This window comes from Aromatoleum toluclasticum ATCC 700605 (genome assembly GCF_000378245.1).
In the GTDB taxonomy this organism is placed as follows: Bacteria; Pseudomonadota; Gammaproteobacteria; order Burkholderiales; family Rhodocyclaceae; genus Aromatoleum; species Aromatoleum toluclasticum.
In genome coordinates this window covers 230,687-316,296 of the sequence record NZ_KB899497.1, presented here as the reverse complement: position 1 = coordinate 316,296, position 85,610 = coordinate 230,687, and the positions used below count along the sequence as shown (strand labels likewise).

Here is an 85,610-nt window from a genome sequence, read left to right as displayed (position 1 = left end):
CCAGTAGGGTCCGTCGAAGATGGTGTCGGAGCCGCCGCCCGCGGCGAGCACGTAGGTGTCGGAGCCGGCACCGCCTTCCAGTTTGTCGTTGCCGGCGCCGCCGTCGAGCACGTCGTCGCCGCCGTTGCCCATCAACTGGTCGTCGCCCGCGCCGCCGAGCAGCACGTCCTGCCCTTCCGTGCCCCACAGCCAGTCGTTGCCGGCGCTGCCCTGCTGCAGCTGCGTCTGCCACACCGCCTGATCGATGGCGAACTGATCCCACACCGTGCCGTCACCGAACTGGATCTCCTGGATCGTGCCCGGATTGAAGCGCAACTCTTCGTCGATACCCAGCAGTCGCGCGACGTACTGACCGGACGCAGGGTCACGGTACAGCACCAACTGCTTCGGACCAATCGACGGCGCCGTGACGATCTGGGAGCTGGTGCTGTCGATGTAGATCAGGCTATCAAGCATCTTGAATACTCGGTAATGGGTGAATGATCAGTTCCCAATCGGGACGAGAACGCAACGAACTAGCCGCCGTCAGCCCAAAAACCCGGCATGTCACGGCGCAAAAATAACTTCGGCATAATAAATTATGCCAACGACGCTACAAATGTTTTTCTCCGGGAAAAACGGCATTCCCGATACGGGATGGTCGCCGCGCCGCGAAGCGGGCAGACTCTGCCGATCGGTCTTCAGCCGCGGGCAGAGGCACGCGTGGATCGCCGCGATCCACGCGCCCCGCCGACGGCCATCGTCGGGCGCCCGGCCGGAGATTCGATGCCCGCAGCGGATTGCCGTTTGTCCGTGGCCCGCGGTGCAGATTATTCAGGGATTCACCGGCCCCCGGATTGGTCCGCATCGCTCCCTGCATCAGCCACCGTCGCCTTGCGCGACATCAGGTTCGCAACATTGACCGGGCGCCAGTAGCTTCCCCCAGCCGAGACGCAGGTCCAAGCCCACCGTACCCATCCGGTCAGCGAAATGGCAAGCCACAGCGCCCAGCCCAGCATCATCAGGCGATAGGCGAACACCGGGATACTGAAGAACTCCACGCTCGGCGTCGTGCCGTCCAGGCGGTCGAGATACCACCTCAGGCTGAACGCGTTCGAGTCGTTGCCGGTCACGAGCATTTCGGGATAGCCGAGCAGACCCTGGCGCAGCGCCGACAGCAACGCGCTGGCGGCCAGCAGCGTGACCAGCAGCAGCAGCATCTGGAACAGGTTGAAGCGCAACGGCGACGAGGCGGCGTAGTTACGCCGGATTGCCAGCAACACGAACCAGCAGACGACGAAGAACACCGAGGCCACCGACGACTGCACCAGCCCGACGCCGAGGAGGATCCACGTCACCAGCCCGAGCGGCCCCGGCACCACGCGCGACAGGACGGCTGCGATCGCGGCGACGACGATCAACACGCCCCACAACAGCACCGCCGGCCCGACCAGCGGCCCCTTGGTGAACAGCACCACGCGATCCTCCGGCACGGCCAGCGTCATCGTCGCGTTGACCGCCTGCGCGCCGAGGTCGAGCTGCGGGGAGCGATAGTGGTTCGACACCGCGGAAACGTCGCGCCAGTCGAGCTGCACCGCATGCGCCCCGGGCGTGATCGGCAGCGCCAGCTTGTTCTTCTCGCCGCGCAGGGGCTGCACCTGGCCGTCGATTCGCACCGACAGCAGTTCCGCGCCTTCGGGCAGTCCGATCACGTGATTGCCGCCGGCGCTGCTGCGCAGCCGCAAGTTCGCCGACGCGTCGGACGAACGCTGTCCGACGGTGGTGTGGATCCGGACCTCGTCAAAGGTGAGCGTCGCGCCTTCGATGCCTGCGGGGCGCGACAGGGACAGGTCCACCGCCTCGCCCGGCCACAGGAGCCAGCGCGGCCGCCATGTGCCGCCATCGGTCCAAGAGGCCGGCGCGAGGCCGGCCGATTCGACGTGCCACGACGGCGTTGCCGACACGGTCCAGCGCTCGATCTGGCCCGGGTGAGTCGAGGTCAGCAGCCGAAGCGTGTCCGCAGGTTCGAGTACGCTGTCGAAACTGCGCGATGCGCCCGCCGCGAGGTCGACCACCGCTTCGCCGTCCTCGACCTTGATGCCCGGATCGGTGACGGCCTCCCCTGCCAACAGCGGGATGCGCACGCTCGTCTGCAAGGCGCTCGGCCCCTGCCGCCGCACGACCGTGCGCACCGTCCAGGTCTGGTCGAAACTCACGTGTCGTTCGACTTCGGCAAACGGCGGCAGATCGGCACCGCCCGAGAACTCCTTGTCCGCCTTCGACTGCACCTCGCGCAATCGCGAGAGCGTCAGGGTTTCGGTGGCCAAACCCCGCGCATCGATACCGGACAGGCTCCAGCGCGCGAGCTGCGTGCTCACCCGTCGCGGCGTCAGCGGCAGATGCACGGGCACGTCGTCCTGATGGGCGGGGATGACGATTTCGATGGAGGTGATACCGGGCCGAACGCTTGCCCAGATGATCCCCTTTTCGTCGCGCAGCAGGGCCGGCGGCTGCCCGCCCGCCAGCACCGACGAGGGCCGGATGTTCGCCCCGGGGCTCGGCAGCGGGACGGCCGTGCGTGCCTGCGCATGGACTTCGAGCTTCATCGTAATCGTGTTGCCGGCGGCTTCGATACGCAGGTCGGCGAGGTCCGCACACACCGGCGCGCACGCCGGCGCGGGTTCGGGAGCGAGGAGCCGCGCGCGCAGTTCCCCGAGCAGCGCTTCCGACGGGAACGTGGATTGCGCACGGGCGTCCGTCGTCGTGGATCCCAACCCGACGGCCGCGACGACACCCAACACCGCCGCGGAACTCAGCGCGCCACGCAGCTTGCGCAGCATGGCCGCGCGATCGAACTCCCAGCAACGCCACAGCGCGAGCCCGAGCAACAGCACCGAGAGCACCGACCACAACGCGGAGCCGGTGGGGGGCAGCAAGGTGAGCGACAGCGTCTGTCCGCTCACGATCGGCCCCTGCGACGCGAGCTGGATCACCGTCCAGCGCCAGCTCGGAATTCCGGGGCCGGTCTGCACCTTCAGGTTCGGGTCGGGCCTGGCTGCCACGGGTCGTGTTGCAGCTTGCCGCTCGAGCGGAGCGACCACCGAAGCGGCTTCATCGCGCAACTTCTGCTCCGCGTAGCTATCCAGCTCCCGGGCGACGGGCGGCGCCGCCGGTGCCGGGGGCCGCGCCGAAGCGGGCGCGCCCGCCGACCGAGCCATGCCGGCGGTGGCCTGCGAATAAGTCATCCCGAGGGCCGGATACATGGCCTGGCGGATCTGATCGACCGCGAAGGGCACGAGCATGAGGGCGATCAATACCCCGCTGAATAGCGCGCCGCGCGCCGCCCAGCCGCGCAGCTTCGCATTAGCGGGAACCGCCGCCGCGATCGCGCGGAAGAGGACCAGCGCCAGCCACATGAATTTCGGCGCCCCCCACGTGTGCCAGGTCAGCACGAGGCCCGCGAGCAGGATCAGGGCCGGCAGCGGGCCGACGACGCGGAAGGTCACCGCCGCGATCAGCAGCACGCCGAAGATGTCCCACAGCGTCCACGACATCAGCCACTCGCCCTGCACCGAATCCGCGCCCGAGGCGTGAATCAGGCGCCACCCCGGCGGCAGGTTGAGTTCGGCCGCCCAGCCGCTCAAGGGCACCGTCCAGCCGCTTGCGGGAATCTCGCGCGCCGACGAGTCGATGCGGCTGTCCGCTTCGAGCGCGATCGCCGCCTCGCGCAGTTCCACGCCGCGACCGGCCGCGCTGCGGGTCACCGGCAGGTCGACGCCATTGACCGCCACCCGCCCCAGCGCGAACTGCTCGGGCAGGTCGAGCCGCCAGCTGCGGCCGATCGCCCCGTCTATCCGGTCCTGCACCGAGAATCCGCCGCCGTCGAAGTCGAGCCACAGCGTGCGGCGGATCTGCAGCCGATCCGCCGCCCCGCCCGCGTCCCCGCGCTGCACCTCGGCGATCCGCAGGGCTGCTCCCGGCTGGAGCACGAAGCTCGGCAGGCCGGCCCATTCCGCCGGCACCCCCACGGACTTCGGATCGACCGCCGGCGGCCCTTCCAGATTCACGACGCGCACCTCGTTGCGTGGCGCGAAGGACCACACCTCCTGCTCGCCCGCTCCCTCTGGCAACTTGAGCTCGGTGGCGGCACTCATCCTGCGCGACGTCACGTTCAGCACCCATGACCCTGCGCGCGCCTGCACCTTCAGGCTGCCATCGGCGTCGATGCGCGCCGGCAGGCCGCCCTCAACCGCCAGCGGCACGAAACCCTCCAGCACTGCATGCGGAACGCGCACTTCCCGCTGCCGGCCCGAGATCGAGAATTCGTAGCGCACCGTCGACACCATCGGCACGTCGTCGGCGAACTGCCGGAATACGCGCGTGGACAGGGCATCCACCGTGCCCTCCTTGTCCGGCGAGGCGCGCAGCCACAACTGGCCGGACGCATCCGGCTGACCGGCGAACCGTTCGCCGTCGATCGTGACCGAAACCTTCGCGACCTGCCGCGGCAACTGCAGGTTCAGCGGCAGTTGTTGCCAGTCGAAGCTCCCGGCGACCACGTGATGCCCCGGCCCCACGCGCAGCGACGGCCGTCCGTTCGCCGGCACGACCGCCGTCGGCTCGCCGTCGAGGCGCACGTCGCGCGGCCAGGCCTCGACATCGCCGGGCAATTCCACCGTGCCGTCGGCGAAGGCGTCGACGGTCAGCGTGAAGGCGCCCTGCCGGCCGGAGAGCTGCATCTCGATGCCCGCCGGCCAGATGCATTGCGCGGACGCCGGTTCGGCTCCCGTGCGCGGACATTCCGGCGCGGGCGGACTATGACGGGCCCAATCGACCCAGGGGCGGAGCGGCGCGGGCACCTCCTCCGCGCTCATCCTGCCGGTCCCTGCATGGGCGAGGGAAGCGCAGGCGAGCAGGCCTGCGACCAGGACAACGATTCCTTGGGGTTTCATCGCTCGGGGCTCCGCCGATCCTGCCCGGAGCAAGCCCGTGTGGCGGCTTGCCCGGACCAGGTTCATATGACAACGAAGACCCAATGATGCCCGATAAATCATTCCGGGCACGAACTTCTGCGCGAGTATCGAGGCGCGATACCTCGGGTGCGCCTACGCAACGACAGCCGCTACTGGCGGTCCGTCACCCGGCACATCAGGGGGCCGGATAACGAGTCAGAATGCCTGCTGCCTGCTGCGCAAAGATGCCGTGCACGGCCTTGGTCGGATGGATACCATCCCAAAAGAAGTAGCTGTCCGGCTGCAGGCACGTATAAGGCGGCACGTTCGGCGTGACGCAGGGGTCCGTCACGTTTGTCAGCGCGAAGCTGCTCGGCGCCGTCACGATGGTCGTCATCTGTGTAGCGATGTCCATGCGTGCGATCTGAATGTCCGGCAGGCCGGCAAGCGGGTCCAGCACGTTCTGCGACAGGGCCTGGTTGAAGGCTTGCGTCAGACTGAAGGCCAAGGTGGCGGTGCCGGGAACGAACTGCTCCACGAACCTGACGGCCGGCACCAGATCCAGGCGCGGCGCATTCACGACGAGGAACTTCCTCGCACCGACGAAGTACAAGGTTTGCATGTGGGAGGCTATGCTGTTCAGAGCATTCGAGATGACCGCCTGCGCTGCCTCCGTCGCTTGAGCGAGGTCGTGGGTATCCTGAAGCGTGCTGGCGAACGCGACCAGGGCATCGCGCACGTCATTGCTGCCAATTTCAACAGCATACAGGGCGTCTGCCGGGGCATTGTTCCCGACGTCCTGGAGGAATACCTGCACCTGATCCGGCAGGTTTACCCGGCCCGGAAAATCCACCGCACGGGCGCCGGCGACCGCATAGTTCGAGGCTTTGCCTCTGTCCTGAAACGCCGGGCCGACATCGCGGGCAAACCCATGCCCGACGGCGTACTGTTCGATCCATGTGGGGCCGTTGCTGAGATGATGCCCCCCCTTGGCATAGGGCGCACTGGGCACGAGCGTTTCGTCCAGGCCCTCGTAATGCGGTGGCGTGGTCTGAGGAACCGTACTATCCAGATTCAGGCCTTCTACCGGATGTGTCAGCAACGCAAACCCGTTGCCGGGATCAGAGATGCTCGTGCCGAAGACCACGACATTGCTGAACTCCAGTTGCGCACTGGCGAATCCCGGCAGCGCCAGGACCAGTGCAGCAGACAGGAGACGCGTCCAAGTACCCAATTTGTTTTTCATTCTTTCACCTATGGCCAGCCAGTAGTCTTACGCATTGATTCGTCCTTTGAGCCGGGAGGCGTCCTTACGACTTCGGCGATCAGACGGGGGACACAACCGGAATATGCAGAAGCAGATCGGTTGCAAATCGATCCTTTCAGCATAGCGACAGGCCAACAACTATCAAGGAAAATGGAGCCGCCAAGGACGCATCCCCGCCGACCACGACCGCACCCTCTCGCAGTCCGCCCTACCTCAGCAACCGATCCAGTCGATTCGCGAACGCCTGCCGGTCGCCGGCGCTGAACGCCGGCGGACCGCCGGTCTCCACGCCGGTGCTGCGCAAGGTGTCCATAAAGTTGCGCATGTCGAGCAGTTCGCGGATGTTTTCCTTGCCGTAGAGTTCGCCGCGCGGCGACAGGGCGTGGGCGTCCTTTTCGACGATTGCGGCGGCGAGCGGGATGTCGGCGGTAATGACGAGGTCCCCGGCCTGCACGTGCGCGGCGATGTATTTGTCGGCCTCGTCGAAGCCGCCCGGAACCTGGATCATGCGGATCAGCGGGGAGGCGGGAGTGCGCAGGGTCTGGTTGGCGACCAGCGTGAGCGGGCGTTTGGTGCGCTCGGCGGCGCGGAACAGGATTTCCTTGATGACGCCGGGGCAGGCGTCGGCATCGACCCAGATGTGCATGGAAGGTGTCTCGTCGCTCAGTGCCGGATGCAGATCTTGCCGAAATGGCGGCCGCTGGCCAGATATTGCATGGCCTCGCGCAGTTCCTCGAACGGGAAGCTGCGGTCGACGACGGGCCGCATGCCGTTGTGCGCAACTGCGCGCGACATCGCGAGGAAGTCCTCGCGGTTGCCGACGGTGATGCCCTGCAGACGGACGTGGCGCGTGACGACGAGGCCGAGCGGGGCGTCCATGGCGCCGCCGCCGAGCACGCCGATCAGGCTGAGCGTGCCGCCAGGCCGCACTGCGCGCAGCGATTGCGCGAGCGTGCCCTGCCCGCCGACTTCGATGATGTGGTCGACCCCGCCGTTGCCCGCGGCATCACGCGCGACGCGGCCCCATTCGGGCGTGGAACGGTAGTTGATGGTGACGTCGGCCCCGAGCTCGCGGACGCGTTCGAGTTTCTCGTCGCTGGACGAGGTGCAGATGACCCTCGCGCCGAGCATCCTGGCGAACTGCAGGGCGAACAGCGAGACGCCGCCGGTGCCCTGGACGAGGACGGTGTCGCCGGCCTTGACCCGTCCTTCGGTAACGAGCGCGCGCCACGCGGTAACCGCGGCGGTGGGCAGGGTGGCGGCCTCGGCGTCGTCGAGGTGGGCAGGAACGGGTGCGACCGTCGCGGCCGGGACGACCATGTATTCCGCCATGGTGCCGTCGCTTTCGCAGCCGAGGCTGCGACCGAGGTGCTCGGCGCTAGGCTCGCCGCCGGGCCAGGTCGAGAAGAACAGCGGACAGACGCGATCGCCGATGCGGTAAGCGTCCACGCCGCTACCGACCTGGTCGATGCGCCCGACGCCATCGCTGAGCATGATCAGCGGCAGCGCCTGCATGCGCGAACCGTAGCCGCGCCGCGGCACCAGCAGATCGCGATAGTTGAGCGCGGAGGCGAGCATCTTCAGCCTGACTTCGCCCGGGCCGGCGGTCGGTTCCGGGCGTTCGCCGATGCGCAGGTTGTCGTCTGTCCACTCCGTCTCGACCTGAAACACTCTCATCGGGATCCCCTCGCAGCATGCTGTTGGCAGTCGGGCAATAGTAATTGATCGAGATGCCGCCGGCAGAGCGGACGGGCAGCGGAAGCGGGGGAGATGCAAGCGACCGCTCTACGCGTTTACCCCGTTTTTATCTCCGCCCCGTCAGAATTACCGCAACGACGAACTCCGGCCCACTGCCACTGCACCAGACGTCCTGTGCCGCGGGCGAGGATTGACGAGCCGAACATGCGAAACGACACGAGCGGGCATCCGCCCCCGATTTCCAGCCATGCGATCGCACTGGTCGCCTGCGGCCTCGCGGTGGCGGTCTGTCTGCCGCTGCGCGATGTGCTGGACCTCACCAACATCGCGATGCTCCTGCTGCTCACGGTGGTCTTCATCGCCGCACGGCTCGGGCGATCCGAAGCGGTCCTGGCCAGCTTCGTCAGCGTCGCGCTGTTCGACTTCTTCTTCGTACCGCCGCATCTTTCCTTCCTGGTCAGCGACGTACAGTACCTCGTGACCTTTGCGGTGATGCTAGCCGTGTCGCTGTTCATCAGCCATCTGACGACCAGCCTGCAGGCCAGCGCACGCGAGGCGAGCGCGCGCGAGGCCCACTCGCTGGCGCTTTACGCCCTTGCGCGAAATCTGGCCGGCGCGATATCGCCCGAACAGGCGGTGCAGCGCGTGACGACATTCGTTCGCGAGCAGGCTGATGGAGAACCCGCCTTCTTCCTGCCCGATGCCGACGGGCAGTTGCACGAGTTCCCCGCCGGCACGGCCACGCTCGGGCTGGACGAATCGCTGGTGCTCGATGCCGTGTATCGGAGTCAGGCGAGCGACCCGTCCTGCAGTACCAGCGGCCCGAGCGGTCTGACGCTGCTCTTTCCGCTGGACGGCGCGACCCGCCGCCACGGTGTGCTGCTGGTACGGGACTGCAGTCGCGACGGGCTCGACCCGTTGCGACCGATGTTCGAAGCCGTGGCCTCCGTGACGGCGATCGCCCTCGAACGGCTGCGCCTCGTGGAGCAGGCGCAGGCAAGCCGCATGGAAACTGAGGCCGAACGGCTGCGCAGTTCGATCCTTTCGTCGATCTCGCACGACATCCGCACACCCTTGACGGTGCTCTTCGGCCTGGCCGATACGCTGGCGCTGGCCGACGCCCGCCTGAGCGGCGAACAGCGCGACACCGCGCGCGCGATCCGGGATCAGGCCGGAAGGCTGCATGAGATGGTCGAGAAGCTGCTCGACATGGCCCGCCTGCAAGCGGGGCAGGTGCGCCTGCGCAAGGAATGGCAGGCGATCGACGAAGTGATCGGCGCCAGCATCCAGTTGCTGGGCGAGGCCTTGCGCGAGCACCCGGTCAAGGTGTCGCTGCAGCCGGACCTGCCCCTCATCGCGATGGACGCAGTGCTGATGGAGCGCGTGTTCTGCAACCTGCTGGAGAATGCCGCGAAGTATTCGCCGGCCGGCTCACCCGTGACGATCGACGTGAAGACGGATGATGAGGGGGGCTTCGCGATCGAGGTGTGCGACCGGGGCGAAGGGTTTGCGGCGGGTAGCCTGGCGCGGATCTTCGAGTTGTTCGAACGTGGTGCGCCTCAGTTGCCGAGCCCCGGCGTCGGTTTGGGGCTGGCGATCTGCCGGGCCGTCATCGATGCCCATGGGGGGCAGATCAACGCGTCGAACCGTGCCGACGGAGGTGCCTGCGTCCGCATCGCGCTGCCCTGCGGCGGCGAGCCGCCGGGGATCGACCCCGAACCTGCGGACCCGACGGAAGGCGGATCATGAACGCACACCCGGTCCGCATCCTCGTGGTCGAGGACGAACTGCAGATCCGCCACTTCATTCGCCAGACGCTTGAACGCGCGGAATACCAGGTGATCGAGGCGGCGACCGTGCAACAGGCGCTGGACGATGCGGTATCGGGGAAGCCCGATCTCGTCATCCTCGACCTGGGGCTGCCCGACGGCGACGGCGTGGACTTCGTGCGTGCGGTGCGCGACTGGTCGCGCATGCCGGTGCTAATCCTTTCGGCGCGCTCCGATGAGAATGAAAAGGTCAATGCGCTCGATGCGGGCGCGGACGACTACCTCACGAAACCCTTCTCGGTGGGCGAGCTGCTCGCGCGCGTCCGCGCCCTGCTGCGCCGCGCCGAGGGCGGCGATGCGGGTGCGGCGGTGGTGCGCTTCGGTGACGTGGAGGTCGATCTCGCGCGTCGCACGGTATTGCGCGCGGGGGCGCCGGTGCATCTGACGGCACGGGAATATCGCCTGCTTGTGGTGCTGCTCGGAAACGCCGGCAAGGTCATGACGCATCGCCAGCTGCTGCGCGAGGTGTGGGGGCCGGCCTACGTGGATAGCACCCATTACCTGCGCATTTATGTCGGCCACCTGCGCCAGAAGCTGGAGGCGGACCCCACCCAGCCAATGCATCTGCGCACCGAAATCGGTGTCGGTTACCGCTTCCAGGCCTGACCCGGCCTTCCCTTCGCCTTTCACGGGAAATCATCATGTCCGCAAACCAGGATCATTCGCGCAGCAGCCTGGGGGTTCTCGCCCTGGCCGCGCTGGGCATCGTGTACGGCGATATCGGTACGAGCCCGCTGTACGCGTTCAAGGAAGCGTTTCACGGTTCGCATGCGCTGCCGGTGAATGAGGCAACCGTCCTCGCGACGCTATCGGCTTTCTTCTGGGCGATGATGCTGATCATCTCGGTCAAGTACGTGTGGATCGTGCTGAGCCATGACAACGACGGCGAAGGCGGCGTGCTGGCGCTGACCGCCCTCGCCCATCGGCGTGCGGCCGGCGCACCGCGGCTCGCGGCGCTGGTCATCGGCGCCGGGATTTTCGCGGCGGCGCTCTTTTACGGCGATGCGATCATCACGCCGGCGATCTCCGTCCTGTCGGCCGTGGAAGGCCTCTCGGTAGCGGCACCGGACTTCGAGCGGCTGGTCGTGCCGATCACGATCGGCATCCTGGTCAGCCTGTTCCTGATCCAGAAGCACGGCACGAGTCGCGTCGGCACCCTGTTCGGCCCCGTGACCCTGGTCTGGTTCGCGACGCTCGCGGTGCTGGGCCTGCACTCGATCGTCCAGACGCCGCAGGTGCTCGCGGCGATCAACCCGGCACACGCCATCCGCTTCGCGCTGGAACATCCGCACGCGGCCTTCCTGCTGCTGTCGGCGGTCTTCCTCGCGCTGACCGGCGGCGAGGCCCTGTACGCCGACATGGGCCACTTCGGCGCGAAGGCGGTCCGCATCGCCTGGTACGGCCTGGTGTGCCCCGCCCTGCTGATCAACTATTTCGGCCAGGGCGCGCTGGTCCTGCGCGACGCGACGGCGGTAGAGAATCCGTTCTACCTGCTGGCACCGGACTGGTTCGTGTTTCCGCTCGTCGGCCTTGCGACGGCGGCAACGGTGATCGCCTCGCAGGCGACGATCTCGGGCGCGTACTCGATGACGCTGCAGGCCTCGCGGCTGGGTTACCTGCCGCGGGTGCGCATCCTGCACACCTCGGACAGCGAGCGCGGCCAGATCTACATTCCGAGCGTGAATTGGCTCATGCTGGTGGCCGTCGTGCTGCTGGTGCTGGAGTTCCGCTCGTCGAACGCGCTCGCCGCGGCATACGGGATCGCGGTGTCGGGCACGATGATCATCACCACGGTGCTCACGATCTTCGTCACGATTGCCGTCCCGAGCCGCTTCCGGCTGCCGGTCATTGCGGGACTGGGACTCTTCGCCTTGCTGGAGTGCGCCTTCCTCGGCTCGAACCTGACGAAGATTGCAGCCGGAGGGTGGTTCCCGATGGTGCTCGGCGCGCTCATCTTCATCGCCCTCACAAGCTGGAAGGATGGCAGTGCGCTGGTCGCCGACCAACGGCGGAAGATCGACGTACCCATGGACGGCTTCGTGCGCGGTCCTCATCCGGACGTGCCCAAGGTCGCCGGCACCGCCGTCTACCTCACCTCGGACACCAGCGTGGTCCCGAGCGCGCTGTTCCACAACCTGAAGCATTACAAGGTGATGCACGAACAGACCTTGTTCCTGCATGTCATCAGCGAGGAAGTGCCCTACGTTCCGGAAGCCGAACGCCTGCGGTTGCAACCGCTCGGCCCCAACATCTACCAGGTCGACGTCCATTTCGGGTTCCGCGAGGAGCCTGACTTGCCCAAAGCGCTCCGGGGAGCGGACCGGCTGGGCCTGAACCTCGAGCCGATGCTGACGACCTATTTCGTCGCGCGCTCCGTGATCGTCGACGGCCCCGGCGGGCTACCGCGCTGGCGCTGCGCCCTGTTTTCGTGGATGACCCGGCAGGCCGAAGGGGCTGCGACCTATTTCCGCCTGCCGCCGAACCAGGTCGTCGAACTGGGAACGCAGGTGCTGTTGTAAGCACCCGGAAACGTAGGGAGGAAAAGCCGAAGAGCCTTCCTCCCTACGTTCGTGAACTCGCCGACGCCTCGCGCGGCGCGGATAAAAAAAGTCCGGGCACCATGACCCGGACCTGCAAATCCCCTCTGGAGAGGGAGGGGGAGAACGCCTTGTGCCGGTCGCCTACTGCAGCTCGACCAGCAGATCCTTCGCCGCGACCTTGTCGCCGGGCTTGACGAACACCGCCTTGACGACCGCGTCACGGTCGGCGGTGAGCGCGGTTTCCATCTTCATCGCTTCGATCGACACCAGCGGCGTGCCCTTGGCGATCTTCTGCCCGGCGTGCACGGCGACCGTCACCACCGCCCCCGGCATCGGCGCGCCGATGTGGTTGGGGTTGGCATCGTCGATCTTCGGGTGGCGGCGCCCGGTGGGGGCTGCGCCGGCCTTGGGGATGCGCTGCAGGCGGGGCTGGCCGTTGAGTTCGAAGAAGACCTTGACCCTGCCCTCCTCGTCCGGCGTGTCGCTGCTGCCGGTCTGGCGCACGATCAGGCTCTTGCCCTTCTCGATGTCGACGCTGATCTCCTCGCGGTCCTTCATGCCGTAGAAGAACACCGGCGTGGGCAGCAACGAGACGTCGCCGAAGCGGGCGTGGTGGGCGGCGTAGTCCTTGAAGACCTTGGGGTACATCAGCCACGAGGCGAGATCGGTGTCCGAGACCTGGCCGCCGGTTGCGGTAGCCGCTTCGGCGCGCGCGGCGTCGAGGTCGACGGCGGGCAGGAAGTCACCCGCGCGGCCGGCGAGCGGCGCGGCGCCCTTGAGCACCTTGCGTTCGAGATCCTTCGGAAAGCCGTCCGGCGGGAAGCCCAGTTCGCCCTTGAAGAGCGAGATCACCGATTCGGGGAAGGCGATCTCCTTGGCCGGGTCGAGCACTTCGGCCGGCGTGAGATCGTTAGCGACCATGAAGAGCGCCATGTCGCCGACGACTTTCGAGGTCGGGGTGACCTTGACGATGTCGCCGAAGAGCTGGTTCACGTCGGCGTAAGCCTGCGAGACTTCCGGCCAGCGGTGCTCGAGGCCCATCGCGCGGGCCTGCTCGCGCAGGTTGGTGTATTGACCGCCGGGCATCTCGTGCTTGTACACGTCGGAGGTGCCGCTGCGTATCTCGGCCTCGAAGGGCGTGTAGGCGCGGCGCACGCCTTCCCAGTAGTGCGACAGCGACTGCATGGCGTCGAGGTCGATCCCGGTGTCGCGATCCGAGCCGGCCAGGGCCGCGGCGATGGAGCCGAGGTTGGGCTGCGAGGTGAGGCCGCTCATCGCGTCCATCGCGCCGTCGACGGCATCGACGCCCGCTTCGATCGCGGCGAGTACGCTCGCGGCGGCGATGCCCGAGGTGTCGTGGGTGTGGAAGTGGATCGGCAGACCGACTTCTTCCTTGAGCGCCTTGACGAGGGCTCCGGCCGCGCGCGGCTTGCACACGCCGGCCATGTCCTTGATACCGAGGATGTGGGCGCCGGCCTTCTCCAACTGCTTGGCGAGGTCCACGTAGTACTTGAGGTTGTACTTGGGGCGGCTCGCGTCGAAGAGATCCCCCGTGTAGCAGATCGTGCCTTCGCACAGCGCGCCGGCTTCATTCACGGCGTCCATCGCGACGCGCATGTTGTCGACCCAGTTGAGGGAATCGAACACGCGGAAGACGTCGATGCCTTCCTTCGCCGCCTGGTGCACAAAGTAGCGCACGACGTTGTCGGAGTAGTTGGTGTAACCCACCGCGTTCGAGGCGCGCAGCAGCATCTGGAAGAGCACGTTGGGCACGGCCTGGCGCAGGCGCGCGAGGCGCTCCCACGGGTCTTCCTTGAGGAAGCGCAGCGCGACGTCGAAGGTCGCGCCACCCCAGCATTCGAGCGAGAAGAGCTGCGGCACGAGGCGCGCGTAGTGCGGTGCGATCTCGAGCATGTCGCGCGTGCGCATGCGGGTGGCGAAGAGCGACTGATGGGCGTCGCGCATCGTGGTGTCGGTGAGCAGCACGCGCTGCTCGGCCTTCATCCATTCGGCGAAGCGCTGCGGGCCGAGCTCCTTCAGGAGGTCGCGCGTGCCCGCGGGCGGCGGCGCGGCGAGGTCGACGAGCGGCTTGATGGGTTTGCCGAGCGGGCCCTTGGGCGCCTGGCGGCCGGCCATCTCGGGGTTGCCGTTGACGCTGACTTCGCCGAGGAATTTCAGGAGTTTCGTCGCGCGGTCCTGGCGCTTCTGGAAGCGGAAGAGCTCGGGCGTGGTGTCGATGAAGCGCGTCGTGCATTCGCCGGACTTGAACAGCGGATGCGCAATGACGTTCTCGAGGAATTGCAGGTTCGACGACACGCCGCGGATGCGGAATTCGCGCAGGCCCCGGTCCATCCGCGCGATCGCTTCGTCCGGGCTGTGGCCCCAGGCGGTGACCTTCACGAGCAGGGAATCGTAGAACGGCGTGATCACCGCGCCGGTGTAGGCCGTGCCGCCATCGAGGCGCAGGCCGAAGCCGGCGGCGCTGCGGTAGGCGGTGATGCGGCCGTAGTCGGGAGTGAAGCTGTTCTCGGGGTCTTCGGTGGTGACGCGGCACTGCAGCGCGTGGCCGTTCAGGCGGATGCTGGCTTGCGCGGGCAGGTGGGCGTCTTCGCCGCCGATGCGGCCCCCTTCGGTGACGCGGATCTGCGCCTTGACGATGTCCACACCGGTGACCTGTTCGGTGACGGTGTGCTCGACCTGAATCCGGGGGTTCACTTCGATGAAGTAGAAGGCGCCGGTGTCGGCGTCCATGAGGAATTCGACGGTGCCGGCATGCGTATAGTGCGCGGCGCGGCACAGCTTCAGCGCGGCGTCGCACAGTTCGGTGCGGCGGCTGTCCTCGAGGTAGGGCGCGGGGGCGCGTTCGACGACTTTCTGGTTGCGCCTTTGCACGGAGCAATCGCGCTCGAAAAGATGCACGAGGTTGCCGTGCGTGTCGCCCAGGATCTGTACTTCGACGTGGCGCGCGCGGCGCACCAGTTTTTCCAGATAAACCTCGTCGTTGCCGAAGGCGGCGAGCGCTTCGCGGCGGGCGACGTCGAGCAGGCCCGGCAGCTCTTCCTCGTTCTCGATCGCGCGCATGCCGCGGCCACCGCCCCCCCAGCTCGCCTTGAGCATCAGGGGGTAGCCGACTTCGCGCGCGAGGCGCTTGATCTCGTCGAGGTCGTTCGGCAGCGCGCCGGTCGCGGGCACGACGGGGACGCCGGCGGCGATGGCGAGGTTGCGCGCCGCGACCTTGTTGCCGAGGTCACGCATCACCTGCGGCTGCGGGCCGATGAAGGCGATGCCGGCGGCGGCGCAGGCTTCGGCGAACTCGGGGTTCTCGGACAGGAAGCCGTAGCCCGGATGGATCGCATCGACCTCGGCGTCCTTGGCGACGCGGATGATGTCGGCGATGTCGAGGTAGGCGGCGATCGGCTTCTGGCCGTTACCGACGAGGTAGGATTCGTCGGACTTGAAGCGGTGCAGTGCGAAGCGGTCCTCGTTGGCGTAGATCGCCACCGTGCGAATGCCCATCTCGCTCGCCGCGCGGAAGACGCGGATCGCGATTTCACCACGGTTGGCGACGAGGATGCTCTTGATCGGTTTCATGTCCCTGCCCTGCCTTTCTGGCATGTCTAACTGATTGTAGTGACTGGCGAGTAAGTCGGATGCCAAACACGGCCATCGTCCGGGCCGCTGCCTTTCGGGACTTTACGGCTGTCCGCGTGTACTGCGATGTTCGGTAAGCGACATGTATTTGCAGTATTCAGCCTGAGGTCGAACAAACACCGTTCCCACCGGACCTGACCCAACCCGCTCACGCGGCACAGCGCAGGATGCGGGCCTTGGCGCGCATCTCCTCGTATTCATCGTGTGCGACGGAGTCGGCCGTGATGCCGCCGCCCACGCCGTATTCGGCCCGACCGGTGAGGCCGTCCAGCGCCAGCGTGCGGATCGCAACGTTGAAGATCGCGTCGCCGCCCGGTTTCAGCAGCCCGATGGCGCCGCAGTAGATGCCGCGCGGTTCGGTTTCGAGGCCGGCGATGATCTCCATCGCCTTGATCTTCGGCGCGCCGGTGATCGAGCCGCAGGGGAAGAGCGCAGTGAAGATGTCCGCCAGATCCGCGTCCGGGCGCAGCTCGGCCGCCACCGTCGAGGTCATCTGGAACACGGTCGGATAGGTCTCGACGGAGAAGAGATGCGGCACGCGCACGCTGTGCGGGCGCGCGACCCGCGACATGTCGTTGCGGATGAGATCCACGATCATCAGGTTCTCGGCGCGGTTCTTCTCGGAAGCGGCCAGCACTTCGGCGTGCTGCGCATCCTGCTCCGCGCTGCTGCCGCGCGCGAGCGTGCCCTTCATCGGCTTCGAGATCAGGCGGTCGCCATCGCGGCGGAAGAAGAGTTCGGGCGACAGCGACAGGATGCGGTGGCGCCTCAGGTCGAGCAGCGCGCAGTAGCCGGTCGGCTGGCCGGTGCGCAGGTGCTCGTAGAGCGCGCGATGGTCGCCGTCGAAGCGGCCGTGCAGGCGGATCGTGTGGTTGATCTGGTACACGTCGCCGGCATGGATGTGGTCGAGGATGCGGCCGATGTCCGCGTCGTAGCGGTCGCGCTCGACGCCCGGCTGCCAGTCGTCGCAGCGCACGGCGGCGCGCGGGAGCTCGTCCGCGGCCTCGGGCTGGTCGAACACGCCGAACCACGCCAGCGGCAGCGCCGGGCGCTGGCGAAAGCGGAAGGCCGGATCGAAGGCCGCGCCCGCCTCGTAGCAGACGAGGCCGGCCACCCACGCCCCGGCGCGTGCCAGCGCGTCGGCACGGGCCAGCACCGCACGCACGTCCTGCGGCTCGCGCGCGACGAGTTGCTCGCGCGGGGCAGTGAAGTGCAGCGGCGTGGCGCCGGTGGCATCCGCCGGGAAGTCGAAGCGCAGCCTCGTCATGACGTTCAGAGCGCCCCGCTCGCCGCGGCGAGCGCCGCCGGCCGCTTGCCCCGCCGCAGCTCCATCGCCCGCTGATGCTCGCCGCGATTCGTCGTACGCTCGATGCCGACCGCGGTGGCATAGCGGCTCACCCGCTGCTTGTACAGACCGACGGACACTTCATGCACGCGCGGGTCGAGCCCGAACGCGAAGTCGAAGACCTCGTTGACGCGCGTTTCGAGCAGCGGCGTGTGGGCCGACTGCGGCCATTCGGTCGCGAGCCAGCGGCACAGCGGCTCGTAGTCGAGGCAGTCGCCAAGCCCGCCCGGCACCGCCGGGGCGAGGCCGGTCAGGGTCACCGACACCCACACCGGCTGCGCCTCGCGCTCGTCCTCGTAGATGCCGACGGCGAGCCGGGTCTCGAGCCGTTCGATCTTCACGCTCCAGATCGCATTCATCGCGCTCAGCCTCCGATGACGCCGCGCGCCTGCAGGTCGGCGTGGTAGGACGAGCGCACCATCGGGCCGGAGGCCACGTGGCGGAAGCCCATCTTCTCGCCGACGACGCGCAGCTCGTCGAATTCGGCCGGCGTCACGTAGCGGCGCACCGGCAGGTGGTGCAGGCTGGGCTGCAGGTATTGCCCGATCGTGACCATGTCCACGTTGTGCGCGCGCAGGTCGGCGAGCGTCGCTTCGATCTCCTCGCGCGTCTCGCCCACGCCCAGCATCAGGCCGGACTTGGTCGCGACGTCCGGGTGGCGCGCCTTGAAGGCCGCGAGCAGGTCGAGCGAATGTTCGTAATCGGCGCCGGGGCGCACCTCACGATAGAGGCGCGGCACGGTCTCGATGTTGTGATTGAAGACGTCGGGCGGCACGGTGGTCAGCACGTCGAGCGCGAGGTCCACACGGCCGCGGAAGTCCGGCGTCAGCACTTCGACGGTGATGCCGGGGTTGGCTGCACGCGTCTCGCGGATGCAGTCGGCAAAGTGCTGGGCGCCGCCGTCGCGCAGGTCATCGCGGTCGACGGAGGTGATCACGACGTATTTCAGGCGCATCCCGCTGACGGTCTGCGCAAGGTTCTTCGGTTCATCCGGGTCCAGCGGCAGCGGGCGGCCGTGGCCCACGTCGCAGAACGGGCAGCGCCGCGTGCAGATCGCCCCCATGATCATGAAGGTCGCCGTGCCGTGGTTGAAGCATTCGCCCAGGTTCGGGCAGTTGGCTTCCTCACACACGGTGTGCAGGCGGTTCTCACGCAGCGTGCCGGTGAGCTGGCGCACGCTCTTCGTGCCGCGGAAGGCCGCGCGGATCCATTCGGGCTTGCGCAGCTGCTCGGCCGGCGTGATCGGGACGATCTTGACCGGGATGCGCGCGGTCTTCTCGGCGCCGCGCAGCTTGATTCCGGTCTGTGGGGTGGGGGTGCTTGCGTTCTGCATGGGGGACTCCGGCGGGCGGTCCGGCGAGTGCCGGGCCGCCCGGTGGTGCATCAGCCGCGGTAGTAGCGCTGCGGCACGAAGGGGGTACTGGCGACTTCGACCGGAACCGGCTTGCCGCGGACGATCGCGGAGAGCTGGGTGCCGATCTTGGCCAGCGCAGTTTCGACGTAGCCCATCGCGACCGGCGCTTCCAGCGTCGGGCCGAAGCCGCCGCTGGTGACGATGCCGACCTTGCGGCCGCTGGCGTCGACGATCTCCGCGCCTTCACGCACCGGCACGCGGGCGTTCGGACGCAGGCCGACGCGCTTGCGCGACACGCCGTTGGCGATGTGGCCGAGGACCATGTCGGCGCCGGGATAGCCGCCCGCGCGCGCGCCGTCGGCGCGGCGGGGCTTGGACAGCGCCCACAGCAGGCTGCTTTCGACCGGCGAGGTGTTCACGTCGAGGTCGTGGCCGTACAGGCACAGGCCGGCCTCCAGGCGCAGCGAGTCGCGCGCGCCCAAGCCGATCGGGGCCACTTCGGGGTGGCTCAGCAGCTCACGCGCCAGGGCTTCGGCCTTGTCCGCGGGCACCGAGATCTCGTAACCATCTTCGCCGGTGTAGCCCGAACGGCTCACGTAGCACGGCACGCCGAGGAGGTTCACGGTGATGCTGTTCATGAAGACCATCTTGCCGACTTCGGGCGCGAGGCGGGCCAGCACGGTCGCGGCGGCCGGGCCTTGCAGCGCCAGCAGCGCGCGGTCTTCGAGCACCTCGACCTTGCAGCGGCCGGACAGGTGCTTCTGCATGTGCGCGATGTCCTGCGCCTTGCACGCGGCGTTCACGACCACGAACAGGCGGTCGCCGAAGTTCGCGACCATCAGGTCGTCCATCACGCCACCGGTTTCATTGGTGAACAGCGCGTAACGCTGCATGCCCTGCGGCAGGTCGATGATGTCGACCGGCACCAGGGTTTCCAGCGCCGCGGCGGCCTCCGGGCCGACGAGGAAGACCTGGCCCATGTGCGACACGTCGAACAGCCCGGCCTGGGTGCGGGTGTGGGTGTGCTCCTTGATGATGCCGGCAGGGTACTGCACCGGCATCTCGTAGCCCGCGAACGGCACCATCTTGGCGCCGAGGGAAACGTGCAGGTCGTACAGCGGGGTGCGCAGCAGCGGTGCGTCGGAGTGGGTATCGCTCATCATGATTCCTTGTGTCTGAGTGTCGGGGGTCATCAACATTCGATGACGTTCACGGCGAGGCCGCCGCGGGCAGTTTCCTTGTACTTCAATTTCATGTCGGCGCCCGTTTCGCGCATGGTCTTGATGACCTTGTCGAGCGAGACGAAATGCTTGCCGTCGCCACGCAGCGCCATGCGTGCGGCGTTGATCGCCTTGATCGAGCCCATCGCGTTGCGCTCGATGCAAGGCACCTGGACCAGGCCGCCGACGGGGTCGCAGGTCAGGCCCAGGTTGTGCTCCATTCCGATCTCGGCGGCATTCTCCACCTGCTCGGGCGTTCCGCCCAGCACTTCGGCGAGTCCGCCGGCCGCCATTGAGCACGCGACGCCGACCTCGCCCTGGCAGCCGACTTCGGCGCCGGAGATCGACGCGTTTTCTTTATAGAGGATGCCGATCGCCGCGGCGGTGAGCAGGAAGCGGATGACGCCCTCCTCGCTCGCGCCGGGAATGAAGCGGCTGTAGTAGTGCATCACCGCGGGCACGATGCCGGCGGCGCCGTTGGTAGGGGCCGTGACCACGCGCCCGCCGGTGGCGTTTTCCTCATTGACGGCGAGCGCATAGAGATTCACCCAGTCCATCGTCGTCAGCGGGTCGCGGATGCTCGCCTCGGGCGCGCTGGAGAGCTTGCGGAACATTTCCGCCGCGCGGCGCCTGACCTGCAGGCCGCCGGGCATGATGCCTTCCTTCTCGCAGCCACGGCGCACACACAGCTGCATCACGTCCCAGATACGCAGCAGGCCGGCGCGCGTCTCCGCGTCCGTGCGCCATGCGCGCTCGTTCTCCAGCATCAGCTGGCTGATCGAAAGCTTCTTGTCGCGGCACTGCGCAAGCAGTTCGTCGCCGCTGCGGAACGGATGCGTGAGCGGCGTCGAATCCGCGACGATACGGTCGGCGCCGGCAGCGCTCTCATCGACGACGAAACCGCCGCCGACCGAGTAATACACCTTGCTGCAGAGGGTTTCGCCCGCCGCGTCGAAGGCGGCGATGCGCATGCCATTAGGATGGTAGGGCAGCGACTGGCGCCGGTGCATCACGAGATGCTCGCGTTCGATGAACGGGATCGGATGCTCGCCGGCGAGCATCAGGCGCTGCTCGCTGCGGATGCGGGCGAGCTTGCCGTCGACCTGCTCCGTATCGACGAGATCCGGCGCTTCCCCCTCGAGACCGAGGAGCACGGCCTTGTCGCTGCCATGCCCCTTGCCGGTCGCACCGAGGGAACCGAACAGTTCGGCCTTCACGCCTCCGACCCGTGCGAGCAGGCCGGACTCCTTCAGGCCGTTCGCAAAGACCAGCGCCGCGCGCATCGGCCCCACAGTGTGGGACGACGACGGCCCGATGCCGATCTTGAATAGGTCGAAAACGCTGATGGCCACGATTGCGTTCCCCCGATCAGCGCCCGTAAACCGGGAAGCGGGCGCACAGCGCGGACACCTTCGCGCGCACGGCCTCGATCACTGCGGGGTTCTCGATGTCGTCGAGGATGTCGCAGATCCAGCCGGCGAGCTCCGTGACCTCGGCGATGCCGAAGCCGCGAGTGGTCGCCGCCGGCGTGCCGATGCGGATGCCGCTGGTCACGAAGGGCGACTGCGGATCGTTGGGCACGGTGTTCTTGTTGACGGTGATGTGGGCCGCGCCGAGCGCCGCATCGGCGGCCTTGCCGGTGATGCCCTTGGCGATCAGGTCGACCAGGAACAGGTGGTCGTCGGTGCCGCCGGACACGATCTTGTAGCCGCGCTCGACGAACACGCCGGCCATCGCCCGGGCGTTGGCCATCACCTGCTTCTGGTAGTCCTTGAAGGACGGATCCAGGGCTTCCTTGAAGGCCACCGCCTTGGCGGCGATGACGTGCATCAGCGGGCCGCCCTGGGTGCCGGGGAAGACCATCGAGGCGATCTTCTTCTCGATGTCCGCATTGGCGCGGCCAAGGATGATGCCGCCGCGCGGGCCGCGCAGCGTCTTGTGCGTGGTGCTGGTGACGATGTCGGCAAACGGCACCGGGCTGGGGTACAGGCCGGCGGCGACGAGGCCGGCGACGTGCGCCATGTCGACGAACAGCAGCGCACCGACCTTGTCCGCGATCGCACGGAAGCGCGGGAAGTCGAGGTGACGGGCGTAGGCCGAGAAGCCGGCGACGATCATCTTCGGCTTGCACTCGACGGCCAGCGCCTCGAGCGCGTCGTAGTCGATCACGCCGTCGTCGGTCACGCCGTACTGCACGGCGTTGAAGATCTTGCCGGAGAAGTTCACCTTGGCGCCGTGCGTCAGGTGGCCACCGTGCGCAAGGCTCATGCCGAGGATGGTGTCACCCGGCTGCAGCAACGCGAAATACACCGCAGCGTTGGCCTGCGAGCCGGAGTGCGGTTGCACGTTCACCCAATCCGCGCCGAACAACTGCTTCGCGCGGTCGATGGCGAGCTGTTCGACGACGTCCACATGCTCGCAGCCGCCGTAGTAGCGCTTGCCCGGATAGCCTTCCGCGTACTTGTTGGTGAGCACCGTGCCTTGGGCCTGCATCACGCGCGGGCTGGCATAGTTCTCGGACGCGATCAGCTCGATGTGGTCTTCCTGGCGGTTGCGCTCGGATTCGATCGCACCCCACAGGTCAGGGTCGAAGCCGGCGATCTGCATTTGCTTGTCGAACATCTATGTACTCCGGATTGGGTTGTCGGAACGGGACGTCAGTGCGTCGCGCGCGCGGCGGACACCGACGGGTTATCGGTTGCCTGCCCCGCTTCGCCGTTCTGTTCGGCGAAGTACTCGCGCGTCAGCTTGACGATCACCGGCGAGAGCAGCAGCAGGGAAATCAGGTTGGGAATCGCCATCAGCGCGTTGAGCGTGTCGGCCACCAGCCACGCGAAGTCGAGGCTCAGCACCGCGCCGAAATACACCGCGACGGTCCACAGGATGCGGAAGGGCTTCTCGCAGATCGTGCCGACGAGGTACTCCCAGCACTTCTCGCTGTAGTAGCCCCAACCGAGGATGGTGGTGAAGGCAAACAGTGCGAGCGAGATGGCAAGCAGGTACTTGCCGACGCCGGGCATCGCCGCCTCGAAGGCCTGCGAGCTCAGCACCGCGCCGGTGGCACCGGAGTCCCACACGCCGCTGACCATGATCGCGAGACCGGTCATCGTGCACACGATGATGGTGTCGATGAAGGTGCCCATCATGCCGATCAGGCCCGAGAACACCGGGTTGCTGGTGGCGCCGGCGGCCTGCGCGATGCCGGCGGTGCCGAGGCCCGCCTCGTTCGAGAAGATGCCGCGCGCGACACCCTTCTGGATCGCCAGCATCACGGTCGAGCCGACGAAGCCGCCGGTGGCCGCGGTGGGGCTGAAGGCCTGCGTGAAGATCGTCACGAGCGCGTCGGGGATGCGGTCCGCGAACACGAACAGCACTACTGCCACGCACACGATGTAGGCGATGCACATGAAGGGCACGAGCCACTCGGCGACCGCACCGATGCGCTTGATGCCGCCGATCACGACCGCACCGGTGAGCACCGTCAGCACGATACCGGTGATCCAGGTCTCGACACCGAAGGCGTTATGCACGGCGCTGGCGATGCCGTTGGCCTGAACCATGTTGCCGATGCCGAAGCCCGCCAGACCGCCGAAGATCGCGAACGCGGTGCCCAGCCAGTGCCAGTTCTTCGACAGTCCGTTCTTGATCGCGAACATCGGGCCGCCCGCGTGCTCGCCCTTGTCGTCGACCTCGCGATATTTCACCGCGAGCACGACTTCGCCGTACTTGGTGGCCATGCCGACGAGCGCGGTCATCCACATCCAGAACAGCGCGCCGGGGCCGCCGACCGCGATCGCGGAGGCGACGCCGGCGATGTTGCCGGTGCCGACGGTGGCGGACAGTGCCGTCATCAGCGCAGCAAAGGGAGAGATCTCGCCTTCGGCCTTGGCACCGGGGGTACGGCTCTTCCAGATCATGCGAAGGCCGTGAGGAATCTTGAAGATCGGCATGAAGCCGAGGCGCAGCTGAAGATACAGACCGGTTCCCAGGATCAGGACGATCATGGGAATGCCCCAGACGAGGTCGTTCAGGGTCGTGAACAGCTGGTTCAGATACTGCATGGGCGCGTCTCCGTCCTATTTCTCGTTTTTGCGCGGGCCGGAAGCGGAGCTTCTGTGCTCCTTGTATGAGTCCGGCCCGCGGAATTGGCCCGCCCGGATGGGCGGTGCCGGATCAGTTGCTGGTCTCATCCTCCAGGTTGAGATCCACCATCAGTTCATTCGCCAGCGTTTCCAGCTCCGCCTTGAGGCTGGCAGGCTGGACGGACGCGGGCACCTGCACTTCGATGCTGGCGCGGAACAGCGGCTCGCCGCTGAACGAGGCGTTCTCGCACGCGGTTTCGAGCTTGCTGATGCTCGCGCCGTGGCGCGCCAGCGCGGCCGAGATCTCGCGCACGATGCCGGGGCGGTCGTGGCCGACCACCGCGAACTTCGTCGTGCGCGGCGTACCTGCGGCCGACGCGGCAGCACCGCGCTCGATCGTCAGGCGCAAGCCCTCGGATTCGAGCTCGCGCAGTGCTGCCTCGAGCTTGCCGGCCTCCGCCTCGGCGATTTCCAGCCGCACGATGCCCGCGAACTTTCCGGCGAGCTGCGCCATGCTGCTCTCCAGCCAGTTCGCACCGGCCGCCGCGGCACGGGCCGCCAGCGCATTCACGAGGCCCGGACGATCGTTACCGATCAGGGTGATGACGAGAGATGCGTTCATGTCCTCGACTCCTTTATGTGGCTTATTCGTAGTCCGACATCGGCGGGCAGGCGCACACGAGGTTGCGGTCGCCATACACGTTGTCCACCCGGCCCACCGGCGACCAGTACTTGTTCGCGCGCAGGCTGGCGAGCGGATACACGGCCTGTTCGCGGCTGTACGGGTGCGTCCATTCCCCGGCGATCGCTTCCGCGGTGTGCGGGGCGTTGACCAGCGGGTTGTCCTTGGCGTCGAATTCGCCGCTGCCGACCTTGGCGATCTCCTCCCGGATCGCGATCATCGCGTCGCAGAAGCGGTCGAGCTCTTCCTTCGACTCGCTCTCGGTCGGTTCGATCATCAGCGTGCCGGGCACCGGGAAGGACATCGTCGGCGCGTGGAAGCCGAAGTCGATCAGGCGCTTGGCGACGTCATCGACGCTGATGCCGGTGGCGTCCTTCAACGGGCGCAGGTCGAGGATGCACTCGTGCGCGACCATGCCGTTCTCGCCGCGGTACAGCACCGGGTAGTGCGCGTCGAGGCGCCTGGCGATGTAGTTGGCGTTGAGGATCGCCATCACCGTCGCGTGGCGCAGGCCGTCGCGGCCCATCAACGTGATGTAGGTCCAGGTGATCGGCAGGATGCTGGCGCTGCCGTACGGGGCCGCCGCAACCGCGCCGATGCCCTTGAGGCCGCCCGTGGTGTTGCCCGGCAGGAAGGGCGCGAGGTGCGACTTCACGCCGATCGGGCCGACGCCCGGTCCGCCGCCGCCGTGCGGGATGCAGAAGGTCTTGTGCAGGTTCAGGTGCGACACGTCGCCGCCGAACTTACCGGGGCCGCACAGGCCGACCATTGCGTTCATGTTGGCGCCGTCGATGTACACCTGGCCGCCGTTGGCATGCACGATCTCGGTGATCTCGCGGATCGCCGTCTCGAACACGCCGTGCGTCGAGGGGTAGGTGATCATGAGCGCGGCGAGCTTGTCGCTGTGCTGCTCGGCCTTCGCCTTCAGGTCGGCGACATCGACGTTGCCCTTGTCGTCGCAGGCGACGACAACCACGCGCATGCCGGCCATGTTGGCGGTAGCGGGGTTGGTGCCGTGCGCGGAGCTCGGGATCAGGCACACGTCGCGGTGCGCCTCATTGCGGCTCGCGTGGTAGGCGCGGATCGCCAGCAGGCCGGCGTATTCGCCCTGCGAGCCGGCGTTCGGCTGCAGCGACACGGCGTCGTAACCGGTGCAGGCGCACAGCATCTGCTCCAGCTCGGCGGTGAGCTGGGCGTAGCCCTGCGACTGGTCGGCCGGGGCGAAGGGATGCACGCCGCCGAACTCGCGCCAGGTGATGGGGATCATCTCGGTGGTGGCGTTCAGCTTCATCGTGCACGAGCCCAGCGGGATCATCGTGCGGTCGAGCGCCAGGTCCTTGTCCGCCAGCGCGCGCAGGTAGCGCAGCATCTTGGTCTCGGACTGGTACATGCTGAACACCGGGTGCGTCAGGAAGGCCGAGGTGCGCAGCTGGCCGGCCGGCAGGGCTTCCGGCGCGAGGTTCTCGACGTCCGCAAACGCGGGGAGTGCAGCGCCCTTGGCGAACACCGCCCACAGCGCCTCGACGTCGGCGCGGCTGGTGGTCTCGTCGAGCGAGATGCCGACGGTCGTGGCGTCGATCGCGCGCAGGTTCATCTCTTTGGCACGCGCGGCGGCATGCACGGCGGCGGCGTCGGCGACGCGCACGGCGATGGTGTCGAAGAACGCGTTCGTCACCACTTCGGCACCGATGCGGCGCAGGCCGGCAGCCAGCGTCGCGGTCAGGCGATGCACGCGGCGGGCGATCGTCGTCAGCCCCTTCGGGCCGTGGTAGCACGCGTACAGGCTCGCCATCACCGCCAGCAGCACCTGCGCGGTGCAGATGTTCGAAGTGGCCTTCTCGCGGCGGATGTGCTGTTCGCGCGTCTGCATCGCGAGGCGGTAGGCCTTCTTGCCGTGACTGTCGATCGACACACCAACGACGCGGCCCGGCATCACGCGCTTGTGCGCGTCGAGGGTCGCGAAATACGCGGCGTGCGGGCCACCGAAGCCCAGCGGCACGCCGAAGCGCTGCGTCGTGCCGATGGCGACGTCGGCGCCGAGCTCGCCCGGCGACTTCAGCAGCGTCAGCGCCAGCAGGTCGGCCGCGACGACGGCCAGCGCCTTCTTGGCGTGGGCGGCGGCGATGATGCCGGCGTAGTCGACCACTTCGCCCGTGCTGGCCGGGTACTGCAGCAGCACGCCGAAGAATTCATGCTTGTCGAGGTCAGTCGCGGGGTTGCCGACGATGACCTCGAAACCCAGGGGTTCTGCACGGGTACGCACGACTTCGATGGTCTGCGGGTGGCAGTCGCTCGAAACGAAGAAGGCCTTGGCCGGATTCTTCGACAGGCGCTGGCAGAAGGTCATCGCCTCGGCTGCCGCGGTCGCTTCGTCGAGCAGCGAGGCGTTGGCGATCTCCATGCCCGTCAGGTCGGTGATCATGGTCTGGTAGTTCAGCAGCGCTTCCAGACGGCCCTGCGAGATCTCGGGCTGGTACGGCGTGTAGGCCGTATACCAGGCCGGGTTCTCGAGGACGTTGCGCAGCACGACACCCGGGGTGTAGGTGTCGTAATAGCCCGCACCGATGAAGGAACGGAACACCCGGTTCTTCCCCGCGATCTCGCGCAACTGTGCAAGCGCATCGGCTTCGGTCCGGCTCTCGGGGAGAGGGAGGGACGAGGGCGACAGGATGGAAGCCGGGATCACCTTGTCGACGAGCTGGTCGAGCGAATCGAGGCCGAGCGCGGCGAGCATCGCCTGCGTTTCGGTCGTATCCGGGCCGACGTGGCGGCCGACGAAATCATCGCGCTGCTCGAGCTGGGCGAGCGTCGCGGGGAAGCGGGTGTCGTTCATGTTCATGGCGTGGGCAGTTTTCCGGAAGAGGATCGATCAGGCAGTCAGCTTGTCGTAGGCGGCCTGGTCGAGCAGCCCGGCGAGCGCGGACGGATCGTCGAGGCGGACGCGGATGAACCAGCCGGCGCCCAGCGGATCTTCATTCACGGTGGCGGGCGCATCCGCCAGCGCTTCGTTCACTTCCAGAACGGTGCCGGCGAGCGGCATCTTCAGTTCGCCGGCAGCCTTCACCGATTCGATGACCGCAGCTTCGTCGCCCGCCGCAAAGCTCGCGCCGACATCCGGCAGCTGCACGAAGACGATGTCGCCCAGCGCGTTCTGCGCGTAGTCGGTGATGCCGACCGTGGCGACGTCGCCCTCGACGCTCAGCCACTCGTGGTCTTCGGTGAATTTGATCGTGCTCATGAGGTCTCCAGGTTTCGTATGGTTGATGCAAGGGTCTGCTTCAAAACAACGGAACGGATGGTATCAACGTGTTGACATGAGCGAATTTGATAGTTGAAATGAAATCATTAATTCTTCAAATGCACGGTGCACCATGCAGAACATCCCTACCGAACTGTTGCGCACCTTCCTGAAGGCCGTGGATACGGGCAGCTTCACCCGTGCCGCCGAGATCGTCGGCCGCACCCAGTCCGCCGTCAGCCTGCAGATCAGGCGCCTGGAAGAGATGCTGGACGCGTCGCTGTTCGTGCGCGGCACGCATCGCGTGAAGCTCACCGAGGAAGGGGCCACGCTCGCCGGCTATGCGCGGCGCATGCTGGCGCTGAACGACGAGGCGGTCAGCAGCCTGCGTCGGCCCAAGGTGGCCGGCAGCGTGCGCCTGGGCGCGCCGCACGAGTACACCGCGTCGCTGCTGCCGGTGATCCTCGGCAAGTTCGCGCAGTCGCACCCTGGCGTGATGCTCGAAGTCACCTGCGACCTGAGCAAGAACCTGCTGGCGCGGCAGGAGAAAGGCGAATTCGACCTGGTCATCGCACTGCACGACGACCCCGCGGCGCGCGGCGGCAAGAAGGTGCTCACCGAACCGCTGACATGGATCACCAGCCTCGACCATGAGCGCCACACGCAGCGGCCGCTGTCGCTGGTGGTCGCCCCGCCGCCATGCATCTACCGCAACCGCGTGCTGCAAACGCTCAGCCGCCAGCAGCGCGCCTGGCGCATCGCCTACATGAGCTCCAGCTACAGCGGCCTCATCGCCGCCGTGCGCGCGGGGCTGGGCGTGACCCTGCTCGCCGGCAGCACGGTGCCCGAAGGCGTGCGGGTCCTCGCCGAGCGCGACGGCTTCCCCACGATGGGTGAGCTCGACGTGCGTCTGTACGAGCGGCCGGAAAACGCCACCGAGGCGGTACGCTGCCTCGCGGACTACATCACCAGCAGCTTCGCAAACTCGGACGTCGCCCTGGCCGCCGCTTCGGCCACGCCGTCAGTTGCGCAAGTGGCGGGCGAATAGCCCCGCCAGCGGCCGGGCGGCGACGCTCAACGGCACCCCGCGCAGGCTCAGGATGCCGAGCGTCATCGGCGGCGGCAGCGGTTCGACGGCAAACTCCTGCAGCCCGGCGCCGAAGATGGGGTCGCGCACCAGCACGGTCGGGCCGAAGCCGATATGGTCGGTTCGCCGCATGAGTTCCAGCATCAGCGTCGGCGACGCGCAGCGCACCGTGCTCGCCGGCACGTCGATGCCGTTGGCCTCCAGCCAGTTCACGAGGTGGCTGCCCTGGCTCGCCCCGGTCAGGTTCAGCACCCAGCTCGCGCCGCGCAGCTCCGCCCAGGTCCGCGCCCCGCCGAGCGGATGGCCGATGCGGCCTGCGGGCACGGCCGGAATGTCCGCGAGCCGCTCGAAATCCACTTCGTAGGGAAGATCCTGCGCATTGGCGAGCGCCACCGCGAAATCAAGGCGCCCTTCGAGGATGCCGGGCACCACGTTCGTCAGCAGCCCCTCCTCCAGGCTCAGCGCGGCGTCCGGCTGGATGCGCCGGAATTCCGCCAGCACGCGCGGCAGCACCGTCGCCGCGACGAGCGGGGTCAGCGCGACGGCGATGCGCGCCCCCGCCCCGCCGCGCAGCAGGCGCACCTCCTCGCGCGCCTTCTCCAGCGTCGCCAGCGCCAGCCGCGCGCGCGCCAGCAGCGCCTGGCCGGCGGGTGTGAACACCACGCCCTTGTAGCTGCGCGTCAGCAGCTCCGCCCCCACATCCTCCTCCAGCTCGCGCAGCGCCTTCGTCAGCGCGCTCTGGCTGAGGTGCATCGCCCGCGCCGCCGCCCGGATCGAGCCGGCATCGGCCACCTGCACGAGCGCCTTCAGTTGATGGTCCTTCATCGCGGTCAGTGAACACATTTGGTTGTCACCCCGGAAAAAGTACCGCCTTCCGCAATCGTTAGCAAATCCTATTATCAATCCATGAGCACAACTGATCGCCACCTCCCCGACGAAGCCGCCATGAAGACCTGGCGGCGTGCCATCCACCAGCATCCCGAACTGGGCTTCGACGAGTTCGAGACCAGCCGCCTGGTGGCCGACCAGCTCCGCGAATGCGGCTTCGAGGTGCACACCGGCATCGCCACAACCGGCGTCGTCGGCACCCTGAGCTGGGGTCAGGACGGCGGCAAGGGCGGCCCGCGCCTCGGCCTGCGCGCCGACATGGACGCGCTGCCGATCCACGAGGAGACCGGCCTGCCCTGGGCGAGCCGCAATCCCGGCCGGATGCACGCCTGCGGCCACGACGGCCACACCGCGATCCTGCTCGGTGCCGCGCAGGTGTTCGGACGCCTGCATCACGAAGGCCGCCTGCCCGGCAGCGGCACGCTGAACCTGATCTTCCAGCCCGCCGAAGAACTGGGCGGCGGCGGCGGTGCGAAGCGCATGCTGGAGGAAGGCCTGTTCGAGCGCTTTCCCTGCGATGCGATCTTCGCGATGCACAACTTTCCCGGCGTACCGACCGGCCACTTCCGCTTCCGCCCCGGCCCCTTCATGGCCTCGTCGGACAAGGTGCTGATCCGCTTCGACGGCAAGGGCGGCCACGGCGCCCTGCCCCACCTCGCCGCGGATCCGACCCTGCCGGCGGCGGCCACCGTGCTCACCCTGCAAGGCATCGTCGGCCGCAACGTCGATCCGGTCGACATGGCGGTGATCAGCGTCGGCCGCATGTCGGCCGGCAAGACCTACAACGTCATCCCCGCGACCGCCGAACTCGAACTGAGCGTGCGCGCGCTGCGCCCCGAAGTGCGTGACCGCCTGGAACAACGCATCTGCGAACTGGCGCGCGGGCAGGCCGCCGCCCACGGCGTCGGCTGCGACATCCGCTACGAGCGCGGCTACCCGGTGCTGATCAACAGCGCCGAGCAGGTGCGCTTCGCGACGGACGTCGCGCGCGAGCTGGTCGGCGACGACAAGGTGGACGGCAATGCACCGCCGCTCTCGGGCAGCGAGGACTTCGCCTTCATGCTGCAGCAGGTGCCCGGCTGCTACCTGCTGATCGGCAACGGCGACAACGGCTTCGCCGGGGGCGAGCACCTCGGCCCATGCAGTGTGCACAACCCCCATTACGACTTCAACGACGCCTGCCTCGCGCCCGGCGCCGCCTTCTGGGTGGCGCTCGCAAGGCGATTCTTCGGCGGCTGACCGCAAGGCCGCACACAAAACAACAACTCATGCATCTACGAGAGGAGACACACGGAATGAGCAGTCACGACACCGCAACGCGGGCCGCCCCGCGCGCAAAGCAGATCATCGCGGCCGTCATCGGCAACGCACTCGAATGGTACGACTTCATCGTCTTCGGCTTCCTCGCCGTGGTGATTTCACGCCTGTTCTTCCCGGCCGAAAGCGAATACAGCTCGCTGCTAATGACCACCGCGACCTTCGGCGTAGGATTCTTCATGCGCCCGGTGGGCGGCATCCTGCTCGGCATCTACGCCGACCGCAAAGGCCGCAAGGCCGCGCTGCAGCTCATCATCGCGATGATGACCGTGTCGATCGCGCTGATCGCCTTCGCCCCGCCCTACGCTGCGATCGGCCTCGCCGCCCCGCTACTGATCGTGCTTGCGCGCCTGCTGCAGGGCTTCGCGACCGGCGGCGAGTTCGCCAGCGCGACCTCCTTCCTGATCGAAAGCGCACCACCCAACAAACGGGGCCTGTACGGCTCGTGGCAGATGTTCGGCCAGGGCCTCGCGGTGTTCTGCGGCGCCGGCGTCACGGCACTGGTCACACGCAACCTCTCGCCCGAGGCGCTCGACGCCTGGGGCTGGCGCATCCCGTTCATGATCGGGCTGCTGATCGGCCCGGTCGGCCTGTGGATCCGCCGCCACCTCGAGGAAACCGAAGCCTTCCTCGAAGCGCACAAGGCCCCCGCCGAAAAGCAGTCCCTCGTCCGCATGCTGCGCAACCACCTGCGCGAAGTGTTCGCCGTCATGGGCGTCACCGTGTGCGGCACGGTCGGCTTCTACGTGATCCTGGTCTACATGCCGACCTTCGCGAGCAAGCAGCTCGGCATAGCGTTATCCGACGCCTTCACCGCGCAGGTGATCGCGGTCGCGCTGATGACGATCCTGATGCCGGTGTTCGGTGCGCTGTCCGACCGTGTGGGCCGCAAGATCCTGGTCATCGTCGCCGCGGCCGGCCTGCTCGTCGCCTCGTATCCCCTGCTCTCCTGGGTCCATGCGGCGCCCTCGTTCGAACGGCTCATCACGATGCAGATCGTGCTGTGCGTCCTGCTCGCGGTCTTCTTCGGGCCGATCTCGGCGGTGATGGCGGAGCAGTTCCCCGCCGGCGTGCGCTCCACCGGCCTCGCCCTCGCCTACAACGTCGCGGTGATGGTGTTCGGCGGCTTCGCGCAGTTCATCGTGACCTGGCTGATCCAGAACACCGGCATCGTCATCGCGCCGGTGTTCTACGTGATGTTCGCGGCCGCCCTGGGCCTCGTCTCCGCACTCTTCCTCACCGACCGCACCCACATCGCGCACCTCGCATCGGTCGATGAGGACAGCCCGGCACCGCAGGCCGGACAGGGCGGCAGGGACGCCGCCATCCTCCCGCGCACCGCTCTCAACCGCGCCTGAAACCCGCGCAAACCGGCCGCCCCCTCGCCCGGGGCGGCTTTTTCATTTCACGTGAACACCTCGCCGAGATTCACCGTCGCCTGGCTGCCGACATGCTGCCGCTTGTTGCGGACCCACTTCGCAGCCCGCGCGCGCCCCAGGTCGCGCAGCTCGTGCAGGAAGGCGCGCGCCGCGTTGAGTTTGCTGCCGCTGCCGCTCTCGGCGAGCTCCTGCGCCTCGATCATGTGGAAGCGCAGCCCCATCAGCTTGCGCTCGAGGCGCCCGTGCGGCACCCAGCCGCTGCCCGCCTCCAGATAGGCGCGGGCATGCGCGATCATGCGCATCTCGCGCAGGAAAGTGGCCGAGAAGCCCAGTTCCACCGTACGGTCGGCGATCTCCCCGGCGCTGCGCGGCGCGGCCGCGATGCGTAGCGGATTGAGCAGCACGAGCAGGATGTCGGGCGTCTCGCACTCGTACATCAGCGGGTAGACCGCGGGATTGGCGCTGAAACCGCCGTCCCAGTACGCCTCGCCGCCGATCTCCACGGCATGGTGGATGGTCGGCAGGCATGCGGACGCCAGCAGCATGTCCTCGGTAAGTTCGGCTGTGCGGAACAGGCGCACCTTGCCCGTCTGCACCCGTGTCGCGGCGACGAACAGGCGCAGGCGGCACTCGCGGCGCAGGAACTCGAAATCGAACTGCGCATGCACGACCTCGCGCAAGGGGTTCAGCTCGAGCGGGTTGAACTGGTAGGGCGACAGCAGCCGAGTCATCCCCAGCATCATCCCGAGAGGATTGGGCAGTGCGCCGTTGCCGTTCGGGTTCATGCTGTGCAGCAGGTCGAGCTCCAGCGGCGTGCTGGCCGCAACCGCCTCCCAGAACTCTGCCAGGCTCTCGCGCGCGCCCTCCGCGCCGCGGCGCGTCCAGCCCTGCGCCAAGGCCACGGCGTTCATCGCGCCGGCGCTGGTACCGCTGACGCCGTCGAGCGCCCAGCCGTCCTCCAGCAGCCGGTCCAGCACACCCCATGTGTAGGCGCCATGCGCCCCGCCGCCCTGCAGCGCGAGGCTGATCGCGGGCACCTCCCCGCGGCTGCCCGCCCACCATCGTTTGCGAAGCATGTTCCACTCCTTTCCACGCATGGACACCTTTTTGCTGCATTGCACAATACAGCAAGAATGGAAACGGGAGTGTTTCAGATGGTCAGGCCATGAATATCCGAAATGCGAACCCGAGCACCGCACACGCGGCGATCACGTGGATGACGTTCGCCTTGAAACGGAACAGCACGAGCGCCGCCCCCAGCGCGATGAGCGCCGACACGAGGTCGAATCCGCCACCCAGCCCCTGCGGCCACAGCACGTGGTAGCCGAAGAACAGCGCGAGGTTCAGCACCACCCCCACCACGGCGGCCGTGATCGCCGTGAGCGGCGCCGTGAACTTCAGGTCGTTGTGAGTCGTCTCCACCAGCGGACCGCCGAGCAGGATGAAGATGAAGGACGGCAGGAAAGTGAACCACGTCACCAGCGACGCGGCGACCGCACCGGCGAGGAACAGGCTGTCGGGTCCAAACACCGATTTCACGTAGCCGCCGACGAAACCGACGAAGGCCACGACCATGATCAGCGGGCCCGGCGTGGTTTCCCCCAGCGCGAGGCCGTCGATCATCTGCGTCGGCGTCAGCCAGCCGTAGTGCGCCACCGCGCCCTGATACACATAGGGCAGCACCGCGTAGGCACCGCCGAAGGTCAGCAGTGCCGCCTTGGTGAAGAACCAGCTCATCTGAGTCAGCGTGTGCTGCCAGCCCAAGGCGCCCGCGAGCAGGGCCATCGGCACCAGCCACAACAGACCGCCGACGATCAGCACGCGCGCAACCCGCGACCATGCGAAACGCGCATGCTCGGGCGTCGGCGTGGCGTCGTCGATCAGCGCCGGGCCGAAAGCCTTGTCGGCGATGCCATGCCCGCCGCCGGCACGGAAATGGTCCGGCGAGAGCCGCCCGCCGATCGCCCCGACCAGCGCGGCGCCGAGGACGATGGCCGGGAACGGCAGGTTGAACCCGGCGATCGCGACGAAGGACGCCGCAGCGATCGCCCACAGGACCCTGTTCTTCAGCGCCCGCGAGCCGATGCGGTGCGCCGCCTGGACGACGATGGCCGTCACGGCCGGCTTGATGCCGTAGAAGAGCCCCGCCACCAGCGTCGTCTCGCCGAAGGCCACATAGACCCACGACAGGCCGATCAGGATCAGCAGCGAAGGGAGCACGAACAGCGCACCGGCAACGATCCCGCCGCGCGCCCGATGCATCAGCCAGCCGATGTAGGTCGCCAGCTGCTGCGCCTCGGGCCCGGGCAGCACCATGCAGTAGTTGAGGGCATGCAGGAATCGCCGCTCGGAGATCCAGCGTCGGCGCTCGACCAGCTCCTGGTGCATGATCGCGATCTGCCCCGCCGGCCCGCCGAAGCTGATGAAACCGAGCTTCAGCCAGAACAGGAAAGCCTCGCGGAACCCGACCGGCGCGGGCGCAGTGGCGTGTTCATTCCTTTCGGTCGTCGGTGCGGGACTGCTCATTGTTGCGATGTGGCCTCGTCGAAGGTGGCGGACGGGACATGAGGACGCTCGCCGTGCCATGCGACGAGCCCGCCCCGGCGGATGCTGGCGAACGCGGAAGTATGCAGTCCGCTGCCCCTTCCGCACAGTGCCAATCGAGTCACGCGCAACACAGGGGCGATGTCGTTCCCGATGACGCTACCGCCTCCGCTCAGCCGGAGACCGGAACCCAACCGATCGCCCCAACACCCCCACCAACGCCCTCTTCCCGGCGCACGGCAAAGCGCAGCGGCGAACACACCGCCGGGCGGCCGAACGGAGCGCCGTAGGCAAAGCCCTGGGCGAGCACACCTTGCGACAGATTCACCGATGCCCTGTCCTCGACCCGCGTCACGATCACCCGTGCCGATCCCGCACGCGCCCTCAGTGCATCGAGCGCCTCCCCGGCGTCGCCTTCCGCCTGCAATGCCGCCGTGCCGATCTTGATGAAGTCCGCCGGCACGCTTCCCGCCAGCGTTTGCCATTGCGAAACGGACTCGACGTTCACGGCAACGCGAAATCCGTTCTGGCGATAGTTACGCAGCACGAAACTCAACAGGTCCACCTGCCGGCTCGCGACGACGGGCGCCTCGATGACGACGCGTTCGGGCGGAAACCCGAGCGCGTCGACCACCTTGCTGAATGCGGCGCCGTGGTCGCCCGCGACGGCCGCCAGCAGGCGCCCATGCACGTTCAGGAAGAGCAGGCCGTCGTCGCCCACCGACGCGATGAAGTTCAAGGCATGGACGGTGCGCGCGAGGCGGTCCAGCGCGATCAGGCGGTCATCGTCGGCATCGGCCGAAAACAACATCCACGGCGACAGGTCGCGTCGGCCCCCGCCCAGGCAGCGCAGGAAAGCCTCATGCCCGACGACATGGTCCGAAGACGGCTCCACGATGGGCTGAAACACGCTCGACAGCTCGCAACCGAACCAGTCTCCCACGACGCCGCCGTCGGCAAGGCGGCGCAGTTGTCGGCCCGCCTGCCGTTCAAGCGGCAGGCGGTAGAGAAAATCGCGAACGCGATCGGCGATCGGCGAAGTCGGACTGGTCATGACGGGCTCCCATCGGTGAACTACGGTGAAACGCGACGCATCGTGCGCGGAAAACCGGCGAATCGTCGCACCTCGACATTACGGGACCATCTCACGGGCGTGAACGATGAAATTCTGCTGAGCTTATACGGCAAGCCGGCAGCCTGCCCTTCGATACCCGGGTTCGCTGCGACGCACAGCGCCCCTTACAAACTCGTAATACCGCCGTCATCGGCAGGACGGTCGCAGCGGCGCACACTGTGGAACACGTGCGAAGGATTCCGGAGCATCCGCACCGGACGAGCATTCGCCGGACAGTGCCGGAGATCATCATGAAAACCACCCTTCTTTCCGTCGCCGCAACCGTTGCGGCGCTCGGACTGTCAATGAGCACCAACGCTGCGTCCCAGGCACCGGCCGCGGAGCAAACCGGAAGCGCGGTGCAGACGCCCGCTGTGGCAAACGCACCTCGGCATAGTCACATGGGCGAAAAGATCGGCGTGCGTGCTGAACAGGCCGCTTCGTCCGGGTCGGAGGCCGCGAAGCGGACGCCGGAAAAGACCGCCGCCAACCGCCACAATCACCAGCGCGACTTCAAGTAAGCAACGGCTGCCACACCCGATTCGCGACAATCCGGCCAGCGCGGGCATATCCGGAACGATCTGCCCGCGCTGGCCTTGCCTTGGGTACTCGGGGAGAACGGCCGCGACGACGCGCCGCCTCCCTCACTCGCGTTCAGCGCCCGCGATGGTTGGAATGCAGCAGACTGTCGAGGCGCCAGACCTCATTCCCCTGCATCGCGATCCTGTTGCCGTCCGCCGTCTCCATCGTGTGCCCCTGGTCCATCGAGAACGGACGGCCGTAGCGGTCCTCCATGGCCATCTTGCCGTCGGCGAAGACATGCAGCGTTGAGCCGTCCTTCAGATCGTAGGATTTTTGCACGGCGTCTGCGCCGTACCCATCGCGGAGTTTCTCGCGCAATGCAGGACTCGACGGCTTGGCCGGCGCCACCCTGACGTCATCGAGCCAATGGCCGGAGCCGCCCTCGGAATAATCGGTATGCGCCGATGCCGCCAGCGGAGCGACAAGCAGAATGGATGCGAAGACGATGCGGATCGATGTGCGTTTCATGATGAGTCTCCTTGCAGTGACCGGTTGTGGCGCTCGAATGCGAGCAACCATGATCGAATGCTAGGAAAGCCCCCCCGACGGGACGATGACCGCGAAATTACGTTTTTTTCAGCTCTTCGTCATTTTCAGGAAATCCTTCGCACGCAGCATACATATTCAGTTCGCATAGATCGATCGTCATCCGACGATGGCGATCCACCTGCAAAACAAGGGCACAAAATCCGGGATCGTCGAGTCCTTTGCGAATGCTGACAGCAATGTAATCATCGCGTCAGGGTGAAGTCGATATCCGGGGTCTATGATGAATTCATCGGAACAGCGGATCGATGCCATGCGCCCGCAACACTCTCCCGTGCCCGCCCCGATGAGGGACGCCTCCCGACCGAACCGCGCTCGCTGGGTATTCGGCATCTTCTTCGCAATCGCCGCGATCCTGCTGGGCTTCGAACACCGGATCCATCTCCTGGGCATTCTCCCCTGGCTGTTCCTGCTGGCCTGCCCGCTGATGCATCTCTTCATGCATCACGGCCACGGCGGCCACGGCGGCCACGGCACTCACCACGACGCGGCCAAAAACGGAGACCCGCGATGACCGAATCGAGCCCTGCCTATGGCCTGTGGTCGCTGGTCGCGATCAACTCGGCCGTATTCATCCTCTTCGCCGCCAGCTTCTTCAAGCCGCGTTCGTCGCGCGACTGGCGCACGCTGGGCATGTTCTCGGCGTTCATCGTCGCACTGTTCGCCGAGATGTATGGCTTCCCGCTGACGATCTACCTCCTGTCGGGCTGGCTCGCGGCCCGATTCCCCGGTGTCGACTTCCTCTCCCACGACGCCGGACACCTGCTCGAAGTGATGTTCGGCTGGCGTGCCAACCCGCATTTCGGCCCCTTCCACATCCTCTCCGGCATCCTGATCGGCGGCGGCTTCTGGCTGCTCGCTTCGGCGTGGAAGGTGCTCTACGCGGCGCAGGCCACCGGCACGCTGGCCACCACCGGCCCCTACGCCCGCCTGCGCCACCCGCAGTACGCGGCCTTCGTCGTGATCATGGCGGGCTTCCTGCTGCAATGGCCGACGCTGATCACGCTCACGATGTTCCCCGTCCTCGTCTTCGCCTACGTGCGCCTCGCCCGTCGCGAGGAGCGCGAGGCGGCCGCGAGCTTCGGTGCCGACTGGCAGCACTACGCGCGGAAGACCCCGGCCTTCTTCCCTCGCCGGACGAAATCCGCCACCCATCCGATCGCCGATCACCGCGGCGAACATTCATCAGGAGAACAATCATGAAATCGCTGCTGACCACCACCGCATGCGCCATGTCCCTCGCGGCGCTGTCGCCGGCCTGGGCCGAATCAGGAGAACAATCATGAAATCGCTGCTGACCACCACCGCATGCGCCATGTCCCTCGCGGCGCTGTCGCCGGCCTGGGCCGATGATGCCCACCACCCGGACCAGGCGGCCGCCGCGACGGCGCCCGCCCCGGCGCCCGAAAAGACGGTCCAGCGCATGCGCGACAACGCCGCGACAATGCAGTCGCAACTCGACGCCCTGGCCGCGGCGAAATCGCCCGAAGAACGCCAGAAGCTGCTCATGCAGCACATGCAGACCATGCGCGAGAACATGATGCTGGGCCAGCAGATGGCCGCGGGCGATGGGGCGCCGATGGGCTGCGCCATGATGGGCGGCAAGGGGATGATGGGAGGCATGGGCATGATGGGCGGGATGATGGGTGCCGACCCGTCCGGCGCTTCGCCCGACGCCATGATGCAGCGCATGCACCAGATGGAACGGCGCATGGACATGATGCAGATGATGATGGAGCGCATGGGCGGCCCGGCGGGCAAGCGCCCGGCGAAGTGACGGCCCGCCCGCAAGCACATGGAGAAACGCGCGATGCTCGAATCCCTGAAAACCCTGCTGCAGCGCCTGCGCGCATGGATGGCGGAGAACGAGCGCGCGCACCGCAATGCCAAGCCCGACGGCTGTTGCAGCTCGCCGTCGGCGATCTACGCGGCCCGTCGTCCGCGCGGCAAGGGGGGCGACCATGACTGAGGACGGCTCCATGCGCGCACATGTCCATCACGACCATGAAAGTCACGGCGACGGACACCATGGGCATGAAGGACATGCCGCGCACCACGAACCCACGCACGAACACGCGCACACCCGCCCCTCACCCGCGGCCCCGCAGGACTCGGCCGCGTTTACGGACCCGGTGTGCGGCATGAGCGTGAAGCCCGATTCACCCCACCACACCACCTTCGCCGGCCACGAGTACCACTTCTGCAGCGCGAAGTGCCTTGCCAAGTTCAACGCGGAACCGCAGCGCTACCTGCAACCCGCGACGCAGGCTCCCTCATCCCCGGAAGCGCCGACCGCCGCCGAATACACCTGCCCGATGCACCCCGAGATCCGCCAGCCCGGCCCAGGCACCTGCCCGAAGTGCGGCATGGCGCTGGAACCGGTGCTGCCTGAACTCGAGGGGGGCGAAAATCCGGAGCTGGCCGACTTCCGCCGCCGCTTCTGGTGGCCCTTGCCCGCGACCATCCTCGTCACCGCGATCGCGATGTCGGGCCGGATCATCGATCCGCTGCTCGGCGGCGCCCGCCCCTGGATCGAGCTGCTGCTCGCGACGCCCGTCGTGCTGTGGGGCGGATGGCCGTTCTTCGTGCGCTGGGCGCAATCTATTACGAATCGCAGCCCCAACATGTGGACGCTGATCGGTACCGGCGTGGGTGCCGCCTACGGCTACAGCGTCGTCGCGACCGTCGCACCGGGCGTCTTTCCCGACTCCTTCCGCATTGGCGGGCACGTCGCCGTGTATTTCGAAGCCGCCGCGGTGATCGTCTCGCTGACCCTGCTCGGTCAGGTGCTGGAACTGCGCGCCCGCGCGGAGACGGGCGCGGCAATCAAGGCGTTGCTCGGCCTCGCGCCCAAGACCGCACGGCGCATCAACGCCGACGGCAGCGAGGAAGACGTCCCCCTGACCCACGTGCATCCGGGCGACCGCCTGCGCGTGCGCCCGGGCGAGAAGGTGCCGGTGGATGGCGTCGTGCTCGAAGGCGCCAGCGCCGTGGACGAATCGATGCTCACCGGCGAGCCGATGCCGGTATCCAAGACTGCCGGCGACAAGGTGATCGGCGCGACGCTCAATACCAGCGGCGCGCTGGTGATGCAGGCGGAGAAGATCGGTTCGCAGACCGTGCTCGCGCAGATCGTGCAGATGGTCGCGCAGGCGCAGCGTTCGCGCGCGCCGATGCAGCGCATGGCCGACCGCGTCGCGGGCTGGTTCGTCGTCGTGGTCGTCGCGATCGCGGCGCTGACCTTCCTCGGCTGGGGCCTCTTCGGCCCCTCCCCCTCCTGGGCCTATGGCCTCATCAACGCGGTCGCGGTGCTGATCATCGCCTGCCCGTGCGCGCTCGGGCTCGCGACGCCGATGTCCGTAATGGTCGCGACCGGCAATGCCGCAACGCAGGGCGTGCTGTTCCGCGACGCCGCGGCGATCGAAAACCTGCGCCGCGTCGACACCCTGATCGTCGACAAGACCGGCACGCTCACCGAAGGGCACCCCGCGTACCACACCGCCATCGCCGCCCCCGGCTGGGAGGCCGACGAGGTGCTGCGCCTCGCCGCGAGCCTCGATCAGGGCAGCGAACACCCCCTGGCCCACGCGATCGTAGGCGAGGCACGGGGCCGCGGGCTGACGCTGTCCAAGCCGGACAGTTTCGAATCGTCGTCGGGCATCGGCGTGCGCGGCACGGTCGACGGACGCAAGGTGGTGCTCGGCAACACCGCGCTGATGGACGAAGAAGGCGTCGATTGGCACGCGCTCGCAGGCCAGGCGGAAGCCCTGCGTCTGGAAGGCGCGAGCGTGATGATGCTCGCCATCGACGGCGTCGCCGCGGGGCTGGTCGCCGTCGCCGACCCAGTCAAGGCAACGACACCCGAGGCCCTGGCGGAGCTGCGCGCGCACGGCATCGACCGCATCGTCATGGCGACGGGCGACGGACTGACGACCGCGCGCGCCGTCGGCACGCGGCTGGGCATCGCGGAAGTGCTCGGCGAGGTCAAGCCGAAGGACAAGGACGATCTGGTCGCCCGGCTGCAACGCGAAGGACGCGTGGTGGCGATGGCGGGCGACGGCATCAACGATGCGCCCGCGCTCGCGCGCGCGGACGTGGGCGTGGCGATGGGCACCGGCACCGACGTCGCGATGTCCAGCGCGCAGCTCACACTGGTCAAGGGCGACCTGCGCGGCATCGCCGCCGCGCGCCGCATCTCGGTCGAGACGGTGCGCAACATGCACCAGAACCTCGCCTTCGCCTTCGTCTACAACGCGCTCGGCGTGCCGCTTGCGGCCGGCCTGCTGTACCCCTTCACCGGCCTGCTGCTGTCGCCGATGGTGGCCGCGCTGGCGATGAGCGCCAGCTCGGTGTCGGTGGTCACGAACGCACTGCGGCTGCGTCGCACGACGCCCCCGGCCCGCTGACCGGATTCTCCCGTTCAGGACATTGCCGCCCGCACCCACTCCGCAACGGTTGCGGGCGTCGGAATGCGTCCGGACGACACGAGCTTCCCGTTGATCACCAGCCCGGGCGTCTTCAGGACGTCGTAGGCGATGATCTCGTTCATGTCCGTGACCTTGTTGATCTCCGCCTGCACCCCCAGCGACGCGACCGCCTCGCGTGCGACTTCCTCGAGCTTGCGGCAGTTCGCGCAACCGGGACCGAGAACCTTGATGTTCACCATTTTCAGACTCCTTTCACAAGGGAGGATGCGGCGCGTCGGCTGGCGACAGACAGCAGCGCGGCCAGCACGCCGATGAAGGCGCCCAGCCATAGCGCGAGCCGCAACAGCGACACGCCGTCGACCCACGCGCCGTAGGCGAAGCCGGCGACGGCACTGAACAGCGCCACGAGCCCGACGTAGGTCGCCGTCTTGCGCCGGCCGATGATCGCCGCAATGATCAGGATGCTTTGCAGCGAGAGTTCGGGATCGGACATCAGGTAGGCGAGCAGCGGCCCGCGGTGCATGCCGAGATCGAGGAACATTTTCGCGATCGGCACTTCGACCAGCGTCGGGAAGTACATGAACACGCCGAACGCCACGCCCGCGAGGTTGCCGATCGCGGAGTTGGTACCCGCGAGCATCTCGATCCATTCGGGCCGGATCACCACGCGGATCATGCCGACGATGAAGACGCCGATCACGAGCAGCGGGAATATCTGCTTCACGAAGCGCCACGACTCCCACAGCCAGTCGCGCAGTTCGTCCGGCGAGAGGTGCGCGCGTGCGATCAGCCCGACCCCAGCCAGGGCGACCGCGACCCCGAAGAACTTGCCGGTCAGGCCGATCCGCAGCCCTTCCGGCGCCGCCTGCACCGACAGCGCGGCGACGAGCAGCGTGAGAGCGATCGTCGCAAGGCTCGTCCACGTCCATGCGTTCGCGCCGTCCTGGATGTTCTCGAGCCCGCGCCACGCGCTGAAACCGATCACCGCGAGCAGGGCGATCAGCCCCGCGCCCTGCAGCGACACCCCCTCCTCGCCTTTCGCCGCGTCGTAGGGCACAAGATGATCGAGCGCGCCCTGCCAGGTTTGCGCATCGGCGAGCGGCAGCTCGAAATCCATATAGGTGCCAGTCAGCACGCCGAGCTTGAGCGTGCCGGCGAGCAACAGCGCCACCCACACGAAGAGGAAGAACAGCGGCGCCCGGCCCATACCCTCGCCCTGCGCGGCGAAGGGGCTGTCGGTCGCGAGGTCGTGCGCGGCGTCGTCGGCGCGGAAGATCAGCGCCATGATCAGGCCTATGCCGATGCCGAAGGTCAGCGACAGCAGGAACCGCGCAATGGCGAGATCCGGCCCGATGATGCCGCCCGTATAGACGAGCGCGAGGATGTTCGCTGCCGGCGCGAAGAACAGGAAGGTGATCGCCGGCCCCAGCCCGGCGCCTTTCTTGTAGATGCCGGCGAAGAGCGGGACGATGGTGCACGAACATACCGCCAGCAGGGATCCCGCGGCTGCGGCGGCCGGATAGGACACCGCCTTGCTGGAATTGCGCCCGAGGAAGCGCGTGACGGTTTCCTTGGGAATCAGCGCTGCCATCGCGCCGGCGATGAAGAAGGCCGGCAGCAGGCACAACAGCACGTGTGCCGCGAGATAGGCCGCGAGGTTGCCGAGCCCGCCGTAGAAGACGGGCAGGATCCACGATGAAGACGAGTCCATGACATGCTCCTTGGCACGCAGTGGCCCCGGCTCCAATACGAGCACCGCCTGCAGCCCTTCCGGCACGGCCGCGACGGCAGGCGGAACGCCCGGCAACAGGTCGGAGACGAGGTAGCCATCAGCGCGGGTTTCATTATCGCGCCGATCAGTCTCCTTCGATGCCAACTAACTAACGAAACGCTGCCTGGGTCTGTGCCGCTCAGGCAGCGACGTCAACCGCCACCTGATGTCGCGCGGCAGCCTCGTCGATCGCGCGCTCGAGCGACATGCCCGCCTCCACCCCATCCATGATCATGCGCTGGAGGATTGCACCGAGCATCCCGACGTTGCCGCTCATCAGCGGCTCGACCTCGCGCAGGAACTGGCAGGTCGGCGGGTCATAGGCATAGGTCGCAAGGACGTCATCGAGTTTGCGATCGGTCGCCAGCGCGTAGCACATGTCGTAGATGAGCTTGTACGCGCACTGTTGCTGCAGCTCGTCGGCCGACGCCATGTTCATGCGCACTTCCTCGCCAAGGTCGCGCCTGAATTGCTCGAGGCCGTAATCGACGTCACCCTTCACGACTTGTTCGGCGGTGAATTCCCATTCCATGATCGTGTTCTCCTCGCGGCGATCAGCCGAAGATCGCCGCGAACGCGTCTTCGTCGTCGCGGCAGATCGGACAGGTTTCTTCAGGCCTGGCGGAGACGAAATGACGGTCGCAACGCGCACAGCGCTGCTTCGCCAGGGCGTGCAGCACGCGGGCCGGCTGTTCGGGCCGCGCATCGAATACCGGTGCGGCGTCGAGCACGCGTGGCTGGCAGACTTCGACGCAGACCTCGCACGCGACGCAGCGGTCGGCATCGAACTTGAGTTGCCAGTCCGCGGGGCTCTCCTCGATCTGGATGGCGCCGGTCGGGCAGGCACGGAAGCAGGCTTCGCAGACGGTGCAGCCGGGGTGCAGCACCAGCGCCATCAGCGGAAGCCCTTCGTGCATCGGCACTTCGAACGGGCGCTCGTCACCGCGCGTGCACACGATCTGCAGTAGTTCCCGCTGCTCGGGCAGCGCATAGGCGCCGGCGCGGATGGCCTTGTCCGGCACCGGCGGTGCGGCGTCGACGGGCTCGGCAGCACTCGCGATCTCGTCCATGCCGCGGCCTAGCAGGCGACGAAAAAGCTGCCGGCGCGAGGGGGCGAATCCGCCCTTCCCGCCCGGCGCCGTGGCCGCGGGATCGTCGGCGAGCATCGGGGCGAGCCAAGGTCCGCGCTCCGCAGGCTCCGCCGCCACGCTCAGGACCGCACAGGCGTCCAGATCGAGCGCCAGTTGCGCTGCCCCGCGCGGGGCATGCGCACAATCCGCGCAATGGGCGGTGCCATGCAGGCTGACGGGAATCCGGCGTTTGGCGAGATAGGCCAGCGTCGCCGCGTCGATCGCGCCGAGGCAGGGCACGACCGCATCGGCCGACAGACCCGAGGGCGCGCACGCGAAGGAGAACGTCTCCTGCTTGATCGCCTGCCGCAACAGTTCGATCGGCTTGAAGGCCTCGCTCTCCCACGCCCCGGTGCGGCACGCGCTGACGCACAGCGCGCAGTTCTGGCAGCGGGTGGAGTCGAGCGCCGCACCTTCGTCGGACAGTGTGATCGCCTCGTGCGGACAGGCATCCGCACAGCGGCTGCATTCGCTGTAGCGATAGCGGTAGCGGGTGCACCGGCTGGAACGGAATTGCGGATAGGCGAGGCTCATTTCGGGCTCGTCCGCAACTGCTGCAAGGGCGCGCCGTGCTCGCAGGTGTTGCTCGGGATGACGAAGTCGAGCGCCCGCCCGCCGGGCGGATCGGCGGCGAGTGCGCGCACGACCGCCTCCCATGCCGCGACGCCGCCTTCGACCGCCAGCACGGTCTTGCCGGGATGCGCGCTGGCAAGCGCTTCGGCGATGGCGAGCGCCTGTGCATCGCTGTCCGCGACGACGACCACCGTCGCCACCGGATTGATCTTGAGATCCTTGCGGTAGACCAGCGCATCGGGCAAGGCATGGGCCTTCCGTTGCGCCTCCGCACGTCCGTCGATGACGCAGCACGGCGGACTCGACCTCAGGGCGAACTGCAGTTGCGTTTCGTTCCTGAGCGATGCGCTGGCATGACACGCGGGCGCCACGCCAAACGCGGCGATCACGCACAACACACGCACGAACCGTCCGGCTGCACGCGTCATGCCGGCTCCCCGCTCGCGGCGACTTCGCACTCCGGTGCCGCGGCCGGCAGCAGGCTATCCCGGCGTGCGAACAGCGTCGGTGCCAGCGCAATCCGCTCGATCCGGCCGTAGGTCGTCCAGTCGCCAAACGCCGGGTCGCGGTCGTCGAGCGGCCCGAGCCAGATACGCTCGCCGAAGTCCTCCACGAGCCCGGCGCACAGGTTGAGGTCGGTGTCGTCGCGGATGTCGACCTGCACGAGGGCCGCCGCGGCGCCGCGCTTCATCATCTCGCCCAGCCACCAGTGCATCCTTACGCCGCTGCGGGAGCCGTCGGCGCGCAGGATCTCCCAGCAGGGCTCGCACTGCGAGGGGGTCACGACCCTGAAGTCGGCGTTCGAAGTGGTGTCGAAGGACCAGCCGATCTCCATCCGCCGTGCCGGCACATACAGTCCGATGCGCCCGGCACCGAACTTCGCGGCGAGCCGTTCGACCATCGCGCTGTCGCGCAGGGCGGCCTCCCCGATGAACACCGTGGCAGCACCCGCCACGAGCAAGGCCTGGGCGCGCGCCTCGCCTTCCGTGCGCAGCACGACGCCCGCCACCGCGCCGCGCTCGCCATCGCCCCCCTCGCCATCGAAGGCGAAGACGTCCGCCGGATCGACTTCGGGAGGAACGTCGCTGCACTCGGCGAGGCAGTGCCATTGCACGTTCATGGCGCCGCCCGGTCGTACTCGAACTTCGCGTACACGAAGGGGAAGGACGGGTTCTCGCCGTCAGCCGGCAGCGACGCGATCAGCGGGCGCATCTCCTGCAGGCAGCCGACGATCGGCTCGACCTGCACGCCGAGAAAACGCGGCCGGTACTTGCCCAAGGCAAACACTGCGTCGTCGAGCAGGATCAGCGCGCCTTCCTGGTTGCGGTGCTGGGTGAAGAACAATGCCAGCGCCGCAAAAGCCAACCCCTGCAGGAACTCCGCTTCGGGGTCGGCGGTACCGAGCACGCTGTTGCGGATCAGCCGCGACCAGCGCTCGTTGAGCAGGTCGTGCAGCGCGCTCAGCTCGTTGCCGTTCCACAGCGCGGCGATTTCGCTCCAGTCGAGTTCCGACAGCACCTGACGATCCGGCGGCAGGATGGGGCGGGATTGCAGGTCGAGCAGCATGATGGCGTCTCCGGTGCGCTCAACGCAGATCGTGCAGGGGATGAACCGTCGCGACCGGGCGAGTGCCGGCTTCCGCGCCCGGGTCCGGCCCGCAGCCATTGCACACCGGCTCATCCGGATTGAACTCGACCCGGATTTCGCGTTTCGGCACGACCACGCGGGCCTGGTCGAGATCCTCGATGCGCAGGCGCATCGCAGCGATCTCCTCGTCGGCGAAGCCGCTCAGAAAACGCCCCATCTCGCGATAGAAGGAATGCTCGGCCGCCCGTTCGAGCAGGCGCCCGTAGCCGCGCACCCAACGTCCCAAATGCAGCGTCCAGAAGCGCTTGATCTCGCGTTCCAGACGCGCGAATTCGGCCGTTTCAGCGGCGTCGAGCGCCTGCACGCTGCGCTCCAGCAGTTCCGCGACGAACATCAGTTCGGCGCCGAGCTGATCGGGAAAGATCTCGAAACGCCCCCTGCCCAGCACAAAACCGCAGCGTGCGTAGATCTGGCCGACCTGGAAATGCGGCTCCTGCTTGTAGCGGCCGGTCAGGCGTACCGATTCGACCGGCGGAAAGCCGCCTGACGCTGCGAACAACGTGGTGTATTCGCACGACAGGCGATCTACCAGTGCGTCCAGGTCGCTCGCAGCGAAATCGTCATCGAAGGCGAGGCCGGCCTCGGCGAGGGACGCCAGCGCGTCGGGCTGTCGCAGCGCGGCGAGGAATTCCCGACCGGGCTCCTCGATGAAGGCCGCGGACAGAAGCCGATAGACACCCGTTCGCGCAACGCACTCGCTTCGCAGTTGCTCCGGCGACTGCATGGGCTGAGGTGGAGCACTCGGGTGCGGCTCTTCGTCGAGGGCAAACATGGTCTTCAGCATAGGGCCTCCGCTATCCCCCGGCCCGCGTCGTCCGCGGGCCGGATTTCCCTTTCAACAGGCTGGCCGCCGACACGTCAATGACCGCCCGGGGCCTTGCCCTTGACGCTCTCCGGCCCGCCCCAGGACGCCATCTCCGGATGCATCTTGCGGTGCAGGTCGCCGGTGTAGGCGTAGCGCATGGTCTCCTTGAAGGCCGCCACGTGCTTGTCCCAGTCTCCCTGGGTATCACCGTACTTGTCGTTGGGCCCCGCCTTCGTCACCTTCACAACGGTGTCGAACCAGCCCTGCGAACCGCCGATCGGGTCGGCGACCACCGGGATGATGTTGTTGGGATGCACCCCCTTGTCGTCCCACCACACGTTGTCGAGGTCGGGGTCGTCGGCACCATGGCTCGCGTCGCCTTTGCGGTCCTTGAGCCTGAGCGTCGCCAGCCGGCCGTATTCCCAGTGACCGAATCCGGTCGGGATCGACACCACCTTCGGGTGGATGCCCTCGGTGACGTAGGCCTTGGTCACGAGGTAGCCGACCGCACTTTCGATGCGCACCAGGTCGCCGGTCTTTACGCCCAGCTTCTTCGCCGTTTCCGGGTTCATCCATGCCGGATTGCTGTGCGCGATCTCGGCCAGCCACTTCACCGCGGCGGTGCGCGACTGCTTGTGCACGTTGAGCTTGAAGGTCGACAGGATCATCTCGTCGTCCTGCATCGCCTCATGCCACGGGATGCGCTTGAAGGTCGGCATCGGGTTGAAGCCGTACTCGGCCCATTCATCAACCCGCACGTTGATCAGGCGATTGCCCGTCGGGAAGCCGACGTAGTTCTTGCCGTTGCGGCGAATGCCGATGGCCTTGCCGTTCTTGTTGATGAGCCCGTGGGCATCGACCACCGTTCCTTCCATGTCGGCGACGGACAACTCCTTGCGGAACAGCCCGTATTCGGCCTGGATCTCGCGACCGGTCTTGTCGGTGACCTTGCCGGTACGCGGGTCGAGCTTGCCGTAGATCGGCCACACGCCGTGCTTCTTCAGGAAGTCGAGACCGCCGGCCTCCTTGAGCCCGGGCACGTTGTCGAAGTGATGGCGCATGTAGTCCTCGCCGTCCTTGAAGTCCCAGAACTTCTTCATGCCACGCGAGCCGTCGGGGTCGAGCTTCCAGATGATGTCGCGCAGCAACACGCGGTTCTCGCGCGATTCGCCCAGCGACTTGTGCACCGGCTGACGGATGCCGAGCCACGGCCACAGCGAGTTCGGCATCGATTCCGGTTCCCAGCGCTCGAGATAGGGGCAGTCGGGCAGGATCAGGTCCGCCAGCGCCGTTTCCTCTCCCATGAAGGGACTCATCGAGACGAGGAAGGGAATCAGCTTTTCGTCCTTGTAGAGCTTGCCCCACACCGCCGTCGATCCCGGGTTCGTATAGACCGCGTTGTCCTGGTAGGTGAAGTAGACGTTGATCTTCTGCTTCCCTTCGGCGATCCAGAACGGCACCAGGTGACTGACCTTGTGCGCGGCGAGCGGATAGTCGGGCGGACGCGACAGGTAGGAAGCCTTCGCCGGCTTGCCGGGCTGCGGCTCCGGTTGCGGCCAGCCCATGCCACGCGGCAGGCAGTAGCCGCCACGCTTCTCGACGTTGCCGGTCATGATCGGCAGCATCATGCACGCCTTCTCGTTGTACGAGCCGTACAGGTGCTTGGCCGGACCGCGATAGGTGAACAGCGTCGCGGGCTTGGTCGTCGCGAACTCGCGCGCGATGCGCTCGATGGTCTCGACCGGCACACCCGAGATCTTCGACGCCCATTCCGGCGTGTATTGCGCGTAATGCGCCTTCAGCTCATCGACCGTGACGTTGGTCCAGGTGTTGATGAAATCGCTGTCCTGCAGGTCCTCACGCAGGATGACGTGGCCGATCGCCAGCGCCACCGCACCGTCGGTCGCCGGGAACACCGGAATCCACTCGTCCGAGAAACCTGCCGTGTTCGACAGCCGCACGTCGAAGGTGACGATCTTCATCTGGTTGTCGATTCGCCCTTCGGTCACGCGCTGCGACAAGGGGTTGTGGAAGTACGCGGCCTCCAGCACGTTCGAGCCGAAGTTGAGCACGTACTTCGCGTTCGCGAAGTCGGGCGTCTCGATGTCCGGCCCCCAGGTCGGCTCCATGCCGACCTTCTTCGAGGATTCGCACACCGAGGTGTGATTCACCACCGTGGCCGAGCCCAACGTCTGCATGAAGCGATCGAGCGTGCCGCCGGTACGGTTGCGCCCGTACTTCATCATGATCGTGTTGGGATCCTCCTTCAGCGCGGCGTCGAGTTTCTCCGCGACTTCGGCCAGCGCCTCGTCCCACGTGATGCGCTTCCACTTGCCTTCGCCGCGCGCGCCGACCCGCCGCAGCGGATACAGGATGCGGTCGGGGTCGTAGCTGTACCACATGCCCGAGTTACCCTTGGCGCACAGCCGGCCGCGGGTGGACACGTGTTCCGGATTGCCTTCGAGCTTCACCACCCGGTCGTTCTCGACGTAGGCGATGGCCCCGTCCTGGATGTTGCAGACGTGGCAGTTGATGGGGATGGCCTTGCGCTCGGCGGCGTTCACCGGATCGAAATCCTTGCCACCGAGCTCGTTCTCCATCGCGTGCAGCAAGCGCGGTGCGGTGGCCGCTGCCGCGGTGGTGCCGGCGCTGACCTTGAGGAAAGTACGGCGTGTGATTTTCGGGAATTCCATGACGTGATCTCCTTGCCGGTCCGCTCAGTACAGGGTCTGCAATTGCTGGGGCCCCATCAGCAGCGCATAGCGCAGCGCGGCACCACCGGCGAGGACGAGCACGCCGGCCAGCACGGCCCCCATCTGCTGGCGACCGAAGGGCGCGAGCAACAGCGCGATCGGCGCAGCGGTGCCGGCGACGATGCCGATGCCGACGAAGATCAGGCCCATCGTCCCGGTCGTCATGATCATGAAAGTCAGCTCCTGCGCCGCCCCGCCGTAGCTGGTCGTGCCGAGAATCGAGATCAGGATCACGCCCACGGCGCCGGTCGACCACAGCATGTATTCGCGCAGCAGCTTCTGCGCCGCCTGGTTCGCCCCGGCGAGGATGGCGCCCACCGCGGAACCCGAAGCGACGGCCAGCGCGACGAACAGCACCGGCATCACCGGCGTGTTCCACACCGGCCGCGACTGGTGCACGGTCAGGTCATAGCCGGTATAGATCGGCAGCCCCAATGCCAGCAACGCAGCGATGGTCGCCAGCAGCTTGCCGCGCGCCTCGTTCCCCTGCCTCAATGCGACCAGATACAGGACAGACGCGATACCGAAGGCGAGGATGTTGAGCGCCCCCCAGGCCAGCGGCGAGGTGAAGTTGAGATAGGCGGGATTGAGGACGTTGAGGAAGCGCAGCGGCTGCGACAGATCGCCGATCAGCAGCAGGCCGCCCACGACCAGCAGTGCGAACGAACCGTAGGCCGCCTTCTCGCGCAGTGATCGCAGCGCCTCGGTGCGCCACGAGCCGTACGACAGGAAGGACAGGCCCGCGCAAATGCCGATGACGAAGAAGTAGATCGCGTAGGTCGCGTGCCACGACACATCGTGGAACCAGACGTAATCGCCCATGGTTGTCTCCTCAGATGTCGAAGTGGCGCTTGAACGCCGAGCGTTCGAGCTCCATCACTTCGGGCTTGCGATAGGCATCGCGGCCGAACTCGGTCTGGTTGCGATCCGCGCCGATGTAGAACACATGCGGCTTGGTCCCCTCCTCAGGGCGCAGCACTTGCGTCGCGTTCTTCGCAACGAGGTAGGAAACCTCGCTGGTCGGGTCGTTGAGATCGCCGAACACCCGCGCACGTCCGATGCAGGTCTGCACGCAGGCCGGCACCAGGTTCTGCGTCACGCGGTGGAAGCAGAAGGTGCACTTGTCGACCACATTCGTGATCGGCGTGTAGGTCCGGTGCGACGGCAGCATGAAGCGCGCGTTGTACGGACAGGCCGCCATGCAGCTGCGGCAGCCGATGCACCGCTCATAGCGCTGCAACACGAAGCCCCCGTCCTCGTGCTTGTAGGTGGCTCCGACCGGACAGTTGCGCACGCACGGAGGGTCGTCGCAGTGGTTGCACAGCCGCGGCAGGAACTGCTTCTTGACGTTGGGGTACTTGCCGACGACCTTGTACGGCACCCAGGTGCGGTTTACGCCGAGCGGCGTGTCGTACTCCGCCTTGCAGGCGACCTGGCAGGCCATGCAGCCGATGCAGCGACGCGTATCGACCACCATGGCGAAGCGGCGCTTGCCCGGCATTTCCCTGGTCTCGATGGGCGAGACCCTGAGTTCTTCGCTCATGCGCGTTGCCTCCTCTGATAAAGCGACCTTTGTCCGGGCCGAGGCTCGGACGAGCCTGGCAAACACGCGTTGGCGAAGGCGCCTGACGCCCGTGTTTTACGACAGAAGACCGCAACATCCGCGCCAGGACGGGCGTCGCGAGGCAATAACCCGTTCGCCGTAATGGGTTTGCCGTGATACTGATTCCCGATGCATGACAGCGACTGTTACGCCGGCGTAACACCCGTGCCGATTGCTGCGGCGCAAGATGCTACGCCAGCGTAACGGCGGCGTTTCGCGCTCCTTCGGCCCAGTGGCAGACACGGTGGCAGGCGCATATCATCCCCGACATGGACAGGGGCAATGACAGTCTCGGATCGCAGTCGCGACGGCGCTTTCTTCGCTGCGCCGCGGCCCTCGCTGCGCTCCCAGCCCTGTCGGCCGGTGCCACCGATGACGCAGTCAGGATCGGCCTGACACCGGTGTTCCTGGACGACCAGATGAACTTCCTGCGCGACTGGCGACGTTGGCTGGAGGTGAAACTCGGTCGGGCGGTGACCTTCGTCCAGCGCGGCAATTACCGCGAAGTCGTCGATCTGGTGCGCACCGGCAAACTCGATTTCGCCTGGGTGTGCGGCTACCCCTACGTGCGTCATCAGCGCGAACTGAAACTGGTGGCCGTGCCCCTGTGGCGGGGTGGTCCGTATTACCGCTCTTACATCATCGTGCCGGCCGACGACACGCGTTCCAACGCAATCACGGACCTGCGTGGCAAGGTCTTCGCATACTCCGACCCGGACTCCAATTCCGGCTACCTGTATCCGCGCTACATCCTGACCACGCACAAGCAGGATCCGGCGAACTTCTTCTCGCGCACCTTCTTCACCTGGGCCCATCGCAAGGTCGTCGAGGCGGTCGGGGCTACACTGGCCGACGGCGGCGCGGTGGACGGCTATGTGTGGGAAACGCTCGCCGAGGTCCGCCCCGAGCTGACCCGCGCGACACGCATCATCGACCGCTCGCCGCTTCTCGGCCATCCGCCCTTCGTCGCACGGGCCGACATCCCGCCCGAGGAACTCGATCGCTTCCGTGCCGTGCTGCTCGGCATGGCGGCCGACCCCGCGGGCGAAGAGCTGCTCAAGCGTCTGCATCTCGACGGCTTCACGCGCGGAGAACCTGCGCTGTTTGCCGACATTGCGCGCATGGCGGCACGCATGGAGCGCTCGTGAGCCCCCTGTCCGATCTGTCGCTGCGCTGGAAGATTCCACTGCGGGTGATGGCGGCCGTGCTCGGTACCGCCGTCGCAGTCGCCGGAGCGCTCGTCGCCCGGGAATACGACGAGATCCGGCAGAACCTCGAAGGCCACGCCCGCAGCATGGGGCGCGTCCTCGCGCACACGCTGGTGATGCCGGTGCTGCACGACGACATCTGGCGCGCCTACGAAATCCTGCAGTCGGCGCACGAGCGCGACCCCGCCGCCCCCGAGCTGCAGGCCGAGGTGGTGCTGGTCACCGATGCCGACTACCGCGTGTTCGTCTCGACCCGCCCGCGCGAGTTTCCGATCGGCAGCAGCGCGGCCAGCCGCGGCGGCGCATACGGCCTGCTGCGCGCCGAATTGTCGCGCGGAGCCGAAAACGAACAGCGCGTGCTCGAGCCCCCCGGTTCGCCGGTCTATTTCGTGATGTCGCCACTAATCGCCGACGGCGTCGCGCTCGGACACGTCATTCTCGGCTATTCCAAGACGCCGTTCCTGCCGCGCTTCCTCGGCCTGGTCGGGCGCGCCGTGCTGGTCACCCTGCTGGTCCTCGTCGTGATCCTGCCGATTTCGTGGGTCTGGGCGCGCAGAACCGGCCAGCCGCTGATGCGTCTGGCGCAGGCGATGCGCCAGGTCCCGCTCGAGCTGGAAGCGGCGCGACTCGCCGACCTGCCGCACAGCCGCGACGAAATCGGCCAGCTGGGCGAAGCCTTCCGCCGCATGGTCGGCGAGCTGCGCAACAAGCAGGAACTCGAGCGCCAGATGCTCGTCTCGGAGCGCCTCGCCGCGATCGGCCGCCTTACGGCGGGCATCGCGCACGAGATCAACAACCCGCTCGCAGGCATGCTGACCGCGATCAACACCTACAAGCGCCACGGCGACGGCGATCCGCTCGCCGCCAAGGCCCTGTCGCTGCTCGAACGCGGCCTCACGCAGATCCGCAACACCGTCGCGGCGCTGCTGGTGGAAAGCCGCATCGAAGACCGTCCGTTCGCCCCCCAGGACATCGAAGACCTGCTGATCCTCGTCGAAACCGAGGCCCATATCCGCGGGGCAACGGTCGCCGTAGACGACAATCTCGCCTCCGCCCTCCCCCTTCCCGCGACGCTCGTGCGGCAGATCGTGCTGAACCTGCTGCTCAACGCCGTCGCCGCCGCCGGCAATGGCGGCACGGTGCGACTGCGTGCGCAGGCCACCGACGACCGACTCGTGCTCGCGGTGTTCAACGACGGCCTGCACATTCCGCACGAGGAACTGCCCTACCTGTTCGAACCCTTCACCACGCACAACGAGGCGGGTCACGGTCTGGGCCTGTGGATCGTGTATCAGATCGTGCAGCAGCTCAACGGCGAAATCTCGGTCGAAAGCGAACCGGGATCCACCACCTTCACCATCGAGATCCCCTATGGCCAGGCAGCAAGAAGCAACGCCGCGACTCTGTCTGATTGAAGACGACGAGATCATGGGTGAATCGCTCGCCGAGCGCTTCCGCCTCGAAGGTTTCGATGTCGATTGGTGGCGCAGGGGCGCCGAGGCCGCCGAGGCGCTGGAAAAGCGACGCTATGCGATCGTCGTCAGCGACATCCGCCTGTCCGACTGCAATGGCGGCGATCTGTTCCTCGAACTCGGTGCGCGCCTGCCGATGCTGCCGCCGTTCCTCTTCCTGACCGCCTTTGGCAGCATCGACCGCGCGGTGGAGCTGCTCAAGGCCGGCGCGGCCGACTACGTGACCAAGCCCTTCGATCCCGACGCACTGGTCGCCAGGGTGCACGCACTGGCACAGGACTATGGCGGAGCCGGCGGCAGCGACGTGGATGCCGATGCGCTCGGCGTCTCGCCGGCCATGCGTCGCATCGCCGAGACGCTGCCGCGCCTGGCGCGCAATGCGAGCGCGCTGCTGATCACCGGCGAATCCGGTGTCGGCAAGGAACACGTCGCGCAGTTCTTTCACCGTCACGCCGGCAATCCGGACGCTCCCTTTGTCGCCGTAAATTGCGCGGCGATTCCCGAATCCCTGCTGGAAGCCGAACTCTTCGGCTACGAAAAAGGCGCCTTCACCGGCGCCGTGAAGGCCAAGCGCGGTTATTTCGAGCAGGCGCAGGGCGGCACGCTGTTCCTCGACGAGATTGGCGACATGCCGCTCCACATGCAGGTCAAACTGCTGCGCGTGCTGCAGGAACGCAAGCTGCGACGCCTCGGCAGCGAAGCCCCGATGGTTGTGAATTTTCGCCTCGTCTGCGCGACCCACCAGGACCTCAAGGCGATGGTCGACGCCGGCACTTTCCGCGACGACCTCTACTACCGCGTGCATGTGATCCACCTGCGCATTCCGCCGCTGCGCGAACGCCCCGAAGACATCCGCTGGTTCGTGCGCCACTTCGTCGAGTCCTTCAATCGCGCCCACCCCGACGAGCGCCGGCGCCTGGATCCCCGCACCGAACAGGCGCTGATGTCCTATTCGTGGCCGGGAAACGTGCGCGAACTCAAGCATGCCGTCGAGCGTGCCTGCATCCTCTCCCCCGGCCCGCTGCTCGGCGCCGAAGCCTTTTTCGGTGAAGGCCTCGAGGCAGGGAAAAGCGACGAGGCGCTGTCGCCATCGCTCGCCGAATATCTGATGTCATGCGAACGGGATTACCTGGCGATGATGCTGGAGCGACACCACTGGCACATGACGCATACCGCCGAAGCCTTGGGCATCACGCGCAAGACGCTGTGGGAGAAGATGCGCCGCCTGGGTATCGAGGGTCCCGAGGGCGACTGACCCCGGACGACAAGCCGCGGTACTGCAATTCACCGGTCGCACACCCGCCCGCCGGAGGTGCTCGGGGGATGCGACGCTGATGCAGGACTCGACGCTTGCCGTGGCCGACCTGTACCGGCAGGGCGGTTTTGACGTCAGCGACGCCTTCGGCGACCTGCCCGATCATCTTGCCGTCGAACTGGAGTTCCTGTATGTCCTGCTCTTCACCTTGCGGCAAACCCGGAGCGACGGCGATATGGGCACGGCGAAGACGATCGACGCGCTGAATCAACGCTTCCTGCGCGAACACCTCGGGGCATGGGTCGGTGCGTTTGCCGCCGCCACGGATTCAAGCGCCCAGACAACCTTTTGCCGGGAACTGGCAGCCCTGACCGAACGCTTAGTACAACAGGAAGTTTCCTGAACGACTCCCCGCCCTGGCGAGCCGGAAGCAGGTGCCGATTCGACCAACTGCAGACTTCGCCGACTCCGGATGCCAGTGCTCACGCCAAGTCAACAATGATCGCCATCCCGTTCGCATCCGACAGCTGACCCGAACGTAAGCGCGAGGGGCGGGCGCCCCGCGGCGGCATCGGCCACGGTCCAGCCCGCGTCGTACCCCCTTGCTCGCATTGACCACGCGCACGACGAGCAGCATCACCGGCACTTCGATCATCACGCCGACGATGGGTGCATACGCGATCCCATCGTCGCGCGGGAGGGCCGCAGCGAGCAGGATCACGTCTACGACGCAGCTGTCGATCTGCCCGGCCGGCGAGATCGCGGCCTTCCCGCGGCAAGCAGACGATATCGGGGTGATGGACACAATCCGCGGTAATACGGCAATGCCGGCAGCTCGAGTTGATCTCCGCCCATCTCAATCTAGGCTGGGCCCGGCTCATGTGAAAGAGTGCGCACACTGCCTTCCGCGCTTGCCGGTCGCGCCTGAACAGCCTGCCGGAATTGGGGACACTGCGCGCCGAATGCAAAAACCATGCAACAGAAGGTGTTATTATTGGCATATTACTTTTGGTAACAATCGCCCGTCGCGCGAATCACGCAAGTCCCGATCGAACCGCTGCAAAAGATTCCTATGAGATCATTCACCCACACCCGCCTGCGCGCTGCGCTCGCCATCGCAGGCCTCGGCGCCTGCTCCATCGCCCATGCACTGGACATTTCCGGTTCCAGCACGGTTCAACCCGTGGTCGAGAAGCTGGTTCCACTCTACGCGAAGCGTGGCGGTGAAGCCGTTACGCTCGCTGGCGGTGGCAGCGGCGCTGGCGTCAAGAACGCCATCGCCGGCACCAGCCAGATCGGCATGGTCTCGCGCGACCTGAAGGACGATGAGAAAGCCGCCCTCAAGAACGCCGTGATCGGCATCGACGCCCTCGCGATCATCGTCAACAAGGGCAACCCGGTCAGTAGTCTCAGCAAGGCGCAACTCGTCGACCTTTACAGCGGCAAGATCGACAACTGGCAGGCACTCGGCGGCCCCGACCTGGCGGTACAGCGCGTGAGCAAGGAAGTCGGGCGCAGCACGCTGGAGCTCTTCGAGCACTACACCGGCCTCCTCAGCCCCGATCGCAAGAAGGGCGACAAGCCCCTGATCAGCAGCAAGGCCTACATCGTCGGCGCCAACGTCGAGGCGCTGACCCTGGTCGGCGGGATTCCCGGTGCGATCGGCTATGTCTCGGTCGGCACCGCCCACGCGCTGGCCGAAGCCGGCATGCCGGTGAAGATCATCCCGCTCGACGGACAACAACCGACCGACGAGGCCATCAAGGCGGGGAGCTACCCCATCGTGCGGCCGCTCAATCTGGTCTACACGAACGCAACACCGCCCGTGCAAGCCTTCCTCGACCTGGCAGCCGGACAACAGGGCCAGGACATCGTCAAATCGCTCGGCTTCCTGCCGGTCGGCGCCACGCGCTAGGAGCACGCCATGCGAATCACGCTGACCAAGAAAATCATCGCTCCCTTCGCCCTGATCGGCATCCTGGTGCTGACGATGGTCGCCATCATGTTCGTGTTCGATGCGCGACGCGAAGCTGTCACCACCCAGGAACGAACGCTGCTCGCGACCCTCAACAGCGCCCGCGAGATTGCCGACCACGTCAAGAGCGGCATCCTCACGCGGCAGGACGGCTTTGCCATCGAGGCCGCCCGCAGCGCACTCGCGGCCGATGAGCGCCTGGTGCAGCTCGGCCCACTCGGCGAACGCCTGCGCGCCCCGCTGCGCGACTACTTCGCCGGCGTCGTTGCGATCAGCTCGGTGTACCTCGAAAACCGCAGCGATGAAGGCGCCCGCCGCCTCGACCAGCTGCGTGAACAAAGCCGGGCGATCGACAACCTCGTGAGCGCGCAGCTCGCCGAGGTCGAGGCAGACCGGGCTCGCATCAGCTCGCTTGCCCGCAGCTTCCAGATCGTCGTCGTGATTGCCGCCGTCATTGCCCTGCTGTTGATGTACTGGATGGTCACGCGTACCGTGATCGCCCCCATCACCGACATGCGCAAGCTCATCCGCGGCATCGCCGACGGTGAAGGCGACCTCACCGCACGGCTGCAGGTCGGCACGCATGACGAAATCCGCGACATCGCGGACGCCTTCAACACGATGATGGGCAAGCTCCAGACCATCATGCGTTTTGTCCGCGACGCCTCGCAGCAAGTCGCCGGGTCCGCCGAATCGCTTGCCACGGCGATGTCGCAGACCGCACAGGCCACCATGCGCCAGAGCGAATCGGCCGCAGCCACGTCGGCCGCCGTGGAGGAAGTCACGGTCAGTATCACGCAGGTCGCCGATCACACCACCGAAGCCGAAAGCCTCGCCGTGGATGCCAACACGCTCGCACGCCAGGGACAAAAATCCGCCGAAACTGCCACACGCCAGATCCAGGCTACCGCCGACGCGGTCGGCCGCGCGGCGCAGCACGTCGACGCGCTAAGCCAGCGCTCGGAGCAGATCCGCTCGATCGTAGCGGTGATCCGCGAAATCGCCGACCAGACCAACCTGCTCGCGCTCAATGCCGCGATCGAGGCCGCGCGGGCTGGCGAACAGGGCCGTGGCTTCGCGGTCGTCGCCGACGAAGTGCGCAAGCTGGCCGAGCGCACGACGGTCGCCACCAAGGAAATCGCGGAGATGATCGACGCAATCGGCACCGACGTCGGCAACGCCGTCACCGTCATCCGCGAGAGCAACGCGCGGGAGACCGAGGAAGTCGCCTCGGCCGATGCCCTGCGCGACCTTCTGGCGCGCATTGGCGACGCGGTCGCGCGCACCACCGAGCGCGTGCGCGACATCGCCTCGGCCGCGCGCGAACAGGCCCTTGCCGCCGAATCGATGGCCCAGAACGTGGAGAGCATCGCCTCCATGTCGGAAGAGATCAGCGCGGCGACTGGCGGCGGCAGCGAGTCGGCCGATTCGATGCACGAGCTGGCCTCGCGCCTGCACGAACAGGTGGCGCGCTTCCGGGTGTGACCGCTACTGACGGCATCGCGCCGCAACCCCGCCGACCTCCGTCGACGCCCGTCGGCCTGATTCTTTAAACCGCCCTATGCGCCGCGTTCGCTGGCTGCACCCGCCCCGGCCTCGTACCACCCCTTGCTAGCATTGACCACGCGCACGACGAGCAGCATCACCGGCACCTCGATCAGCACGCCGACCACCGTTGCCAGCGCAGCGCCCGACTCGAAGCCGAACAGGCTGATCGCCGCGGCCACCGCCAGTTCGAAGAAGTTCGACGCGCCGATCAGCGCCGACGGGCAGGCGACGCTATGCTTCTCGCCGACCATGCGGTTGAGCAGGTAGGCAAGCGTCGAGTTGAGGAACACCTGGATCAGGATCGGCACCGCGAGCAGCGCAATCACCAGCGGCTGCGCGAGGATCGCCTCGCCCTGGAAGGCGAAGAGCAGCACCAGCGTCACCAGCAGCGCACTGATCGACCACGGGCCGATGCGTTCCATCGCGGCGTCGAACACCGCCTGCCCGCGCGCGAGCAGCGCCTTGCGCGCGACCTGCGCGAGCGCGACCGGAATCACGATATACAGCACCACCGACGTGAACAACGTGTCCCAGGGCACCGTGATCGCGGAAATACCCAGCAGCACGCCGACGATGGGGGCGAACGCAACCACCATGATCGTGTCGTTGAGCGCAACCTGCGACAGCGTGAAGATCGGGTCGCCGTTGGTGAGCCGGCTCCACACGAACACCATCGCCGTGCAGGGGGCCGCGGCGAGCAGGATCAGGCCGGCGACGTAGCTATCGATCTGCTCGGCCGGCAGCCACGGCGCGAACAGGTGCCGGATGAAGATCCAGCCCAACAGCGCCATCGAAAACGGTTTCACCAGCCAGTTCACGACCAGCGTCACGCCGATGCCGCGCACATGGCCGCGGATCTCGTGCAGCGCGCCGAAATCCACCTTCATCAGCATCGGGATGATCATCACCCAGATGAGGACGCCCACCGGCAGGTTCACCTGCGCGAACTCCATGCGGCCGATGGCCTGGAACAGCGCGGGCGCCATCTGGCCGAAGGCGATGCCGGCGACGATGCACAGGAATACCCACACGGTTAGATAACGCTCGAAGACGCTCATCGGCGCCGCGGCGGCGCGCTTGGCGGTGATTTCACATTGAACGGACATCTCTCTCGTTTTCCTTCAGTTCTTTCCTGCGGCCAACGCAAGCAGCCGCGCCACGCCCACCGGCTCCTCGGCCTGCACCGGCACCAGTGCGACCCGCTTGGCGTGGTGCTCGCGCACGGCCACGATCTGCGGCCACTCCTGCTCGGCGCGACGGCGCAACACCGGCGCATCGGTGCGTGCGGCGGCGAGGCTGTTGTTGATGATCCACGCCCACGGCTCGATGCCCGCGCGACGCAAATCCGCCTGCAGGTTCGCGGCTTCGAGCACCGGCGTGGTCTCGGCGAGGGTCACGACAAGCACCTTGGTCTGCGTCGGATCCTGCAGCTGCATCATCGGCGTCGTGAAGTGCGTGACGCCGCTCTTGTCCATGTGGCGCGCGATTTCTTTGTGATACGCGCCGGTCGCGTCGAGCAGCAGCAAGGTGTGCCCCGTCGGCGCCGTGTCCATGACGACGAACTTCTTCCCAGCTTCGCGGATGATGCGCGAGAAGGCTTGGAAGACGGCGATCTCCTCCGTGCAAGGCGAGCGCAGATCCTCTTCCAGCATCGCGCGTCCGTGCGCATCCAGATCCTTCCCGCTCGTCTCCAGTACATGCTGGCGATAGCGTTCCGTCTCCACCTGCGGATCGATGCGGCTCACGGCGAGATTCCCGAGCGAGCCCTCGAGCGTCTCTGCGAGGTGCGCCGCCGGATCGGAGGTACTCAGATGCACCGGGAAACCTCGCCGCGCGAGCTCCACCGCGATCGCGGCCGCGAGCGTCGTCTTTCCGACCCCACCCTTCCCCATCAGCATCACCAGCCCGTGGCCGTCCGCGGCGATGCCGTCGACCAGGCCCGCGAGATTCGGCAACGCGAGCGCCGCCGACGCACGCGCATCGCCCGACACGTCGCAGGACGGCGAACCGCCCGTGCCGAGCAAGGCGCGGAGCGCCGGCAAGCCGACGAGATTGAATGGCATCAGCGGCACGTAGTCCGTGGGCAGGCCATGCAGCGGCTCGGGGAGCGCGGCGAGTGCGTCCCGTTCGCGACGCAGCACCGCCGCGGCCAGCCCGTCGGCGCGCGCGACGGCATCATCGGCAAGCACGCCATTGATGACGAGGAACTGGCGGCTGAGCCCGATCGCCGCCAGCTCGGCATGCGTGCGGGCCACTTCGCGCAGCGTCGAGGCCTGGGCACGCGCGACGAGCACGAGCCGCGTGCGCGCGGCATCCGCGAGCGCCGCAACGGCGGACGAATACTGCTCACGCTGCTTCTGCAGCCCGGCCAGGGGGCCGAGGCAGGACGCCCCTTCGGTATTGTTCGCGAGAAATCCCGACCACGCCGCCGGCAGCTGCAGCAAGCGGATCGTATGGCCGGTCGGCGCCGTGTCGAATACGACGTGGTCGAAGCCGCTCGTGAGCTGCGTATCGGTCAGCAGTCCGGTGAACTCGTCGAACGCCGCGATCTCGGTGGTGCAAGCGCCGGAGAGCTGCTCCTCGATGCCGCGCACGACCTCATCCGGCAGGATCCCGCGCACCGGACCGACGATGCGGTCGCGATAGGATCGGGCCGCGGCCTGCGGGTCGATTTCCAGCGCGGAAAGCCCCGATACCGCCTCGATCGGCGTCACCCGGTTGCCGATCTCCTGCTCGAACACCTGTGCCACGTTCGAGGCCGGATCGGTGCTCACCAGCAACACCTTGCGGCCCAGTCCGGCGAGATGGATTGCCGTGGCGCAGGCGAGCGAAGTCTTGCCGACCCCACCCTTGCCGGTGAAGAACAGGTAACGCGGCGGCTGATCGAGGAAGCGCATGTCGTCAGCCCCTCAGCAGCAGCGGCCGCCGCTGCAGCACCCGCCGGCGGCCTTGCCGGCCGGTTCGGCCTGCACACCGGCCCAGCGGGCGAGTTCGTCGCGCGTCGGATAACGCCCCGCCAACGCGAACTCGCCGTCGATCAGGATCAGCGGCAGCGACTGGGCGCCCGACCGTTCGAGGAAACCCTTCACCACCGCATTCTGCGCGAACGCCAGCGGCTGCTGGGCGAGGTTGAAGCGCTCGAGCGCGATGCCCTGCTGCTTCGCCCACTCGACATCGGCTGCGAAGGTGACGAGCTGCTGGTCGACGTCGACGCCGCAGACACCGGAGCTGCAGCAAAGCGCGGGATCAAAAACCTGGATGGATTTCATGGGACAAGCTCCGAAGGACAAGAAGAAATTTCAGGGAAGCAACGTGCCGATGCGGTCGACCTCGGACTGGAAGGCGACGGGATCCCGTCGTGCCAGTTCGCCGGGCAAGGCAAGAAAGGCCTCGATGCGCGCCCGCAGCACCCGATAGGCGTGCTCGAACGCAGCGTCGATTTCAGCGTCGCTGCCGGTCGCCCTGGCCGGATCAGCGACGCCCCAATGCGTGCGGGACACCTTGCCGAGATACACCGGGCAAGTCTCGCCCGCCGCGCTCGCGCACACGGTCACGACGAGATCGGGGGTGTGCGGCAGACCGTTCCACGACTTGCTGTGCACGCCCTCGGTCGCGATGCCCTCGCGCGCCAGCAGCGCCAGCGAGCGCGGATGCACGTAGCCCGCGGGCTGGCTGCCGGCGCTCATCGCGCGCATGCCGGCGGGCGCCAGGGCGTTGAAGGTCGCCTCGGCGAGGATCGACCGGCACGAGTTGCCGGTGCAAAGGAACAGCACATTCACGCTTTCGATTCCTGCATGGGGTTGGAGGCGCCGCAATCGGAAATCCGCCCGGCCAGGACGTCCGCGTCCCGGCACCCGCCGGGCACGCCGCTGCAGCAGTTTGCGGTGAGAAAACCGACGACCTCGGTCATCAGCGCGAGATTCGCCCGGTAGCGCAGGAATCGCCCCTCCTGCTCCACGCGCAGCAGTCCGGCCTGCGTCATCGTGCGCAGGTGGAAGGACAGGCTGCTCGGTGCGACGTCGAGCGCTGCGGCGATATCCCCGGCGACGACGCCGACCGGCTCGGCCTTCACGAGCAGCCGGAATACACCGAGCCGGACACCCGACGAGAGGCATTCGAACACGGCAAGGGCGGCTTTTTCGTCCATCTCTTCGATATTTCCAAAATAGTTGAATTATCGTAACGAAACTCCGCCGCATGCGTCAATGCAGTCACGGCGCAAGCGTTCAGAACGGCACGACGCTCTCGAAGCTCAGCGGGACGCGCCGCTCCGGGTGGATGAACGCGATCGCCGCGGCATGCAGGTGCAGGCGCGCGTGATGCTGTGCGCTGTGCGGAGGCGCATACAGCACATCACCCAGGATCGGATGCCCCAGCGACATCAGGTGCACGCGCAGCTGGTGGGTGCGCCCCGTTACGGGTTCCAGCTCGACGCGCGATACCGTCCCGTCGCCCTCGCCACGGCGCTCGACGACCCGATATCGCGTCAGCGCCCGCCTCCCGCGCTCACGGTCGACCCGCTGGCGCGGATTGTTGTCCGGATCGGCTGCCAGCGGCAGGTCGATTTCCCCGCAGTCGCCCGCGACCAATCCATGCACCGCCGCAACATAGCGCTTGCCGACCGTACGCTGAGCGAACGCATGATTCATCCGTCGCAGCATCTCGGGTCCGCGCGCCAGCAGGATGAGTCCCGATGTCGCCATGTCGAGTCGATGCACCAGCAGCGCGTCGGGATACTGCGCCTGCACGCGCAGCTCGAGGCAATCCTGCCGGTCCTCGCCGCGCGCAGGCTGCGACAGGAGACCGGACGGCTTGTCGGCGACGACGATGGCGTCGTCCGCGTAGACGATGGCAGGAGCGAGATGCGGCACGATTTCAGGAAGCGCGAGGCAATGGCGGCAAACGAGGAATGAACATGCGCGGCTGACCGCAACGGAAACCGGGCCGGACGCCGTCGCCCCCCATCAACCGTCACCGGACGCCGCCTTTTAGCAGGATTCCCGCGCGCCGGCAAACCCGCGCACGCAACCATCTTCGGCATCCGTCGCCTTTCGCGGCAAAATACCCGCCTTCTCACCGGATCGAAAACACATGTCCCGACTGCCCCGACGCATCGTCTGCCTCAGCACCGAAACGGTGGAGATCCTCTACGCCCTCGGCGAACAGGACCGCATCGTCGGCATTTCCGGCTACACGGTCATCCCGCCGCGGGCCCGCAAGGAAAAGCCCAAGGTCTTCGCCTTCAGCACCGGCGACCTCGACCGCATCCTCGCCGTCCAGCCGGACCTCGTGTTGTGCTTCTGCGACCTGCAGGCCGACATCGCCCGCGATCTCGTCAAGGCCGGCGTCGCCGTGCACGTCTTCAACCAGCGCAGCGTCGAGGACATCCTCGCGATGATAGAAACGGTCGGTCGCCTCGTCGGCGCCGAAGCCCGCGCGAACGCGCTGGTCGGAGAGCTGGAAGGCGTGATCGAGGCGACCCGTACCGCCGCGGCACGCCTCCCGCGGCGTCCGCGCGTGTATTTCGAGGAATGGGACGAGCCGCCGATCTCCGGCATCCGCTGGGTATCCGAACTGATCGGCATCGCCGGTGGCGACGATGTCTTCGCCGAGTTCGCCCATCGCACCGCGGCGCGCGACCGCATCCTGGCCGACCCGCTGGAAGCGGCACGCCGGGACCCGGACATCATCATCGGATCGTGGTGCGGCAAGCGCTTCCGTCCCGAAAAGGTCGCCGCGCGTGCCGGATGGGACGACGTGCCCGCGGTGCGCAACGCTCAGATCCACGAGATCAAGTCCGCGATCATCCTCTCACCCGGCCCCGTCGCGATCCGCGAGGGCCTGCCTGCGCTCGCGAAACTCATGGCCGACTGGGCTGACGGCGTGGCCGGATAGACGCCCGATACCCACACCGGCCGGCGCGCCGCGCGTCTCAGCCCGGCGGCGCCGCAATCCTGACCAGCACGTCGAGGAAGGTGCGCAGAACCGGGCTGGGCGGCCGCTCCGCGCGCGCGACGGCGAGCGACAGGTAGGCCCCCTCGTCGCTGATCGCCAGGTAGCGCACACGCGGCAGCCTCACGCATTCGAGCGGCGCAGGCAGCACTGCGACGCCGAGCCCCGACGCGACCAAGCCGATCTGCGTCGTCGCCTCGCGCGCCCGCTGCACGATGCGAGGCTCGAAACCCGCTCCGCGGCACAACTCGCCGACGATCGCCGGCAGCCCGGTTCCGACGTCCGGCGGATAGGCGACGAAGCCCTCTTCGCGCAACTCCGCAAGCGAGACCTCGGTCCGCACCGCGAGCGGATGCGACGAATTGACGACGAGGCGCAACGCGTCCCGTCCGATCTCGCGCGTCACGATCCCGGGCGGCACGTCGAGTCCGCGGTAGCGCACGAAACCGACGTCGATGTCCCCACGCAGCAACGCCTCGAACTGATCGACCGTGAACATCTCGCGCAACAGCAGGCCGACCTGCGGAAAATCGCGACGGTAGGTATGCAGCACGTCCGCAAGCGTCGTCGTGTAGGGCAGCGACGACGTGAAACCGACCCGCAATTCGCCGAGTTCGCCCCGCCCCGCACGACGCGCCTCGTCCGTCGCAGCCTGCGAACGCGCAAGAATCTCCCGTGCGTGCTCGAGGAAGCGCAGGCCCGCCTCGGTCAGCGCAACCCGTCGCTTGCTGCGCTCGAAGAGCCGGGTGCCGATCTCCTCCTCGAGGTCACGGATCTGCATCGACAGCGGCGGCTGACCGATGTGCAGGCGTTCCGCGGCGCGCGTGAAGCTGAGTTCCTCGGCAACCGCAACGAAGTAACGCAGGTGACGCAGTTCCATATATCTGTTTTATAGATTTATTGATCGCTTCAAATATATTGGACGTATGCATAACCCGCAACCTAGCATTCAGTCACGGGCCGCAGCGTAGCCAGCGACCGCTCACTGATCAACTCAGTGATCAGCTCACCGATCCGCACGACGATGCCAGCCCCTGCCCCACTCCCTGCCGCCCCCTCCGCCCCGATCGAAGCCGGCACCCCGGCCTTCCGCCGCGCCAACCTCGCGATGTTCCTGGGCGGCTTCACGACCTTCGCGCTGCTGTATGCGACGCAACCGATTCTCCCCCGCCTCGCCGCCGACTTCGGCGTCGCACCGACCACCGCGAGCCTGTCCGTCTCGCTGGGCACCGCCGCGCTGGCGCTGATGCTCCTGCCCGCGAGCGTGCTGTCCGACCGCTATGGCCGCCAGCGCCTGATGAAGGTTTCGCTCGCACTCGCGACCGTGATCGCGTTCGCGACCGCCATCGCGGCCGACTTCAGCCAGCTGCTCGTCCTGCGGATGCTGATGGGGGCAGTCCTCGCCGGCCTCCCGGCCTCGGCGATGGCCTGGCTGGGCGAGGAAATCGCGCCGAGCGCGCAGGGCCGTGCAATGGGCCTCTACATCGCCGGCAACGCATTGGGCGGCATGAGCGGGCGCTTCCTCGTCGCCGGTCTCACGGACTGGAGCTCGTGGCGCATCGCCGCAGCGGCACTGGGCGTGCTCGGACTCGTCGCGACCCTCGTCTTCTGGCGCTGCCTGCCGCCTTCGCATCGCTTCCGCGCACGGGCCGCCCTGCCCTCACGGGTATTCGGCGATATCGCCACGCTGCTTGCCGACAGCGGGCTGCGCCGCCTCTTCGCGATCGCCTTCCTGATGATGGGCGCCTTCACCAGCCTCTACAACTACCTCGGCTTCCGGCTCCACGCCGCTCCCTTCTCGCTCGGCCAGACTGCCATCGGCGCGGTTTTCCTGCTGTACATGGTCGGCACCCTGTCGTCTGCGTGGACCGGGCGTCTGGTCGACCGCATCGGCCGCCGGGCGCTGCTGTGGATCATGATCCTCGCCTGCGGCGCGGGCCTCGCGATCGCCCTCGTCGAGCACCTCGCAGCGATCGTCGCCGGCGTCGCCGTCTTCACCTTCGGCTATTTCGGCGCCCACACCACGGCCAGCGGCTGGGTCGGGCGCCGGTCCGGCGAACGGCGCGCCCTCGCGACCGCGCTCTACCTGTGCAGCTACTACCTCGGCGCGAGCATCATCGGCACGCTCTCCGGCCTCGCGTGGGAATTCGCCGCATGGCCCGGCGTGACGGCCGCGCTGATCCTGTGCGCCGCGCTGGCCCTCCTGTGCGCCTGGCAGCTGCGCACCCTGCAGCCCGTCGCCCAGCCGCCGGCCTTCACGCCGGCCGCCTGACACCCGGTACCTGCGGGCCCCTAGGCGGACATCTTCCAGCGCGCGTCCGCCCGCTCGCGGGCCGGCGCATTGGCAGCCGGTTCGTCGAGCTGCATGCGTGCCAACGCGGCGACGAGATCGGACTGCGTCACCATGCCGATCACCGTGCCGGCCACACTGACCACCGGCAAATGATGCAGACCGGCATCCGAGAAAAGTCCGACCATCTCGTCGATCGATTGCTCGGGACGTGCAGTCACGACGCGCGCCGCCATCACGTCGCGCACGCTGCTGCGTCGCCCCGCTCCGTCGTTCGCAAGCGGTCGCGGCATGCCATCGCCCTGCACGAAGAAATCGTGCAGGGTCACGATGCCCGCGAGTCGCCGGTCCGCCGCGACCACCGGAAGCGCCTTCACCCGATGGCGTGCCAGCAGCCTCCATGCCTCCGCCAGCGGCGCATCGGGCGCGACGGTGACGACGTCGGTCGCCATGATGTCGCCGCAGCGGATCGTCCCCAAACGACGACGGTAAGCCCGCGCCTCGGCCGCAACGATGATCTCCTCGAGGTCGTCGCTGCTGATGTCCACCCACTCGCCACGCGCCTCGAGGACGGCATTCAGATCGTCCGCAGTTACGCCGACGCGCGCACTCGGCACCGGATCGGCCGTTCCATGCGGGCGGGATGCATCCACATGCCGGTGCGGATAGCGGCGCCCGACCGCGGCATTGAAAACCATCGCGATCAGGAGCAGGCACAGCGAATCGATGCCCACAGGCCATAACGCGAAACCATAGCCCAGTTCAGTCACGGCCGGCCCGCCGAGCACGCAGGTCAGCGCCACGGCGCCCCCCGGTGGATGCAGGCAGCGCAGCGGAAACATCGCGGCAATCGTGAGCGCGACCGCCAGTGCGCCCGCGATGCCCGGATGCCCGACCAGCTTTGCACAGCTCACACCAATCAGCGCAGCGACGAGGTTGCCGCCGACGATCGACCACGGCTGCGCCAGCGGACTGGACGGCACGGCAAACAGCAATACCGCCGAAGCGCCCATCGGCGCGATGAACCACGGGCTGGACTGCCCGAGCGCCATGCGGCCGATCCACTCGCTCAGGAACAACCCGAGCAGCGCCCCCGCCGCACCGGCCACCCGTTCGCGCCTGCTCACCGCATGGGCCGAGGGAATGAAGGCGCGCAGCCACGGCAGCACTCCGCTCATGCGCTGCGCCGCAGGACGTGGAGCACCTCGCGCTGCGGCGTGTCGACCAGCTCGGCCAGCGATACCTTGTCCAGCGTCTGCAGGAAGGCCTCCAGCGCGCGACCGAGCACGCCCTTCAGCCTGCAGTCGGGGGTCAACAGACACTGGCTGCCCGTGCCGAAGCATTCGACCAGCGCCATCCCGCGCTCCATGCTGCGCACCACCGCACCGATATTGACGGCCTCGGGCACATGCGCGAGCCGTAGTCCGCCACCTTTGCCCCGCAGCCCTTCGACGAACCCGTCGCGCACGAGGTGGTTCGCGATCTTCATCAGATGACTGCGCGAGATGCCGAAACGCTCGGACACCTCCGCGATCGTCACGAGGCGGTCGGCGTTCACGGCGAGATAGATCAACACGCGCAAGGCGTAATCGGTGTGTTGGGTCAGATGCATGGCGGCTCCTGCGGCGGCCGTCGGGCCGCGCTATGAATTCCATTATACGGAGCGCGGTTTAAAGATGCATCCATGTTGACTCTTTTTGAAGATTCATTTTATATTCCTCTTACGCCAAGGCACCACGGCCCGAACCGCCTGCCACACGCCATTCCATGTTTCCGGAGGAAAGTGATGCGCCCCGCCCGCCTCAACGCCCGACAGACCCTCACGCTCGGACGCGTAACCATGGTCCTGTCCGGACTCGGCATGATTGCCGCGGGCCTGGTCGCCTACCCCTTCTCCGAACGCTTCGGCATGGGCATGCAGATTACCGGCCACCTTGTCCTGCCCGTGTCCGCGGCATTCTTCAAGATCGGCTATGTCGTGCGGCTCGCTGCGCACCACGCACTCGGAAACATGTCTGCCGGCTGAGCGGGGAACATCCCCGCGGCGGGCATGAAGTCGTGACATCGGCACGCCGCACCCGGTCGCGCCGCCCGCCCCCGACACAAGGAGGACTTCCATGATCGCTGTCGACGCAAAGCACGGCACCGCACGCCTGCTCTCACGGCGCCGCTGGACGTCGAAGCTCCTCTCCTTCCGCCTCGCACGCGACCCGTCGTTCCGCTTTGTTCCCGGCCAGTTCGCTCGTCTCGGCCTGCGCAAGCCGAACGGCAGCCCGGTGTGGCGCGCATACTCGATTGCCTCCGCGCCGTGGGACGATCACCTGGAGTTCTATTCCATCATCGTCCCGGACGGGCAATTCACGACGCTGCTCGATGCGCTCGAGCCTGGCGACGAGATCATGATCGAACGCAGCGCCTACGGTTTCCTCACGACCAGCCGCTTCGCCGACGGTCGCGACCTGTGGATGCTCGCGACCGGCACCGGCCTCGCCCCCTTCCTGTCGATCCTGCAGGACGAGGACACCTGGCGGCGCTTCGAGCGCCTCGTCCTCGTGCATGGCGTGCGCGCATCGGCGGAGTTCGCTTACCGCGAGGAAATCGACGCACTGCGGCGGCATCCCCTATGGGCCGACGTGGGCGAGCGCCTCGTCTACCAACCGGTGCTGAGCCGCGAACCCGCGCCGTGGGCCCTCGCCGGACGCATCCCGGCACTTCTGGACGACGGAACACTGGAAGCGCGCGTGGGCCTGCGCATCGAGCCCGCGCACTCGCGCCTGATGGTTTGCGGCAGCCCCGACATGGTGCGCGACACGCACCGCGCGCTGATGAGGAAAGACTGCCGGCTCAGCCGGCTCGCTGCTCCGGCGCAGATCGCAGTCGAAAACGGCTGGTAAGGCGAACCAACGGAGGGTGCGGGTGCCCCGGCGGGCACCCGGGACAGCAGTTAGCGACGCTCGACCCAGAGCAGCAGCCCGGCGGCCGCCACCACGAACAGCAAGCTCGGCGTCGCCGCAGCGAGCACCGGATGCCAGTTGTTGATCACACCGAGGTTGGAGAACAGGCCGTTCAACAGGTGGAAACCGACCCCCAGCATCACGCCGAGGAAGACCTTCACGCTCACCCCGCCCATGCGCTCGTGGGACATCGCGAACGGCAGCGCCAGCGCCATCATCACCAGCGTCGCGAACGGATAGATCAGCTTCTTCCACAGTGCGATCTCGTAGCGGTCCGAGTTCTGCTGGTTTTCGCGCAGGTGATTCACATAGGCCACCAGCGTCGCCACCGACATCCGCTCCGGCAGCACCATCAGCACGCTCAGCACTTCCGGCGTCAGCTCCGACTTCCAGTCCACTTCCGGCAGATCCACGACTTCGGTGCGATCGCCCAGGAAGCGCGTCTGGCGGATATCGTTCAGGCGCCAGCTGCCCTCGTCGGCAAAGTACCTGCCCGCTGCGGCATCGGTCACCGACAGCAGCGCGTGACGCTCATCGAACTCGAATATCCGCACCTTTTCCATGCTGCGGTCCGGCTGCAGCGTCCGCACATTCACGACACGCGGACCGTCCTTCACCCACAGGCCCGACTTGAGCTGGCTCGAAACCGTCGAATTGGTCGCCGTCAGGCGCCATTGCTGCGCGGCCCGCTCCGCCGGCGGCGCGATGTACTCGCCGAAGACGAAGGTCGCGACGACGAAGATCGTCCCGATGCCCGCGAGCATGCGCAGCAGCTTCATCGTCGACATCCCCGACGCCCGCATCACGGTGATCTCGGAATGACGCGCAAGGGTCGTGAGCGAATACAGCGTCCCGATCAGCACCGCAATCGGCAGGAGCTCATACACCCGCCCCGGCAGGATCATCGCGACGTACAGCAGGGCGTGATGAAGCTCGTACCCACCCTTGCCGACCGAATCGAGTTCGTTGAGGAAATCGAAAAACGCGAACAGTCCAAGGAAGGCGATCAACACCGTGAAGGTCGCCCCGAGAACCTCGCGGGCGAGATAGCGACCCAGCACCGTCATCATGCGCGCGCCCTCCAGAACGGCGACACCGCCAACCGCCGGTAGAACATCAGCGCGAGCAGTGCCAGGACGACCACATGCGGCAGCAACACCGCCAGCTCGAAGCGCAGGCGCCCCTGTCCGACCCAGGACTGGAAAATGCTGATCGCGTTGCTATACACGAGATAGGTCAGGATCGCGAAAATCAGGTTGTTGGCCCGCCCCGCACGCGGATTCACGAAAGACAGGGGTATCGCCATCAGGGCCAGCAGCAGCGCGGCAACGGGCACGCCAATGCGCCCGACCATCTCGCCGAGATTGCGCTCCGTGGGAGAAGCCAAGAGCTCCGCAGTCGGAATCACACGCGTGCGCGACCAGGTGCTCGCCACCTTGCGCTCCTCGATCAGCACCTTGTAACGCTCGAATTCCATCACGCGATACTCGGTCGTACCCGGTTCGCCCTCGTAGCGCCGCCCCTTTTCGAGCACGACAAAGCGGTCGCCATTGGCATCCGTCTGCAGAAACCCCTCCGACGACACGATCACGCTGAGGCGGCCGTTCTGTTCCGAGCTCACGAACACGTTGCGCACCTTGCCGCTCTCGCCCGCCCCCATCTCGACGAAGAAGACGCGTTGCGACGTGGCCGACTCGCGGAACACCCCTGGCGCGACGCGTGTCGTATCGTCGCGCGAATCTAGCCGCGCCTGGAATTCGGCGTTCTTCATGTGCGCCCAAGGCGCCAGGAACAGGGTCGCCGCCGCGATTGCGATCACCAACGGCAGGGCAAAGCGCAGCACCGGCCGGATGAATCCCGTCAACGGCACGCCCGAGGCGAACCACACGACCATCTCCGAGTCGCGGTACGAACGCGACAGCGGCATCAGCACCGAAATGAACAACGTCAGCGACAGCACGACGGGCAGCTCGGTCAGTGCGCCGAAGCCGATCAGCGCGAGCACGGCGTCAGGGGGGACGCGGCCGCCGGCCGCCTGCCCGAGCAGACGCACCAGCACGACGGTGATGACGATCGCAAACAAGGCGACGAACACACCGGCTGCCGACTGGGAGAATTCACGCCGGAGGGCGCGGCTGAATATCATCGCGCGAAAGCCTGGATCTCGTTGGAGTGCGGGGTTTTTGACGCATTTGCCGCGAACGGGCCATAATCGGCGGCAATCGGAACGACGCGTCTTATAAAGGAACAGGGCATGGAATTTACCATAAAGACCGGGGCCCCGGAAAAGCTCAAGACCGGCTGTCTGGTCGTCGGAGCATTTGCCGGAGGCAAGCTCACCGACGCCGCAGCCGCCCTCGACAAGGCGGCCAAAGGCAAACTCGCTGCCCTGATCGCACGAGGCGATCTCGATGAAAAGGCCGGCTCGCTGCTGGCGCTGCACGAGCTTCCGGGCTGTGCCGCCGAGCGTGTGCTCGTCGTCAGCCTCGGCAAGCAGGAAGAACTCGCCGACCGCCCCTGGCGCGACGCCGTCGCCGCCGTCGCCAAAGCCCTCGCTGCCTCGCCCACCCACGACGCCGCCGTCTGCCTCGCCGACGTCGAGCTTCCCGGGCACGACGCCGAATGGGCGCTGCAGCAGCTCGCACGCATACTGGCCGACGGCACCTACCGCTACGACGCCACCAAGTCCAGGAAGAAGGACGACAAGCCGCGCGGCGCGCGCAAGGTCGTGCTGGCAACACACAACAAGATCTCCGCCGCCATGGAGGCTGCCGTCACGCGCGGCCAGGCGATCGCCGAAGGCATGGCGCTGGCAAAAGACCTCGGCAACCTGCCGGGCAACTTCTGCACGCCGACCCACCTCGCCGAAACCGCCGTCGATCTCGGCAAGCAGTTCAAGCTCAAGGTCGAGGTGCTAGAACGCGAGGACATGGAGAAGCTCGGCATGGGCTCCCTGCTCTCGGTCGCGCGCGGCTCGCACCAGCCGCCCAAGTTCATCGTCCTGCACTACAAGGGCGGCAAGGCCAAGGACAAGCCCGTCGTGCTCGTCGGCAAGGGCATCACCTTCGACACCGGCGGCATCTCGCTCAAGCCCGGCGCCGAGATGGACGAGATGAAGTTCGACATGTGCGGCGCCGCCAGCGTGCTGGGCACCTTCAAGGCGCTCGCGCGCATGGCGCTGCCGATCAACGTCGTCGGCATCGTCCCGACCACCGAGAACATGCCCGGCGGCGGCGCCACCAAGCCCGGCGACGTCGTCACCTCGATGAGCGGACAGACCATCGAGATCCTCAACACCGACGCCGAAGGCCGCCTGATCCTGTGCGACGCGCTGACCTACGCCGAGCGCTTCAAGCCCGCCTGCGTCGTCGACATCGCGACCCTCACCGGTGCCTGCGTCGTCGCGCTGGGCAAGATCCCCAGCGGCCTGCTCGCCAACGACGACGAACTCGCACGCGAGCTCACCGACTGCGGCACCGCTTCCGGCGACCGCGTGTGGCAGCTGCCCTTGTGGGACGAATACCAGGAACTGCTCAAGAGCAATTTCGCCGACATCGCCAACATCGGCGGGCGCTATGCCGGCACGATCACTGCGGCCTGCTTCCTCGCGCGCTTCACCAAGGCGTACAAGTGGGCGCACCTCGACATCGCCGGCACCGCCTGGCTGTCGGGCGACGCCAAGGGCGCAACCGGCCGTCCCGTCCCCCTGCTCGCCGAGTTCCTGATCGCCCGCAGCCAGGGCGACAAGGCCTGAGGACGGATCAAACCACCATGGCGCCGCGCGTGCAGTTCTACCACAACGCCGAGAACCCGCTCGCGCTCGCCTGCGAGCTGGCCTCCAAAGCCTACGCGAGCGGCCGCAAGGTCGCGTTGCGCGCACCCGACGCCGCGCTCGCTCGCCAGCTCGACCAGCTCCTGTGGAGCTTCGAACAGCAGGCCTTCGTCCCTCACGTGATGGCCGGCACGCCCCTCGCAACCGAGACTGCAGTCGTCATCGGGCACGCCGAGTCGCCAACCGAATGGCCGCATACGGAAATCCTCTTCAACCTCGCCGACGACGTGCCGCCCGGTTACGAGCGTTTCCGGATGATTGTCGAGATCGTCGGCCCGAGCGAAGCGCACAAACAGCCTGCACGCGCACGCTGGATGCACTACAAGCAGAAGGACCTGCCCCTGCAGGCCTTCGACGCGATCCGCAGGGAGGCCCTATGAACACCTGGCCACTACCGCCACGGCTCGAACCCGACGACGACCTGAAGGCCGCCGACCTCCTCCTCGGAAAGGCCGACGCCCTGCTCAAGCGGCACCGGAGTCCGGAACCGCAGCCGCCGGCCCCGGAAGAAGAGATCTCGCTGGAAGACGAGGACATTCCCGTCCTGACCGAAGTCGTCGCGCAGGAAGACCTGCCCGCCGGACTGGCTTCGCCCCGGCCGCCGCAGGCGAAACGCTCCGCCAGCGAGCTCGCCGAACAGCTGATCAGCCTCGACACCGAAGTCTCGCGCGCTGTCGAAGCCTGGTTCCACGCCGAACTGCCGCAGATCGTCGCGCGCGAACTCGACCGGCTGGGCGCCAGCATCCGCGAAAAGGCCCTCGCCCATCTGCGCGCAAGCCTGCTGCCGGAACTGTCCGCGCACATCTCGCGCCACCTCGAAAAGAACACCGACGTCCTCCCTCCAGACCGGTCCTGAGAACCGCAAACGCTGACGGCAATCGCACGAACGGCTTCGTGTGGGAGCGGCTTCAGCCGCGAATGGGCCGCGATTCGTGCGATACCGCCGATTCGCGGCTGAAGCCGCTCCCACAGGCCCCCCCCCTCGCGCCAGGGACGGCAGGGATCTTCGCATGGACGACGAAGAATCCATCGCGTGCGGCACAGGGCCAGAGTTCGTGCGATTACCTGACCGGGAACACCCCGTTGGCAAGGCAGGCGGCCTCCATCCGCTATAATCCGCCCTTTGCCTTCAGCCTCTGAGCACACCATGGAACTGGCCAAGAGTTTTGAGCCCGCGGACATCGAAGCCCGCTGGTATCCGGAATGGGAGTCGCGCGGTCATTTCGACGCCGGACTGGACAAGTCCAACCCCGATGCCTTCTGCATCCTGCTGCCGCCGCCCAACGTCACCGGGACGCTGCACATGGGTCACGGCTTCAACCAGACCATCATGGACGCGCTCACCCGCTACCACCGCATGCGCGGCTTCAACACGCTGTGGCAGCCGGGCACCGACCATGCCGGCATCGCGACGCAGATCGTCGTCGAACGCCAGCTCGACGCCAAGGGCATCTCGCGCCACGACCTCGGCCGCGAGAAGTTCCTCGAGAAGGTATGGGAGTGGAAGGAATATTCCGGCGGCACGATCACCCGCCAGATGCGCCGCATGGGCACCTCGCCGGACTGGAAGCGCGAGCGCTTCACGATGGATGCGGGCCTGTCGAAGACCGTCACCGAAACCTTCGTCCGCCTCTACAACGAAGGCCTGATCTACCGCGGCAAGCGCCTCGTGAACTGGGACCCCAAGCTCGGCACCGCGGTGTCCGACCTCGAAGTGGTGTCCGAAGAGGAAGACGGCTTCCTGTGGCATATCACCTACCCCTTCTCTGACGGCCCGATCGAAGGCCTGCCCGGCCTCACCGTCGCGACCACCCGACCCGAGACCATGCTCGGCGACGTCGCCGTGATGGTGCACCCCGAGGACGAGCGCTACGCCCACCTCATCGGCAAGACCGTCACGCTTCCCCTGTGCGACCGCGAGATCCCCATCATCGCCGACGACTACGTCGACCGCGAGTTCGGCACCGGCTGCGTGAAGGTCACGCCCGCGCACGACTTCAACGACTACGCCGTCGGCCTGCGTCACAAGCTGCCGATGATCAGCATCCTGCGCCTGGACGCCCACGTCAGCGACGAGGCCCCGGAAAAGTACCGCGGCCTCGACCGTTTCGTCGCGCGTGAAGTGATCGTGCAGGACCTCGAGGCGCTGGGTCTCCTCGCCGCCGTCAAGCCGCACAAGCTGATGGTCCCGCGCGGCGACCGCACCAGCGCGGTCATCGAACCTATGCTCACCGACCAGTGGTTCGTCGCAATGTCGAAGCAGGGCGCGGACGGCAAGAGCATCACCGAGAAGGCGCTCGAATGCGTCTCCTCGGGCGAGATCCGCTTCTACCCCGAAAACTGGGTCAATACCTACAACCAGTGGCTCAACAACATCCAGGACTGGTGCATCTCGCGCCAACTGTGGTGGGGCCACCAGATTCCGGCCTGGTACGCCGACGCCGAAGGCGACGCCCGCGTGTGGGTCGCGCGCGATGAAGCCGGGGCCAAGGCCCTCGCCGCGCAGGACGGCTACACCGGCAAGCTGCGCCGCGACGAGGACGTGCTCGACACCTGGTTCTCGTCGGCACTGTGGCCCTACTCCACCCTGGACTGGACCGCCGAATGGCCGCAGAAGTCGAACGACGCGCTCGACCTCTATCTGCCCTCGTCGGTCCTCGTCACCGGCTTCGACATCATCTTCTTCTGGGTCGCCCGCATGGTCATGATGACCAAGCAGATCACCGGCAAGATTCCCTTCCGCGACGTCTACGTTCATGGCCTCATCCGTGACGCGGAAGGCCAGAAGATGTCGAAGTCGAAAGGCAACGTGCTCGACCCGATCGACCTCATCGACGGCATCGCGGTCGAGGAACTCGTCAAGAAACGCACCTTCGGCCTCATGAACCCGAAGCAGGCGCAGAGCATCGAGAAGAAGACGCGCAAGGAATTCCCCGAAGGCATCGCCGCCTTCGGTACCGACGCACTGCGCTTCACCTTCGCGTCGCTCGCCACGCCTGGCCGTGACATCAAGTTCGACCTGTCGCGCTGCGAGGGCTACCGCAACTTCTGCAACAAGCTGTGGAACGCCACCCGCTTCGTGCTGATGAACTGCGAGGGCCACGACTGCGGCATCGACGCCACGGCAGGCAGCGCGGCGTGCAACGCGGAAAAGCTCGACTTCTCCTTTGCCGACCGCTGGATCGTCTCGCGCGTGCAGCGCACCGAGGCCGACATCGCGCAGCACTTCAAGGACTACCGCTTCGACCTCGTCGCCAAGGCGGTGTACGAGTTCGTCTGGGACGAGTACTGCGACTGGTATCTCGAACTCGCCAAGGTGCAGATCCAGAACGGCAGCGAAGCCCAGCAGCGCGCCACCCGCCGCACGCTGCTGCGTGTGCTCGAGACCGTGCTGCGCCTCGCCCATCCGCTCATCCCCTTCATCACCGAGGAGCTGTGGCAGACCGTCGCCCCGCTCGCCGGCCGCAAGGACGCCGAGAGCGTCATGCTCGCGCGCTACCCGCAGGCCGACCTCGGCCGCATCGACGAGTCAGCCGAAGCGAAGATCACGGAGCTGAAGGCCATGGTCGGCACCTGCCGCAACCTGCGCAGCGAGATGGGTATCTCGCCCGCCCAGCGCATGCCGCTGGTCGCCGCAGGCGACGCTGCCGCGCTCAACGTCTACGCCCCCTACCTCGCCGGACTGGCGCGCCTGTCGGGCGTCGAGATCGTCGATGACATCGGCGCCGACGAACTCGCCCCGGTGTCGGTGTCCGGCGCCTTCAAGCTGATGCTGCGCGTCGAGATCGACATCGCCGCCGAGCGCGAGCGCGTCACGAAAGAGATCGCCCGCCTCGAGGGCGAAATCGGCAAGGCCCGCGGCAAGCTCGGCAACGCCAGCTTCGTCGAACGCGCCCCCGCCGCCGTCGTGCAGCAGGAACGCGCCCGCCTGGACGCCTTCGTCGCGACGCTGGAAAAACTGCGTCCGCAGCTCGAAAAGCTCGATCGCCACTGATCGGTTTCGCGCCAAAGCAATGGGGCCGCTCGATCATCGGGCGGCCCCATTGTCTTTGTACTACGCGCGATACGAGCCGGTGCGGCCGAGTCCCTACTTGCGCTTCAGGTAAAACTCGAAAGCCTTGTCGGCCGTCTCGCCCTGCTGCAGCAGATCGTTCCCGGTCTGCCGCGCAAAGGCCTGAAAGTCCTTCACCGAACCGGGATCGGTGGCCAGCACCCGCAGCACCTGGCCGGCGCTCATCTCGGCAAGCGCCTTCTTGGCCCGCAGAATCGGCAACGGGCAGGTCAGCCCGCGCGCATCGACTTCCTTTTGAAACTCCATTACGCGTAACCCTCACTGACAGTTAGCGCAATTCTACCCCAAGGCCATATCCACGCCCGTGGCCGGCAATCGAACTGCCGTGGATATCATTCCGACCGGCCGTTCTTGCGCTCCTCGCGGCGGCGCTCGCGTTCCTGTTCCTTCAGTTCGCGCAAGCGCGCATCGACCGCGGACAGTTCGTAAAAATTGCCGTCCCCTGCCCGGCGCGCAAGCTCCAGCTGCTCGATCGCGGCCGGAACCGCGCCGCGCAGCACATACACTTCGGCCTGCGCGCGATGTTCCGCCGCGCGGTGACCCTGCTCGGCCTCCGAACGGGCCAGGAAGGCCCACAGGCGCGGATCCTCCTTGCGGCTCTGCACCGCCGTCCGCGCCATTGTGCCGGCATCGCGTGCGCGCCCCGCCTGGAGCATCGCATCCATCAGCGCGTACCGCAGCGCCTGACTCTCGGGAAAGCGCTTTTGCGCCGCTTCGAGGACCTGCACCGCGCCACCGGCATCATGCTGCGCCAGCCGCAGTTCCGCTGCCAGCATATCCACGAAGGACGACGGAGGCGCCTCGCGCCGCAGCGCCTCGACCTGCTTGCCGGCATCGTCGAAACGGCCCGCCGCGAGCAGCGCGCGCGCGTAACCGTAACGCTGCGCGACATCACCGCCGTTCTTCGTGAGCTGCGCCTCGAATTCGCGTACGGCTTCGATCGGCGGCATCGCTCCAACGCGCAGCTTCGCACGCACGAAACCGAAGTCGGGCGAATCGGGAACCTGCCGGTAACGCAACTGCGCCACACGGTTCCCCATGTCGGAGATCCGCTCCTGGGTCAGCGGGTGCGTGCGGAGGTAGCTCGGCGCGTTGTTCTCGTACAAGCGGCTCGAACGCTGCAGCCGCTCGAAAAAGCTGGGCATGCCGCGCACGTCGAAGCCGGCCCCCTCAAGCGATTGCAGGCCCAGCCGGTCCGCCTCGCGTTCGAAATCACGGGTATAGCCGAGCTGCGCCTGCAAGGCACCGGCTTGCCCCGCCGCAATCGCCGCCTGGCTGAGCTGACCGTCGCCGCGTGCCGCGAGTACCGCCACCAGCATGGAGGCAAGCATGACCATGCTGGTCTGGCTCTGCTTGCCGAACATCTGCGCAATGTGCCGCTGCGTCACGTGAGCGACCTCGTGCCCGAGCACCGAGGCCAACTCTGATTCGGACTCCGCCGTGATGATCAGCCCCGTGTGCACGCCGATGAAGCCGCCCGGCAACGCGAAGGCGTTCAGCGTGCCGTCGCGCACGACGAAGAACTCGAATTCCAGCTCCGGCGCGGCGCTCGCCGCGACGAGGCGCCGCCCCATGCGGTTGATGTAATCCTCGATTTCGGGATCGTCGAGATAGCTCGCTTCATGCCAACGGATGTCGCGCATGATCGACTCGCCTAGCTTGCGCTCGGCAAGCGGCGAGAGTTCCGAGGCCCCCACATCGCCGAGATCCGGCAAACCGGCCGCATTCACCGGCGGAACGAGGGCGACGCACAACAGCAGGATAAGAATTCGTCTGATCATCGAGTGCTATGATACCGGCCCACCACCAACCGTTCAGCGCGGAATGTATCCCACTGTACGACGCCGCGCACACCGAGCCATGACCGAGCAGAAAGCTTCCTCCCTCACCCATTTCGACGCCCAGGGACAGGCCCACATGGTGGACGTCGGCGGCAAGAGCGAGACCCGCCGCGTTGCGGTCGCGCACGGCTCGATCAGCATGAAGCCCGAGACGTTCGCGATGGTCAAGTCCGGCAGTGCAAAAAAAGGCGACGTGCTCGGAATCGCGCGCATCGCTGCGATCCAGGGATCGAAGCGCACCAGCGAGCTGATCCCCCTGTGCCATCCGATCCCGCTGACCCGCGTCGCCGTCGAGTTCGAACTCGACGAGGCAGAAAGCCGCATCGGGTGCACCGTCACTGCCGAAACCGTCGGCCGGACCGGCGTGGAGATGGAAGCACTGACGGCCGTCAACGTGGCCCTGCTCACCATCTACGACATGTGCAAGGCCGTGGATCGCGGCATGCGCATGGACGGCATCCAGTTGCTGGAGAAGCTCGGCGGAAAGTCGGGGCACTGGGTAGCGGAGCGCTAACCCCGGCTTCAGGATTCAGCCACATACCGACGCGGTTGTGGGTATGCGGCCCTGTTCGCGGAAGTTGTGCGCGACACTCGCCACCCATCCCCCGAAAACCGATCGCAAGAAAAAAAACGGGGCGGCTTGCGCCGCCCCGTCCTGAGCTACGTCTTCTGCACGTTACTGGAACTTGAAGATGTAACGGACTCCGGCAAAGTTGGCGGTCTGTCGCGCCTTGGCCGTGACGGTCGTGCCATCCGTGGTGGTGCCGTAGGTGAACGGCGTCCCGTCCGCGAACATCCACGTCCAGTCGTCGGTCCTCCAGCGCTCGTGGATCAGATCAACACGCACGTCTGAGTGCTTGTCGACGGCGTAGGTAGAGAAGACGCTCAGCCGGATCAGCTTGTTCTCGATGTCGGGCAGGTTGCCGGAGAAGTTAGCCGGCAGCACCGCGCCGCCCGCGAGCCGATTGATCTGCTGGTCGTACTTGCTCAGCGTACGCGTCCATTGCAGGTCGGCGCCGAACTTGAGCCGCGGGGTCACGTCGCCGCGCAAACCGACACCGAGCGTGTCGCCCGTATCCTCGAGCTTGTACCTCTTAATCGCCGCGCCGCCCCCGGCATTGGCCGCCCGCGCCGCAAACTGCTTCGCCTCGCTGTGGTCGTAAGAGTACCAAGCGTTCACCTGCCACGCCTTGCTCAGGGTGTAGCTCGCATCGAGGCTGAAGAGCCGCGTCGTGCCTTCGTCTAACCCGAAGGGACGATCGCTGTCGCGGTCGTAGTTGTCACGCCCGTCCTCGGCAATGAGTTGGACGGACAAGGCCTGCAGCGGCGTCCAATCGAGGCCGAGGCGGACCTTCCTGCGCTCGCGGTCGGCAATGTTGATCGGATTGATGAGGTTGCTGATGTTCGTGAAGCCGTTGGAACTGCCGTTGCCCGGTCCGGCGGCAAAAGTGTAGTTCGACCCGGTACGATCGCTCACAAGATAGCCCACCGAGCCGGTGAGCACTTCGGAGAGCAAACGACGAAGCTCCATTCGCAACGTGGTTTCGTCGACCTCGCTGCGCATCGGCACCACCCGCTGGGTGTCGGTGCCCCCTACGCCGTTGGCATTCGACACAGGGACATGTCGATCCTGGCGGCGCTCCTCAACTCCCGCGTTCAGGCTGTACTGGTCTGTCAGGCGATAGGTGCCTTCCAACTTCGAGGTTAGCGTCTTGTACGAGAAAGGCGTGTTGTCCACGCATTGCCCGCTGGCGCACGCCGCATTGGTTTGTACGAAGCGATTGACCGGCGTTTCGTCCTCGACGTTGAGATAGCGGATGCTCGCTAGCAGCGACAGGTTCTTGAGAGGCCGCGAGGTCAATGCGACCTGGGCCAGGGTGGTGTTGACTTCACCGTCCAGACTCGAGGGCGAGCCGGCTAACGACAGCCCCGCGATGTCCTTGGTGGGCAGATGCTCGTCCTGCGTGGCCCGTGCGTACGCCAGTTTGACCGTGGCGCGCGTGGTCGGCGTGAAGTTGTATCCGCCGTTCAGGAACAGCCTGTGGGCCTGGTTGTCGAGAGGCTGGGAGAGGTAGGTGGGCGCGTTGTTCAGCCTTCCGGTGAAGACGGTCACCAAGTTGTGCTGGTTGTTGTACCAGCTCCCGCTATACCCGCCCGACAACTGAAGTTTCTCGGTCGTGTAGTTGAGGACACCGTCGAGCTGGCGGATTGTGCTGTCGATCGGCTCGACGGCAAACTCGGCCGCACTGCCACGTCCCCATTGACGCTCACCCGACTTCTCCTCGTGTCTGAAGCTCAGCTTGAAGTCGAGATTCGGCGCCAGGCTCTTGTAGAAGTTCAGTTTCGAGGCATCGCGCGTGGTGCCAAGATTGACCGTACGGAACGGGGTCGTCGTCGAATTGCTTACGATCTGCGTGGTATCACCGATTCCTTGCAGGCGCGTCGTGAAAGTGTTCGGGTTGTCTCTCGGAATCCGACTGTATTCCAGAGAAACGCCGACATCGCCCTGGCGCAGGTATTCGCCGCGGATCTCGCGGTTCTCGATACCGAGATTGCGAGCCTTCAGCGTCATCCAGGTCCCGGTGTCATCATTGCGCTTTACGACATCGGCATCGATCAGGCCGTAGGCACCCATCTCGCGCATGCCGTCGTAAATGCCCTGCTGCGGGCGATCCTTGGTCCAGTTGCCGAGACCGAGCGAAACCGAGCTGTCGGGCTTGGTGAGCTCCGCGAGTCCGTTATCTTCCGCCAGAGCCATCCCGTATACCGCCATCAAGGCAGCCGCAAGCGCCGTCAGGCGGAAGGTTTGTGTCATCGTATTCATGATTTCTCCCCTTCTCGATCAGCGACGGAAGCGCCCGGCAGTCGCACTATTCTGCGTGCTGTTGCCGCCGTGGATATTGGTATGACAGTTCATGCAACCACGGCCCACAGTACCCAGCGCGGTGGTGCTGGTAGTGCGCCCGGTGGGCAGACCGGCGGCCTGGCTCGGGTGGCTCTCGTGACTATGGCATTCCTGACACAGATACGGCGGACGTGCCTTGAGGAGGTTGGCGATGTTGGTGCCGTGCGGATTGTGGCAGATGCTGCAGTCTTCGGTCACCGGCTGGTGGTTATGCACGAAGGGCCCACGCTTTTCCATATGGCACGAGTAGCAGGTGTCATTCACGGTGTCACCCATCAACTGCTTGGGATTGTCGTTATGGACGTCATGGCAGGAAGTGCAGCTCATCTTGCCTTCGGGGATCGGATGGTGCGAGGGGCGATTGACCTGGGCACGCTGCTCCTTGTGGCAGGCGAAGCAGACTTCCGTCTGGGTTTCCTTCTCGCGCACCTTGTCATGCCCGGTGTGCGCCTTGTGGCAGGAGGCACAGGTCACACCGCGCTGGGCGTGCACGCTCGATTGCCAGTTGATGTGCTTGCCGCCCTGGTGGCAGCTCAGACAGGATGCGTTCTGGGCTTCAGCCGAAGTCGTCTTGTTCTTCTTCGTGAAACCGACGTCCACAGGCGGCGTCGGGCCGCTGCCGCGCCCGGCTTCCTTGACGTGCTTCTCGCTCTCGCCGTGGCAGTTCGTACAGCTCGGCGTGCGCTTGTCGGCGACGGTGCCGTGCTTCGTCTTGCCGATGCGCAGGGCCTCGGGCGAGTCGTTCTCGTCGTGACAGCTGGTGCATTTTGCATCGCCCTTGAGCACGATGTCCTTTGGCGCTTCTTTCTCCGCAGCGGTCGCGGTCAGCGCCGGGGAGAGGCTCCCGGCGAGGACGGCGAAGGCGCATACGCGCAGCGCTTTTCCAAGCAATTTCATATAAACCCCCTGATTTGCTGATATGCGGCGCGCACCACGACGGCGCGCGCCAGATCTCTTGCCGCGTGTTACTGGGCGCGGATCCAGTCGATGAGATTCTTGATCTCGGCCTTGTCGGCGGTGTCGATCACCTTGTGCGTTTCCTCGGTGCCGTCCTCGAGCTTCACCTTATGCTCCTTGGTGATCTGCTCGACCATCTTCTGTTCGGCGTCCGCCTTGTCCTTGAACTTCGCGGCGATCTTCTTGTAGGACGGACCCTTCTTGGTCTTGTCGATCGCATGACACTTGAAACAGTCGTTACGTTTGGCGGTAGCCTTGGCCGCGTCGTCATCCACAGCCATCGCCGCCGGGGTCGCGATGGTTGCAGCCAGTCCGACAAGGATCATGCTCGCAAGAATTCGTGCCTTCACGCTGATTCTCCTTTCGATATATATGCATCCAAACGCCCACGGGAGTTGAACGGACTCCCAAAAGACATTTTGCTGGTGGAATATACCCCCAAACATTCAAAGGTTGCTCGACACAAACGTACAAAACGACACAATTGCCTCGTTACAACACAAGACCTTGACATGCGTACGATTTTTTATACAGGATCCGTATTTCTGCATGCGCCGGTATATTACCGGTGGCTAATTAAATGTATATGCAACACATGTTAATTAGCATTTTCCGATATTGCGGAAGAGCGGGCGTGCGCTGCGCCCGCGGGTCGGTTGTACTGACGGGAAGTGATAGCAATCCGGAACGACGCATCGCGGCCCGGCGACGCTCAGATGGGACGGTCCTGCCGCTCCGCGCGTGCAGAGGCTCCGACGCCGCGTCTATTCGAGGACTTGCAGACCTGAACTCAGAACGAGGGACTGCCCGGACACGCGGTCGCGAACGGTAGCAATCACCTTGTAGGGACCGATGCGGTCGCGCGGATCGAAGCTGACCTGCATGCTGCCGTTGCCGAGATGGAGACGCCCCGGCGTCGACTCGGCGGACCACAGGGACATCGAGCCACCCGGGATACGCCCTCCATCGGGCGCCTGGAGCGCAAGGTCGGCAACGACATCGCATCGTCCGGAAGCATCCCGGGCACATCCCTGGAAGACGAGCATGGCGGTAACCGAAGCCCCGCGCCTCACGGTCGCGGTCGCAGGCAGTTGCAGCGGTGTGCGCGACACCCGCCACACCTCGAGGAAGTGCGACTCGTCGGGCGTGAGCACCAGGTGGGCGCCAAAATGCTCGGCACCGTGCGCGTCGCTGCGGGCTGCGTGAACGAGATGCCCGCTGGAAGTCCAGGCGCCGTGCGCGAGGAGCGGAAGAGTTGCGGCCAGCGCCGCTGCGCAACGTCTCATGTGTGCAGCCCGTGATATTGGAGGCGGAGCGCGCAATCTGCGCGGGCTGCGGACGCTGCG

At 66.7% G+C, this 85,610-nt stretch carries 75 protein-coding genes and 1 pseudogene; 27 read left to right on the top strand and 49 right to left on the bottom strand.

Features of this window, described 5'->3' with window-relative positions; genetic code table 11:
* The 5 genes and pseudogenes from F464_RS0114355 to F464_RS0114335 form a co-directional block, all read right to left on the bottom strand.
* Positions 1–456 (bottom strand): annotated as a pseudogene (locus F464_RS0114355) (hypothetical protein); the annotation flags it as partial.
* A 365-nt stretch (positions 457–821) separates the two neighbouring features.
* Positions 822–4,931 (bottom strand): hypothetical protein, encoded by a 4,110-nt coding sequence (locus F464_RS0114350; RefSeq protein WP_018990522.1) that lies wholly within the window; start codon positions 4,929–4,931, stop codon positions 822–824.
* Positions 4,932–5,127: 196 nt separating this feature from the next.
* A complete protein-coding gene (locus tag F464_RS0114345) occupies positions 5,128–6,177 on the bottom strand; it encodes an SGNH/GDSL hydrolase family protein (RefSeq protein ID WP_026296003.1) in 1,050 nt (349 codons plus the stop codon).
* A gap of 229 nt (positions 6,178–6,406) precedes the next feature.
* Positions 6,407–6,844, bottom strand: a complete 438-nt coding sequence (locus F464_RS0114340; protein WP_018990520.1) for a YaiI/YqxD family protein — start codon at positions 6,842–6,844, stop codon at positions 6,407–6,409.
* A 17-nt stretch (positions 6,845–6,861) separates the two neighbouring features.
* A complete protein-coding gene (locus F464_RS0114335; protein WP_018990519.1) occupies positions 6,862–7,875 on the bottom strand; it encodes a zinc-dependent alcohol dehydrogenase family protein in 1,014 nt (337 codons plus the stop codon).
* 225 nt (positions 7,876–8,100) lie between these two features.
* Between F464_RS0114335 and F464_RS0114330 the strand changes: the two genes are divergently transcribed.
* The 3 genes from F464_RS0114330 to F464_RS0114320 are packed head-to-tail and all read left to right on the top strand — an operon-like array spanning position 8,101 to position 12,244.
* Entirely contained in the window at positions 8,101–9,645 is a 1,545-nt protein-coding gene (locus F464_RS0114330; protein WP_018990518.1) for a DUF4118 domain-containing protein, read from the top strand.
* Entirely contained in the window at positions 9,642–10,331 is a 690-nt protein-coding gene (locus F464_RS0114325) for a response regulator (protein ID WP_018990517.1), read from the top strand. The genes F464_RS0114330 and F464_RS0114325 overlap by 4 nt, the downstream gene beginning before the upstream one ends.
* A 35-nt stretch (positions 10,332–10,366) precedes the next feature.
* Positions 10,367–12,244, top strand: coding sequence for a potassium transporter Kup (locus tag F464_RS0114320; RefSeq protein ID WP_018990516.1), 1,878 nt, complete (start codon positions 10,367–10,369; stop codon positions 12,242–12,244).
* Positions 12,245–12,406: 162 nt separating this feature from the next.
* Here F464_RS0114320 and F464_RS0114315 read toward each other — a convergent pair whose 3' ends face one another.
* The 11 genes from F464_RS0114315 to gcvH all read right to left on the bottom strand — a co-directional run bounded on the left by F464_RS0114315 (position 12,407) and on the right by gcvH (position 27,837).
* Complete coding sequence (locus tag F464_RS0114315) at positions 12,407–15,856, bottom strand: pyruvate carboxylase (RefSeq protein ID WP_018990515.1); 3,450 nt, start codon at positions 15,854–15,856, stop codon at positions 12,407–12,409.
* Between the two features lie 208 nt (positions 15,857–16,064).
* Complete coding sequence (gene pabB, locus F464_RS28575; protein WP_018990514.1) at positions 16,065–17,183, bottom strand: aminodeoxychorismate synthase component I; 1,119 nt, start codon at positions 17,181–17,183, stop codon at positions 16,065–16,067.
* A gap of 5 nt (positions 17,184–17,188) precedes the next feature.
* The gene (locus tag F464_RS0114305) at positions 17,189–17,620 is read right to left on the bottom strand and encodes a dihydroneopterin aldolase (protein WP_018990513.1); all 432 of its coding nucleotides are present in this window, start codon (positions 17,618–17,620) and stop codon (positions 17,189–17,191) included.
* 5 nt (positions 17,621–17,625) lie between these two features.
* Positions 17,626–18,594, bottom strand: a complete 969-nt coding sequence (gene lipA / locus F464_RS0114300) for a lipoyl synthase (RefSeq protein WP_018990512.1) — start codon at positions 18,592–18,594, stop codon at positions 17,626–17,628.
* 50 nt (positions 18,595–18,644) lie between these two features.
* Positions 18,645–19,775: a glycine cleavage system aminomethyltransferase GcvT gene (gene gcvT / locus F464_RS0114295; RefSeq protein ID WP_018990511.1), complete on the bottom strand. Its 1,131-nt coding sequence runs from the start codon at positions 19,773–19,775 to the stop codon at positions 18,645–18,647.
* A gap of 32 nt (positions 19,776–19,807) precedes the next feature.
* Positions 19,808–21,187 (bottom strand): L-serine ammonia-lyase, encoded by a 1,380-nt coding sequence (locus F464_RS0114290; RefSeq protein WP_018990510.1) that lies wholly within the window; start codon positions 21,185–21,187, stop codon positions 19,808–19,810.
* A gap of 16 nt (positions 21,188–21,203) precedes the next feature.
* Complete coding sequence (gene glyA, locus F464_RS0114285) at positions 21,204–22,457, bottom strand: serine hydroxymethyltransferase (protein ID WP_018990509.1); 1,254 nt, start codon at positions 22,455–22,457, stop codon at positions 21,204–21,206.
* 35 nt (positions 22,458–22,492) lie between these two features.
* Positions 22,493–23,896: an alanine/glycine:cation symporter family protein gene (locus F464_RS0114280; RefSeq protein ID WP_018990508.1), complete on the bottom strand. Its 1,404-nt coding sequence runs from the start codon at positions 23,894–23,896 to the stop codon at positions 22,493–22,495.
* 112 nt (positions 23,897–24,008) lie between these two features.
* Positions 24,009–24,539, bottom strand: coding sequence for a glycine cleavage system protein R (locus F464_RS0114275; RefSeq protein WP_018990507.1), 531 nt, complete (start codon positions 24,537–24,539; stop codon positions 24,009–24,011).
* A 22-nt stretch (positions 24,540–24,561) separates the two neighbouring features.
* The gene (gcvP, locus tag F464_RS0114270) at positions 24,562–27,438 is read right to left on the bottom strand and encodes an aminomethyl-transferring glycine dehydrogenase (protein WP_018990506.1); all 2,877 of its coding nucleotides are present in this window, start codon (positions 27,436–27,438) and stop codon (positions 24,562–24,564) included.
* 30 nt (positions 27,439–27,468) lie between these two features.
* On the bottom strand, positions 27,469–27,837 hold the full coding sequence (gcvH, locus tag F464_RS0114265; RefSeq protein WP_018990505.1) for a glycine cleavage system protein GcvH: 369 nt from the start codon (positions 27,835–27,837) through the stop codon (positions 27,469–27,471).
* Positions 27,838–27,970: 133 nt separating this feature from the next.
* Between gcvH and F464_RS0114260 the strand changes: the two genes are divergently transcribed.
* Positions 27,971–28,885, top strand: coding sequence for a LysR substrate-binding domain-containing protein (locus F464_RS0114260; RefSeq protein WP_018990504.1), 915 nt, complete (start codon positions 27,971–27,973; stop codon positions 28,883–28,885).
* Here the strand turns inward: F464_RS0114260 and F464_RS0114255 are convergent.
* Positions 28,859–29,767 (bottom strand): LysR substrate-binding domain-containing protein, encoded by a 909-nt coding sequence (locus F464_RS0114255; RefSeq protein ID WP_018990503.1) that lies wholly within the window; start codon positions 29,765–29,767, stop codon positions 28,859–28,861. The two genes, F464_RS0114260 and F464_RS0114255, sit on opposite strands and share 27 nt — an antisense overlap.
* A 63-nt stretch (positions 29,768–29,830) precedes the next feature.
* On the opposite strand from F464_RS0114255, the gene F464_RS0114250 reads away from it, so the two are divergent.
* Both F464_RS0114250 and F464_RS0114245 read left to right on the top strand, forming a co-directional pair.
* Positions 29,831–31,051 (top strand): M20 aminoacylase family protein, encoded by a 1,221-nt coding sequence (locus F464_RS0114250; RefSeq protein ID WP_026296000.1) that lies wholly within the window; start codon positions 29,831–29,833, stop codon positions 31,049–31,051.
* Between the two features lie 56 nt (positions 31,052–31,107).
* Positions 31,108–32,487 (top strand): MFS transporter, encoded by a 1,380-nt coding sequence (locus F464_RS0114245; protein ID WP_018990501.1) that lies wholly within the window; start codon positions 31,108–31,110, stop codon positions 32,485–32,487.
* Positions 32,488–32,534: 47 nt separating this feature from the next.
* Here the strand turns inward: F464_RS0114245 and F464_RS0114240 are convergent, their stop codons facing one another.
* The 3 genes from F464_RS0114240 to F464_RS28570 form a co-directional block, all read right to left on the bottom strand.
* Positions 32,535–33,584 carry a patatin-like phospholipase family protein gene (locus tag F464_RS0114240; protein ID WP_018990500.1) on the bottom strand — a complete coding sequence of 350 codons (1,050 nt, stop codon included), beginning with the start codon at positions 33,582–33,584 and terminating at the stop codon, positions 32,535–32,537.
* Positions 33,585–33,666: 82 nt separating this feature from the next.
* Positions 33,667–35,034, bottom strand: a complete 1,368-nt coding sequence (chrA, locus tag F464_RS0114235; protein ID WP_018990499.1) for a chromate efflux transporter — start codon at positions 35,032–35,034, stop codon at positions 33,667–33,669.
* 190 nt (positions 35,035–35,224) lie between these two features.
* The gene (locus F464_RS28570) at positions 35,225–36,106 is read right to left on the bottom strand and encodes an EAL domain-containing protein (protein WP_018990498.1); all 882 of its coding nucleotides are present in this window, start codon (positions 36,104–36,106) and stop codon (positions 35,225–35,227) included.
* A 311-nt stretch (positions 36,107–36,417) separates the two neighbouring features.
* On the opposite strand from F464_RS28570, the gene F464_RS30965 reads away from it, so the two are divergent.
* Positions 36,418–36,687, top strand: coding sequence for a hypothetical protein (locus F464_RS30965; RefSeq protein WP_157353774.1), 270 nt, complete (start codon positions 36,418–36,420; stop codon positions 36,685–36,687).
* 133 nt (positions 36,688–36,820) lie between these two features.
* Here the strand turns inward: F464_RS30965 and F464_RS29945 are convergent, their stop codons facing one another.
* The gene (locus F464_RS29945) at positions 36,821–37,216 is read right to left on the bottom strand and encodes a CopK family periplasmic copper-binding protein (RefSeq protein ID WP_018990496.1); all 396 of its coding nucleotides are present in this window, start codon (positions 37,214–37,216) and stop codon (positions 36,821–36,823) included.
* A gap of 298 nt (positions 37,217–37,514) precedes the next feature.
* On the opposite strand from F464_RS29945, the gene F464_RS28560 reads away from it, so the two are divergent.
* From F464_RS28560 to F464_RS0114190, 5 genes are all read left to right on the top strand, one after another.
* Entirely contained in the window at positions 37,515–37,808 is a 294-nt protein-coding gene (locus tag F464_RS28560) for a DUF2933 domain-containing protein (RefSeq protein WP_018990495.1), read from the top strand.
* Complete coding sequence (locus F464_RS0114210; protein ID WP_018990494.1) at positions 37,805–38,497, top strand: methyltransferase family protein; 693 nt, start codon at positions 37,805–37,807, stop codon at positions 38,495–38,497. Before F464_RS28560 ends, F464_RS0114210 begins: the two co-directional genes overlap by 4 nt.
* 79 nt (positions 38,498–38,576) lie before the next feature.
* The gene (locus F464_RS0114200) at positions 38,577–39,071 is read left to right on the top strand and encodes a hypothetical protein (RefSeq protein WP_018990493.1); all 495 of its coding nucleotides are present in this window, start codon (positions 38,577–38,579) and stop codon (positions 39,069–39,071) included.
* Positions 39,072–39,104: 33 nt separating this feature from the next.
* Complete coding sequence (locus F464_RS30960; protein ID WP_157353772.1) at positions 39,105–39,263, top strand: hypothetical protein; 159 nt, start codon at positions 39,105–39,107, stop codon at positions 39,261–39,263.
* 10 nt (positions 39,264–39,273) lie between these two features.
* Positions 39,274–41,700, top strand: a complete 2,427-nt coding sequence (locus F464_RS0114190; protein WP_018990491.1) for a heavy metal translocating P-type ATPase — start codon at positions 39,274–39,276, stop codon at positions 41,698–41,700.
* A gap of 14 nt (positions 41,701–41,714) precedes the next feature.
* Here the strand turns inward: F464_RS0114190 and F464_RS0114185 are convergent, their stop codons facing one another.
* From F464_RS0114185 to F464_RS0114135, 11 genes are all read right to left on the bottom strand, one after another.
* A complete protein-coding gene (locus F464_RS0114185) occupies positions 41,715–41,960 on the bottom strand; it encodes a thioredoxin family protein (protein WP_018990490.1) in 246 nt (81 codons plus the stop codon).
* A gap of 2 nt (positions 41,961–41,962) precedes the next feature.
* Complete coding sequence (locus tag F464_RS0114180) at positions 41,963–43,432, bottom strand: permease (RefSeq protein ID WP_026295997.1); 1,470 nt, start codon at positions 43,430–43,432, stop codon at positions 41,963–41,965.
* 199 nt (positions 43,433–43,631) lie between these two features.
* Positions 43,632–44,024, bottom strand: a complete 393-nt coding sequence (locus F464_RS0114175) for a hypothetical protein (RefSeq protein ID WP_018990488.1) — start codon at positions 44,022–44,024, stop codon at positions 43,632–43,634.
* 22 nt (positions 44,025–44,046) lie between these two features.
* Positions 44,047–45,156, bottom strand: a complete 1,110-nt coding sequence (locus tag F464_RS0114170; RefSeq protein ID WP_018990487.1) for a 4Fe-4S dicluster domain-containing protein — start codon at positions 45,154–45,156, stop codon at positions 44,047–44,049.
* Positions 45,153–45,623, bottom strand: a complete 471-nt coding sequence (locus F464_RS0114165; RefSeq protein ID WP_018990486.1) for a hypothetical protein — start codon at positions 45,621–45,623, stop codon at positions 45,153–45,155. The genes F464_RS0114170 and F464_RS0114165 overlap by 4 nt, the downstream gene beginning before the upstream one ends.
* The gene (locus tag F464_RS0114160) at positions 45,620–46,315 is read right to left on the bottom strand and encodes a beta/alpha barrel domain-containing protein (protein ID WP_018990485.1); all 696 of its coding nucleotides are present in this window, start codon (positions 46,313–46,315) and stop codon (positions 45,620–45,622) included. The genes F464_RS0114165 and F464_RS0114160 overlap by 4 nt, the downstream gene beginning before the upstream one ends.
* Positions 46,312–46,761 carry a DUF309 domain-containing protein gene (locus F464_RS0114155; protein ID WP_018990484.1) on the bottom strand — a complete coding sequence of 150 codons (450 nt, stop codon included), beginning with the start codon at positions 46,759–46,761 and terminating at the stop codon, positions 46,312–46,314. Before F464_RS0114155 ends, F464_RS0114160 begins: the two co-directional genes overlap by 4 nt.
* Positions 46,762–46,780: 19 nt before the next feature.
* Positions 46,781–47,626, bottom strand: coding sequence for a TorD/DmsD family molecular chaperone (locus tag F464_RS0114150; protein ID WP_018990483.1), 846 nt, complete (start codon positions 47,624–47,626; stop codon positions 46,781–46,783).
* Positions 47,627–47,700: 74 nt separating this feature from the next.
* A complete protein-coding gene (locus F464_RS0114145; protein WP_018990482.1) occupies positions 47,701–50,340 on the bottom strand; it encodes a molybdopterin-dependent oxidoreductase in 2,640 nt (879 codons plus the stop codon).
* A gap of 24 nt (positions 50,341–50,364) precedes the next feature.
* A complete protein-coding gene (gene nrfD / locus F464_RS0114140) occupies positions 50,365–51,222 on the bottom strand; it encodes an NrfD/PsrC family molybdoenzyme membrane anchor subunit (RefSeq protein WP_018990481.1) in 858 nt (285 codons plus the stop codon).
* Between the two features lie 10 nt (positions 51,223–51,232).
* Positions 51,233–51,943 carry a 4Fe-4S dicluster domain-containing protein gene (locus F464_RS0114135; protein WP_018990480.1) on the bottom strand — a complete coding sequence of 237 codons (711 nt, stop codon included), beginning with the start codon at positions 51,941–51,943 and terminating at the stop codon, positions 51,233–51,235.
* A 329-nt stretch (positions 51,944–52,272) separates the two neighbouring features.
* On the opposite strand from F464_RS0114135, the gene F464_RS0114130 reads away from it, so the two are divergent.
* The 6 genes from F464_RS0114130 (at position 52,273) to F464_RS28545 (ending at position 59,398) form a co-directional block, all read left to right on the top strand.
* Positions 52,273–53,151, top strand: coding sequence for a substrate-binding domain-containing protein (locus tag F464_RS0114130; protein ID WP_018990479.1), 879 nt, complete (start codon positions 52,273–52,275; stop codon positions 53,149–53,151).
* Complete coding sequence (locus tag F464_RS0114125) at positions 53,148–54,626, top strand: sensor histidine kinase (protein ID WP_018990478.1); 1,479 nt, start codon at positions 53,148–53,150, stop codon at positions 54,624–54,626. The genes F464_RS0114130 and F464_RS0114125 overlap by 4 nt, the downstream gene beginning before the upstream one ends.
* A gap of 13 nt (positions 54,627–54,639) precedes the next feature.
* Positions 54,640–55,938, top strand: coding sequence for a sigma-54-dependent transcriptional regulator (locus F464_RS0114120; RefSeq protein ID WP_232428924.1), 1,299 nt, complete (start codon positions 54,640–54,642; stop codon positions 55,936–55,938).
* 79 nt (positions 55,939–56,017) lie between these two features.
* Complete coding sequence (locus F464_RS28555) at positions 56,018–56,341, top strand: TorD/DmsD family molecular chaperone (RefSeq protein ID WP_018990476.1); 324 nt, start codon at positions 56,018–56,020, stop codon at positions 56,339–56,341.
* Between the two features lie 669 nt (positions 56,342–57,010).
* Positions 57,011–57,853, top strand: coding sequence for a phosphate ABC transporter substrate-binding protein (locus F464_RS28550; RefSeq protein WP_018990475.1), 843 nt, complete (start codon positions 57,011–57,013; stop codon positions 57,851–57,853).
* 9 nt (positions 57,854–57,862) lie between these two features.
* Positions 57,863–59,398 carry a methyl-accepting chemotaxis protein gene (locus F464_RS28545; RefSeq protein WP_018990474.1) on the top strand — a complete coding sequence of 512 codons (1,536 nt, stop codon included), beginning with the start codon at positions 57,863–57,865 and terminating at the stop codon, positions 59,396–59,398.
* A 74-nt stretch (positions 59,399–59,472) separates the two neighbouring features.
* Here the strand turns inward: F464_RS28545 and arsB are convergent, their stop codons facing one another.
* The 6 genes from arsB to F464_RS0114075 all read right to left on the bottom strand — a co-directional run bounded on the left by arsB (position 59,473) and on the right by F464_RS0114075 (position 64,332).
* On the bottom strand, positions 59,473–60,567 hold the full coding sequence (gene arsB / locus F464_RS0114100; protein ID WP_018990473.1) for an ACR3 family arsenite efflux transporter: 1,095 nt from the start codon (positions 60,565–60,567) through the stop codon (positions 59,473–59,475).
* A gap of 15 nt (positions 60,568–60,582) precedes the next feature.
* Positions 60,583–62,358: an arsenical pump-driving ATPase gene (gene arsA / locus F464_RS0114095; RefSeq protein WP_018990472.1), complete on the bottom strand. Its 1,776-nt coding sequence runs from the start codon at positions 62,356–62,358 to the stop codon at positions 60,583–60,585.
* Between the two features lie 12 nt (positions 62,359–62,370).
* Positions 62,371–62,730 (bottom strand): arsenite efflux transporter metallochaperone ArsD, encoded by a 360-nt coding sequence (arsD, locus tag F464_RS0114090; RefSeq protein ID WP_018990471.1) that lies wholly within the window; start codon positions 62,728–62,730, stop codon positions 62,371–62,373.
* A gap of 30 nt (positions 62,731–62,760) precedes the next feature.
* Positions 62,761–63,240, bottom strand: coding sequence for an arsenate reductase ArsC (locus tag F464_RS0114085; RefSeq protein WP_018990470.1), 480 nt, complete (start codon positions 63,238–63,240; stop codon positions 62,761–62,763).
* Entirely contained in the window at positions 63,237–63,608 is a 372-nt protein-coding gene (locus tag F464_RS0114080; protein ID WP_018990469.1) for an ArsR/SmtB family transcription factor, read from the bottom strand. Before F464_RS0114080 ends, F464_RS0114085 begins: the two co-directional genes overlap by 4 nt.
* A 79-nt stretch (positions 63,609–63,687) precedes the next feature.
* On the bottom strand, positions 63,688–64,332 hold the full coding sequence (locus F464_RS0114075; protein ID WP_018990468.1) for an RluA family pseudouridine synthase: 645 nt from the start codon (positions 64,330–64,332) through the stop codon (positions 63,688–63,690).
* A gap of 220 nt (positions 64,333–64,552) precedes the next feature.
* Between F464_RS0114075 and F464_RS0114070 the strand changes: the two genes are divergently transcribed.
* On the top strand, positions 64,553–65,356 hold the full coding sequence (locus F464_RS0114070; protein WP_018990467.1) for a cobalamin-binding protein: 804 nt from the start codon (positions 64,553–64,555) through the stop codon (positions 65,354–65,356).
* A gap of 37 nt (positions 65,357–65,393) precedes the next feature.
* On the opposite strand, the gene F464_RS0114065 is transcribed toward F464_RS0114070, so the two are convergent.
* Positions 65,394–66,293 (bottom strand): LysR substrate-binding domain-containing protein, encoded by a 900-nt coding sequence (locus F464_RS0114065; RefSeq protein WP_018990466.1) that lies wholly within the window; start codon positions 66,291–66,293, stop codon positions 65,394–65,396.
* A 144-nt stretch (positions 66,294–66,437) separates the two neighbouring features.
* Here F464_RS0114065 and F464_RS0114055 point away from each other — a divergent pair, with 144 nt between their 5' ends.
* On the top strand, positions 66,438–67,685 hold the full coding sequence (locus tag F464_RS0114055; protein ID WP_051092298.1) for an MFS transporter: 1,248 nt from the start codon (positions 66,438–66,440) through the stop codon (positions 67,683–67,685).
* Positions 67,686–67,705: 20 nt separating this feature from the next.
* Here F464_RS0114055 and F464_RS28540 read toward each other — a convergent pair whose 3' ends face one another.
* Together F464_RS28540 and F464_RS0114045 are read right to left on the bottom strand one after the other, a co-directional pair.
* Positions 67,706–68,881: an HPP family protein gene (locus F464_RS28540; RefSeq protein WP_018990463.1), complete on the bottom strand. Its 1,176-nt coding sequence runs from the start codon at positions 68,879–68,881 to the stop codon at positions 67,706–67,708.
* A complete protein-coding gene (locus F464_RS0114045; protein WP_018990462.1) occupies positions 68,878–69,315 on the bottom strand; it encodes an Rrf2 family transcriptional regulator in 438 nt (145 codons plus the stop codon). The genes F464_RS28540 and F464_RS0114045 overlap by 4 nt, the downstream gene beginning before the upstream one ends.
* Before the next feature lie 174 nt (positions 69,316–69,489).
* Between F464_RS0114045 and F464_RS0114040 the strand changes: the two genes are divergently transcribed.
* Both F464_RS0114040 and F464_RS0114035 read left to right on the top strand, forming a co-directional pair.
* Positions 69,490–69,729: a hypothetical protein gene (locus F464_RS0114040; protein ID WP_018990461.1), complete on the top strand. Its 240-nt coding sequence runs from the start codon at positions 69,490–69,492 to the stop codon at positions 69,727–69,729.
* 91 nt (positions 69,730–69,820) lie between these two features.
* Complete coding sequence (locus F464_RS0114035) at positions 69,821–70,597, top strand: ferredoxin--NADP reductase (RefSeq protein ID WP_018990460.1); 777 nt, start codon at positions 69,821–69,823, stop codon at positions 70,595–70,597.
* A 50-nt stretch (positions 70,598–70,647) separates the two neighbouring features.
* Here the strand turns inward: F464_RS0114035 and lptG are convergent, their stop codons facing one another.
* Together lptG and lptF are read right to left on the bottom strand one after the other, a co-directional pair.
* Entirely contained in the window at positions 70,648–71,727 is a 1,080-nt protein-coding gene (gene lptG, locus F464_RS0114030) for an LPS export ABC transporter permease LptG (RefSeq protein ID WP_018990459.1), read from the bottom strand.
* Complete coding sequence (gene lptF, locus F464_RS0114025; protein WP_018990458.1) at positions 71,724–72,803, bottom strand: LPS export ABC transporter permease LptF; 1,080 nt, start codon at positions 72,801–72,803, stop codon at positions 71,724–71,726. Before lptF ends, lptG begins: the two co-directional genes overlap by 4 nt.
* 108 nt (positions 72,804–72,911) lie before the next feature.
* On the opposite strand from lptF, the gene F464_RS0114020 reads away from it, so the two are divergent.
* The 4 genes from F464_RS0114020 (at position 72,912) to F464_RS0114005 (ending at position 78,483) form a co-directional block, all read left to right on the top strand.
* On the top strand, positions 72,912–74,411 hold the full coding sequence (locus F464_RS0114020; RefSeq protein ID WP_018990457.1) for a leucyl aminopeptidase: 1,500 nt from the start codon (positions 72,912–72,914) through the stop codon (positions 74,409–74,411).
* A 17-nt stretch (positions 74,412–74,428) separates the two neighbouring features.
* Entirely contained in the window at positions 74,429–74,869 is a 441-nt protein-coding gene (locus tag F464_RS0114015; RefSeq protein WP_018990456.1) for a DNA polymerase III subunit chi, read from the top strand.
* A complete protein-coding gene (locus F464_RS0114010) occupies positions 74,866–75,345 on the top strand; it encodes a hypothetical protein (protein WP_018990455.1) in 480 nt (159 codons plus the stop codon). Before F464_RS0114015 ends, F464_RS0114010 begins: the two co-directional genes overlap by 4 nt.
* Positions 75,346–75,636: 291 nt before the next feature.
* Entirely contained in the window at positions 75,637–78,483 is a 2,847-nt protein-coding gene (locus F464_RS0114005; protein WP_018990454.1) for a valine--tRNA ligase, read from the top strand.
* A gap of 93 nt (positions 78,484–78,576) precedes the next feature.
* On the opposite strand, the gene F464_RS0114000 is transcribed toward F464_RS0114005, so the two are convergent.
* Positions 78,577–78,807, bottom strand: a complete 231-nt coding sequence (locus F464_RS0114000) for a sulfurtransferase TusA family protein (protein WP_018990453.1) — start codon at positions 78,805–78,807, stop codon at positions 78,577–78,579.
* 86 nt (positions 78,808–78,893) lie between these two features.
* Positions 78,894–80,342 (bottom strand): beta-barrel assembly-enhancing protease, encoded by a 1,449-nt coding sequence (locus F464_RS0113995; RefSeq protein ID WP_026295996.1) that lies wholly within the window; start codon positions 80,340–80,342, stop codon positions 78,894–78,896.
* 79 nt (positions 80,343–80,421) lie between these two features.
* Here F464_RS0113995 and moaC point away from each other — a divergent pair, with 79 nt between their 5' ends.
* On the top strand, positions 80,422–80,916 hold the full coding sequence (gene moaC / locus F464_RS0113990; protein ID WP_018990451.1) for a cyclic pyranopterin monophosphate synthase MoaC: 495 nt from the start codon (positions 80,422–80,424) through the stop codon (positions 80,914–80,916).
* A 162-nt stretch (positions 80,917–81,078) separates the two neighbouring features.
* Here moaC and F464_RS0113985 read toward each other — a convergent pair whose 3' ends face one another.
* From F464_RS0113985 to F464_RS0113970, 4 genes are all read right to left on the bottom strand, one after another.
* A complete protein-coding gene (locus F464_RS0113985) occupies positions 81,079–83,226 on the bottom strand; it encodes an MtrB/PioB family decaheme-associated outer membrane protein (RefSeq protein ID WP_018990450.1) in 2,148 nt (715 codons plus the stop codon).
* Between the two features lie 18 nt (positions 83,227–83,244).
* Positions 83,245–84,204 carry a DmsE family decaheme c-type cytochrome gene (locus F464_RS0113980; protein WP_018990449.1) on the bottom strand — a complete coding sequence of 320 codons (960 nt, stop codon included), beginning with the start codon at positions 84,202–84,204 and terminating at the stop codon, positions 83,245–83,247.
* 68 nt (positions 84,205–84,272) lie between these two features.
* Complete coding sequence (locus F464_RS0113975) at positions 84,273–84,614, bottom strand: c-type cytochrome (protein ID WP_026295995.1); 342 nt, start codon at positions 84,612–84,614, stop codon at positions 84,273–84,275.
* Positions 84,615–85,028: 414 nt separating this feature from the next.
* On the bottom strand, positions 85,029–85,550 hold the full coding sequence (locus F464_RS0113970) for a hypothetical protein (protein WP_018990447.1): 522 nt from the start codon (positions 85,548–85,550) through the stop codon (positions 85,029–85,031).
* Positions 85,551–85,610: the final 60 nt, after the last annotated feature.

Coding starts and splice junctions, on each gene's coding strand:
- F464_RS0114350 (WP_018990522.1), bottom strand. CDS start 4,931: ATGAAACCCCAAGGAATCGTTGTCCTGGTCGCAGGCCTGCTCGCCTGC.
- F464_RS0114345 (WP_026296003.1), bottom strand. CDS start 6,177: ATGAAAAACAAATTGGGTACTTGGACGCGTCTCCTGTCTGCTGCACTG.
- F464_RS0114340 (WP_018990520.1), bottom strand. CDS start 6,844: ATGCACATCTGGGTCGATGCCGACGCCTGCCCCGGCGTCATCAAGGAA.
- F464_RS0114335 (WP_018990519.1), bottom strand. CDS start 7,875: ATGAGAGTGTTTCAGGTCGAGACGGAGTGGACAGACGACAACCTGCGC.
- F464_RS0114330 (WP_018990518.1), top strand. CDS start 8,101: ATGCGAAACGACACGAGCGGGCATCCGCCCCCGATTTCCAGCCATGCG.
- F464_RS0114325 (WP_018990517.1), top strand. CDS start 9,642: ATGAACGCACACCCGGTCCGCATCCTCGTGGTCGAGGACGAACTGCAG.
- F464_RS0114320 (WP_018990516.1), top strand. CDS start 10,367: ATGTCCGCAAACCAGGATCATTCGCGCAGCAGCCTGGGGGTTCTCGCC.
- F464_RS0114315 (WP_018990515.1), bottom strand. CDS start 15,856: ATGAAACCGATCAAGAGCATCCTCGTCGCCAACCGTGGTGAAATCGCG.
- pabB (WP_018990514.1), bottom strand. CDS start 17,183: ATGACGAGGCTGCGCTTCGACTTCCCGGCGGATGCCACCGGCGCCACG.
- F464_RS0114305 (WP_018990513.1), bottom strand. CDS start 17,620: ATGAATGCGATCTGGAGCGTGAAGATCGAACGGCTCGAGACCCGGCTC.
- lipA (WP_018990512.1), bottom strand. CDS start 18,594: ATGCAGAACGCAAGCACCCCCACCCCACAGACCGGAATCAAGCTGCGC.
- gcvT (WP_018990511.1), bottom strand. CDS start 19,775: ATGAGCGATACCCACTCCGACGCACCGCTGCTGCGCACCCCGCTGTAC.
- glyA (WP_018990509.1), bottom strand. CDS start 22,457: ATGTTCGACAAGCAAATGCAGATCGCCGGCTTCGACCCTGACCTGTGG.
- F464_RS0114280 (WP_018990508.1), bottom strand. CDS start 23,896: ATGCAGTATCTGAACCAGCTGTTCACGACCCTGAACGACCTCGTCTGG.
- F464_RS0114275 (WP_018990507.1), bottom strand. CDS start 24,539: ATGAACGCATCTCTCGTCATCACCCTGATCGGTAACGATCGTCCGGGC.
- gcvP (WP_018990506.1), bottom strand. CDS start 27,438: ATGAACATGAACGACACCCGCTTCCCCGCGACGCTCGCCCAGCTCGAG.
- gcvH (WP_018990505.1), bottom strand. CDS start 27,837: ATGAGCACGATCAAATTCACCGAAGACCACGAGTGGCTGAGCGTCGAG.
- F464_RS0114260 (WP_018990504.1), top strand. CDS start 27,971: ATGCAGAACATCCCTACCGAACTGTTGCGCACCTTCCTGAAGGCCGTG.
- F464_RS0114255 (WP_018990503.1), bottom strand. CDS start 29,767: ATGTGTTCACTGACCGCGATGAAGGACCATCAACTGAAGGCGCTCGTG.
- F464_RS0114250 (WP_026296000.1), top strand. CDS start 29,831: ATGAGCACAACTGATCGCCACCTCCCCGACGAAGCCGCCATGAAGACC.
- F464_RS0114245 (WP_018990501.1), top strand. CDS start 31,108: ATGAGCAGTCACGACACCGCAACGCGGGCCGCCCCGCGCGCAAAGCAG.
- F464_RS0114240 (WP_018990500.1), bottom strand. CDS start 33,584: ATGCTTCGCAAACGATGGTGGGCGGGCAGCCGCGGGGAGGTGCCCGCG.
- chrA (WP_018990499.1), bottom strand. CDS start 35,034: ATGAGCAGTCCCGCACCGACGACCGAAAGGAATGAACACGCCACTGCG.
- F464_RS28570 (WP_018990498.1), bottom strand. CDS start 36,106: ATGACCAGTCCGACTTCGCCGATCGCCGATCGCGTTCGCGATTTTCTC.
- F464_RS30965 (WP_157353774.1), top strand. CDS start 36,418: ATGAAAACCACCCTTCTTTCCGTCGCCGCAACCGTTGCGGCGCTCGGA.
- F464_RS29945 (WP_018990496.1), bottom strand. CDS start 37,216: ATGAAACGCACATCGATCCGCATCGTCTTCGCATCCATTCTGCTTGTC.
- F464_RS28560 (WP_018990495.1), top strand. CDS start 37,515: ATGATGAATTCATCGGAACAGCGGATCGATGCCATGCGCCCGCAACAC.
- F464_RS0114210 (WP_018990494.1), top strand. CDS start 37,805: ATGACCGAATCGAGCCCTGCCTATGGCCTGTGGTCGCTGGTCGCGATC.
- F464_RS0114200 (WP_018990493.1), top strand. CDS start 38,577: ATGAAATCGCTGCTGACCACCACCGCATGCGCCATGTCCCTCGCGGCG.
- F464_RS30960 (WP_157353772.1), top strand. CDS start 39,105: ATGCTCGAATCCCTGAAAACCCTGCTGCAGCGCCTGCGCGCATGGATG.
- F464_RS0114190 (WP_018990491.1), top strand. CDS start 39,274: ATGCGCGCACATGTCCATCACGACCATGAAAGTCACGGCGACGGACAC.
- F464_RS0114185 (WP_018990490.1), bottom strand. CDS start 41,960: ATGGTGAACATCAAGGTTCTCGGTCCCGGTTGCGCGAACTGCCGCAAG.
- F464_RS0114180 (WP_026295997.1), bottom strand. CDS start 43,432: ATGGACTCGTCTTCATCGTGGATCCTGCCCGTCTTCTACGGCGGGCTC.
- F464_RS0114175 (WP_018990488.1), bottom strand. CDS start 44,024: ATGGAATGGGAATTCACCGCCGAACAAGTCGTGAAGGGTGACGTCGAT.
- F464_RS0114170 (WP_018990487.1), bottom strand. CDS start 45,156: ATGAGCCTCGCCTATCCGCAATTCCGTTCCAGCCGGTGCACCCGCTAC.
- F464_RS0114165 (WP_018990486.1), bottom strand. CDS start 45,623: ATGACGCGTGCAGCCGGACGGTTCGTGCGTGTGTTGTGCGTGATCGCC.
- F464_RS0114160 (WP_018990485.1), bottom strand. CDS start 46,315: ATGAACGTGCAATGGCACTGCCTCGCCGAGTGCAGCGACGTTCCTCCC.
- F464_RS0114155 (WP_018990484.1), bottom strand. CDS start 46,761: ATGCTGCTCGACCTGCAATCCCGCCCCATCCTGCCGCCGGATCGTCAG.
- F464_RS0114150 (WP_018990483.1), bottom strand. CDS start 47,626: ATGCTGAAGACCATGTTTGCCCTCGACGAAGAGCCGCACCCGAGTGCT.
- F464_RS0114145 (WP_018990482.1), bottom strand. CDS start 50,340: ATGGAATTCCCGAAAATCACACGCCGTACTTTCCTCAAGGTCAGCGCC.
- nrfD (WP_018990481.1), bottom strand. CDS start 51,222: ATGGGCGATTACGTCTGGTTCCACGATGTGTCGTGGCACGCGACCTAC.
- F464_RS0114135 (WP_018990480.1), bottom strand. CDS start 51,943: ATGAGCGAAGAACTCAGGGTCTCGCCCATCGAGACCAGGGAAATGCCG.
- F464_RS0114130 (WP_018990479.1), top strand. CDS start 52,273: ATGGACAGGGGCAATGACAGTCTCGGATCGCAGTCGCGACGGCGCTTT.
- F464_RS0114120 (WP_232428924.1), top strand. CDS start 54,640: ATGGGTGAATCGCTCGCCGAGCGCTTCCGCCTCGAAGGTTTCGATGTC.
- F464_RS28555 (WP_018990476.1), top strand. CDS start 56,018: ATGCAGGACTCGACGCTTGCCGTGGCCGACCTGTACCGGCAGGGCGGT.
- F464_RS28550 (WP_018990475.1), top strand. CDS start 57,011: ATGAGATCATTCACCCACACCCGCCTGCGCGCTGCGCTCGCCATCGCA.
- F464_RS28545 (WP_018990474.1), top strand. CDS start 57,863: ATGCGAATCACGCTGACCAAGAAAATCATCGCTCCCTTCGCCCTGATC.
- arsB (WP_018990473.1), bottom strand. CDS start 60,567: ATGTCCGTTCAATGTGAAATCACCGCCAAGCGCGCCGCCGCGGCGCCG.
- arsA (WP_018990472.1), bottom strand. CDS start 62,358: ATGCGCTTCCTCGATCAGCCGCCGCGTTACCTGTTCTTCACCGGCAAG.
- arsD (WP_018990471.1), bottom strand. CDS start 62,730: ATGAAATCCATCCAGGTTTTTGATCCCGCGCTTTGCTGCAGCTCCGGT.
- F464_RS0114080 (WP_018990469.1), bottom strand. CDS start 63,608: ATGGACGAAAAAGCCGCCCTTGCCGTGTTCGAATGCCTCTCGTCGGGT.
- F464_RS0114070 (WP_018990467.1), top strand. CDS start 64,553: ATGTCCCGACTGCCCCGACGCATCGTCTGCCTCAGCACCGAAACGGTG.
- F464_RS0114065 (WP_018990466.1), bottom strand. CDS start 66,293: ATGGAACTGCGTCACCTGCGTTACTTCGTTGCGGTTGCCGAGGAACTC.
- F464_RS0114055 (WP_051092298.1), top strand. CDS start 66,438: ATGCCAGCCCCTGCCCCACTCCCTGCCGCCCCCTCCGCCCCGATCGAA.
- F464_RS28540 (WP_018990463.1), bottom strand. CDS start 68,881: ATGAGCGGAGTGCTGCCGTGGCTGCGCGCCTTCATTCCCTCGGCCCAT.
- F464_RS0114045 (WP_018990462.1), bottom strand. CDS start 69,315: ATGCATCTGACCCAACACACCGATTACGCCTTGCGCGTGTTGATCTAT.
- F464_RS0114040 (WP_018990461.1), top strand. CDS start 69,490: ATGCGCCCCGCCCGCCTCAACGCCCGACAGACCCTCACGCTCGGACGC.
- F464_RS0114035 (WP_018990460.1), top strand. CDS start 69,821: ATGATCGCTGTCGACGCAAAGCACGGCACCGCACGCCTGCTCTCACGG.
- lptG (WP_018990459.1), bottom strand. CDS start 71,727: ATGATGACGGTGCTGGGTCGCTATCTCGCCCGCGAGGTTCTCGGGGCG.
- lptF (WP_018990458.1), bottom strand. CDS start 72,803: ATGATATTCAGCCGCGCCCTCCGGCGTGAATTCTCCCAGTCGGCAGCC.
- F464_RS0114020 (WP_018990457.1), top strand. CDS start 72,912: ATGGAATTTACCATAAAGACCGGGGCCCCGGAAAAGCTCAAGACCGGC.
- F464_RS0114015 (WP_018990456.1), top strand. CDS start 74,429: ATGGCGCCGCGCGTGCAGTTCTACCACAACGCCGAGAACCCGCTCGCG.
- F464_RS0114010 (WP_018990455.1), top strand. CDS start 74,866: ATGAACACCTGGCCACTACCGCCACGGCTCGAACCCGACGACGACCTG.
- F464_RS0114005 (WP_018990454.1), top strand. CDS start 75,637: ATGGAACTGGCCAAGAGTTTTGAGCCCGCGGACATCGAAGCCCGCTGG.
- F464_RS0114000 (WP_018990453.1), bottom strand. CDS start 78,807: ATGGAGTTTCAAAAGGAAGTCGATGCGCGCGGGCTGACCTGCCCGTTG.
- F464_RS0113995 (WP_026295996.1), bottom strand. CDS start 80,342: ATGATCAGACGAATTCTTATCCTGCTGTTGTGCGTCGCCCTCGTTCCG.
- moaC (WP_018990451.1), top strand. CDS start 80,422: ATGACCGAGCAGAAAGCTTCCTCCCTCACCCATTTCGACGCCCAGGGA.
- F464_RS0113985 (WP_018990450.1), bottom strand. CDS start 83,226: ATGAATACGATGACACAAACCTTCCGCCTGACGGCGCTTGCGGCTGCC.
- F464_RS0113980 (WP_018990449.1), bottom strand. CDS start 84,204: ATGAAATTGCTTGGAAAAGCGCTGCGCGTATGCGCCTTCGCCGTCCTC.
- F464_RS0113970 (WP_018990447.1), bottom strand. CDS start 85,550: ATGAGACGTTGCGCAGCGGCGCTGGCCGCAACTCTTCCGCTCCTCGCG.